The 115343-nt window shown below is 32.8% G+C and carries 99 protein-coding genes, 3 pseudogenes and 2 riboswitches (1 of these 104 running past the window's edge); of the genes and pseudogenes, 21 read left to right on the forward strand and 81 right to left on the reverse strand.

Annotated elements, in window-relative coordinates; all coding sequences use genetic code 11:
- Positions 1-70 precede the first annotated feature (70 nt).
- The 5 genes from tpx to ezrA form a co-directional block, all read right to left on the reverse strand.
- Complete coding sequence (gene tpx, locus CM54_RS05355) at positions 71-565, reverse strand: thiol peroxidase (RefSeq protein ID WP_037549439.1); 495 nt, start codon at positions 563-565, stop codon at positions 71-73.
- A 192-nt stretch (positions 566-757) separates the two neighbouring features.
- Positions 758-1531 carry a sulfite exporter TauE/SafE family protein gene (locus CM54_RS05360; protein ID WP_037549441.1) on the reverse strand — a complete coding sequence of 258 codons (774 nt, stop codon included), beginning with the start codon at positions 1529-1531 and terminating at the stop codon, positions 758-760.
- A gap of 53 nt (positions 1532-1584) precedes the next feature.
- Positions 1585-2808 (reverse strand): tRNA uracil 4-sulfurtransferase ThiI, encoded by a 1224-nt coding sequence (gene thiI, locus CM54_RS05365; RefSeq protein ID WP_002453446.1) that lies wholly within the window; start codon positions 2806-2808, stop codon positions 1585-1587.
- Positions 2808-3947 carry a cysteine desulfurase family protein gene (locus CM54_RS05370; RefSeq protein WP_037549445.1) on the reverse strand — a complete coding sequence of 380 codons (1140 nt, stop codon included), beginning with the start codon at positions 3945-3947 and terminating at the stop codon, positions 2808-2810. Before CM54_RS05370 ends, thiI begins: the two co-directional genes overlap by 1 nt.
- Before the next feature lie 182 nt (positions 3948-4129).
- Complete coding sequence (ezrA, locus tag CM54_RS05375; RefSeq protein WP_037549448.1) at positions 4130-5824, reverse strand: septation ring formation regulator EzrA; 1695 nt, start codon at positions 5822-5824, stop codon at positions 4130-4132.
- Positions 5825-5959: 135 nt separating this feature from the next.
- Between ezrA and CM54_RS05380 the strand changes: the two genes are divergently transcribed.
- Positions 5960-6430, forward strand: a complete 471-nt coding sequence (locus CM54_RS05380) for a GAF domain-containing protein (protein WP_002434826.1) — start codon at positions 5960-5962, stop codon at positions 6428-6430.
- Between the two features lie 220 nt (positions 6431-6650).
- Complete coding sequence (gene rpsD / locus CM54_RS05385; RefSeq protein WP_002434877.1) at positions 6651-7253, forward strand: 30S ribosomal protein S4; 603 nt, start codon at positions 6651-6653, stop codon at positions 7251-7253.
- Between the two features lie 238 nt (positions 7254-7491).
- Here the strand turns inward: rpsD and CM54_RS05390 are convergent, their stop codons facing one another.
- Positions 7492-8238 carry a glycerophosphodiester phosphodiesterase gene (locus CM54_RS05390; protein ID WP_037549452.1) on the reverse strand — a complete coding sequence of 249 codons (747 nt, stop codon included), beginning with the start codon at positions 8236-8238 and terminating at the stop codon, positions 7492-7494.
- Positions 8239-8315: 77 nt separating this feature from the next.
- Between CM54_RS05390 and CM54_RS05395 the strand changes: the two genes are divergently transcribed.
- From CM54_RS05395 to serA, 3 genes are all read left to right on the forward strand, one after another.
- Complete coding sequence (locus CM54_RS05395) at positions 8316-8756, forward strand: SACOL1771 family peroxiredoxin (protein ID WP_023350109.1); 441 nt, start codon at positions 8316-8318, stop codon at positions 8754-8756.
- A gap of 126 nt (positions 8757-8882) precedes the next feature.
- Complete coding sequence (locus CM54_RS05400; RefSeq protein ID WP_037549455.1) at positions 8883-10046, forward strand: pyridoxal-phosphate-dependent aminotransferase family protein; 1164 nt, start codon at positions 8883-8885, stop codon at positions 10044-10046.
- Positions 10036-11631 (forward strand): phosphoglycerate dehydrogenase, encoded by a 1596-nt coding sequence (serA, locus tag CM54_RS05405; protein WP_037549458.1) that lies wholly within the window; start codon positions 10036-10038, stop codon positions 11629-11631. Before CM54_RS05400 ends, serA begins: the two co-directional genes overlap by 11 nt.
- 45 nt (positions 11632-11676) lie before the next feature.
- On the opposite strand, the gene CM54_RS05410 is transcribed toward serA, so the two are convergent.
- The 3 genes from CM54_RS05410 to CM54_RS05420 all read right to left on the reverse strand — a co-directional run bounded on the left by CM54_RS05410 (position 11677) and on the right by CM54_RS05420 (position 15270).
- The gene (locus CM54_RS05410; RefSeq protein ID WP_037549461.1) at positions 11677-12804 is read right to left on the reverse strand and encodes an HAD family hydrolase; all 1128 of its coding nucleotides are present in this window, start codon (positions 12802-12804) and stop codon (positions 11677-11679) included.
- A gap of 111 nt (positions 12805-12915) precedes the next feature.
- Positions 12916-14385, reverse strand: coding sequence for an N-acetylglucosamine-specific PTS transporter subunit IIBC (gene nagE, locus CM54_RS05415; RefSeq protein WP_037549463.1), 1470 nt, complete (start codon positions 14383-14385; stop codon positions 12916-12918).
- 261 nt (positions 14386-14646) lie between these two features.
- Positions 14647-15270 carry a lysophospholipid acyltransferase family protein gene (locus CM54_RS05420; protein ID WP_037549465.1) on the reverse strand — a complete coding sequence of 208 codons (624 nt, stop codon included), beginning with the start codon at positions 15268-15270 and terminating at the stop codon, positions 14647-14649.
- A 216-nt stretch (positions 15271-15486) separates the two neighbouring features.
- Here CM54_RS05420 and CM54_RS05425 point away from each other — a divergent pair, with 216 nt between their 5' ends.
- A complete protein-coding gene (locus CM54_RS05425; protein ID WP_037549468.1) occupies positions 15487-16734 on the forward strand; it encodes a S1C family serine protease in 1248 nt (415 codons plus the stop codon).
- A gap of 67 nt (positions 16735-16801) precedes the next feature.
- Here CM54_RS05425 and CM54_RS05430 read toward each other — a convergent pair whose 3' ends face one another.
- The 3 genes from CM54_RS05430 to tyrS form a co-directional block, all read right to left on the reverse strand.
- Complete coding sequence (locus CM54_RS05430; protein ID WP_037549470.1) at positions 16802-18220, reverse strand: DHA2 family efflux MFS transporter permease subunit; 1419 nt, start codon at positions 18218-18220, stop codon at positions 16802-16804.
- Between the two features lie 136 nt (positions 18221-18356).
- Entirely contained in the window at positions 18357-18821 is a 465-nt protein-coding gene (locus CM54_RS05435; protein WP_023350100.1) for a MarR family transcriptional regulator, read from the reverse strand.
- A 75-nt stretch (positions 18822-18896) separates the two neighbouring features.
- Entirely contained in the window at positions 18897-20159 is a 1263-nt protein-coding gene (tyrS, locus tag CM54_RS05440; protein ID WP_002434727.1) for a tyrosine--tRNA ligase, read from the reverse strand.
- Between the two features lie 453 nt (positions 20160-20612).
- Here tyrS and CM54_RS05445 point away from each other — a divergent pair, with 453 nt between their 5' ends.
- Positions 20613-21527 carry a transglycosylase domain-containing protein gene (locus CM54_RS05445; RefSeq protein WP_037549475.1) on the forward strand — a complete coding sequence of 305 codons (915 nt, stop codon included), beginning with the start codon at positions 20613-20615 and terminating at the stop codon, positions 21525-21527.
- A gap of 77 nt (positions 21528-21604) precedes the next feature.
- On the opposite strand, the gene CM54_RS05450 is transcribed toward CM54_RS05445, so the two are convergent.
- Entirely contained in the window at positions 21605-23272 is a 1668-nt protein-coding gene (locus tag CM54_RS05450) for a formate--tetrahydrofolate ligase (RefSeq protein WP_037549478.1), read from the reverse strand.
- A 203-nt stretch (positions 23273-23475) separates the two neighbouring features.
- Positions 23476-25185, reverse strand: coding sequence for an acetate--CoA ligase (gene acsA / locus CM54_RS05455; protein ID WP_037549481.1), 1710 nt, complete (start codon positions 25183-25185; stop codon positions 23476-23478).
- Positions 25186-25357: 172 nt separating this feature from the next.
- On the opposite strand from acsA, the gene CM54_RS05460 reads away from it, so the two are divergent.
- Both CM54_RS05460 and CM54_RS05465 read left to right on the forward strand, forming a co-directional pair.
- Positions 25358-25990 (forward strand): GNAT family N-acetyltransferase, encoded by a 633-nt coding sequence (locus tag CM54_RS05460; protein WP_037549484.1) that lies wholly within the window; start codon positions 25358-25360, stop codon positions 25988-25990.
- Between the two features lie 102 nt (positions 25991-26092).
- Positions 26093-27265, forward strand: a complete 1173-nt coding sequence (locus tag CM54_RS05465) for an acetoin utilization protein AcuC (protein WP_037549487.1) — start codon at positions 26093-26095, stop codon at positions 27263-27265.
- A gap of 102 nt (positions 27266-27367) precedes the next feature.
- Here the strand turns inward: CM54_RS05465 and ccpA are convergent, their stop codons facing one another.
- The 10 genes from ccpA to CM54_RS05515 form a co-directional block, all read right to left on the reverse strand.
- Positions 27368-28357, reverse strand: coding sequence for a catabolite control protein A (ccpA, locus tag CM54_RS05470; RefSeq protein ID WP_037549490.1), 990 nt, complete (start codon positions 28355-28357; stop codon positions 27368-27370).
- Positions 28358-28647: 290 nt separating this feature from the next.
- Positions 28648-29739, reverse strand: coding sequence for a bifunctional 3-deoxy-7-phosphoheptulonate synthase/chorismate mutase (locus CM54_RS05475; RefSeq protein WP_002434695.1), 1092 nt, complete (start codon positions 29737-29739; stop codon positions 28648-28650).
- Between the two features lie 259 nt (positions 29740-29998).
- Positions 29999-31633, reverse strand: coding sequence for a smooth muscle caldesmon (locus tag CM54_RS05480; RefSeq protein WP_037549493.1), 1635 nt, complete (start codon positions 31631-31633; stop codon positions 29999-30001).
- A gap of 75 nt (positions 31634-31708) precedes the next feature.
- Positions 31709-32233: a DUF948 domain-containing protein gene (locus CM54_RS05485; RefSeq protein ID WP_002453468.1), complete on the reverse strand. Its 525-nt coding sequence runs from the start codon at positions 32231-32233 to the stop codon at positions 31709-31711.
- Positions 32234-32307: 74 nt separating this feature from the next.
- The gene (murC, locus tag CM54_RS05490; RefSeq protein WP_002434715.1) at positions 32308-33621 is read right to left on the reverse strand and encodes a UDP-N-acetylmuramate--L-alanine ligase; all 1314 of its coding nucleotides are present in this window, start codon (positions 33619-33621) and stop codon (positions 32308-32310) included.
- A 20-nt stretch (positions 33622-33641) separates the two neighbouring features.
- Positions 33642-37496, reverse strand: a complete 3855-nt coding sequence (locus CM54_RS05495) for a DNA translocase FtsK (RefSeq protein WP_037549496.1) — start codon at positions 37494-37496, stop codon at positions 33642-33644.
- Positions 37497-37516: 20 nt separating this feature from the next.
- Positions 37517-38113, reverse strand: coding sequence for a YtpR family tRNA-binding protein (ytpR, locus tag CM54_RS05500; protein WP_002434829.1), 597 nt, complete (start codon positions 38111-38113; stop codon positions 37517-37519).
- A 16-nt stretch (positions 38114-38129) separates the two neighbouring features.
- Entirely contained in the window at positions 38130-38993 is an 864-nt protein-coding gene (locus CM54_RS05505; protein ID WP_037549498.1) for a DUF1444 domain-containing protein, read from the reverse strand.
- A 115-nt stretch (positions 38994-39108) separates the two neighbouring features.
- A complete protein-coding gene (locus CM54_RS05510; protein WP_030058669.1) occupies positions 39109-39420 on the reverse strand; it encodes a thioredoxin family protein in 312 nt (103 codons plus the stop codon).
- A 14-nt stretch (positions 39421-39434) separates the two neighbouring features.
- Positions 39435-40511, reverse strand: a complete 1077-nt coding sequence (locus tag CM54_RS05515; protein WP_037549503.1) for a M42 family metallopeptidase — start codon at positions 40509-40511, stop codon at positions 39435-39437.
- Positions 40512-40596: 85 nt separating this feature from the next.
- Here CM54_RS05515 and CM54_RS05520 point away from each other — a divergent pair, with 85 nt between their 5' ends.
- On the forward strand, positions 40597-40911 hold the full coding sequence (locus tag CM54_RS05520) for a peptidase (RefSeq protein WP_037549506.1): 315 nt from the start codon (positions 40597-40599) through the stop codon (positions 40909-40911).
- A gap of 53 nt (positions 40912-40964) precedes the next feature.
- Here CM54_RS05520 and CM54_RS05525 read toward each other — a convergent pair whose 3' ends face one another.
- The 8 genes from CM54_RS05525 to CM54_RS05560 all read right to left on the reverse strand — a co-directional run bounded on the left by CM54_RS05525 (position 40965) and on the right by CM54_RS05560 (position 49237).
- Entirely contained in the window at positions 40965-41789 is an 825-nt protein-coding gene (locus tag CM54_RS05525) for a YtnP family quorum-quenching lactonase (RefSeq protein WP_037549509.1), read from the reverse strand.
- 275 nt (positions 41790-42064) lie between these two features.
- Positions 42065-42709, reverse strand: a complete 645-nt coding sequence (gene trmB, locus CM54_RS05530; RefSeq protein ID WP_023350085.1) for a tRNA (guanosine(46)-N7)-methyltransferase TrmB — start codon at positions 42707-42709, stop codon at positions 42065-42067.
- A gap of 13 nt (positions 42710-42722) precedes the next feature.
- The gene (locus tag CM54_RS05535) at positions 42723-43514 is read right to left on the reverse strand and encodes a phosphotransferase family protein (RefSeq protein WP_002434704.1); all 792 of its coding nucleotides are present in this window, start codon (positions 43512-43514) and stop codon (positions 42723-42725) included.
- Between the two features lie 399 nt (positions 43515-43913).
- Complete coding sequence (gene dat / locus CM54_RS05540) at positions 43914-44762, reverse strand: D-amino-acid transaminase (protein WP_002434747.1); 849 nt, start codon at positions 44760-44762, stop codon at positions 43914-43916.
- A 3-nt stretch (positions 44763-44765) separates the two neighbouring features.
- Positions 44766-46175, reverse strand: a complete 1410-nt coding sequence (pepV, locus tag CM54_RS05545) for a dipeptidase PepV (protein WP_037549514.1) — start codon at positions 46173-46175, stop codon at positions 44766-44768.
- Between the two features lie 267 nt (positions 46176-46442).
- The gene (locus CM54_RS05550) at positions 46443-46865 is read right to left on the reverse strand and encodes a YtxH domain-containing protein (RefSeq protein ID WP_037549517.1); all 423 of its coding nucleotides are present in this window, start codon (positions 46863-46865) and stop codon (positions 46443-46445) included.
- A gap of 21 nt (positions 46866-46886) precedes the next feature.
- The gene (locus tag CM54_RS05555) at positions 46887-47579 is read right to left on the reverse strand and encodes a pseudouridine synthase (protein ID WP_037549520.1); all 693 of its coding nucleotides are present in this window, start codon (positions 47577-47579) and stop codon (positions 46887-46889) included.
- A complete protein-coding gene (locus tag CM54_RS05560) occupies positions 47576-49237 on the reverse strand; it encodes a putative polysaccharide biosynthesis protein (protein WP_023350080.1) in 1662 nt (553 codons plus the stop codon). The genes CM54_RS05555 and CM54_RS05560 overlap by 4 nt, the downstream gene beginning before the upstream one ends.
- A gap of 327 nt (positions 49238-49564) precedes the next feature.
- Between CM54_RS05560 and CM54_RS05565 the strand changes: the two genes are divergently transcribed.
- Positions 49565-50824: an NAD(P)/FAD-dependent oxidoreductase gene (locus CM54_RS05565; RefSeq protein ID WP_037549523.1), complete on the forward strand. Its 1260-nt coding sequence runs from the start codon at positions 49565-49567 to the stop codon at positions 50822-50824.
- Positions 50825-50884: 60 nt separating this feature from the next.
- On the opposite strand, the gene CM54_RS12905 is transcribed toward CM54_RS05565, so the two are convergent.
- From CM54_RS12905 to CM54_RS05590, 7 genes and pseudogenes are all read right to left on the reverse strand, one after another.
- Positions 50885-54970, reverse strand: coding sequence for a DUF1542 domain-containing protein (locus CM54_RS12905; protein ID WP_331280359.1), 4086 nt, complete (start codon positions 54968-54970; stop codon positions 50885-50887).
- A 6-nt stretch (positions 54971-54976) separates the two neighbouring features.
- On the reverse strand, positions 54977-56431 hold the full coding sequence (locus CM54_RS12910) for a DUF1542 domain-containing protein (protein WP_231469380.1): 1455 nt from the start codon (positions 56429-56431) through the stop codon (positions 54977-54979).
- Between the two features lie 18 nt (positions 56432-56449).
- Positions 56450-56722, reverse strand: a pseudogene (locus CM54_RS13075) (DUF1542 domain-containing protein); the annotation flags it as partial.
- The gene (locus tag CM54_RS12920; RefSeq protein ID WP_037549526.1) at positions 56722-61995 is read right to left on the reverse strand and encodes a SasC/FmtB family protein; all 5274 of its coding nucleotides are present in this window, start codon (positions 61993-61995) and stop codon (positions 56722-56724) included. The pseudogene CM54_RS13075 and the gene CM54_RS12920, both read right to left, overlap by 1 nt.
- 305 nt (positions 61996-62300) lie before the next feature.
- Positions 62301-62612: a rhodanese-like domain-containing protein gene (locus CM54_RS05580; RefSeq protein ID WP_002434691.1), complete on the reverse strand. Its 312-nt coding sequence runs from the start codon at positions 62610-62612 to the stop codon at positions 62301-62303.
- A gap of 20 nt (positions 62613-62632) precedes the next feature.
- Positions 62633-65050, reverse strand: coding sequence for a leucine--tRNA ligase (gene leuS, locus CM54_RS05585; protein WP_197018893.1), 2418 nt, complete (start codon positions 65048-65050; stop codon positions 62633-62635).
- Between the two features lie 291 nt (positions 65051-65341).
- Positions 65342-66250, reverse strand: a pseudogene (locus CM54_RS05590) (MDR family MFS transporter); the annotation flags it as partial.
- 125 nt (positions 66251-66375) lie between these two features.
- Here CM54_RS05590 and CM54_RS05595 point away from each other — a divergent pair.
- Together CM54_RS05595 and CM54_RS05600 are read left to right on the forward strand one after the other, a co-directional pair.
- Complete coding sequence (locus CM54_RS05595; RefSeq protein WP_002434687.1) at positions 66376-67329, forward strand: TIGR01212 family radical SAM protein; 954 nt, start codon at positions 66376-66378, stop codon at positions 67327-67329.
- The gene (locus CM54_RS05600) at positions 67326-67889 is read left to right on the forward strand and encodes a tRNA (mnm(5)s(2)U34)-methyltransferase (protein WP_037549532.1); all 564 of its coding nucleotides are present in this window, start codon (positions 67326-67328) and stop codon (positions 67887-67889) included. The genes CM54_RS05595 and CM54_RS05600 overlap by 4 nt, the downstream gene beginning before the upstream one ends.
- A gap of 77 nt (positions 67890-67966) precedes the next feature.
- On the opposite strand, the gene CM54_RS05605 is transcribed toward CM54_RS05600, so the two are convergent.
- Positions 67967-68368: a transcriptional regulator, SarA/Rot family gene (locus CM54_RS05605; RefSeq protein ID WP_002434669.1), complete on the reverse strand. Its 402-nt coding sequence runs from the start codon at positions 68366-68368 to the stop codon at positions 67967-67969.
- Positions 68369-68781: 413 nt separating this feature from the next.
- Positions 68782-69609 (reverse strand): alpha/beta fold hydrolase, encoded by an 828-nt coding sequence (locus tag CM54_RS05610; RefSeq protein WP_037549535.1) that lies wholly within the window; start codon positions 69607-69609, stop codon positions 68782-68784.
- Between the two features lie 270 nt (positions 69610-69879).
- Here CM54_RS05610 and CM54_RS05615 point away from each other — a divergent pair, with 270 nt between their 5' ends.
- The gene (locus CM54_RS05615; RefSeq protein WP_231469400.1) at positions 69880-70857 is read left to right on the forward strand and encodes a proline dehydrogenase family protein; all 978 of its coding nucleotides are present in this window, start codon (positions 69880-69882) and stop codon (positions 70855-70857) included.
- 66 nt (positions 70858-70923) lie between these two features.
- Here the strand turns inward: CM54_RS05615 and ribH are convergent, their stop codons facing one another.
- From ribH to CM54_RS05650, 7 genes are all read right to left on the reverse strand, one after another.
- On the reverse strand, positions 70924-71382 hold the full coding sequence (ribH, locus tag CM54_RS05620) for a 6,7-dimethyl-8-ribityllumazine synthase (protein WP_002434688.1): 459 nt from the start codon (positions 71380-71382) through the stop codon (positions 70924-70926).
- Between the two features lie 42 nt (positions 71383-71424).
- On the reverse strand, positions 71425-72606 hold the full coding sequence (locus CM54_RS05625; protein WP_023350073.1) for a bifunctional 3,4-dihydroxy-2-butanone-4-phosphate synthase/GTP cyclohydrolase II: 1182 nt from the start codon (positions 72604-72606) through the stop codon (positions 71425-71427).
- A gap of 11 nt (positions 72607-72617) precedes the next feature.
- Positions 72618-73250 carry a riboflavin synthase gene (ribE, locus tag CM54_RS05630; RefSeq protein WP_037549540.1) on the reverse strand — a complete coding sequence of 211 codons (633 nt, stop codon included), beginning with the start codon at positions 73248-73250 and terminating at the stop codon, positions 72618-72620.
- 6 nt (positions 73251-73256) lie between these two features.
- Positions 73257-74306, reverse strand: coding sequence for a bifunctional diaminohydroxyphosphoribosylaminopyrimidine deaminase/5-amino-6-(5-phosphoribosylamino)uracil reductase RibD (ribD, locus tag CM54_RS05635; RefSeq protein WP_037549543.1), 1050 nt, complete (start codon positions 74304-74306; stop codon positions 73257-73259).
- A gap of 131 nt (positions 74307-74437) precedes the next feature.
- Positions 74438-74574, reverse strand: a riboswitch (FMN riboswitch).
- A gap of 139 nt (positions 74575-74713) precedes the next feature.
- The gene (locus CM54_RS05640; protein WP_037549546.1) at positions 74714-76204 is read right to left on the reverse strand and encodes an FAD/NAD(P)-binding protein; all 1491 of its coding nucleotides are present in this window, start codon (positions 76202-76204) and stop codon (positions 74714-74716) included.
- 315 nt (positions 76205-76519) lie between these two features.
- Positions 76520-77371 carry an N-acetylglucosaminidase gene (locus tag CM54_RS05645; RefSeq protein ID WP_037549549.1) on the reverse strand — a complete coding sequence of 284 codons (852 nt, stop codon included), beginning with the start codon at positions 77369-77371 and terminating at the stop codon, positions 76520-76522.
- A gap of 315 nt (positions 77372-77686) precedes the next feature.
- Entirely contained in the window at positions 77687-77905 is a 219-nt protein-coding gene (locus CM54_RS05650) for a hypothetical protein (protein WP_002434817.1), read from the reverse strand.
- 208 nt (positions 77906-78113) lie between these two features.
- Between CM54_RS05650 and CM54_RS05655 the strand changes: the two genes are divergently transcribed.
- A complete protein-coding gene (locus CM54_RS05655) occupies positions 78114-78584 on the forward strand; it encodes a sigma-70 family RNA polymerase sigma factor (RefSeq protein WP_037549553.1) in 471 nt (156 codons plus the stop codon).
- 19 nt (positions 78585-78603) lie between these two features.
- On the forward strand, positions 78604-79047 hold the full coding sequence (locus CM54_RS05660; RefSeq protein ID WP_037549558.1) for a competence protein ComK: 444 nt from the start codon (positions 78604-78606) through the stop codon (positions 79045-79047).
- On the opposite strand, the gene CM54_RS05665 is transcribed toward CM54_RS05660, so the two are convergent.
- Both CM54_RS05665 and CM54_RS05670 read right to left on the reverse strand, forming a co-directional pair.
- Positions 79034-79477: a hypothetical protein gene (locus CM54_RS05665; RefSeq protein ID WP_023350068.1), complete on the reverse strand. Its 444-nt coding sequence runs from the start codon at positions 79475-79477 to the stop codon at positions 79034-79036. The genes CM54_RS05660 and CM54_RS05665 overlap by 14 nt on opposite strands.
- Before the next feature lie 155 nt (positions 79478-79632).
- Positions 79633-80346, reverse strand: a complete 714-nt coding sequence (locus tag CM54_RS05670) for a transaldolase (protein WP_037549561.1) — start codon at positions 80344-80346, stop codon at positions 79633-79635.
- Positions 80347-80638: 292 nt separating this feature from the next.
- On the opposite strand from CM54_RS05670, the gene CM54_RS05675 reads away from it, so the two are divergent.
- The 3 genes from CM54_RS05675 to CM54_RS05685 are packed head-to-tail and all read left to right on the forward strand — an operon-like array spanning position 80639 to position 81717.
- On the forward strand, positions 80639-80947 hold the full coding sequence (locus CM54_RS05675) for a hypothetical protein (RefSeq protein WP_037549563.1): 309 nt from the start codon (positions 80639-80641) through the stop codon (positions 80945-80947).
- Positions 80948-81001: 54 nt separating this feature from the next.
- Positions 81002-81364, forward strand: coding sequence for a fluoride efflux transporter CrcB (crcB, locus tag CM54_RS05680; RefSeq protein WP_037549565.1), 363 nt, complete (start codon positions 81002-81004; stop codon positions 81362-81364).
- Positions 81361-81717, forward strand: a complete 357-nt coding sequence (locus tag CM54_RS05685; protein WP_023350066.1) for a fluoride efflux transporter FluC — start codon at positions 81361-81363, stop codon at positions 81715-81717. The genes crcB and CM54_RS05685 overlap by 4 nt, the downstream gene beginning before the upstream one ends.
- Before the next feature lie 77 nt (positions 81718-81794).
- Here the strand turns inward: CM54_RS05685 and CM54_RS05690 are convergent, their stop codons facing one another.
- The 3 genes from CM54_RS05690 to metK all read right to left on the reverse strand — a co-directional run bounded on the left by CM54_RS05690 (position 81795) and on the right by metK (position 85002).
- A complete protein-coding gene (locus CM54_RS05690) occupies positions 81795-82634 on the reverse strand; it encodes an aldo/keto reductase (protein ID WP_037549567.1) in 840 nt (279 codons plus the stop codon).
- A gap of 155 nt (positions 82635-82789) precedes the next feature.
- Positions 82790-83698 (reverse strand): nuclease-related domain-containing protein, encoded by a 909-nt coding sequence (locus CM54_RS05695; RefSeq protein ID WP_002434861.1) that lies wholly within the window; start codon positions 83696-83698, stop codon positions 82790-82792.
- A gap of 110 nt (positions 83699-83808) precedes the next feature.
- The gene (metK, locus tag CM54_RS05700) at positions 83809-85002 is read right to left on the reverse strand and encodes a methionine adenosyltransferase (RefSeq protein WP_037549570.1); all 1194 of its coding nucleotides are present in this window, start codon (positions 85000-85002) and stop codon (positions 83809-83811) included.
- 108 nt (positions 85003-85110) lie between these two features.
- Positions 85111-85222, reverse strand: a riboswitch (SAM riboswitch).
- 155 nt (positions 85223-85377) lie between these two features.
- On the opposite strand from metK, the gene pckA reads away from it, so the two are divergent.
- Positions 85378-86970, forward strand: a complete 1593-nt coding sequence (pckA, locus tag CM54_RS05705) for a phosphoenolpyruvate carboxykinase (ATP) (RefSeq protein WP_002434740.1) — start codon at positions 85378-85380, stop codon at positions 86968-86970.
- A 77-nt stretch (positions 86971-87047) separates the two neighbouring features.
- Here pckA and CM54_RS05710 read toward each other — a convergent pair whose 3' ends face one another.
- A complete protein-coding gene (locus CM54_RS05710) occupies positions 87048-87833 on the reverse strand; it encodes an alpha/beta hydrolase family protein (RefSeq protein ID WP_037549572.1) in 786 nt (261 codons plus the stop codon).
- Entirely contained in the window at positions 87814-88287 is a 474-nt protein-coding gene (gene ytkD, locus CM54_RS05715; protein ID WP_037549575.1) for an RNA deprotection pyrophosphohydrolase, read from the reverse strand. Before ytkD ends, CM54_RS05710 begins: the two co-directional genes overlap by 20 nt.
- A gap of 70 nt (positions 88288-88357) precedes the next feature.
- Here ytkD and yidD point away from each other — a divergent pair, with 70 nt between their 5' ends.
- On the forward strand, positions 88358-88606 hold the full coding sequence (gene yidD / locus CM54_RS05720; protein WP_197018901.1) for a membrane protein insertion efficiency factor YidD: 249 nt from the start codon (positions 88358-88360) through the stop codon (positions 88604-88606).
- Here the strand turns inward: yidD and menC are convergent.
- From menC to CM54_RS05840, 26 genes and pseudogenes are all read right to left on the reverse strand, one after another.
- The gene (gene menC, locus CM54_RS05725; protein WP_037549580.1) at positions 88603-89604 is read right to left on the reverse strand and encodes an o-succinylbenzoate synthase; all 1002 of its coding nucleotides are present in this window, start codon (positions 89602-89604) and stop codon (positions 88603-88605) included. The genes yidD and menC overlap by 4 nt on opposite strands.
- Positions 89601-91004, reverse strand: a complete 1404-nt coding sequence (gene menE, locus CM54_RS05730) for an o-succinylbenzoate--CoA ligase (protein ID WP_037549584.1) — start codon at positions 91002-91004, stop codon at positions 89601-89603. Before menE ends, menC begins: the two co-directional genes overlap by 4 nt.
- A gap of 1341 nt (positions 91005-92345) precedes the next feature.
- The gene (locus tag CM54_RS05735; protein WP_082243229.1) at positions 92346-94931 is read right to left on the reverse strand and encodes an N-6 DNA methylase; all 2586 of its coding nucleotides are present in this window, start codon (positions 94929-94931) and stop codon (positions 92346-92348) included.
- A 176-nt stretch (positions 94932-95107) separates the two neighbouring features.
- The gene (locus tag CM54_RS05740) at positions 95108-95293 is read right to left on the reverse strand and encodes an XRE family transcriptional regulator (protein ID WP_030058967.1); all 186 of its coding nucleotides are present in this window, start codon (positions 95291-95293) and stop codon (positions 95108-95110) included.
- A gap of 1 nt (position 95294) precedes the next feature.
- Positions 95295-95405: a hypothetical protein gene (locus CM54_RS12555; protein ID WP_145375922.1), complete on the reverse strand. Its 111-nt coding sequence runs from the start codon at positions 95403-95405 to the stop codon at positions 95295-95297.
- Between the two features lie 70 nt (positions 95406-95475).
- Complete coding sequence (locus tag CM54_RS12560) at positions 95476-95628, reverse strand: hypothetical protein (RefSeq protein ID WP_145375924.1); 153 nt, start codon at positions 95626-95628, stop codon at positions 95476-95478.
- 148 nt (positions 95629-95776) lie between these two features.
- On the reverse strand, positions 95777-97207 hold the full coding sequence (locus tag CM54_RS05745) for an SH3 domain-containing protein (RefSeq protein WP_030058964.1): 1431 nt from the start codon (positions 97205-97207) through the stop codon (positions 95777-95779).
- A complete protein-coding gene (locus tag CM54_RS05750; protein ID WP_037549588.1) occupies positions 97207-97632 on the reverse strand; it encodes a phage holin in 426 nt (141 codons plus the stop codon). Before CM54_RS05750 ends, CM54_RS05745 begins: the two co-directional genes overlap by 1 nt.
- Before the next feature lie 44 nt (positions 97633-97676).
- Complete coding sequence (locus tag CM54_RS05755; RefSeq protein WP_037549591.1) at positions 97677-98213, reverse strand: hypothetical protein; 537 nt, start codon at positions 98211-98213, stop codon at positions 97677-97679.
- Positions 98213-98728 (reverse strand): hypothetical protein, encoded by a 516-nt coding sequence (locus CM54_RS05760; protein ID WP_037549594.1) that lies wholly within the window; start codon positions 98726-98728, stop codon positions 98213-98215. The genes CM54_RS05755 and CM54_RS05760 overlap by 1 nt, the downstream gene beginning before the upstream one ends.
- A 41-nt stretch (positions 98729-98769) precedes the next feature.
- Complete coding sequence (locus CM54_RS05765; RefSeq protein WP_002469988.1) at positions 98770-98916, reverse strand: XkdX family protein; 147 nt, start codon at positions 98914-98916, stop codon at positions 98770-98772.
- Positions 98909-99253 carry a hypothetical protein gene (locus tag CM54_RS05770; RefSeq protein WP_037549597.1) on the reverse strand — a complete coding sequence of 115 codons (345 nt, stop codon included), beginning with the start codon at positions 99251-99253 and terminating at the stop codon, positions 98909-98911. Before CM54_RS05770 ends, CM54_RS05765 begins: the two co-directional genes overlap by 8 nt.
- Before the next feature lie 11 nt (positions 99254-99264).
- A complete protein-coding gene (locus CM54_RS05775; RefSeq protein ID WP_037549600.1) occupies positions 99265-100923 on the reverse strand; it encodes a BppU family phage baseplate upper protein in 1659 nt (552 codons plus the stop codon).
- A gap of 54 nt (positions 100924-100977) precedes the next feature.
- Positions 100978-102741: pseudogene (locus CM54_RS05780) on the reverse strand (glucosaminidase domain-containing protein); the annotation flags it as partial.
- A gap of 413 nt (positions 102742-103154) precedes the next feature.
- Positions 103155-103553, reverse strand: a complete 399-nt coding sequence (locus CM54_RS05785; protein ID WP_037549606.1) for a hypothetical protein — start codon at positions 103551-103553, stop codon at positions 103155-103157.
- A complete protein-coding gene (locus CM54_RS05790; protein ID WP_037549609.1) occupies positions 103534-103956 on the reverse strand; it encodes a hypothetical protein in 423 nt (140 codons plus the stop codon). The genes CM54_RS05785 and CM54_RS05790 overlap by 20 nt, the downstream gene beginning before the upstream one ends.
- 13 nt (positions 103957-103969) lie before the next feature.
- Positions 103970-105157 carry a BppU family phage baseplate upper protein gene (locus CM54_RS05795; protein ID WP_037549612.1) on the reverse strand — a complete coding sequence of 396 codons (1188 nt, stop codon included), beginning with the start codon at positions 105155-105157 and terminating at the stop codon, positions 103970-103972.
- 12 nt (positions 105158-105169) lie between these two features.
- On the reverse strand, positions 105170-107056 hold the full coding sequence (locus CM54_RS05800) for a M14 family metallopeptidase (RefSeq protein WP_037549615.1): 1887 nt from the start codon (positions 107054-107056) through the stop codon (positions 105170-105172).
- Positions 107057-107058: 2 nt separating this feature from the next.
- Positions 107059-108519 carry a tail tube TT1 domain-containing protein gene (locus CM54_RS05805; RefSeq protein WP_037549618.1) on the reverse strand — a complete coding sequence of 487 codons (1461 nt, stop codon included), beginning with the start codon at positions 108517-108519 and terminating at the stop codon, positions 107059-107061.
- Positions 108520-108530: 11 nt separating this feature from the next.
- Positions 108531-109487: a phage tail domain-containing protein gene (locus CM54_RS05810; protein WP_037549621.1), complete on the reverse strand. Its 957-nt coding sequence runs from the start codon at positions 109485-109487 to the stop codon at positions 108531-108533.
- 11 nt (positions 109488-109498) lie between these two features.
- Complete coding sequence (locus CM54_RS05815) at positions 109499-113407, reverse strand: tail protein (RefSeq protein WP_037549625.1); 3909 nt, start codon at positions 113405-113407, stop codon at positions 109499-109501.
- A 14-nt stretch (positions 113408-113421) separates the two neighbouring features.
- Positions 113422-113766: a hypothetical protein gene (locus CM54_RS05820; protein WP_037549628.1), complete on the reverse strand. Its 345-nt coding sequence runs from the start codon at positions 113764-113766 to the stop codon at positions 113422-113424.
- Positions 113767-113807: 41 nt separating this feature from the next.
- Positions 113808-114167: a tail assembly chaperone gene (locus CM54_RS05825; RefSeq protein ID WP_037549630.1), complete on the reverse strand. Its 360-nt coding sequence runs from the start codon at positions 114165-114167 to the stop codon at positions 113808-113810.
- A 64-nt stretch (positions 114168-114231) separates the two neighbouring features.
- Complete coding sequence (locus CM54_RS05830; RefSeq protein WP_037549633.1) at positions 114232-114789, reverse strand: phage major tail protein, TP901-1 family; 558 nt, start codon at positions 114787-114789, stop codon at positions 114232-114234.
- Between the two features lie 42 nt (positions 114790-114831).
- Positions 114832-115221: a hypothetical protein gene (locus CM54_RS05835; protein WP_037549636.1), complete on the reverse strand. Its 390-nt coding sequence runs from the start codon at positions 115219-115221 to the stop codon at positions 114832-114834.
- Positions 115221-115343, reverse strand: partial view of an HK97-gp10 family putative phage morphogenesis protein gene (locus CM54_RS05840; protein ID WP_037549639.1) — the final stretch only. Its footprint extends 240 nt past the window's final position; only the last 123 of its 363 coding nucleotides appear in the window; its start codon lies off the right edge, out of view — the gene reads right to left on this strand; it ends in the stop codon at positions 115221-115223. Before CM54_RS05840 ends, CM54_RS05835 begins: the two co-directional genes overlap by 1 nt.

The raw sequence follows: 115343 nt of genomic DNA on the forward strand, positions 1-115343 counted from the left end.
TTATCTAACTTTCAATTTCTTAAATAAGTATGGACACTTAGTTAATCACTGTCAATGATACGAATTCAACTTAAATGTTGCGATACGCTTCTAAAGCAGAATCAAAATCTGGGAAGTTAGTACCTTCACTAACAATTTCTTTATAAACAATTTTGTTACTTTCATCTAATACAAAAACTGAGCGTGCTAATAATCTTAATTCTTCCATGACTACCCCAAAGTTTTCACCGAAAGATAGGTCTCTGTGATCACTTAATGTAACAACATTTTCTAAACCATTAGACGCACACCATCTTTTCTGAGCGAATGGTAAATCAACAGAAATTGTTAATACTACACCATCTTCTTGAGATGCTTCTTCATTAAATTTACGTGTTTGTTGGTCACATACTCCTGTATCAATAGAAGGAACTACACTAATTAATTTCTTTTTCCCTTTATAATCTTCTAATGTTATTTGATTTAAACTATTGTCTAATACAGTAAAGTCGGGTGCAATGTCACCTTCTTTTACCTGTTGACCTGACAATGTAATAGGATCATTTTTAAAAGTAATTTCAGTCATTATGATGACCTCCTATATTTTAAGTATTTAATATTATCATACGACAAATTTTAGTAGTAATTCAATTTTTTAATGTAAACAATTTAATTTTCAAATGAGCATTAAACTCTTATACGTATCATTAATTACATATACATCCAAAAAAACTGACATCTACATTAAACGAATAATCTTAACGTCAGTTACTAAAGATTAGTGCATCAACTGCATTACATAATCATATATATTTTTTAATATAAGGACTGCAGTTACTAAAATAAATAAATTTTTAACGTATCCAACGCCCTTTTTCAAAGCAAAATGAGCACCAAAATAAGAACCTACAATCATACTTAGTGCCATAATGAATCCATAAGTAAAATTGACCTGACCTAGCATGATAAAAAGTAATAACCCACCAATATTTGATGCAAAGTTCAGAACTTTTGCATTACCAGCTGCACTTAAAAAGTCAAACCCAAACATGAGTAAAGTAAATAACATGAATGAGCCCGTACCTCCACCTAAAAAGCCATCATAAAATCCTAAAATGATAAACATGATTGAAAAAATGAATGCCTTAATAAATGTAAATGAAGTGAAGCTTCTGACACTACCCCAATCTTTTTTTACAATAGTGTATACAATAACTATCGTTAAAACGACAATAATGAGTGGCTTTAATATATTCGCGGGTAAATAAGTTGCTAAGATTGCTCCTGCTCCTGATGCAATAAATACAAATGGGAAAAGCTTCCCGACTACTTTTAAATCTACTTTTCCAGAACGTATAAATTTAAAAGCACTTGTTAATGTACTAAATGAACTTGCAAATTTATTGGTTCCTAATGCCATTGAGGGTGGTAACCCTACTGCTAAAAGTGCAGGAGTAGAAATTAATCCACCACCACCAACTACTGAATCAATAAACGAGGCGATAAACCCAAAAAACATAATAGTAACGATTACAGATAGATGCCAATCCACTTACTTCATTCTCCCCTTTATTATTTGATGGTTCGCTCGCCAATACTTAATTTTTAAAATAAATCTTCAATTAAAGCATCAGTTGATTGTTCTTTCTCACTTTTATAATTTTGATCGATAGTCATCGTTTCAATATTATCCACTGCTGTTTGAACCATATCATCAAAATTGAATACCCCTTCATATTTCTCAACTTTATCAAAGTCAGGTTCGGTTACAGGATTTTTAGGTGTAAAGATTGTACAGCAATCTTCAAATGGCTGGATAGATGTTTCATAAGTACCAATATCTCGAGCCTTTTTAATAATGTCTTCTTTATCGAGTGTTAATAATGGCCTTAAAACTGGTGTGGAAGTTACATGATTAATGGCATACATACTCTTTAGTGTTTGACTTGCAACTTGACCTAAATTTTCCCCATTAACGATGGCATTTGCACCAATTTTATGAACTAACGCATCGGAAACACGCATCATCATGCGTCGTGTTGAAGTCATTGTATATCGAGGGTGAACAACCTTATTAATTTGCTTCTGTAGTTCAGTAAAAGGAACAATGTGTAATTTAATAGGTCCTACACGCTCTGATAAAATACGTGTGAGTTCAATCACTTTATCTTTAGCTTTCTCACTAGTAAATGGTGGACTATGAAAGTGAATTGCCTCAATTGTAACCCCACGTTTCATTACTTCCATACCTGCCACCGGTGAATCGATACCGCCACTTAACATAAGTAACGTCTTGCCACCAGTTCCTACAGGTAAGCCTCCTGAACCTTGAATAATTTTTTCGAAGATATACACCGCATCCAAACGTATTTCAACTCTCACTTCATGGTCAGGTTGTTTAACATTAACCGAAACACCTTCAACATTCTTCAGTATTGCGCCACCAACTTCACGTTGTAAAGCATAGGTATCTAAATGAAAGGATTTATCTACACGTTTTACATCTATTTTAAAAGTAGAGCCTTCATCAAAATCACGAGCTAGTTGAATCGCTGCTTCATATATTGCTTCTTCTGTTTTATCGGTCTTAATCACAGGACTTATGGATTTAATTCCATAAACTTTAGTTAAACGGTGAATAATTTCATTCATATCCGCATCTTGATCCATATCGACATACATGCGATCTCGTTTACCTTTTACATGGTACCCTTGTAAGGGAATTAACGCGCGTTTTACGTTATCCTTTAATTGATTAACGAACATTTTACGATTTGTACCTTTTAACGTCAATTCACCATATCTTACGAGCAAATGATCGTAGTGCATTATTTTAACAACTCCTTAACTTCTTCATATACTTGTTCAAATACTTCTTTAAATCTTTGAATATCCTCTTCAGTTGTATGAACTCCCATAGATATTCTTATACTACCTTCTATTCTTGCATCAGGAACTCCCATTGCTAATAGCACTTCGTTAAGTTTCCCACGTTTAGATGAGCAAGCACTTGTTGTTGATATCATTACACCATGTTTTGAAAAAGCATTAACAAGCACTTCACCTTTAACACCTGGAAAGCTAACATTAATAATTTGGGGTGCACTATCCTTAGGGGAATTAATGTAAACGCCTCTAAATTCTTCTAAAAATGTTCTAACTGACTGATTCATTTTATTTAATTTACGACGGGCTTCATCTAAACGACCCATGGTAAGTTTGATTGATTTCACCATTGAAACAGCCATTGGCAAATTAACAGTGCCACTTCTCAAACCATACTCTTGACCGCCACCATGCACAACTGGCTCAATATTTTGTATATTTTTAATAATTAAAAGTCCTTGTCCTTTTAAACCATTAAATTTATGTCCGCTTAAACTCAAGCTATCAACACCATTTAAATTCATAGACACTTTCCCAAGTGCTTGTACAGCATCCACATGTAAATGTGCTCGTGGATAGTCTTTTAAGATGTTAACAATATCTTGAATTGGTTGAATTTGGCCCATAATATTATTCACGTACATACATGTGACCAACCCAACTTTATCTGACATTAAAGATTTTAAATGTTCAGTATCAATTTTACCATCACTCTTAACATCAACATATTTAAGTTTAAAACCTTGTTTCTCCTCTAAATATCTCATCACTTCTAAAACAGAGGGATGTTCTAGAACAGAGGTTATAATTTCATTAGCTGTTTCCCTTTTCCTATAAGCGATTCCTTTAAGAGCCATATTGTTAGATTCTGTAGCACCACTTGTAAATACGATATGATACAGGTGATTTAAATTTAAAGCACTGTCTATTTCTTCTTTAGCTTGCTTCAGTACTTGTTCAGCTTGTAAGCCAGCTTGATGAGGGCTATTAGGATTGAAGTACAATGATTGATTCACTTTAACGAAGGAATCAATAACATCTTGATCAGCTTTTGTAGTGGCTGCATTGTCTAAATAAATCACTGATAACACTTCTCTTTCACTTTAATAAATTCTTTAATCGGAAAATGATTACCCCGAACGCTAATCATTTTATAAATTTGGATACTAAAGCATTATACTATTTTCTAGCAAAATTAAAAGAGAGCAAGACAGAAATGATTCACTAAGAATAAAACTTCTGTCTTGCTCTTATAAAATATGGCCTATTCTTTAATAACTTGTTCTTCAATATGTTTAGTAATTCCAGGTTCTACACTTTCAAGTGCTTGTTCTGAAATTTCGATAGAACGTTTGTAGCGATTATTTTTGAATAAACGCTCCGCTTCGTTAAGACTCTTATCAACATTATTATGATCTTTACGATATCTATTACCATATTGAATTAATTTTTCAGCGTATACTGCATTGACTAATACATCATTCGCTTCATCTTCAAACGTATTCATTTGAATAACGATTTTAGCAACTTTATCTTTTAGCTGTTTAACATGTATTGGGCGTTCACTAAATTGATTATTAACTTCACGCACTTCATTATCAATTTCATTTTTCATAATGATGAAACGTTCAGGAACACTTGTTAAGTTTGAAGCTAATAAACGTCTATATACTTCTTCTTTCTTAGATTGAACTCTTAATAAATTGTCTTCTGCTTCTGCTTCATCTTCACGCAATTTAATAAGATGATTTTGAAGTTTATCTTGTTTCTCATTGATAACTGAAACGTGATCTTCAAGATATTGTAAATTATCTTGAACTTCACTATATCTAACTGCCGACTTAGACATTTCTTTTAAGATGTCATCATAAACCGCAATGAGATTTTGAATTTCATTTTCAAATTGACGGACACTTTGTGCATCAGATTCATTAATATAATAATTTTCACGCACATATTCGATTTCAGTTTGAAGTGTATAGTTCATGTCTTTAGCTTTGAATAAATCGTCTGTAATGACATCTTTCGTTTCTTCGACTTCATTTTTAGCTTTAACTTCATGCTCTATTAGATCATACATCTCATCTAAATTATCATTAATACTTTCAAGCTTATCATTAGCTTGATCTAATTCTAGCCGACTTATCATAGGTTCTACAAAACTTAATTCGGTTTTTAAACTTTGTAAGTTTCCATCAACTTTAACATGATCTAAATCGTATCCTTCAACTTTCAAGTCTCTACAACCATATTTTAAATCTTGGAATTGACCTGGTAATTCTTTTTGAGTTTCGCGAATTAAATCAGGTATCTCTTCCATATAAGCTTTAAGACTATTCATCTCTTCGTGTAGAGCGGCTATATGATTATGAGCTTGAACATAATTCCCTTCTGATTTAAGTGTTTCATACTCATTTAATTTCGGTTCAAATTTCTCAATTTCTTTCTCTAAAGGCTGAGCAGCTTCTCCAAATTGATGACGATTAGCCAATACATCACGTTTCATTTCACGATGATCGACCTTACATTTATCGTATAATGCTTCATTGTCTTTATGTAAAGCTAAAACTTCATCTACTTGAGATACTTGTTGATTATAATTGTTTTCATATTGATCCATAAGTTCATGCGCATCATCAATTTCAGTTTGCGCTGCAGAAAACTTAAATTTATCAAGGTATTCCTCAGCATTATGAATTTTTTCTTCAACGGGAGCTAAGTATTTATTTGTACTTTCTGTGTTGTCTTTTTTCATTGCATCATACTTAGTCTTAGTTTCACCTTTTAAGTTTAAATTTTGTAATTTTTTCAAGTTGTCATCAAAAGGTAGTTTTTCAATTTCATTTTTACGCTCTTCAGCTTTTTCAATTGAATTTCTCTTTTTCGAGCGCATGTAGAACATTACGCCTATCGCAATTAATATAATTACGAGTATTGCTAATATGATAAATAACACCATATACTTCTCCTCCTATTTTATCATCTTTCATTATAACGTAAATTCTCTTTTCATTAAAATAGAAAATGTATTAATTGCTAGATTATTTTCAAAACTTTATACTTATTAAAAACTTTCGTATGAAGGGGTATAGTTATGACTAACGTAAAAGAAACAAATTATTTGATGCTTACCAAGCAATTAAAGAGTTTAATCGAGGATGAACATCATTTAATTGCAATTTTAAGCAACACTTCTGCCCTAATCAATGATCATTTAGATCAAGTTAATTGGGTCGGATTCTATTTAATAGAAGATAATGAACTTATCTTAGGTCCATTTCAAGGTCATCCGGCTTGTGTGCATATCGAAATAGGTAAAGGTGTTTGTGGTACTGCTGTTTCTGAAGATGCTACACAACGTGTAAGTGATGTTCACCAATTCCCTGGGCATATCGCATGTGATGCGAATAGTAAATCAGAAATAGTAATACCTATTCATGTTAATGATAAAATTATTGGCGTCCTAGACATTGATGCACCGATAAAAGATAGATTTACTTGGGATGATCAAGAAGGCTTAGAGCAAGTCGTTCAAATTCTAGAAAAACAATTAAATCAATCATAAATAAGTGTTGACAGTTCTCAATAAACTGGTACAATGAATTTTGTGTGAATTAACGAAAATAGCAGTTGTATATTATCAAGCTCTATGTTGTTCCCGACGCGGACGTGTCACGTAACTGACGCTATAAGGTGAAGACACATAAAACAATATATCTCGATAAGCATATAACACTCTTTTTTGTTTTTTCATAACAACAAAAAAGAAAAAGGAGGAGTCTCACATGGCTCGATTCAGAGGTTCAAACTGGAAAAAATCTCGTCGTTTAGGTATCTCTTTAAGCGGTACTGGTAAAGAATTAGAAAAACGCCCATACGCACCAGGACAACATGGTCCTAACCAACGTAAAAAATTATCAGAATATGGTTTACAATTACGTGAAAAACAAAAATTACGTTACTTATATGGAATGACTGAAAGACAATTCCGTAACACATTCGAAATTGCTGGTAAGCAATATGGTGTACACGGTGAAAACTTCATGATTTTACTTGCTAGTCGTTTAGACGCAGTAGTTTACTCATTAGGTTTAGCTCGTACACGTCGTCAAGCACGTCAATTAGTTAACCATGGTCACATTGAAGTAGATGGTGGACGCGTAGACATCCCATCTTATTCACTAAAACCTGGTCAAGTGATTACAGTACGTGAGAAATCACAAAACTTAAACATCATTAAAGAGTCTGTTGAAATCAACAACTTCGTACCAGAATATTTAGACTTCGATGCTGACAGCTTAAAAGGTACTTTCGTTCGCTTCCCAGAACGTAGCGAGTTACCAGCTGAAATCAATGAACAATTAATCGTTGAGTACTACTCAAGATAATCGATTTCTTCAAATTTTACCCCAATTCCTTTCCGGAATTGGGTTTTTTAATGCCACTTCCTCATCAATGAAGGTTAGTGGCATTTATGCATAAGCTTTAGCTTAAGCGTTCCTTTCTTTAACCAGTTATGAAATTACTGGTTCTTAGTGCATGAGCTTTAGCTCATGTATTCCTTTATAATTTTGAAGGTTAGTGGCATTTTTGCATAAGCTTTAGCTTAGACGGTCCTTGTTTCCCCTACAACTTAAACATTTCTTCAGGTATGTCTGAAATAATTCCATCTACTCCATAATGTAAAAGTTTCTTAGCCGCCTTAGGTTTATTAACTGTGTAAGGTAATACTTTTAACATTTCTTCATGGGCATGTTTCATAAATCTTTTAGTAACTAACTTATAATTTGGATTCGCATAATCTGCAATCTTCGCAATTTCTTTAAAGTCTGGTAATTTATACCAATATTTCTTTTTACTCAATAATACGCCTAATTCGTATTCTAAATTCATATTTGCTAACTTCTTAACACAATCAAAATCAAATGATTGCAATATCACTTTGTGAGAAGGCATATCTTTTTCTTTTAACTTATCTACAATCATCTCTTCAATACCTGGATATTGAGATGGTGTCTTGATTTCTATAAGTAGCTTTTTTGAAAAATTATTAACTAAATCAAGCACCTCATCAAATGTAGGTATACGTTCACCTTTGAACGCATCACCTCTTTTTACACCAAAATCAAATTCTCTTAACTCTTCTAAAGTATAGTCTTTGACTTTACCTTTCCCATTAGATGTACGATCAATAGTATCATCATGAATAATAACAAGTTGTTTATCCTTAGTATAATGTACATCAATTTCTAACATATCTATATGAAGCATAAGTGCATGTTTATATGCAATAAGTGTATTTTCAGGATAATCTTCAGGCAAACCTCTATGTGCTACGATTTGAAAAGTTTGATTTGGACGTGCAATTTTCATGAAAGTCACCTTTCTTTTAATCTTTTTTAAATTACTCTAAACTTAAATTACCACAATGACACAGGAGGTCAATCTAAATGGTAAAGCATGATTTCAAAGTAGTAACTCAGTGGAAAGGTGGACGGAATGAGATAGGCACTGTTCAAGGAGATTTAATTAACGAACAGATTTCAATCCCCTATTCTTTAGGCGGTCAAGGCATAGGTACAAATCCTGATGAAATGTTAGTATCGGCAGCTTCCTCATGCTATATTATTTCACTCGCTGCAACTTTAGAAAGAGCTGGATATAAAGATATACGCATTAATCAACAATCTGTTGGCACTGCCTCCTTTGAAAATGGAAAATTCAAAATGGAGTGTATTACACACTATCCTAAAATTAATGTCGACAACAATCATAAAGATAATCTAAAGAAGAGACTACTAAAACTCTTAAAAATTGCGGATAATAATTGTATGATTTCAAATGCTATAAAAAATAATGTTGAAGTGCGTATTGAACCAACTTTAGTTTAAATTGCAAAAGCTATCACAAATTGGAAACATGTAAACGTTTTATAAGTGTGATAGCTCAATATTTAGGGTTTTAAATATTCAGAATATTTGATAAAATAGAAAAATCTTACAGTGGGAGGAATGTTTATGCAGTATTACCAACCTTTATTATTAACTCCAGGTCCAACGCCAGTTCCAAATTCAATTATGAGCGCGATTCAATTACCTATGGTCGGACATAGATCAAAAGATTTTGAAGACATAGCTGATGAAGCATTTAAAGGTTTGAAACCTATTTTCGGTACAAAGAATGAAGTACTCATATTAACTTCTAGTGGTACAAGTGTTCTTGAAGCAAGTATGCTGAATATCGCAAATCCAGATGATCACATCGTTATTATTGTCTCAGGTGCATTTGGAAATAGATTTAAACAAATCGCTGAGACATACTATAAAAATGTGCACGTTTACGATGTAACATGGGGAGAAGCTGTTGACGTTAATGATTTCATTAAATTTTTAAAACAATTAAATCATCGTGTTACAGCGGTATTCTCTCAGTTTTGTGAAACTTCTACAGGCGTACTACATCCTGTACATGAATTAGGTCACGCTCTTAAAAATTATGACGATTCACTGTACTTTGTCGTAGATGGTGTAAGTTGTATTGGTGCAGTTGAAGTTGATTTAATTAAAGATAAAATTGACGTTCTTGTTTCAGGTAGCCAAAAAGCCATCATGTTACCTCCTGGTGTTGCTTTTGTTGCTTATAGTGACAGAGCTAAAGATCGTTTTGCTGAAGTAACTACACCTCGATTTTATTTAGATTTAAATAAATATCTTAGCTCTCAAGAACAGAATTCTACACCTTTCACTCCTAATGTTGCTTTATTTAGAGGAGTTAATGCATATGTAGAATTGGTTAAACATGAGGGATTAAATCATGTTATAAAGCGCCATTATAGCATACGTAACGCTTTACGTACTGCTTTAAAATCTCTTGATTTAGAGTTATTAGTTAAAGATGATTCATATGCCTCTCCTACTGTAACGTCTTTCGTACCTAAAGACAAAGAAGAATTAACTTATTTAAAAGATCAACTTAAATCACGTTTCAATATTACAATTGCTGGCGGTCAAGGACATTTGAAAGGTCATATATTACGCATTGGTCATATGGGGAAAGTGTCTCCATTTGATATCCTCTCTGTTGTTGCAGCAATAGAAATTCTTTTAACTGAATATAGCAATAAAAATTATATCGGCAAAGGTATTGCTCAATTTATGGAGGTTATCAAACATGAGTCATAAAATTTTAGTATCAGATCCTATTTCTGAAGAAGGTTTAAAAAGTTTATTAGATAATAATGAATTTGAAGTGGATATTCAAACTGATTTATCGGAAGAAGAGTTAATCAATATCATCGGCAATTATGAAGGATTAATTGTACGTAGTCAGACTCAAGTCACTGATAAAATTATCAACTCAGCTTCACGTCTTAAAGTTATCGCTCGAGCGGGTGTTGGGGTTGATAATATTGATATTGAAGCTGCAACGTTAAAGGGTATCTTAGTGATTAATGCCCCTGATGGTAATACAATTTCTGCAACAGAACATTCAATTGCAATGATTTTAGCAATGGCTCGCAATATCCCTCAAGCGCATCAATCATTACGTAATAAAGAATGGAATCGCAAAGCGTTTCGCGGAGTAGAACTATATGGTAAAACACTAGGTGTCATCGGAGCTGGACGTATTGGTCTAGGTGTTGCAAAACGTGCTCAAAGTTTTGGCATGAAAATTTTAGCATTCGATCCTTATTTAACTGAAGACAAAGCGAAATCTCTAGATATTCAAAATGCAACTGTTGATGAAATTGCTGAACAAGCTGACTTCGTTACAGTTCATACGCCTTTAACACCTAAAACACGTGGCATTGTTGGGGAGTCATTTTTCAACAAAGCTAAACCAAATCTCCAAATTATTAATGTTGCAAGAGGTGGAATTATTGATGAAGAAGCACTTATTCATGCTCTAGACAATAATTTGATAGATCGTTCTGCCATTGATGTCTTTGAACATGAGCCACCTACAGACTCTCCATTAATTTCTCATGATAAAATAATAGTTACTCCACATTTAGGCGCTTCTACAGTTGAAGCCCAAGAAAAAGTAGCTGTTTCAGTTTCAGAGGAAATTGTAGATATATTAACAAATGGAACGGTTGAACATGCAGTAAATGCTCCAAAAATGGATTTAAGTAATGTTGATGAAACAGTCAAATCATTTGTTGATTTAGGTACAACTATAGGTGAATTTGCAATTCAATTATTAGAGGGAGCTCCAAGTGAAATTAAAATTACCTTTGCTGGAGACTTAGCCACGAATGATACAAGTTTAATAACTAGGACAATTGTGACGAATATACTTAAAGAAGATTTAGGTGAAGAAGTTAATATTATTAATGCTTTAGCTTTATTGAACCAACAAGGTGTAACATATAATATTGAAAAGCAGAAAAAACATTCTGATTTTAGTAGTTATGTAGAACTTGAGTTAACTAATGATAAAGATCAAATTAAAATCGGAGCTACAGTTCTAGCAGGATTTGGTCCAAGAATCGTTCGAATTAATGACTTCTCACTTGATTTCAAGCCAAATGAGTATCAAATAGTAACTTGTCATAAAGATAAACCTGGCATTGTTGGTCAAACTGGTAACCTTTTAGGTAGTCATGGTATTAATATCGCCTCTATGACATTAGGTAGAAATAATGAAGGTGGCGACGCACTTATGATTCTATCAATTGATCAACAAGCCTCTTTAGATGTTATCAATATTTTACGTGAAACTGGCGGTTTTAATAGAATTATTAGTACAAAACTTACAATATAATTTTTAAGGCTACAGAACATTTTAATCTCGTTCTGTAGCCAATTTTTATAGTAGAATATTCCTTATTTTAGTGACATCCTCAACGATGTAATCAGCACCATATTCTTCGAGTTCTGGCTGCGCTTTATCACCTTTTAGACCTGTTAACGTCCCAATAAATGTAGCGCCAATTTTTTTCGCACTTAATAAGTCAGCAAGTGAATCACCAACTATATAGACCTCGTCTTTATTCACTATATTTTCCTGATGAGTAGCATACTCCTTGTATCTATTTCTGTCATTACCATTCAAGGTAGCTATATAACTAAATGGGTTAGGTTTACCTAAAGGTTGATACTCTGGGTAATCACTCTCAGCATCTAACACCTCACTGGCAGTAACAATGTGTTCATCATCAAAATATGATTTAAGTCCTAATGATTCGAAAGGAATGATTGTTTCTGTTCTAGGACGACCTGTAGCAATCGCTAGATGATAACCCGCTTCCTTTAAATGTTGTAATAATAATTGAATTTCTTCTTGAGGTTTAAGTATCACTTCTTCATAAATGAATCCCTTTTTAAAATCTAATAATGCGGTACCCTCTTCTACTTTATTGAATAAATCCTTACCTAAATACCATTCTTGATATGTATCTTTAGCGAGTTGCCATAAATTACTTTTTAATTTAAATAATTTTGTATCATCAATTTCTAATTGGTCTTTAGCATATGATTCTAAATCTTCATATATAGCATCTTTCCCATTTCTGAAGGAATCAATAACTTCTAAAGGTTTCTCGTAATCTATCTCTTTATGTAATAAATGTTTATTCATTTCGAATAAAGTTTTTTCATTAAAATTACTAGAATTTAAAAACTCACATCTATGTGATTGATCAAGTTGCTTAGCAAGATCAATTAAATGAATACTAAATACGATAAAAAGCATATCCCAATTAGAATTTAATCCTAATGATTTTAATTGATTCAATATTTTATCATGTTGAAATACACGTTCTCGTATTTCCTGAATCTTTTTATCATTTAAATCATTTTCAAAATCTATGTATGTTCCACAACCTAAAAAAATACCTTCACTCGTCAAAAGTTCTTCTACAGTTATTGCTGAAACATCAAAACAGCGTTCTTCACTCAAAAATACACCATCAACATCAAATAATATGGACTTCACTACTTACACCTGGCCTTTCAGAAAATTCTGATACAACTTATATTACATGTTTAATGTTAAAAGGGCAAACCTTCAATAGATTTGCCCTTCCATAAGATATTCTGATAACTATTACATTTGTTTCTCTATTTCATCTGCAACTTGTTGAACATGTGTACCAATAATCACTTGTGTTGAGTGTTTACCACTTTTAGTAACCCCTACTGCACCTGCATTTTTTATTTTCTGTTCATCTATAATAGAATTATCATTTAATTCCATTCTTAAACGCGTAGCACAATTTGTTAAACTTGAAATATTATCACTGCCGCCTAGTCCATCTAAAATTTGTGAGGCTGTATGATAATATTTGCCTTTAGATTCTGAATATGTGGCAGAATTATTTTCAGACGTAGCGTTAGCCGTTGGATCCGCAAGTTCATTATCCCCTCGACCAATTGTATTCAAGTTAAACACTTGGATAACAAATCTAAAAATAGCGTAATATAAAATAAAGAATATGATACCTTGAACTAGTAACATCCATGGCTTATTTGACACTGGGTTAACGAGTGATAAGACAAAGTCAATCAACCCAGCACTAAATGAGAAACCAGCTGTCCAGTGAAAGATAGCCGCTATAAATAGCGATAAACCTGTTAACGCAGCATGAATGACAAATAAAACTGGTGCAACGAACATAAAAGCAAATTCAATTGGTTCAGTTACTCCAACAAAGAAAGCAGAAATAGAACTTGCTAAGAACCAAGCGTAGACTTGTTTTTTCTGACTAGATTTCGCTGTATGATACATCGCAAGCGCCGCCGCTGGTATACCAAACATCATTACAGGAAAGAACCCTGCTTGGTAACGACCAGTAATACCTTTAACTGCATCTTTACCACTTTGGAATTTACCTATGTCATTGATTCCGGCAGTATCAAACCAGAATACATTATTTAATGCATGATGTAATCCAGTTGGTATAAGCAAACGGTTAAAGAAACCATATAACAATGCACCAAATGGTCCCATACCTACTATCCATTTACCAAAAGTAACAATTGCGTTAAATACTGGTGGCCATACAAAAAGTAAAACAATAGCTAAAAATGTACAGAAAAAAGCGGTCATGATAGGTACTAAACGTTTACCACTAAAGAATGACAGTGCCACAGGCAATTCAGTTTCACTAAATTTGTTATAGCAAAATGCTGCAATTAAACCAATTAAAATTCCTACAAAGACATTCCCATTTGTCATTTGCTCAAAAGCACTATTAACATCTGTCGTTTTTACTTGTAATAGAGGTGCTAGTTTTTTAGGCGATAGCACGACTGTGACTATGAAAAATCCTAAAGTCGCAGCTAATGCAACTGCACCATCATTTTTCTTAGCCATACCTATCGCAACACCAATTGCAAATAATATTCCTAGTTGTTCGAGTATCGTTTCCCCTACACTTGTAAAGAACATTGCAACTTGTGGCAAAATTGATAGCGCGTCTAGCACGTGACCTATCCCTACAATAATTGCTGCAGCAGGTAATACTGCAACAGGTAGCATTAACGACCTACCTAAGTTTTGAAAAAATTTGTACATGAACATCATCCCTCTAATAAAATTTCAAATTACATTAAACATTGAAATGCTTTTCATATATTAATAATTAATTTTACTTAATTAATTTACCATAAAATAAGACTTTAGAGATGCACTATTTTTAATTAATTATAACTATTTCGTGAGTTTATGCCTTTTACATGTAATCGTTTTATTTATCATCAAAAATTTAAGAACGTCAATTTTTCAAATCTAGGTCAATTGACGTTCTCATATACAAAGCATTTATAATTTCCTTAATTAGTCCTCTAAACGTTTAGCAATCTCATTGAGTTCTTTTTGTAATTGATTTGTGCGTTTTTCTATTTCTTTAGTAAGATATTCTACTTTTTCATTTCGTTTTAAATCCTTTGGAATATCACTCGTATCAATTGGTTCACCAATTTTTATCATCGCTTGTCCTGTAATTAAGCCATGAATTTTTTTAGGACCTACATATGCAGCCGGTAAAATTGGTGCTTTACCTAACATTGCTATAGTTGCAGCACCACGTTTTAATGGTGCACCTTCCATAGCAGTACGGTGACCTGTTGGGAAGATACCAACTGTTTTATGTTCTTTAAGTAGATTGATAGGTCTTTTTAATGTGCTTGGACCTGGATTCTCTCTATCTACAGGGAAGGCATTTAAAGAGCTTAAGAATTTGCCGCCCCATTTATTACTAAATAATTCTTTTTTAGCCATATAATGAATTTGATTTGGTAGTAATGCCATACCTAACATAATCACTTCATTATAGCTTTCATGTGTACAAGTCACTACATATTTACTATCTTTAGGAATATTTTCTTTTCCAATTACATATAATGATTTAGCCATTTTGACTAAAATGACGTCTAAAATTTTACTTATAATGCTGTACATTATGTCACCCGCTTCTTGATTTTGTTTTTTAACATATAAATTTTATCATTTCCCTTAATCGAGAACAATAGACGTCCCTCTTACGTGATTAAAGTTATCATTTTTAAAATTGAACTACCTTTCAAAATACGTCTAAAGTCTGATAGCCGTTTACTAGCCAAATTCTTAAAAAAATTACATAATTAGATAGAAGAGAATATTATTTGGAGGTTACATATGTCAGATCAAACACAACAACATCAGTCACACGACAATTACCAACGTCCTTCATACAATAAAAAGCCCAAATTTCCTTGGTTTAAGACAATTATAGTTGCGCTTATTGCGGGAATTATTGGTGCACTACTTGTATTAGGTATAGGAAAGGTTCTTAATCATACTGTTCTCAATCATGATGGTGCATCTGTTCAAGAGGTATCAAATAGTAAGGGCGGTAACCAACTTGATGGTAAAAGTGATAAATACAAGTCGGTTCACGATATGATTAAGGATGTGTCACCGGCCATAGTTGGAGTTATTAATATGCAAAAATCTTCAAGCTTAGATGATTTACTAAAAGGCAAATCATCAAAACCTGAAGAAGCAGGTATTGGTTCTGGTGTTATCTATCAAATCAGCAATGGTTCAGCTTACATCGTTACAAATAATCATGTCGTCGATGGTGCATCCGAAATTAAAGTACAGTTACATAACTCCAAGCAGGTAAAAGCGAAGTTAATTGGTAAAGACGCTCTTACTGATATTGCAGTTCTTAAGATTGAGGACACTAAAGGTATTAAGTCTATCAAATTCGCTAACTCATCTAAAGTACAGACTGGAGATAGCGTCTTCGCAATGGGTAACCCACTTGGTTTAGAGTTCGCCAATTCAGTTACTTCGGGAATTATTTCAGCGAGTGAACGAACTATTGATGCCAATACATCTGCAGGTAATACTAAAGTTAATGTTTTACAAACTGATGCGGCTATTAACCCTGGCAACTCTGGTGGTGCGTTAGTTGATATCAACGGTAATTTAGTGGGTATTAATTCTATGAAAATTGCTTCCGAGCAAGTAGAAGGTATAGGGTTTGCTATACCAAGTAATGAGGTTAAAGTCACGATTGAACAACTGGTTAAACATGGTAAAATTGAACGCCCTTCTATAGGAATAGGATTAATCAACCTAAGTGAAATACCTGAATCTTATCGTAAAGAGTTGCATACAACTAAGGATTCTGGGGTTTATGTTGCTAAAGCGGATAATAGTAATAATGTTAAAAAAGGAGACATTATTACTCAAGTAGATGGTAAGAAAGTCAAAGAGGTTACTGATCTAAGATCATATCTTTACGAACATAAAAAACCTGGTGAAACGATTACCTTAACAGTCATTAGAGATGGCAAGACTAAAGATATTGAAGTGAAATTGAAAGAACAGACACGAACTTCATCATCACAATCTCAAAGTCAATTTGCGCAATAATTGTTTGACCTTAATAATCAAATAAGCCAAGAGACATTAACAATAGTGTCTCTTGGCTTTTCTGTATTTATAATTCAATTTCATTGGATTTATGTGTAAGAAATAACGCAGGTAAAACGATAAGTAACAATGCTATAGTTGAGACTAAGAAACCTGCATGATAAGCTCTTAAACTTTGAAAAATTGATGGATGATTTAGTGCTAACATAGATGCTACTACAGTTGCGATAATGGCTGTACCTAGACTAGAACCAATATTTTCAATCATATTAATCCCTACACCCGCTTCGGCAATTTGTTTATCGTCAATGCCTTGATAAGCATCGCTTGTAAGACCAAGATTTATCCCGCCTACGCTACATCCTCTTATAAAAAGTATCAAAGACAACCATACAATATGCGTGTGATTTGAAACGAACATCAATGGCACTGTACCAAACATGGCTATAATAATGCTCACTATGACTACATATTTCGCACCGATTTGGTCAATCATTTTCCCAATATAAGGTCGTGTAATTAACATACCTAGACCTTGAGGTATTAAAGCTAAAGAAGCTTCAATAGCAGTATAATGTTTAAAGTTCTGGAAGAATAATGGAATAATTAACATTGGTCCCATAATTCCTATATTGGCAAGTAACAATCCAATAGATGACGCAGCATATTTCTTTTGTGTAAATAAATTGATTGGTAGAACTGTATGATAATGTCTTAGACGATTATAAATACAATAAGTAATCGTTAAAAGTATTCCCATGATAATGTATATCATTGGTTTCAAAGTAAAGAATGTACCATCATCAGAAGCTTTCGTCACACCATAGATTATGCTGATACTCATAAATGATAATAATAATATTCCAATTACATCTAATTTACTGTCTTTATTAAATGGTTCAAATTGAGGTACATATTTATTCATCAATGGTATTGCAATGATAACGATAAAGATATTAATAAAAAATATCCAACGCCAGCTCGCAAAATGGATAATAAATCCTCCAAGAACAGGGCCCAATATAGGACCGAAGATCATGGGCGTACTAACCACTGCCATAACCTTACCAATATGGTCTTGCCCTGCTGTTTTCACAAGTAATGTAAACATTAAAGTTGTGATAACTCCCGCACTAAATCCTTGTAAAATTCTAAAGATATTAAATACGATAATATTCCAACTCACTCCAGCTAATATAGAAGTTAAGCCAAAAGCGGCCATTGCTAAAATAAAAACCTTCTTTCCATTAAACTGATTCATAAACCAACCGGACAATGGTACAGCAATGGCGAGCGCTAATACGTAACCTGTAATTCCCCACTGAACAATATCTAGAGAACTATTAAATGTATGATTAAGTTGTTTAATAGCTATATTTATCATTGTTGAATCTAACATTGGAGCGATGGCGCCTAAAGCAATTGCCCAAGCTGCAGTCATTACCTCTTTAGTGACACCATTGGATTGAGAATGAGATGTTGCCATTTGAATTCTCCTTCGTTCAAATTGTTTCTTCGTCAACAAAATATACACTCGTTTTGTTTCTTTGTCAACAATAATTCGGTAAAAATTTAGGATACTGCAATTTCAATGTTTTTAAGAAATTACAATATCCCCATATTTAATGTAATAATCCTTGCTTTTTTATTTCATGATCAAGGTGGGCATTATATTTTTCAGCAAAACGCATCATTGATTTAAATTCGTCTTCGGTGATATTATCAAACACCTCTTGATCCCTACGTTGAAATTCTTTATGAAGTTCTTCATGGGTTTGGTAAATTTGCTGACCCGCTTCGGTCAACCGAAAATAAACTTCCTTTTTATTATTAGGATTTTTATAACTCTCTATTAAGCCTCTTTGCTCAAGACGTTTCGTAAGTTTACTTATCGCGCCTCGTGTCATAAATAATGCTTCTGTTAATCGCCTTACATTAGGTTCGTTAAGCTCTTCAATTGCTTCAATACAATGCACTTCACTTGGTTTATTTCCTTTAAGCGCTTCTTCCATTTTTCCTTTGTTTAGCCAAGCAATTTTATTAAAGATATCCCGAAAATTTTTCATCATCAATTGTTCTTTATTCACACTACGCACCTCCTATTATTGAAAATAAACCTCCCAACCAATGAGATGATTAGGAGGTCATTTTTAACACATCACTTATTGATAATTAACCATGAAATATTTTTTCTTACCACGACGAATAATTGTAAACTCATTATCAATTTTATCGTCATTGCTTAATTCATAATCAACTGACTGTTGACGTTCGCCATTAATATAGATAGCACCATTATTAACATCTTCACGTGCTTGTCGTTTAGATGTAGCAATACCTGTTTCAATTAACGCTTCAATAATATTCGTTGTTTCAGAAGATAATGAAACTTGAGGTACATCTTTGAAACCTTCTTTTAATTCTTTACCAGTTAATGATTTCAAGTCACCGCTAAATAAAGCTTTAGAAATTCTAATCGCATCATTTAGCGCTTCCTCACCATGAATAAATTTAGTTACGTTTTCTGCTAATGCTTTTTGAGCTTCACGAAGATGTGGCGCCTCTTCTTTAGATTGTTCTAAACGATCAATCTCTTCTTTATCTAAGAAAGTAAAGTATTTTAAGAATTTAATCACATCTTCATCAGATTGGTTAATCCAGAATTGATAGAATTCATATGGACTTGTCTTTTCAGGGTCTAGCCACACCGCGCCTGACTCTGATTTACCAAATTTCTTACCGTCAGATTTAGTTACTAATGGGATTGTAAGACCAAACGCTTCAGTTTGACCGTACATACGGCGCATTAATTCGATACCACTTGTAATGTTACCCCATTGATCTGAGCCACCAACTTGAATTTTACAATTTAATTCACGATTTAAATGACCGAAATCGATAGCTTGTAAAATAGTATAAGTGAATTCCGTATAAGAAATACCGTGTTCTAAACGTGTTTGAATGGAATCTTTACCTAACATGTAGTTGACGCCTACATGTTTACCATAATCACGTAAAAAGCTAATTAAAGATATTTGTCCAAGCCAATCTTTATTGTTGACTAAAACCGCACCTTTATCAGTACCAAATTCAAATAAGCGATGCATTTGCTTTGATAACCCTTGTACGTTAGCTTCCACTTGTTCTTCAGTTTGTAAAACACGTTCTTCAGATTTACCAGATGGATCACCAATCATACCTGTACCGCCACCGATAAGCACGATTGGACGATGACCATGTTCTTGGAAACGTCTTAATGTTAGGAATGGTAGTAAATGTCCAATGTGTAAACTATCTGCAGTAGGGTCAGCACCACAATATAAAGTAACTTGTTCTTTATTTAATAAATCTTCAATACCTTGTTCGTCAGTTTGTTGATATATTAAACCTCTCCATTTTAAATCTTCAATTAATGCATTAGCCATTGCTAACATCCTCCCTTAATATTTTTATAGTTATTATTTTGTTTTGAAAATGGTTACTCGTGAGCGTGTAATTTAATAAAAAGTATTTGATATTGCATTTAATTTATTTTTCAAAAATAAATTTTTAATATAAATCAAATAAAAAGCCCTTACATCTAAACATGTAAGGGCGCTTATGCACGGTACCACCATACTTTAACAAGAGTTTATGTACTCTTGAAAAACTTTATTAATGAGACGTTCATTAATGAAACGTTGAATAACTTTATAGAGGTGTATTCACATATAAGCAAATGCTAGTTCGCAGCGACCACTAACTCTCTGTAATCTTCCTTAAATGCTACTTCTCCTCGTATCCAAAACATATTGAATTGAATTTAATTATAGATAACATTATTTTAAAAGTCAACTTCATGAATATGGTATACTATACCTAAATTTAGGAGGTATACGATGCACAACAATAAGAATATTTCACAATCAACGGATAGATATGTGCAATTCGAACGTATTTATAAGAAAATCAAACATATTTGTGTAGGCATTTTTGTTGTATTTTCCATAATTGGAATCGCATTGATTTTAGCATTAGTGATATACTTCCATCATTTAACTAAGGAAGCGTCCTCTATTAGTGATAAAGAGTTAAAGCAGAAAGTGTTACACCTTCCTGGCGATGAACTAATAAATCATAGTAACAAACATATTTTAGAAGAATATGATCATTCTCTTAATACTCTGATTGTGGGACCTAAATCTGTAAATCCGAATGTGATAAAAGCACTTACCTCATCCGAAGATACTCTCTTCTATAAACATAATGGTATCTTACCTAAAGCATTAATGAGAGCAATGTTTCAAGATATTATTGATGCAAATGAAACATCAGGTGGTAGTACGATTACACAACAACTAATTAAAAACCAAGTTTTAACAGATAAAAAGACATATAGTAGAAAAGCAAATGAAATTATTTTGGCTATGAGACTTGAGAAACTTCTATCTAAAAATGAAATCATATATACTTATCTGAATATTGTTCCGTTTGGTCATGATTATAATGGGGCCAATATTACTGGTATAGCATCAGCTTCATATAGCTTATTTGGTGTAGCTGCCAAAGATTTAAACATTGCTCAGTCCGCTTATTTAGTAGGACTCTTACAAAGTCCTTATGGTTATACTCCGTATGATAACCAAGGTAATTTAAAAAGTAATCGGATATTACATTATAGTATTCACCGTCAGCGTTATGTTTTAAAGCGTATGCTTGTGGAGGGCAAAATTTCAAAAAAACAATACATTAAAGCGAAAAAGTATCGTATTAAATCACACTTACTCACTCACCCTCCTCAAAAAGGTGCGTAGTCATAATAAGTAAAAAAGCACTAGTGACTTGTAAAATCACTAGTGCTTATTATCTTTAGAAATGTATTGTTTAAAAATTAGAATAGTCCAATCGCTTGTCCATCATCAGTAACATCCATATTAAGTGCAGCTGGTTTCTTAGGTAAACCTGGCATTGTCATAATTGCACCAGTTAACGCTACAATAAATCCTGCACCTGTTTTTGCTTCTAGTTCTCTGATTGTAATTTCAAAATCTGTTGGAGCACCTAATGCTGTTTGATCATCACTGAATGAATATTGTGTTTTAGCCATGCACACTGGATAATTGTCCCATCCATTTTCTTTAAATTGCTTTAATTGCTTTTGAGCCTTACTACTGAACGTAACTTTTGAACCACCATAAATTTCTTTAACGATTGTTTCAATTTTACTTTCAAGTGGTTGTTCTAATTCATATAAGTGTTTAAATGTTTGAGGCTGATCAATGACTTCAAGTACGTGATGAGCTAAATCAACTCCACCTTTACCGCCTTTTTCCCATACTTCAGTTAACGCAATGCGTACACCTTGTTCTTGAGCCCATTGTTTAACAAACTCAGTTTCTGCTTCCGTATCATGTATAAATGCATTTAAAGCGATAACAGGTTCAAGGCCATATTTCTTCACATTGTTAACGTGACGTTCAAGGTTTACAATACCCGCTTTAACCGCTTCTAGGTTTTCCTCTTTAAGTTGATCTTTAGCAACACCACCATGCATTTTTAGTGCTCGAATCGTTGCAACTACCACTACCGCTGATGGTTCAAAGCCTGCCTCGCGTGATTTAATATTGATAAACTTTTCAGCACCTAAATCTGAACCGAAGCCAGCTTCCGTAACAACGATATCTGCTAAATTCCTAGCTGTTTCAGTAGCTAATATAGAGTTACAACCATGTGCGATATTAGCAAATGGTCCACCGTGCACAAGTGCTGGTGTACCTTCTATCGTTTGAACTAAATTGGGTTTAATTGCATCTTTAAGTATTAACGCAAGTGCCCCTTCTACTTTTAAATCTTGAACTGTTACGGGTTTACGATCTCTAGTATAACCGATAGTAATACGACTAATTTTTTCTTTTAAATCCTTAATACTACGACTTAAGCATAAAATCGCCATTATCTCTGATGCCACTGTAATATTAAAACCATCTTCTCTTGGAACACCATTTGTTGGCCCACCCAATCCAACATTTACATAACGAAGTGCACGATCATTCATATCTAATACACGTTTCCACTCGATACGACGTTGATCAATGCCTAATTCATTACCTTGATGTAGATGGTTATCAATAAATGCAGATAATGCATTATTTGCAGTTGTTATTGCATGAAAATCACCATTGAAATGTAGGTTAATATCTTCCATTGGTAATACTTGTGCATATCCACCACCTGTGGCACCACCTTTAATACCAAAAGTTGGTCCAAGCGCTGGTTCACGTAATGCGACCATCACGTTTTGTTTTAACTCATTAAATGCATCTGCTAAACCTACTGTAACTGTGGATTTTCCTTCTCCAGCTGGCGTAGGACTCATAGCAGTCACTAATACAACTTTACCTTTTTTCTCTCTAGGTTTAATCTGATTAATATCTATTTTAGCTTTATAGTGTCCATATTGTTCAAGTGCATCTGCAGATATACCTGCTTTATCAGCAATTTCTCCAATAGGTTTTAATTGTGATTGATTTGCAATCTCTAAATCTGATAAATGTGCCAAACGATTCAACCCCTTGATCATTATGTAGTATTAATTAATATTAAATTATTTTTGATACGTCTTATATGGTTTATGATAACCGACTTAATTTCAATTGTCGAATATTTCAAGAATTATTCAAATCAATGTTCGTTCTTAAGAATGACTTTAACTTATTTGAAAATGAGAGCTAAAGCTGATACTTTAGCTCTCAATTATTAATTTTAATCTTCCATTGTACTCAAATCACCTGCATCTAAATCTAATTCCCAAGCTTTAAGCACACGTCTCATAATTTTACCTGAACGTGTTTTTGGCAACTTGTCTTTAAATTCAATTTCTCTAGGCGCAGCATGTGCTGATAACCCTTCTTTAACATATTTACGGATATCTTCTTTTAAATCATCTGATGGTTCATATCCTTGTCTTAATGCAACGAAGGCTTTAATAATTTCTCCACGAACTGGATCAGGTTTACCAATAACACCTGCTTCCGCTACGGCTTCATGTTCTACTAATTTTGACTCAACCTCAAATGGTCCAACACGTTCTCCGGCTGTCATAATAACGTCATCAACTCGTCCTTGGAACCAGTAGTATCCATCCTCATCTTTATAAGCAGAGTCACCAGAAACATACCAATCTCCGATAAAGTATGAGTTAAACTTTTCAGGATTTTTCCAAATAGAATGCATCATAGAAGGCCAACCCTTCTTAATTGCTAAATTACCCATACGATTAGGTGGGAGTTCATTACCTTCATCATCTATGATTGCTGCCTCAATACCAGGTAGTGGTTTACCCATAGAACCTAGTTTAATATCCATAGTTGGGTAATTTACAATCATATGTCCACCTGTTTCAGTCATCCACCATGTATCTAAAACACGTTTATCATAGACATCTTTCGCCCATTTTATTACTTCTGGATTTAGTGGTTCTCCTACAGATAAAATTGACCGTACAGATGATAAATCGTATTTTTCAACGATATCGTCTCCAGCACTCATTAACATACGAAGTGCTGTTGGTGCGGTATACCATATCGTAACTTTAAATTCTTCTAACATGCTATACCAAGATTCAGGTGAGAATCGCCCACCTGCGATGCAATTCGTAACACCATTTAACCAAGGAGCAAAGACTCCGTAAGATGTACCAGTTACCCATCCTGGATCAGCAGTGCACCAATAAACATCATCTTCTTTTAAATCTAATACGTATTTTCCTGAGATATAATGTAATAGCATTGCTTGTTGGACGTGCAATACACCCTTAGGTTGTCCTGTAGAACCTGATGTATAGTGAAGAATTAATCCATCATCTGGCGCTAGCCACTCAATATTAAATTCCTCGCTAGCTTGTCCCATTTCTTTATTAAAATCAATGTATTCACCATCAACGTCATCATCTACAACAATGATTGTTTCTAAATGAGGTAATTTATCTTTCGGAATTCTAGGAAGTAATGCTTTATTCGTAATGACTACTTTAGCTTCACTATTAGCTAAACGATCTGCTACAGCCTTCTCCATGAACGCTTCAAATAATGGACCCACAATCGCACCAATTTTTAAAATACCTAAGAACGCAAAGTATAATTCAGGTGTACGAGACATAAAGATAAAAACGCGATCTCCTTTTTTAACATCCGCCTTATCTTTAAGAACATTAGCTGCTTGATTTGATAACTTTTTTAAATCTCTATAAGTGTATGATTCTTTACGTTTCTCATCTTTATAATTTAAAGCTATTTTTTCCCCTTTTCCGTTATCAACATGACGATCGATACATTCATACGCCATATTCATTTTTCCTGTTTCATACCAAGAAAATGATTTTTCTATCTCTTTCCAATCGAAATTTTGATAAGCTTCATTATAATTCTCTAAATTGTAATCCCCTGGTTCTCTTTTATACACTTCAACTTTCATAATTAAATCCCCCTTGTTTATGAAATCGCTTTCTTTAAAAGTAATTATACATATAATTTTCACATTTTTCAAAAATCTTTGTATCCTATTACTATTTAATTGTTCATGTACAACCTTTTATATATAATAAGTTTAATAACAAGTTAAGTCACCTGCATAAGGAGATGATAACGTGAGACATGTTAAAACTTATGTAACTAAGAATCTTAAACTAAGTGACACTACTTTTGTCATTGAAGGACCTATTTCGTACAATTTTTTGAAAACGCTTACTTTAGATAATCAGCTTAATGCATTCCGCCTACCTCAGGATCAGTATGAAGCACTTTTAGAGATTACTGAACTACCTGAAGGTCGTGTCTATATCATTCGTCAAGACAAGCATATCGTTGGATATGTGACATATCATTATCCTGATGAATTCGAAAGATGGTCCGAGGGTCATTTGACCTATTTAATTGAACTAGGAGCCATAGAGATAAGTCCTACATACCGTCACTTACATTTAGGTGGCGAGCTTATTGCGACTAGTTTATCTGCGGATGAATTTGAAGATTATATTGTATTGACTACTGAATATTATTGGCATTGGGATTTGGATCAAGCACAGCTAGATGTTTTCGAGTATAAGAAATTGATGCAAAAGTTAATGTCTAAAGGTGGATTAGAAATTTTTGCTACAGATGATCCTGAAATCACTAGCCACCCTGCTAATTGTTTAATGGCACGTATTGGCAAACGTATCACTTTGTCACAACAACAAGCTTTTGACGATCTTAGATATAAAAATAAATTCTTCTTTTGACATACTACAAAAGTATCTAATTTCAAAAGTATCATAGTTAAATATCTCGCATTCAAATAAAGTTAATCAAAATAGTGAGAATGTTGTTACGGGGGGAGCATCATGCCAAATAAAAATTTAAGTACTGGTTATGTTTATTCTGAAGATCTCTTACAATACCGCTTTAGTAACGAACACCCTTTCAATCAAATGAGGCTTAAACTAACGACTGAGTTGTTAAAGGACGCGAACTTTTTAAAGGATGAGCATATCGTAATACCACGTATAGCTACAGATGAAGAACTCGCATTAATTCATCAATATGATTATATTCAAGCTATTCGTCACGCATCACATGGTATATTAAGTGAACACGAGGCAAAGAAATATGGACTCAATGGTGATGATACGCTTCAATTTAAACATATGCATCGTCATAGCGCTCGGATTGTAGGAGGAGCGCTTAATTTAGCGGATTGTATCATGGATGGAACATTTATTAATGGATGCCATCTCGGTGGTGGTTTACATCACGCACTACCCGGACGAGCGAATGGCTTTTGCATTTATAATGATGTTGCTATAACTGCAAAGTATTTAGTTGAAAAATATCATCAACGCGTCATGGTTATTGATACAGATGCACATCATGGAGATGGTACACAATGGAGCTTTTATACAGACAATAGAATTATGACTTATTCCATTCATGAGACAGGAAAATTTTTATTCCCGGGCTCTGGTCATTATACTGAACGTGGTGAAGATATAGGATATGGTTATACGGTAAATGTGCCTCTTGAACCTTATACTGAAGATGCCTCTTATCTAGAGTTATTTAAAGAAACTGTAGAACCATTAGTTGCAGCTTTTAAGCCTGATATCATTTTAAGCGTTCATGGTGTAGATATCCATTATAGAGATCCACTTACACACATGAACTGTACATTAAATAGCCTATATTCTATTCCATATATAATCCAAGATTTAGCAAAACGCTATTGTAATCATAAAGTATTAATGTTCGGGGGCGGAGGTTATAATATTTGGAGAGTTGTCCCTCGAGCTTGGAGTCACGTCTTTTTAAGTTTAATCGGGGAGCCTATTCAACAAGGTTACCTCCCGTTAAATTGGATTAATAAATGGAAGTTATATAGTACTGTCAAACTACCAAAACGCTGGGAAGATCGTTTAAATGATTATGCTTATATTCCAAGAACTAAAGAAATATCTGATAAAAATCTTAGAATTGCTAAACAGGTTGCAAGTTGGTATGAACGTTATAGCGATATTTAATAATATATTAAAAAGGGTGCTCAATGAATCATGTTGAAACATCAAGTACCCTTTTAAAATTTATATTTACGTTTTCTCTTCACTTAACAATCATTTATAATTTTAATTAGTCGTTCCACGATATTCTATTCTGTGAGGAAGAATTACATTTGGTTCTTCAATGTCTTCTTCATTCATATATTTTGTCAATAATCTCATGCCTACTGCACCGATATCATATAGTGGTTGTATAACACTAGATAGTTGTGGGCGTACCATTTCGACTAAACGTGTGTTGTTAAAGCTTAAAATTTGTAAGTCTTCAGGTACATTAACCCCAGCATCTAATGCGCTGTGTAAAATACCAATTGCCTGCTCGTCACTAATTGAAAGAATAGCATCAGGCATATTATTTTGTAATTTTTCAAATGCTTTGATTCCCTCTTTATAGCTTTCTTTACCAGAGAAATGTAATGCCTCATCAAGTTCTAAATGATGTTGATTTAAAACTTTTGTTAAACCTTGTAATACATCATCTTGTGCTTTTTTAGAATAATCGCCACCTACAAGTGCAAATTTCTTAGCACCTTTTTCAATCATATGTTGAGTGGCTTCTTCAGCAGCTTGTTTGAAGTCAATATTAACTGATGCAATATGATCATCTTTACCATTTGTTCCTGATACCACAACTGGAACTGAAGATTGATTAATTAAATCTTTAATTTCTTCTGAAATAGTACCACCAAGGAAAATAATACCATCAACTTGTTTACTTAATAAATTATTAAAGATTTCTTTCTCTTTTTCAGGGTCATTATCAGAATTGGAGATGATTGAGTGATATTTATACATTGTTGCAATATCCTCAAGACCTCGCGCGAGTTGTGAATAATAAACATTTGAAATATCTGGAATTATCACACCTACAGTTGTAGTACGTTTACTTGCAAGTCCTCGTGCAACTGCGTTAGGTCTATAATTTAGCTTCTTGATGACCTCATTGACTTTGTTTCTCGTTTCAGGTTTTACGTTTTGATTGCCGTTAACTACACGTGATACAGTTGCCATCGACACACGAGCTTCTCTAGCTACATCATAAATCGTTACAGTCATAATTTCCTCCTTGTAAGCGTTTCATTGCTTATAATATCGTGTTTTCATATCATTTTCAAAGTTTATCATATTTATGGTTATTGTGAAATGATTTTGTTCTTTTGTCACATTTCTGTCAGAAAAAGCAAGTGCAATTCATTTATATTATATACTTTTCGCTTAAAAAATTTAAATAAATTAAAATTGAAAATTTAATTTAAGTTAAATTCATTAAAAAATAAAAAGACTACATCACTATTCAAGAAAAGAATAACTGAGTAGTCAATTTAGTATAAACGATTGCAAAATGTTTATTTTAACTTTTTAGCATTATACATATCTGCAAGTGGTTTAAGTTCATTGTAGAAATCATTAAACTCGTTCAAATCCATTTGTTGTCCAGCATCACTTAATGCAACTGATGGATCAGGATGAACTTCAGCCATTACGCCATCAGCACCAACGGCTAATGCTGCTTTTGCAGTTGGTAGCATGATATCTTTTCTGCCTGTACTATGAGTTACATCAACCATTACTGGTAAGTGTGTACCTTGTTTTAAAATAGGTACTGCAGAAATATCAAGTGTATTACGAGTCGCCTTTTCATATGTACGTATTCCACGTTCACATAAAATAATATTTCTGTTGCCTTGAGAAGCAATGTATTCAGCTGCATAAGTAAACTCTTCAATTGTTGCAGATAGACCTCGTTTTAAAAGAATTGGTTTGTTTGTGCGACCAGCTTCTTTTAACAGTTCAAAGTTCTGCATATTACGTGCACCAATTTGGAAAACATCTAAATATTCGTCTGCTACTTCAAAGTCATTAGGATTTACAATTTCACTGACTACATTAAGATTAAACTTATCTTTTACATTTTTAAGGATTTTTAATCCTTCTACACCAAGTCCTTGGAAATCATAAGGAGATGTACGTGGTTTAAATGCTCCACCTCTAATAAATTTTTCTCCTCTAGATTGTAAATCTTTAGCAACAGCATCTACTTGTTCTTGTGATTCAACTGAACAAGGTCCAAATACAAATGATTTATTACCATCACCAATAATGCCACCATTATCAAATTTCACAATAGTATCTTCAGGTTTTAATTTTCGTGATACGTATAGATGTTTTTCGTTTTCAGATTTTTGTAAATCAGTAGAGGCTTTAAAAATTTCTTTAAACAACTGCTTGATTACATTATCATTAAATGGACCCTCATTTCGATCCAATAAATCATTAATCATTTCTTTTTCACGTTGAGGATCATATACTTGAGTTCCTTGTTTAATTTTTTCTTCTCCAATTTTTTGAGCTAACTCGCCTCTTTTAGATAACAAATCTAAAATTTGATAGTTTAATGAGACAATTTCCTCTCTGTATTCTTCCAATTTATTAGTCATTTCTACTCACCTCTAAGATATAGTTATGTATGAAAGTATATTACTTTAAAGCGATAAAATAAAAGTATTTAGACTTAATTCTAACAATTTCATTTTTATAGTTCAAGCGCATATTTACAGAAAATAGAAAATTTTCTGTAAACGCCAACTGCAATATACATTTTGGTGAAAACTTTTCAACATTTACTTATGAATTAGAAAATAAAAAAGCTGAGACAATATGATAATGCCTCAGCTTAAATATATATTGTAAGTTTAATTAATCATTGAATGTACGTTTTTCAATCTTGCTATTTGCTTTCTCAACTTTTTGTTGATTATTATTTGATTGATTTTGTTGTTTTTGAGTTCTGTTGTTTTGTTTAGGCGTATTACTTTGTTTTTTACTTGTATTTGCCTTTTTATTAGATTTTGCGTTTGTTTTGTTACCTTTACTATTAGATTTTTGAGTACCTTTTATAGAATTCTCATGGGTAACTACGCCTTTATCGAATGTCGCACTTTCTTGTGATTTATTTACTTTATCTTCTTTAGAGGTAGAAGATTGACCTTTTTTAGAGTTTGTTGATTGCTTAGTAGTTTGAGTTACAAGATTAGGTACATTATTATTTTTTTTACCTTTAGGTAATGCTGGTTCAGCTAATAATGCTTCAGTGAGCTGTGATTCTTTAGATCCTTTAGTTAGTTTAGATTTTTTTGCTTTTGCAGCTGTAGCTAGTCGATTTGCAAATGAACCATCACTTGAACCTGTGTCATTCTCATTTTTCTTTGTAACTAAATTAGGTACCTCTTTGTCAGCAGATTTAGGTACACTTGATTCACTTGTGAGATCATTTGTATTTTTAGCAACTTGGCTGTCATTAGTGATTTTATCGTTTTTTGTTTTAGCAGCTGTAGCTAAATTTTCTGCTTGCGTTTTTTGATGGGCATCTTCATTTTTGCCTTCTTTAGTAGTAGGATCAGCTAAATCATTATCACTTGATTCTTTTTTAATAGCTGTTTGAGCAATAGCTATTTCTTCAGCTGATGGTTTTTTATCACTTTCGATATGTGATGCTTCTTGACTATCTTCCTTATGTGATTCAGCTTTAGCTTCCTGTATCTCTTGCGCTTCTGGTGACTGATCTGCTAATTTTGATTCTTGTTGAATTGCATTTTGCTGTGCTGTTAATTCTTTTGCTGATGGTTTATTTTGTTGGTCTTGTGATTCAGCTTTAGCTTCTTGAATTTCTTGTGCTTCTGGTGACTGATCAGCTAATTTTGATTCTTGTTGAATCGCATTTTGTTGAGCTGTTAATTCTTTTGCTGATGGTTTATTTTGTTGGTCTTGTGATTCAGCTTTAGCTTCCTGTATCTCTTGTGCTTCTGGTGACTGGTCAGCTAATTTTGATTCTTGTTGAATCGCATTTTGTTGAGCTGTTAATTCTGTAGCTGATGGTTTATTTTGTTGTTCAAAGTCGTCTTTAGTAGCTTCTACTTTAGCTTCTTGAATTTCTTGAGCCTCAGGTGATTGATCTGATAGATTATTGTCACTAACTTCTCTTTGGATTGCTACTTTTTGTGCTTGTAATTCATTAGAAGTTAAACCATCTTTAGAACGATTTCTAAAGTTCTCTACTCTATCTCTTACTGAATTAACGGTGTTTTCTGCCTGTTCTTTATAATTAAGTACTTTATTTCTTAAATCTTGTTCTTTATCTCTTAATTCATCTGTTTTTTTATATACTTTATTTTTATAAAAAAGACCTAAAGCAGAGCCAACGATTGCACTAGCAATAAAACTTACTACGAAGTCTTTACGTTTAGGCGTATTTGATGAATTGCGTGACGTACGGTTATATAAATCACGACCTGTATTATTTCTCTCAAAATTATCGCGGTTATAGTGTTCCATAACGATTCCTCCTAAAACAAAAGCACTTAAATAAGTAAAAACCTCATTTAAGTGCATTTAATTCATTCGTATTAATTATTTGTTAACACGTGTAGTGTAACTATGATCAGAATTGTATTCTGAATTTGAATAGCTATGATTTGCATCGTCAGCTACAGTGTTTGCTTTGTAGTTTGCACTTCCTCTACGGTAGTATCTATTTTGCCATTTGTCAGCAATTTCCATTGCCACATTTGACCATTGAACTACTTGAGAAATTTTATCTTCATTTTGAGAAATATTGTGCGTAATTGAGTTAGTTACTCGGTCTACAGAACCATTTAAAGTTTGAACTGAGTCGCCGATACCTTTAACAGCATCTACAACAGAATTTAAACGATCCACTTTACCTTGAATATCTTCAGTTAAGCGATTTGCTTTATGAAGTAAATCAGTAGTTTCTCGAGTAATACCTTGAACTTGACCTTCAACACCATCAAGTGTTTTAGCCACGTAATCTAAATTTTTCTTAACAGAAATTAAAACTACAACGATACCGATACATAAAATTAAGAACGCTATCGCAGCGATAATTCCTGCAATTGGTAAAATCCAATCCATTAAAAACGCCTCCTAAATACCATAAAATAAAAGTCATTAATATTTAATACCCATGATGTTTTATTATAAACATATTAAAACTCATTTTTTACGCCTAATTTTTCTAAATAAGCTTTAAGTAACTTTTGAATGTCACCAGCGCCCATAAATAAAATGACTGCGTTATCAAATTCTTTTAATATGTCAATACTATTTTCATCTATTAGCGACGAGCCGTCAATACGTTCAATTAAATCTTGTATAGTTAATTCACCTGTATTTTCTCTAATAGAACCAAAAATTTCACATAAGAATACGCGATCTGCTTTACTTAAACTAGATGCGAATTCGTCTAGAAAAGCTTGAGTTCTAGAGAACGTGTGAGGTTGGAAGACAGCTACTACTTCTTTCTGTGGATATTTCTTTCTAGCTGATTCAATTGTAGCACTAATTTCTCTAGGATGGTGAGCGTAATCGTCTACTAATACTTGATTAGATACTTTTGTTTCGTTAAAGCGACGTTTTACACCACCAAAAGTGACTAATGCATCTTTAATGTTGTCAACATTCATCTTTTCTAAATAACTAATCGCAATAACTGAAAGCGCATTTAAAATATTATGGTCACCAAATTGTGGTGATAAGAACTGATCATAAAATTCCCCGTTAGTATAAACATCAAACTGAGTACCTTTTTCGGTGATTTGAATATTTTTAGCATAAATATCGTCAGTCTCTTTAAAACCATAATAATAAATTGGTACATCAGCCTCTAATTTACGTAAATAGTCATCATCACCCCATGCAATTATGGCTTTCTTAACGTTATGAGCCATATCTTGGAAAGCATCATAGACATCTTCAATATTTTTAAAATAATCTGGATGATCAAAATCAATATTCGTCATAATCGCATAATCTGGATGATAACTTAAGAAATGTCTACGGTACTCACAAGCTTCGAATGCAAAATAATCGCTTCCAGGCAATCCCATGCCAGTACCATCACCAATTAAGAATGATGTCTTTTTATCTCCGTTCATAACATGTGACAATAGACCAGTTGTTGAAGTTTTACCGTGAGCACCTGTAACAGCTACAGATGTATATTGATTTATAACATGACCTAGGAAGTCATGATATTTAATGACATCAAGTTTTAATTCATGAGCTTTAACTATTTCTTCATGATTGTCTGAAAATGCATTACCCTGAATGACAACCATGCCTTCTTTAATATTTTCAACATCAAAAGGTAAAATTTTGATGCCTTTGTTACGTAGAGCAACTTCGGTAAATACGTATTTTTCTATGTCTGAACCTTGGACTTCATGACCAAGATCATGCATGATTTGTGCTAATGAACTCATGCCGGAGCCTTTAATTCCGACAAAATGATAGTGCGTCATTTTAATACTCCTTACTCAATTTATTCTTTATTTAAATCCGCTTCAGTAATATAAACATCCCTTGGTTTAGAACCGTTAGCACCTGATATATAACCTAACTGCTCTAATTGATCTATAATTCTAGCTGCTCTATTGTAACCAATTTGGAAATGTCTTTGAATCAATGAAGTTGATATATGTCCTTCATTCACCATAAACTCGCACACGTCATGGAATAAATCATCTTGTGCTTGAGATTGTGTTTTCTTTAATAATTCCTTTTCTTCAAATAAGTATTCAGGTTCTCGCTGCTGTTTAATAAAGTCAACGACATCATCTATTTCCTCATCAGAAACGAATGTACCTTGAACACGAATTGGCTTATTCATTCCACTTCCTAGATATAGCATATCACCATATCCTAATAAGCGTTCCGCGCCACCACTATCTAGAATTGTTCTTGAATCCACGCTTGAAGATACCATAAAGGCAATTCTAGTAGGAATATTTGCTTTAATCAGACCCGTAATAACATTTACTGAAGGTCTTTGTGTAGCCACTAACATATGAATACCACATGCACGTGCTTTTTGAGCAATACGTGCAATTGATTGTTCTACTTCTTGAGGTGCCATCATCATCAAGTCGGCTAACTCATCAATTACTATAACAATTTTTGGCATTCTTTGCTCATAAGGTGCCTTTTTATTAAATGCAGTAATATTTCTTACGTGATATTGAGCAAATAATTTATAGCGCTTCTCCATTTCTTCTACTGCCCATTTTAAACTTTGAGTAGCAGCTTTCACATCTGTAATTACAGGAGAAACTAAATGTGGTAAATCATTGTATGGTGCTAATTCCACCATCTTAGGATCAATCAATAATAAGCGTAATTCTTCAGGGTGATTTTTATATAATAATGACATTAAGATACTATTGATACAAACCGATTTACCTGAGCCTGTTGCTCCGGCAATAAGTGCATGAGGCGTTTTAGCGATATCCATTAATAATGGTTCATTATTAATTCGATAACCCATCGCTACAGTTAATTTAGACTCTGTATTTTTAAATTTAGGTGTTTCTATAATAGATCGTAAGTTAACCTTAGTTGGGTCTTGATTTGGTACTTCAATACCTACAAGACTTGTTCCAGGAATTGGCGCTTCAATACGTATATCTTTGGCAGCTAATGCCATTTTAATATCGTCTTGAAGTGCAGTAATCCTTGAAACTTTCACACCTTTTTCTACAGATAATTCAAATCTTGTAACACTTGGACCTTCTGTTACATTTTTAACCTCTGCGGGCACATTGAAATAATAAAGTGCATCATTTAATTCCTGTTTCTTCTCTTCTATCCATTCTTCATCAACTTCGTGTGGTTCAGGTTCTTCTAATAAATCAAAGCTAGGCAATTTAATATTAGGTCCTTTTCTAATTCCTTGTTGCTTATCTTGAGGTGACTCTTGTTGGTTTTTATAAGAATTGGATGCTTGTTCTTTTACTTCCTGATGAGTAATTCCTGTTGCAGAAGTTTTATTATTATTTAGGTTAGTGTCATCATTATCTTTTACAGTTTCTGAGTAATAATTACCGCTACTTCTTCCACTAGTTTCATTATGAGATGTGCTTTGAGTATGCTGTTGAATATGATTATTGTTAACATTGTCACTTGTAGACACACCTGTAATACCGTCGTCGTTTGATTCAGATTGAGTTTGGTACTCATGTGAAGTTTGTTGATTTGTTTCACTTTCATTTAAATTATTTTCAGAACTTAATTGATGCTCACTGGAATCCTCTTTAGTAGATTGAACATTATGTTGTTCAGGTTTTAATTCAGGAACATTAACTCTACTATTGTTTTTACTATCCATCATACGTTTCTTATCTGAAGGAGTCATTACCACATTAAATGGTTTACTACCTGCAAATCGCGGTTTATGTGTTGAAACATCTTTTGATTGCGATTGAGTTGTTGGTCTATTTAATTCCGATTCTTGAGCCACACTGCCCTCTGATTGTGAAGTAACATCACTTGTTGAAGTTGAATTATTACTATTAGTATTATTCATGAACTGGTTACTATCTAATTCTGAATGTTCCTCACTATTGGTAAAGTGATTTGAAGACTCGGCATCTTCACTATTCATTTTTGAATGATGATCGTGTTCTTCTACACTTTCATTGTTACCAAATGATTGACCTTCATTAGCTGTCATACTATGTTTTGAATTAACCGTGGAAGCCATAGTATCATTATTTGAAGCATTTACTATCGACGAAGAACTATCACTATTTATCTCACTTGTACTTAATGAAGAAGCTGATTCTTTAAAATCATCATCGTTTTTCTGTCTATGTTTAGCATACTCCTTCTCATTATCAACACTTTGGTTAATTGCATTATTATAGTGTTCTTGCTGTTGTGAATTTTCATTTTCAAGGTGAGAAGTCGATTCTGATGATTGTTGGCTATCATTTAATTCTTGGAATTGAGCATCCTCTACATTATCGTTGTGTGCTTTATCAACACTAGTTTCCTCATTAGCATTTTCGCTAGAGGCATCACTTACATGCACATCTTCGTCATTTACCTTTTGAATATGTTGTTCATCATCAAGGTTGATTTCTTCATAATTGTACGACGAAGCGCCAATTTGGTCTTCTTTAAATGAAGTTGTTGTAGTACTTTCTGACACATTATTAGACTGTCCGTCATTCATATCCTCATCATTATGGTCTTCATCTAGGGAGCTTTCACCAATGTATTGGTGTGCTTGTTTCGCGTACATTTCATCAATTGCTTTTTGAATTTGATCTTCTTCATTGTCTTTATTTTGTTGTCTCTTTTGTTGAAGCGCTTTTTTAAATCTTCTTTTTTGAAGGACTTTACGTTCTCTTTCACGTCTGATTTCTTCAACGATTTGTGAAGCATAGATATTTTCAATATTAACAGTGTTGTCTTTTTTAGAATAATTAGGTGTTCGTCCTTCAGACTTTTGCGCTGAATGATCATTAGATTGAAGATGACTTGAAGATGTTTTCTGTGTCTGTTCTGTATCTGAAGTTTTGGCATGGTTTTCTTGTTGATATTGATTATCTTTTGATGATGATTCTTCAGATTGATAGCCCATTTGTTTATTTATAGATTGACGATACATGTTTACATCATGTGCATTTTTAGGTTGTTGTGATTTACTAGTTGCATTATTGCTATTTTGTAGAGAATCTTGTTTAGGTGGAATCACTCCGTTTTCTAAAGGACGTCGTTGCTTAGTTCCAAAAATAGCTGACGGAACGTCGCTCGCTTTGAAACTACCGCCATGATATGTAAGTTCAGAATTCGTAGAGGATTGGAGTTTACTGTTAGATTTCAAACGTTCAGATTGTAATTTCATGCGAGAATTTGACTTATTATTATATGAACGATAATCATCAGATTGACTGTTATTAGAACTTCTTTTAGAACGACTTGACTCGCGATGATGCATTTGATTTTCATTATGATTTGAATGTTGATTAATATGATCATGCTCACGCATTTGAGATGAACGTCTACGGCGATGTCTTTTTCCAGAATTATCAACTAAATTACGTGTAGAGTCATCATCTTGTGTGTCATATGTTCTTGAACCATAATTAGCATTGTATTCAGAAGTTTCATATTTTTTATCATTATCTAGATCGTTATATGAAGCTTCTTCAGATACATGCATAGGAAATCTAAATTTACCTCTTGGGCGATTATAAATATCATTGTTTTGAGGCAGTAATGAGTCTTGATTATTTTGTTGAGATTGAGTGCCCTGTCTTCTTTTTTTATTTTTACGTAACAGGTCGTCATTTGAATCATTATCTTCGCCAAATAATTTATCAAACCAGCTCATAATTTCACTACCTTTCTTTATTATTCAAAAAATGCTTGCCCAATTTCATAATCATCATTTAATACCATAATACCCTTCTCTTGAGGTGCATTTGGTAAATCTAATTCTTTCATTGAACAAATCATACCACTTGAATCAACACCACGTAATTTAGCATCTTTGATAACCATTCCACTTGGCATTACAGCACCTACTTTAGCTACTACTACTTTTTGTTCAGCTGCTACATTAGGTGCACCACAAACAATTTGTAAAGTTTCATTACCAACATTAACTTTTAAAACACTTAATTTATCCGCATCAGGATGTTTTTCTTTAGTTTCAACATATCCAACTACAAACTTAGGTGATAAATCAGTATCTAATTGATAGTTAAATCCAGAATTATTAATAGATTGTTGTAACGCTTCAATAATTTCTGAAGTTAATTTGATATGACCGTTTCCTTCTATTTTTATTTTATCTGATACGTTAAAGATATTGAAACCAACAACTTGCCCATCTTGAGTGATTTCGACTACATCATCTTTCTTGTTGTAATCAAATGCACCATCTGTAGGTTCAATCTGTAAAAAAGCTACATCTCCTACACCTTGTGGATTATAAAATAAGTTCATCTATAAAACTCCATTTCTATTGATTATCTTTATTATTAAATTTCTTTCTATTCGCTTCTAATCTCTGTATAACATCAGGATTACGTTTTTGTTTATTATTTTTTCCTAGAATAAATATTGGTTCTAAGTGTCCCTTGTCATAGCCAAATGATAATGAAGTAATTGGTACTAAACCTTTAGTAAAGAATTCCATTGTCAAATGAGCCATGACATCGTAACCTGTTTTATTACGTATATCAGCAATAATTAACACGTCTTGGTGAGGAACTGCAACTAACATCTCACCCTCACATTGTTCTTGGACTTCATTCAAGAATGACGTATTAAGTATGCGACTTGCATCATACCCATCATTAGAATTGATGAAATAAAAAATATTGCCTTTAACCTCATCAGTAGAATATTTATTTTTAAGTTTTCTAACATTGAATAATGACATTTCTTTAATTTGTTGTTCAGTCATATTTAATGTTTTTAACATACTTTCATCTATTAATCTGTATGATTTACCTAAATCGAGAGCATAATAAATATTCGTTTCAGCTGTATGTTCACTATAAATAAATGAATGACCTTCTTTAGTCTTCTTGTCAAAGCTTGTTGCTCGAACAACTGGCATGATTTTTATATCTTCCATTTTTTCTAAAGAATGATCGCCCATTTGAGCAATTGCTTCTTCTACATAGTAAACAATTTCATCTATAATTTTATCTTTTTGTTCTTCATATTTGGCGACAATAGCATTGAGTTTGATTGTGACACCTTTATAATTATCTGTACGATAAATTCTTAAAGTTTCTTCTTCTCTATCAAATTTAAAGTCTACGTCTAAATGATTTAAACGCGCTTTTAATTTATCTCTCATTTGGAAGACATTCATTTAAAACACTCCTATTTTCGCACCTTATAACAGTTTACAATAAATAACTGCTATATAACAGAAAAAACTAAAAATACGGTGTATAGATAACGTTATTTTCTAAATAAATTGATACTTAAATATATTTTGCTAAAAATGCATCAATTTGATCAATAGATTTTCTTTCTTTACCTATATAGCTACCTTCAAGTTTACCATTTTTATAAACTAAGAAACTGGGTATTCCTAGGATATCGTTATCAATACATATATCAATAAATTTGTCTCTATCTACCGAAACAAAATTAAAGTCTTTATATTTGTTTTCTAATTTAGGTAAATCAGGTTCTATAACTTTGCAGTCTGGGCACCAATCAGCGGTAAATTCAAAGACAGTATTACCTTGTTTTAATTCTTCAAATTGTTGTTCTGTATCAAGTTGTTTCACTTGTTCTACACTCCTTAACCAAATTTTAGTACTTCTATTTGATGATGATTTAAATGAGTTATACATTCTTTTAATAGTTGTCTAGCTGAGTAGTAATCTCTTATATCAAAAACTGCATCCGTGCTGTGTATATATCTTGCGCAAACGCCAATCACTGCTGTAGGTATGCCCTCATTTGCTTTATGAATCTCTCCCCCATCGGTACCACCTGGAGAAATATAATATTGATGTTTAATATCATTTTCTGTGGCTAACTTTAATAAATAATCTCTAAAGCGTGGCTTCAATATCATTGTACCATCTTTAATACGAATTAATGTGCCCTCCCCTAGTGCACCAGAGAGTTGTTGTTTCCCTTTTATATCATTAGCTGGGGAACAATCTACCACGAAGGCAATATCAGGTTTAATTTGCTCAGCAGCCGCTTTTGCACCTCTTAATCCAACTTCTTCTTGAACATTAGCGCCTACATACAAATCAACATCTAATTCTATATCTTTGAGCAATTCTAATATTTCTATCGCGAGGACACAACCATAACGATTATCCCATGCCTTAGCTATATAACGATACTCAGATAATTGAGTGAAAGATGTGTCAGGAACGATTGTATCTCCAATTTCAATACCTCTTTCTCGTACTTCTTCTTGAGATGAAGCACCGATATCTAACATTAAATCTTTTATTTCCGGAGCCGCTTCATTACCTGTTCTAAAGTGCTTTGGAATATTGGCAACAACGCCAACAATCTCATTGGCATTTCTATTTTTAACTTTCAGCCTTTGTCCTTGCCATATATCATTAGCAACGCCACCTAAATTAGTAAACTGAATCATACCATTATCAGTTATATGAGTAATCATAAAACCTATCTCATCCATATGTGCAGCAATCATTACTTTAGGGGCATTGCTTTGTTTAGATTTCTTAACTCCATAAATTCCACCCATGTTATTTTGAACAAATTCATCAACATAGGGGGTCATTTTTTGTTTCATGTAATCTCTTACTTCGTCTTCAAAACCTGGGGCTCCATGAAGCTCTGTTAATTGTTTTATGCGTTCTAAAGTTTTCGTATTATCTATCATCATACACAATCTCACTCCTTGCACTCTATTATATCATCTTCAATATGGTAAACTAAGAATAAGAATTTAGATAAGAGGAGATTATATGATGAAGTTTTTTAATTTTAAAGGTATAGCAATAGTGATGCTTTTCGTAACATTTATAACTTCACTATGTTTAGCATTTTATTTAACAAAGCGGAAATTATATAATGCCAATGACTTATTAAAAGAAGTTAAAACGTATTTTAGAAACGTAAAAGGCTCTTATATCGTACATCAACCTATTGTCTTGAATAATGTTAATCATAACCAACCTATCTATCAAGGTGGTATTACAGCTTATCATGATGGTAAATTAGTAGACTATGAGTTTTATGCGGATGCTAATTCTGGTCAAGTTATCGATATTATCGAGTTATAGCAATCTATAATTAAGGTTATCGTTTGAATAATTTATCAAACGATAACCTTTTTTTATTGTCTAGAAATAAATGTATCAATTGTTTTGAAGTCATCTTGGTATTTTACCGCAAAATAATTTTCATCATGATAAAACAAGAACCAATAATTATGATGCATGAAATATGGGATTAATCGTTCCTTTTCTCTAATGGATTGCATCGGATAGTCATCATAAGCTGTCACCCAAAGTGGATTAAGATGAGCAGTAGTCGGTAATATATCAGCCATATGCACAGCGTATTCATTATCACTTTCAATCGTAATGATTGAGTGACCGAAACTGTGCCCGCCTGTGTGCTTCATCTTTATACCAGGATAAGGTTCTATCTCATTTTCAAATAAAATTAACCTTTCCTTATAATCCCCTTGATTATAACTCCAATAAGTAGCTTGACTTCTTATGTTAGGTGAAAGAAATTCATGCCACTCGTCTTGCTGTATGAAATGTGTAGCTCGGTCAAAAATTGCATGCCCATCTTTATCTGTTAAACCAGAAGCGTGATCAAAGTGAAGATGGGTCATTAAGACCATATCAATATCAGAGGTTGTTAAACCTAATTGTTTTAAATCCTCATCTATTAAGCTCTCATATTCAACACCACTATTTCTTTGTTGTTTATCTGAAAGTTTACCATTACCAATACCCGTATCGATTAAAATATTCTTATCACTAGTTTGAATTAAAATAGGATGTGTCGGAGTATGAATTTGATTCTTATCATTTACTTTGTATTTTTTAGTCCATAACGGTTTGGGAACAACACCAAACATCGCCCCACCATCTATATTAGTGTTTCCACCTCTTAAATAATGGAGAGTAAATCGCCCTAATTTCAAAGATAACGCCTCCTTGACATTATTGAACTTCTCATAGAAATGATGCAAATTACATCTTTTATTAAAAATTATTATAAGTCACTATTAAAATCAAATGTAAGCATTTTATAGGAAAGTTTAAGTTCCCAGTCAATCTCATAGAAGTTTGAGTATACAAAATTTGATTCTCATTTTGAAATAGTTTATTAGGTAAAATAAAAAAAGCCTACAAAGTTTGTAACTTTGTAGACGTTCTATTTAAGACAATAGTTATATTATTTTCTTCTTTAAGGACTTTATAAATCCTTGTGAAATTTTGCTTCCATACGATAGATTCTTGAGCCTTTATCAGAAAACTTTTTCTCATATTCTGTTAGAATATTATCTTCATCATCTTCGTCATGTAGGTTTAAATTCATTTTTGTAAAATACATCCCAAATTGCGACATACTCTCAAGACTATATGCAAATAAACCACGATTGTCTGTTTTAAAGTGAATTTCTCCATCGTCCTTGAGAATCTGCTTATATAGAGCAAGGAATGTGTGATATGTAAGACGTCTTTTTGCATGACGTTTCTTTGGCCAAGGGTCTGAGAAATTAAGGTATATTCTTGAAATTTCTCCATCTTTAAAATATTCATTTAACTCAATAGCATCATTACAAATCATTTTAAGATTAGTTAAATTAAGTTCTTTTGTTTTATCAAGAACTTTATACATGACACTTTTCTCACGTTCCATTGATACAAAATTAATTTCTGGATGTTTAGAAGCTAAAGTAGTTATAAACTGCCCCATTCCTGAGCCAATTTCTATATATATTGGTTGTTCTGTGTCAAACCAATCAGACATACGGCCTGCGTGAGTACCGTCCATGTCTACTAGGTCAGGATGTTCTTTTAAATAATCTTCTGCCCAAGGTTTGTATCGAACTCTCATATTAAATTACTCCTTATATAAATAAGTTGCTATTCATAACTTCATTTAAGAATTTCAACCACATATTCATATCTTTATATCGTTTTTGTTCTTCATACCATTGAACCATACCAATGGATTGAATCACTGTATACCATTTCATACGTTTATTTAAATTGATACTCTCTTCTAGGCCATATGTATCAAACCATTTTGACCATTTAGATTGAGGAACATAGTTGTAAAGCAGCATACCTATATCTATAGCTGGGTCTGCAATCATTGCCCCTTCCCAATCAACGAGATACAATTCATCTCTATCAGACAATAACCAATTGTTATGGTTAACATCTCCATGTACTACAGTAAAAAAGCGTGAATCTAAATTTGGAATATGATCTTCTAAATAAGTTAAAGCTTTTCTAACAACATGGTGAGTTAGAACTTCTCTAGATAAAGAGGCATTAATTTTATTTAACATGATATCAGGAGTGATAGGTTCCATTTCCATACGTTTAAGCATGCTTAACAATGGTTTAGAACTGTGAATTTTATTGAGTAATTTCGCTACTCTGGTTTGATCCATTTCATCAGATTTTAATTCTCTACCGTTCTTCCAATGCTGTGCGGTAACAACTTCTCCTGTTTCAATTCTTTTCGTCCATACAAGTTTAGGTACAATTCCTTCTGCAGACAATGCAGCAATAAAAGGATTAGAATTACGTTTTAAAAATAATTTCTGTCCATCTTGTTCAGCCATATATGCTTCACCAGAAGCACCGCCAGCTGAATCAAGCGTCCACCCTAACTGATAAAACTGCTCCAACATGTTCACCTCACTTTCAATTAGAAAATGGCTCTAGAAATATATTTTCAAGAGCCATATATTCTAATTTATAGAAAAGCGCATATTCTAATTTTCTCTTACGCTCAATTGATATTTAGATAACAGTTTTTTAAGTTAGCTTTATAATATAAAATTCCCTAAATATTTTATTTAATCAGCCCGTTCATTATTTATCACTCATAGAAGATTTTATAATTTTTAAGGGTCAATTTCAACTAAAAATGAGAAACAAAATGACACATTTTACTAGTCGAAAGTACTTGTATTTTCTAAATCACTTTAATATAAATTATAACATAATTTTAGCACTAATTATTGAGAAATTAAGACAATTTTATTAAGATTTTTAAAGTTTAAATAATTTTAAAATTTAAGGTTTTAAATACTATGTGATTTAATGTACTTATTAAAGCCTTCTTGCAATTTACGAGTTACATCTCCTACTTTTCCATTGCCAATATCGTCACCATCCACTTTAATCACTGGCATGACTTCAGCAGAGGTACTAGAAATAATAACCTCATCAGCATTTTTTAAGAAATCAACTGTAAATGTCTCTTCTTTGAATGGTATGCCGTAATCTTCAGCGATCCATTTTATTACACGGCGAGTAATACCATTTAGAATAAAGTTATTGATTGGATGCGTATAAATTGCACCATCTTTAATCGCATAAACGTTACTAGATGCACCTTCTGTAACTGTCTCACCTCGATGTTGAATCGCTTCTGTAGCGTTATATTTAACAGCATATTCTTTTGCTAATACATTTCCTAAAAGATTTAAACTTTTTATATCACAACGTAACCAACGAATATCTTCAGTTGTCACACCATATACTCCGTTTTCTAATTGTTCATATGGTCTGTCATAACTCTTAGTAAATGCCATGATTACTGGTTTTGTTGGAGGCGTCGGGAAGGAATGTTCACGAGGCGCTACACCTCTAGTTGCTTGAATATAAATTCCACCATTTTTCACATTATTTTCGTTTAATAATTGACGAACTAAATCAATTAACTCATCTACTGTATATCCTAAATCTAGGCCAATTTCATTTGCGCTTCTCAAAAATCGTTCAAAGTGTTCTTTAACTGTAAATAATTTTCCTTCGTAAGCACGAATATATTCATAGATTCCATCGCCAAATACATAACCACGATCTTCGTAAGATACTTTAGCGTCTTTTTCGTTCAAAAATTCCCCGTTAATAAAAACTTTTGTCATCGTTTATCCCTCCACACATAAAGCATAAATTGCCTCTAAATAAATACTGGTTGCGTTAATCAATTGTTTTTTAGTCATATATTCATTTTTTTGATGCATTAAATCTTCAGTATCTTCAAACATAGCACCAAATGCGACGCCTTTGTCTAGGTTTCTAGCATAAGTCCCCCCACCAATCGTGTAAGGTTCAGTCATATCGCCAGTTTGGTTTCTATATGCTTTGACAAGTTTCTCCACAAATGGATCATCTTTATCTACATAATGTGGCTTTTGAACTTTACCAAGTTCAAGGCTAAATCCAATGTCTTTAATTTCATTAGTAAACCTTTCAACAGCCTCTTCAAATTCAAATCCCTGAGGATATCTTAAGTTCACACCGTATCTTCCAGCTTCTTTATTATCGTATTTAATAATTCCTATATTAGTAGTAACGTCTCCCATTACATCTGTATGGAATTTCATACCCATTTTTTCTCCAAAATGAGAATCAAAGAGGTAGCGATTATTAAATTCAACAAAATCTTTAGCACTTTTATCTAAATTTAAAGAAGACAAGAATTTAAGTAGATATAATCCAGCATTGACGCCTAGTGAAGGATCCATGCCATGAACCGCTTTACCTTCAACCGTTAAGATTAAAATTCCACTATCAACGGTACTTTCTCCTTGAAGCTCATTTTGTTCAACGAAATATTCAAAGTTTTGAATCACATCTGTCATATTTTCTTTAACTAATACACGGGCTTCAGCATGATCTGGTACCATGTTATATCTTTGACCAGATTCAAAGTTTAATAATTCATAATCTGGTTCATCTACGTCTTCATTTATTTGATCTTGAATTAAATCAAATGTAGTGATTCCTTTTTCACCATGTATCGCTGGGAACTCAGCATCAGGTGCAAAACCTAATGTAGGCATTTCTTCAGTTTGGAAATATCTATCTGTACATTTCCAATCAGACTCTTCATCTGTACCTATAATCATATGAATACGTTTCTTCCAATCTACGTTCATATCATTCAATATTTTCACGGCGTAATATGCAGCAATTGTAGGTCCTTTGTCATCTAGTGTACCTCTAGCAATAATTGCATCGTCTGTTACTACAGGATCAAATGGGTTAGAATCCCATCCATCACCAGCCGGAACAACGTCTACATGACATAAGATACCTAAGACATCTTCTCCTTGGCCAGCTTCTATTCGTCCGGCTATATGATCTACATCATGTGTTGAAAACCCATCTCTCTCAGCTAATTCGTACATGTAATCTAAAGCTTGTCTTGGTCCGGGTCCGACAGGTGCATCTTTAGAGGCTTTAGAATCATCTCTTACACTTTCAATAGATAATAAGCCCTTAAGATCATCAATCATTTGATTTTCATATTCTAGAACCTTTTCTTTCCACATTTGAGATCGACTTCCTTTTTATATAAGTTAAACTCCATTTTACAATATGTTACTCAGAAACTACAGTAAGATGTCAGAAAATTACTTAATTTTTTGTAATGATGATTTTCAAGTTAAATTATATCAAGTTTCGGAATACTAATATAATGCATATTTGAGTTTCAAATTGAATGCTTTATATATTTTTTGAGATAAAAAAAGAAGCCTATAAGTGAACTTCTAACGTTCATCTATAGGCTCTTTATTATTATTTTAAATTGATAAATTTTATTTATCTTCTAAAGCATTTTTATTATTTTTTAAATCATCTTCAGAGACAACTCTTAGATTATTAGAAGTTGTTGCGCCACCTTCGTCGTCAAACTTTCCTTCTTCTAAATCATCTGCTTTTTTGTCCTCTAAATCAGTAAATTTAGATTTTTCTTCTTCAAAGAATGCTTTAGGATCATTTTTAATACGATCAACATAATCTTTTGGATTATTTCTTACTTCTTGAATCGTTTCATTGGCTTTGTTTCCAATTTGGCTAGCAAAGTCTTTAGCATTTGCTTTGTATGATTCAGGATTTTCTTTATATTTGTTATATTCATTTTTAAGTTTGTCACGACTGTCTTTGCGTGATAAAGCGACTGCTGCAACAGCGCCACCAATGCCTAATGCAATTCTAAATAAATTTGTACTTTTACCCATAATTGTACACCTTCTCCTTTGTCATTTTTTTAGATTTTCGAAATCTTGTTCATTTAAAAAACGATATTCACCAGAATTTAGAGTTTCATCTAATTCTAAATTGGCGATTTTAACACGTTTCAATTCTAATACCTCATTTTCGATACTATGAAACATTCGTTTTACTTGATGATATTTTCCTTCATAAATCGTAACATATGAAAGTCTATCATTTCCTTTAATAAGTTCTGCCGGTTTGACCTTACCATCAGAAAGTTCTACGCCTAATTTAAAAGCTTCTATATCTGACTGCTTAATAGGATATTTAGATATAACTTCATAAGTTTTAGATACATGTTTTTTGGGGCTCATTAATTCATGATTAAATTGTCCATCATTAGTTAATAAAAGTAACCCTTCTGTGTCTTTATCTAACCTTCCTACAGGAAAAATCCCTAAATGTGAAAATTCAGGGATTAAATCTAAAACAGTTTGATGAGCGTTATCTTCTGTAGCTGAAATATAACCTTTAGGTTTATTTAACATCATATAGACGTTATCTACATATGAAATCTCTTCACCATCAACCACTACTTTGTCTGTTTCAGGGTTAATTTGAGATTTAGGTGTTTTAATTTTTTTCTCATTAACCTCTACAAGACCTTTTTTAAGTAATTGTTTTACTTCAGTACGAGTGCCTAAACCCATATTAGCTAGAAATTTATCTATTCTCATCTTAAAAACGTCACTTTTCGTCTGATTTTTTCAGGAACGTCACCTAAAAATTCGTCAGCCAGTCTATTCTTGATTGTAATGCCACCATAAATAAGCGCACCAACAATAACACTTATAGCTATTATAATGAGGTAACCAAATCTAGTAGGATTTAGGAATAATTTAAGAATGAAGTATACAACTTCTACACCTATCATCATGATGAAGGAGTATAAGAATATTTTAGCAAATTGAATCCAACTATAGCTGAATTTGAATTTCGCATATTTTTTTAAAATATAGAAATTACAGCCAATCGCAAATAATAATGCAATTGCAGTGCTTAGTACCGCACCTGGAGTGTGTAAAAGCATAATAAGCGGATAGTTTAGTGCTAATTTAATGACTACTGAACCTAAAATAACAAAGACTGTTAATTTTTGCTTATCAATACCTTGCAACATAGAAGCAGTTACACTTAATAGTGAAATTAATATCGCTACGGGTGCATAATAGAATAGTAATCTACTTCCGTCAAAGTTAGGGTCGTGACCATGAACAATAGGATCATAACCATAGAATACAGTAAATAAAGGTTGCGCTAATGCCATAATACCTATACTAGCTGGTACTGTAATAAACATTAGGACACCAATAGATGTTCTAATTTGTCTATGCATTTCCTCTAGACGACCCTCTTCATAAGTTTTTGTAATAAATGGAATTAAACTCACCGCAAAACCAGCACTTAATGATGTTGGGATCATTACAATTTTATTTGTAGACATATTTAACATGTTAAAGAATGTATCTTGTAACTTTGGATTTACGCCAACTAAACTTAGAGCCCCGTTATGTGTAAATTGATCTACTAAATTAAATAATGGGAAATTTAAACTTACAATTACAAATGGAATACTGTAAGCAATAATCTCTTTATACATGTTTCCATAAGAAACATGCATATTAGCTGTATCAGACTCAACCATTTCTTTAATATTTCTTCTACGTTTAATCCAATAATACCAAAGCGTAATAATTCCAGCTATAGCTCCGATTGCTGCTGCGAACGTGGCAATTCCATTTGCTTGTAGAACTGTACCATTAAATACATTTAAAGCTAAGTAACTACCTACTAATATGAAAATAATTCGGGCAATTTGCTCTGTTACTTCTGAAACAGCTGTTGGGCCCATAGATTTGTATCCTTGGAATATACCTCTCCATGTAGCTAAAACTGGTATAAATATAACTACAATACTGATAATTCTTATAATCCATGTAATATCAGCAACTGACCAACCAGTTTTCGCATTATTCTTACGCGATAAAGTTAACTCTGCTATGTATGGAGCTAAAAAATATAAAATTAGAAAGCCAATTACACCCGTAATACTCATTACAATGAAACTTGACTTATAAAACTTTTGACTGACCTTATAAGCACCTAACGCATTGTACTTAGCTACGTATTTAGAAGCTGCTAGTGGCACCCCTGCAGTTGCTACAGCAATTGCAATATTATAAGGAGCGTAAGCATAAGTAAAAGGAGCCATATTTTCTTGCCCGCCAATCAATGAAGTGAACGGGATAATAAACAGCACACCTAATACTTTAGTAATTAAAATACTTAATGTAATTAAAAAGGTTCCTCGAACCATTTCTTTACTCTCACTCATTACCTATCTTCCTATCTTAAAATTTTATTAAAGTTTTATATCGTGTTGTTTATATCAAAACTTATTACCTTGCATTACTTAAAAATATATCACAAAATAATAAATGTTTGTCTTTTATTTTCCACTTTTTAGACATTGTAAAAATTATGTTTTAAAAAGCTAAGTATCTGTAGAAAAAAGACACGATGTTAGTATTAATTTAATGAGGTTCCAAGTTTCATATTATAATTATATTTTTACTCTTTGTCATCTCATACCTTAATTTTTATTAGATAATACTTAAATAGTCTAATACAATTGTAACAATGAATATGTGGAGGTAACTCAATGTATCAAACTATTATAATTGGCGGAGGCCCCAGCGGTTCAATGGCTGCAGTCGCCGCAAGTGAAGTAAGTGATAATGTCTTATTAATTGAAAAGAAAAAGGGTTTAGGACGAAAATTGAAAATATCAGGTGGAGGTCGTTGTAATGTTACTAATCGCCTACCCTATGCTGAAATAATCAAAAACATACCTGGTAACGGTAAATTTCTTTATAGTCCTTTCTCAGTTTTTGATAATGAATCTATTATTGAATTTTTTGAAAGCCGAGGCGTGAAATTAAAAGAAGAAGATCACGGTCGGATGTTCCCTGTATCCAATAAAGCACAGGATGTTGTAAACACTTTGATTAAACAAATTAATGAAAACAAAGTTAATGTTATGGAGGAAACTCCAGTCACAGAAATTTCTCATGATAACGGTATTTTTTATGTTACAACTCAAAAAGGTGAATTCCAAAGTAAATCTTTAATCATTGCTACTGGTGGTACATCTGTTCCACAAACAGGGTCAACTGGAGACGGTTATCAATTCGCCGAATCTCTTGGCCACTCTATAACCGAACTCTTCCCTACAGAAGTTCCAATAACTTCTAGCGACGCTTTCATTAAATCAAAACGTCTTAAAGGATTAAGTTTGAAAGATGTAGAATTATCAGTTTTAAAGAAAAATGGTAAAAAAAGAATAAGCCATCAAATGGATATGTTATTTACGCACTTTGGTGTAAGTGGTCCAGCTGCGCTTAGATGTAGCCAATTTGTTTATAAAGAACAAAAGAATCAAAAGAAACAGGATATTGCTATGCAATTGGACGTATTTCCAGATTTAAATCACGATCAACTCTCTCAAAAAATTAACTCCTTATTAAAGGCTGAACCAGATAAGTATATAAAAAATAGTTTGCATGGCTTAATTGAAGAACGTTACTTATTGTTTATGTTAGAACAATCCGATATTAGTGATGAAACTACATCTCATCATTTGTCTAATCAACAATTAAATCACTTTATCTCAAATTTAAAAGGATTTAGGTTTAACGTTAATGGAACACTCCCCATTGATAAAGCGTTTGTCACTGGTGGTGGTGTGTCTTTAAAAGAAATACAACCTAAAACAATGATGTCAAAAATCGTTCCAGGATTATTTTTGTGTGGAGAGGTATTAGATATACATGGTTATACTGGCGGATATAATATAACAAGTGCATTAGTGACAGGTCACGTTGCTGGATCTAATGCTGGAACTTTTAAAAATGAATCCTAATATATTTAAAACCTTCTAGGTAACGTTTTATGCTACCTAGAAGGTTTTTTGAGTAGTGAATTAAGATTTTTTATCTTTTTTATTTTTACGTGTAGATAACAATGCTAGTCCTGAAAGTAATGCTGCACCTGCTAAAGGTCCTGAATAATCTGTTTCACCAGTATCAGGCAATTCATTTATTGTATGTTGATTATTATTAGAGCCATTTACATTATCACATTTATTATTTTGTTCAGTTTGATGAGTAGATTCCATAGAGTTTAACTTATCTTCTTTAACTTTTATAGCTTCTAGTTTAGTAATTGTTTGTTTGACTACTTCATCAACAGTTTTATTATCATTAGCGTCTTCAATTTCTTTAAATGAATCATTCAAAATTTGAGAAATTAAATTTTTAGCTGCTAATTTAGCTTGATAACTAGCCTTATCATTTTCTTCAATATTTCGAATGATTTCATCCGCTTTGTTTTGAATGATACATTTAGCATTAGCTTTTTTATGAGTTTGTAATTTTAATTTTTCAAATTCTACTTTAAAGTTATTCAAACTATTATCTACTTCTTCATTTGTTTCTGAGTCATTCACTTGCATATGAATACGATTGACTAAAGCTTTTAATTTGCTAATAAATTCTTGCTTCTCTTCAACTGTCGCATCACTATTTGCTTCAACAGCATGAATTTTAGCAGAAAGTTGTTGATGTAAGTATGATTTCGCATCAGATTTCTTATGTGCATTGATTTGAATTAAATCTAATTTAGCTAAACCGTCGTGAAGTGTTTTTGCTACATCAGCATTAGCCTCAGAATCTTGCATAGCAAGATTAATAGTATTAACTGTCTCAGCAAGTTTATTTAATACTTCTTGTTTTTCTTCAACAGTTGCATCCTCAAATTTCTCAAACTCATTTTTCTTCTTATTAGCTACATCTTGAATTTGCGCTTTTGCTTGAGGTTTAACTTCAGTTGTAACTTTCACCGCTTCAATTTTCGGTAAAGCAAGTGCTTTGGCTTTATCAACTTCTTCATTAGTATGAGCAGATAATATAGATTCATTTGCCTCATTTATCAATTCATCTAAAGTTTTTAAAGCTGCATTTTTCTCTTCAGTAGTAGCATCTTTATTAGAATTAATTGTAGTTTTTATTTCCTCAGCTTTCTGTTGTACTTCTAACTTAGCTTGAGGTTTCTTACTAATTAGAGAAAGTATAGATTTTATATCTTTAATACTTTGATTTTTAACTGCTTCGACCTCATCCTTCGTTTTAGCATCATCAATTTTAGCAGCATATTCACTAGACGCTTCTACGAGTTTATCTATAGCTACCGCTTTCTCTTCGTCTGTAGCATCATTATTTTCACTAATAAACGCTTTTTGAGCGTCTAATTTAGCTAAAATTTGTTGTAAAGCTGCAGGTTTAATGCTATTAGTTGGTTCAATATTTAAAATTTTATTAATAATATCATTTTTAATATCTTCAACTTGTTGGTTTTTAGTCGCAGCATCTAATCGTACTTCACTCTGTTTAATTAAATCATCTACTAAAAGTATAGCCGCATCTTTTTCTTCTTTAGTCACTTCAGAGTTGTTGTTTATTTTAGCTTTTTGATTATTAGCTTGTTGTTGGATTTCATCTAAAGCAAATGGTTTTACTTGAACTTCCGGATTGATAACAGAAAGTAAAGAAATTGCATCTGTTTTAGCGACCATAACTTCACTATCTGCTTTAGCTTCACGGATTTTATTTTGGGCATCATTAACAATAGCATGAACTTTATCTAATGCATTCTGTTTTTCCTCATCCGTAGCATTAGGTGTATTGTTAATTGATAATTTAATTTCATCTGCTTTTGTATTTATAGCTTTTCTAGCAGTTGGTTTTTGAATTACATTAATAACAATATTGTTTAAATCATTTAAACCAAATACCTTTTCTTGAGCCACTTGTACATCTCTAGTATCCTTATCGATTGCACCTAAGACCGCACTTAATTGATTTTTCACATGGTTGATAGCATCATCACGTTCTTCTGTAGTAACATCAGGTGTATTTTCAAATGTTTTAATTAATTGATTAGCTAAATTGTTAAGTATAGTTCTAGCATTAGATTTACTTACAACTTCAAGGAAAATTGTTTTAATTTGCTCTGATATGTTGTTGTAAATGTCATCTACACCAGCATTATCACTTGCTAAACCGATTTCTTTTTTCGTAGCATGTAATAATTGTTCAACTTTATCTATAGCATTTTGTTTCTCATCTTCTGTTGCATCAGGAACTGCATTAATAATAGCTTCTTGAGCATCAACAATATCATAAAGTTTTAGAATTGCATTTCGCTTCTTATGATATTCTGGTTCAAATTGTTTAATTGTATTTAAAACATTATCTTTTGCTTCAGTTACTTGTGAATTTGTTTGGGCTTTATTAATTAATTCTATAGCTTTTTGAGCTTCTTCATTTACGAATTGTGATGCTTTATCTTTCTCTTCTTGTGTAGCACTGAAAGCTTGACTTATTCGGTCGATTTTTTCTTGTTTAGCATTATTAATTGCGTCAATTGCATTCTGTTTAACACCTATTACTGGTTCAAAAGTATTAATACTATTAGTACCGTTTTCTTTAGCTTGATCTACTTGAGCATTAGTTTGTGCTTGATTTATATTAGTTTTAGCTTCTTGAACAAATTGATCTAAATGATTTAACGCTTGCTGTAATTCGTCCGTAGTTGCATTAGGTAATTGATTAACCTCGTTTTGTTTTATTTTAAGTGCTTTATCAAGCTCAACCCTAGCAGCTGGTTTTTTAACGATAATAGGTTGAATATCCTTAATAGATTCTATGCCCTTATTCTTTTCTACGTTTACTTGATCTGTATCTTGTGCTAAACCAATTGAATTATTTGTTCGATCAGTAACCTGTTGAAGCTGTTGGGAAGCCACTTCTTTCTCTTCTGTAGTAGCTTCAGTATTATTAACAATTTCATTTTGTTTTTCATTACTTTTAGCAACAACATCTGCTTTAGCTCTATCCTTAACATCAGTAGATGGTTGTATATTAGCTATAGCTTTTGAATCTTCAGATATTATATTTTGAACATCTTGATTTGTATCCGCGTGTTTTAATCTATAGTTAGATGAATTTAATTCTTGTTCAACTAATTCTTTTGCTTCCAATTTTTCTTCTGTTGTGGCATTGCGATTACTGTCAATTAAGGCGTTTTGTTCATCTGCTTTCGCTTTTAATGCTTTTCTGGCATTTGCTCTTACTTCAGTAGATGGTTGTATTAATGCAATTTTTTGTATACTTGAATTTTTAGCATTGTCAACTTCATCATTAGTTTGGGCATTAGTAATATTAGTCTTACCTTGTTCATAAGCTTGATTAATTTTATTTAGTGCATCATTTCTCTCCTCTAAAGTCGCTTCTTTATTTTTGTCAACTTCACTATTTTGTGCATTAACTTTTGCACCAATTTCATCTATTGCTGAACGTTTCTTTCTCGCTTGAGGTGTAATAGCTTCTATTTTAGGTCTAGAATTATTTAAGATTCCGTCAACATCACTATTATGACTTGCATTGTTAATTTGTGTAGTTGCAGTATTTAATTCATTATTAAGTCTCTCAATAGCTTCGTCTTTCTCATCCTTAGTAGCTTCAGCGTTGCTATTAATCACTTGTTTTTGATTCTCAACTAATTGTAAAAGTTGTTCTTTCACATTTTGTTTTTTAACAACTTCAGTTTGAACAGCTTTCATATCTTGAATTGCTTTTGCTTTAATTTGGTTAACTTCATCTGTTGTATTAGCTTTGCCTATGTTAGCATTTGCTTTTTCTTGGATACTATCTACTTTATTATTTGCTTCTTCCATTTCTTCAGCAGTTGCATTAAGTGTTTGATCAATTAAATCATTTTTATTTTTAGCTTCTGTTGAAAGAGCCTGAATCGCATTTGCTTTTACCGATGTATCAGGATTTATTCCTGTGATTACAATAGTTCCGCTATTTTTTGCATCTTGAACTAACTGCGTTGTCGTAGCATTAGTAATATTATTTAATGCCTCATTTTTAGCTATGTTGACTTTATTAATAGCTACTGCTTTTTCTTCAAATGTTGAATTATTATTATCATTTATTTTGTTTATTTGATTTTAAGTAGTTTGTTCAATGCCTTGTTTAGCTGCTTGTTTCACAGTTGTTTCTGGCACTATTTTTCCTATTTCTGCAACACCAGTATTTTCAGCAGCTTGAACTTCGTCATTTGTAGAAGCTTGATTAATATTTTGAAGTGCACTAGTTTTCGCAGTTTCTAATTTCGTTAAAGCTGCCTGTTTCTCTTCTGAAGTAGCTTCTTGATTATTATTAATAAGTTTTGTTTGTTCTGTTACTTTATTATTGATTACATCATTTGATGCAGGCTTTTTAACAATATTAGGCTGAATATTTTCAATACTTGCCAAGTATTGTGTTTTGGCATCATTAACATTTTGATTTGCTAAGGCTGAATCAATTGCATTATTTGCCTTCGTTTCTTCCTGTTTTAGTTGATTAAGTGCTTCATCTTTTTCCTCTGTTGTAGCCTGACGATTAATATTAATTTGTTCTCTTTTATTATTTATAGCACTTGCTACATCAGCTTTTGCAGTTGTTTTAGTTACTGTTGATACCTCAATTTGTTGGAGACTTTGTTTACCTGCTTCAAGCTTTTCATCCACTACAGCATTCGTTTGAGCATTACTAATTTTTGCTTTAGCTTTAGTTAAAGCTACTTCAATAGATTGCGTTGCCGTATTTTTTTCTTCAGTAGTAGCTTGAGAATTATTTCTTATGTCAGCTTTTTTACTTTCTGCCTGAGCAATTAAACTATTGATAGCATCTTGTCTCTTATGAGGTTGGGCATTGATAGCACTTATTGCTGTGATTGCTTTAGATTTTACATTATCTACTTGAGCATTTGTATCCGCATTGTTAACATTTTGTATTTCTTCAGCTAATTTAGCATCTACTTGTGCTTGTGCTGCATTTTTTTCATCATCAGTCGCGTTGTTATTAGCTAAGATTAACTGTTTTTGTTCATTAGCTTTTTGTTTTAATTCATTAATAGCAGATTGTTTCTTGTTTACTTTTGCATGAATATCGTTAATAGAGTTAATTCCATCACCTTTGGCACGTTTAACTTCCTCAGTAGAATGCGCTTGATTGATGTTTTGATTAGCCTGAGCCAATGAAGTATTAACTTCTGTGATAGCATCTTGTTTCTCTTCTTGAGTTGCATTAGGCGTGTTAGTAATTTGAGCGATCTGATCATCAGCTTTATTTTGTAATTCTTGTTTAGCGTTAGACTTAACAGTTGTAGCTGGGTGAATTTCTGCAATTTTTTGTATGCCCTTAGTTTTTTCATTATTAACATCAATAGTTGTATGGTCACTATTTATATTATTTTTAGCTTCAGTTTTAGCTTGTTCAACTAGCTCTCTTGCTTTAGCTTTCTCTTCGTCTGTTGCATCATTATTACCATTAATAATTGTATCCTGCTGTTGAGCTTTTTGATCAAGAGCTGTTTTTGCATCAGTTTTGGTAGTAGTCGCTGGGTGAATTAAACTCATCTCATCCATACCTGTGTTTTTAGCATTATCTACTTGAGCATTTGTTTGTGCTTGATTAATACTACTAATTGTTTTTATTTTGCTTGCTTCTAGAAGATTTTTTGCGACCTCTTTTTCTTCATCTGTTGCATCGTTGTTATTCGTAATTAAGTCATTTTGTGATTTAACTTTCTCTTGAACAGCATGAATAGCCTCTGCTTTTTTAGTTGGATGAGCATGAATAGTTTCTAATTCATGTATTCCATTTTCTTTATTTTGATCTACTTGTGCATCCTTAGTTGCTTGACTAATTAGATTTTTACTTTCATCTTTTTTTCAATTAAACGTTGTATAGCTTCATTTTTCTCATCTGTTGTTGCATCAGGTGTAGAATTGATAGCTTGTTTAAGTTGCTCAAACTTAGCATCAATTTCCCTATTTGCGGTTGGTTTCTTTGTTACATTAGGGATAATAGTGTTTATTGTATCAATAGTAGTAGTTTTTGCATCAATTACTTGTTGATTTGTTTGAGCTTGATCAATATTTTGATTACCTGTATTTTCTTCTGTTTTTACTCTATTTTTAGCTTCTTGCTTTTCTTCATCAGTTGCATTAGCCGTATTATCAATTACTCTATTTTGTTCAGTTACTTTGGTTTCTATATCTTGTTTAGCGGTAGGTTTTTGTTGTGCATTAGGTTCAATATTATTTATTGCACTTATGCCATTTGTCTTAGCCTGAGCAACGCCTTCGTTATCCGTTGCAGTTTGAATATTATTTTTTGCTTCATTAGCTTTTTGGTTTGCTAATTGAACAGCTGTATCTTTTTCTTCTGTTGTAGCAGTTTGATGCTGGTTAATATTTTCTATTTGTTCACTTAATTTACGATCAATATCACTCTTAGCATTTGTCTTAGTAGATGTTGACGATTGAATTAAATTAATATTATTAATACCCTCATTTTTAGCACTAGTTACGGCTTGATTCATTGTTGCACTATTAATATTGTTTAGTGCTTCTTGTTTAGCATTATTTATTCTGCCTATCGCTTCTACTTTCTCTTCCTCTGTTGAGTTATTGTTATTATTGATAACATCAGTTTGTTCATTAGCTTTTTGTTTAACTGCATCTCTAGCTGTTTCTTTCTCTATTGCTTGAGCTGTGATTTGCTCTATTGCAGTCATTGCATTTGCCTTAACACTATTAACTCCTTGAGATGTATGTTCTGTATTAATTTGTTGTTGAACTTTGGCTAGTTCACTATTAACTTTTGCAAAAGCAGTTGCTTTTTCTTCATCAGTTGCATCTGGTGTCGCTTTGATTAAACCAATTTGCTCGTTTACTTTATTTTGAACAGCCTTTCTAGCTTCTGACTTAATTGTAGTAGTTGGGCTAATTTCATTAATTTTATTAAGACCGTTATCTTTTGCTTCTTTAACTTGTTCATTTGACTTTGCTATTTGAATGTTACTATCAGCTTCAGCTTTTGCTTCTTCTACTTTTGAATTAGCTTCTGCTTTTTCTTCGTCAGTAGCATCAGGTGAAGTTTGGTTTTTAGCTATAATAGAATCTGCTTTTTTAGCAATTTCATTTTTAGCATTAGTTTTTACAGTCGTAGCAGGAGTAATTGAATTTATCGTTTGAGTTCCATTAGCCACTGCGCTATCTACTTGAGCGTCTGTATCTGCGTTGTCAATATTATTATTGATGTTAGTAATTGCTGCATTTACTAAATTCTTTGCATCATCTTTTTCTTCAGTAGTAGCGTTATTATTTAAGTCAATTTCATTATTATGATTTTGAGCGACATGATTAATACTTTCTTTTGCTTGAGGTTTTTTATTAACTGTAGTGTTAATACCATCTAAAGTTTGAATTCCATTAGTTTGTGCTTGGTCAACATTATCATTTGATTGTGAATTACTTATTGTTTGTAATACAGCATCTTTAGCTTGCGTTAATTTTGTTAATGCTTCATTTTTCTCTTCTTGAGTAGCATTAGGGGTTTGATTGATTTGATCTTGTTTTGTTTTAAATTTCTCATTTATTTTTGTACGTGCTTGTTGTTTTTTATTAAAGACAGGATGAATATTTCCAATATTACTCAATCCAGCATTTTTAGCTTTTTCAACCTCTGTATTAGTTTGAGCTTGTGAAATACCACTGTCAGCCTCAACTTTAGCTTGATTTACACTTTCTATAGCACTTTGTTTTTCTTCAGTAGTACCTTCATTATCATTCGTTATTTCTCTTTGTTTGTCATTCACTTTAGAGGCGATTTCTTCTTTAGCTTGTGGTTTCTTTAGAACATCTACATTGATGTTATCGATTGTTTGTGTAGCATTTGTCTTAGCATTATCAACGTCATTATTCGATGTTGAACGATTAATTTGTTGTATACCATCATTAAGTGCCTGATCAACCTTGGTATTAGCAGCGTTTTTCTCTTCATCAGTTGCATCTGGTGTTTGGTTAAGTGTAGCTTTTCTTTCTTGTGCCTTTTGACTTAATTCCAAAATTGCTTGATCTTTTTTAACCGCATTAGGTTGATCAAGATTGATAGTGTTTATACCATCTTGTTGTATATTTTTAACATCTGAATTTGAATGAGCATTAGTAACATTGTTCAAAGCTTCTTGCTTATGTGCATATACATTATTAATTGCTGTCTCTTTTTCTTCATTAGTTGCTTTGTTATTAGCATTGATTTGTTGAATTTGAGAAGTTACTTTATTTTCAATTGCTTCTCGTGCCATTCGCTTAACTGTAGTGTTAGGATTGGCTGAATTAATAGCATTCTGACCACTTGTTTTTGCTTGGTCAACCTCATTGTTAGTAGATGCAGAATTAATGTTTTGAGTAGCTTGAGCTAATTCTCTCTCCACTTTACTTTCAGCTTCCGTTTTTTCTTCGGTCGTAGCTTCATTATTTCTTTGAATGTTCTGTTTTTGTTGCTGCGCTACCGTGTTTAATTCATTAATAGCTTGCTTTCTTTTAACAGGGTTAACACTTAATTGATTAATTGTATTTATTGCAGCATCTTTAGCGTTAGTAACATCATTATTTGTATTAGCATTTTGAATATTTTGCAAAGCTTGTGTTTTTGCTTGATTTACATTGTTTAAAGCAATATTTCTCTCGTCTTGAGTAGCTTGAGTGTTTTGATTAATTTCAGTGATTTTATCTTGAGCTTTTTGATTGATTATTCTTCTAGCTTCGGCTTTTTGTTGAGGGTTTGGAATGTCCGAAGAAATGTTATTAATACCCTCATCTCTCGCTGCATTAACAGTACTCTCTGTTTCAGCCTCACCAATTTTTTGTAGTGATTCCGAAGAATGATTATCAACTTTTTGAATTGCGACATTTTTCTCTTCATGCGTTGCCTCATTATTTTGGTTAATTAACGCTTTTTGATCAGTAACTTTATTATTAATGGCTTCACGCGCTTTAGGTTTTATTACTGGTTGAGGAGTGTCTGCAGCCAAGGTAGTTAGTCCAGTATTTTTAACTTGCTCGACACCTTCATCAGTTGTTTGATCATCAATTTTACTGAGGATTTCATTCTTATCATTATCTATTCTCTCCGTTAGAGCTTCTTTTTCTTCAGTAGTTAATTCATTGTTAACTTCCGCTTCATCACTCATATCTTGTGCTTTATTATTAATTTCTTGAGCTGCGTCCACCCTATTAATTAATGTATTCTGTAATTGATGTAACAAACTATCGATTTCAGCTTGGGAAACTCTCTCATTAATTGGTTTATTATTAGCTTCTTCATCAAGTATCGTTTGTGCTTGTGCTTTTAATTTTTTATAAGCGTTAAAAGAGGCTAAAGTATAATTTGAAGGTATAACTTCTTTATTCACTTGTTCTTCTAAATCGTCTTTATTCATTTTTACATCAATTGTAAATGGTGTTTGCTGCGCAGTTACAGTATTATCATTAGTATTTAAGTAATATTGAGCATAAGTTTTATATGTTATTGATTGATTAACTGTAACTTGTCTAGGCGTTGGAATATTAACAGGTCTTAATTTATATTTAATATTTAAAATTTTATTAGGTAAAAATTTAGCATCTTCTTGATTACTACTAGACTTATTCACACCATTACTTGTGAAAGTCAGTGTATTAGTTTGTCGATCGTAATTTACACTTAAAGGTTTTATTGTAGTATTTGGCATATTTCCATTAACGAACGTAGCTACAGTAGAATCATCAATATACTCAAAGTTTTCTGGTAATTTAACCGTATAAATTAATTTATTAGTATCTAACGCAGCAGCGAAATTACCATCATTCTCTATTCTAGTACTCACTTCAAATTGTTTATTATTCTTCACAGCATCATTATTTTCCTTAGGGAGCACCTTCAAATGAGATCCTGAAGCGATATCAATGGAATCTATAAGTGAGTAATATTTATATCCATCCTTTAATAGAGCCACTCGGCGAGTGTCAGTCATAATATCATTATTTGGTAAAAATTGAACTTTAACTCTATTAACATTATCTGGAATTTTAACTAATCTCCAAATCCCACCATCTTGAACATCTTGTTTCACAATTTGCTTATCATTATCTGCATTTTTAACTATTAAATATGTTCCACCTTTACCATTATTGGCAGGCATTGTATTAAAACCAAATATTAATTCTGAATTTGGATTAACAGTGAAATCTTTTTCAACTCCATTGAAACCTCCATGATCATTAACATCTGTCCCTCTTGATCTACCTAGAACCAATACATTACCACTTGCTTGATAGTTTCTAGGATCGCCACTATGAAATACATTGGTACGCTCAAGTTCACTATTAACTAACCCTACACTACCACCATTAATCATTTTGAATCCTTTTAATTCATTTAGGACTTTTACTTCAGGTTTATGTCTGTTATTACTAGTAGTAATACCTAAATCATCAAATGTTAACGTTGTTTTTATACTGTTTGATCCCGTATTACTCAAATTAGGATCATTAGCTGTCGTAGCTGTGTTTGCGTTGTTGCTATCTCCAGCTGGTAAATCTCTTCGGCTTCTTTTTTTAGGTAAATTACTTTCTTCTCTTACTATCTTAGTATCGTGTGTGATTGGATTTGACGTATTTTTAACATCTTTAGATGACTTATCATTAGCCTTAGCTTCTAAATAGTGTTGAGTTGTGTTATCAACATGTATAGCGTTCTCATCGATAGTAGAATTCGTATTAGTTGCTAAAGTATTAGTTTCATTTTCTAATTCATTTGATTCATTATTAGTTAGAGATTGTGTTTGATCTAGTGTATTGCCTGTAATTTGTGAGTTATTCAAATTATCAGATTGTTCTAAATGAGTTGTACTTGGTTTATTATCACCTTGAATAACATCGTTGTTTAATTGTGCGCTTGATTCTTCAGTTGACACATTTTGTCCAGAGCCATTTTGCACTGTTCCTTCAGAACTTTCGGGTTGAGTTGAGTCTAGTTCTGATGCAGAGGCTTGTGATGGATGCGCTAAAAATGTAACAGTCGCAATGAGTGCCGAAAAAATTCCAATGTTAAATTTTCTAATACTAAATTTCTGTTTTCTAAATAGATTCATTAAGTTGTTCCTCCTAGATGTTGATTCTTTGATGTTAGTTTAATGTGAATAATTATTTTCATGATGTTTAGAACTTTTTAAAAATCTGACTGCTGGTTTATTGAACACAATCTTTTTAGTCTGTTTAATTTTATCATCTATAATATTTAAAATCTACTATTGTATAAAATTATTTTAACTCAATTGAAATTTATTAATAATATTTTGTTTCCTAACACATAACATATTGCAAAAATCTTTTTTTGTACAAAAAAACACTAGCCCTTGTCGGACTAGTGTGATAAAAACATTTACTTAAGATGAGTTTAAATACTGTCGATAACAGTACCTTCATCTCCCCATTCATTCATGCCACCTTCAACATTAACAGCATGAATACCTTTATCTTCAAGATATTCAACGACTTTAGCACTTCTAGCTCCAGCAGCACAGATAATATAATATGTTTCGTCTTTATTAAACTCATTTAAGTTATCAGGAATTTGATCCATTGGAATCGTTTTAGCTCCAGGAATAACACCCATAGCTGTTTCTTCATCATTTCTAACATCTACGATATTAACTGGATTAGAATCCAACACTTTTTTCTTTAGTTCATCTACTGTAATTGATTCCATTAATAATCTCTCCTTAATATTTATTTAGCAACAATGTTAACTAATTTTTGAGGTACTGCGATAATTTTTTTAATCTCTTTACCTTCGATACTCATTTTAACATTATCATTAGCCAAAGCTAAATCTTGCATTTCCTCTTTTGATAAATCTTTTGGAATATTTAATTTAGCACGGACTTTGCCATTAACCTGAACTACAATTTCAACTTCATCGTCAACAAGTAGACTTTCATCAAATGTAGGCCATGGTTGATAAGTTATAGTTTCATTATGACCTAGTTTACTCCATAACTCTTCACCAATATGAGGAGCAATTGGCGCTAACATTTTTACAAAACCTTCAATATAAAGTTTATAAATTTCATTAGCTTTATAACAATCGTTAATAAATACCATTAATTGACTGATTGCAGTATTAAAGCTAAGCGCATCGAAATCTTCAGTAACTTTTTTAACTGTTTGATTGTAAACTTTGTCTAATGATTTATCGTTAGACTCTACAATCTTGTTATTTACTGAGCCATCTTCAGTAACGATAAGTCTCCATACACGATCAAGGAATCTTCTTGAACCATCTAAGCCGTTTTCACTCCAAGCAATAGCTGCATCAAGTGGTCCCATAAACATTTCATATAGACGTAGTGTATCCGCGCCATGTGAAGATACGATATCGTCAGGATTAATAACGTTTCCTTTAGATTTACTCATTTTTTCATTGCCTTCACCTAGAATCATCCCTTGGTTATATAATTTTTGGAATGGTTCTTTTGTAGGAACTACACCTAAATCATAAAGAACTTTATGCCAGAATCTTGCATATAATAGATGAAGTACTGCGTGTTCTACCCCACCAATATATAAATCAACTGGTAGCCAGTGCTTTAATTTTTCAGGGTCAGCAATCATATTTTCATTATCCGGATCAATATAACGTAAGTAATACCAACAACTTCCTGCCCACTGAGGCATTGTATTCGTTTCACGACGTCCTTTCATGCCTGTCTTTTCATCAATCACATTTACAAATTCATCAATATTAGCTAGAGGAGATTCCCCAGTTCCAGAAGGTTTAATTTCATTAGTTTCTGGCAGTAATAAAGGTAATTCTTCTTCAGGCACAGTTGTCATTGAACCGTCTTCCCAATGAATAATTGGAATTGGTTCACCCCAGTAACGCTGTCTGCTAAATAACCAATCGCGCAGTTTGTAGTTAACTTTTTTCTCACCAGCGCCTTTATCTTCTAATAACTCAATTGCTTTACTAATGGCAGCTTCATTTTCAAGACCATTGAGTTCACCTGAATTAACGTGCTCACCTTCACCAGTGTATGCTTCTAGTTGAACATCTCCGCCTTTGATGACTTCAATGATTGGTAAATCAAATTTCTTTGCAAATTCATGATCACGTTCATCATGTCCAGGAACCGCCATAACTGCACCAGTTCCATATGTTGATAGTACATAATCAGCAATCCAAATTGGCAATTTTTCACCAGAAAGAGGATTAATTGCATATGCACCTGTGAAAACGCCTGTTTTTCCTTTAGCTAAATCAGTACGTTCTAGATCTGATTTCTTAGAAGCTTCTTCTTGATAAGCTTTGACTTCTTCTTGTTTGTCTTCAGAAGTAATGCTATTAACAAGTGAATGTTCAGGACTTAATACTAAGAATGACGTACCAAAAATTGTATCAGGACGTGTTGTGAAGACATCAATTTTATTATCAGTGTCCTCAACATTAAAGGATACTTTCGCACCTTCAGAACGACCTATCCAATTACGTTGCATATCTTTAATTGATTCAGGCCAATCTAAGTCATCTAAATCTTCTAATAAACGATCGGCATATTCAGTAATTTTTAGTACCCATTGTTTCATTGGTTTACGATAAACTGGGTGTCCACCACGCTCTGAAACGCCATCAACGACTTCTTCGTTTGATAAAACTGTGCCTAAAGCTGGGCACCAATTCACCGCAACCTCATCAACATATGCTAAACCTTTATTATAAAGTTGAATGAAAATCCATTGTGTCCATTTGTAATATTCTGGATCAGTGGTGTTTACTTCTCGATCCCAATCATAACTAAAACCTAATTCTTGAATTTGACGTTTAAATGTTTGTACGTTTTTCTTAGTAAATTCACGAGGGTCATTTCCAGTATCTAACGCATATTGTTCAGCAGGTAGACCAAAGGCATCCCATCCCATAGGATGTAGCACATTATATCCTTGCATACGCTTATATCTTGAAACAATATCAGTAGCTGTGTATCCCTCAGGATGTCCTACGTGTAATCCTGCACCAGATGGATAAGGAAACATGTCTAACGCATAAAATTTCTTTTGACCTAAATTGTCACTTGTTTTAAATGTTTTATTTTCTGCCCAATAATCTTGCCATTTTTTTTCAATTTCCTTGTGATTGTAATTCAACACATTTCCTCCTATTTCATAAAAAAGACACCTCTACTATTGTGTGTATAAAGGGACGACAGTGATGCCGCGTTACCACCCTTATTCGCTTATCAAGCGCACTTCATTAAAATAGTTAGAGATGTCTCATTAAATTCATTTAATTATTGGAAACGATTTAGTCCTTAACACTAGTTCTCACCACTACTAGTTCTCTGTAGAAAAGCCTCTAAATGCTTCTTTCTATTCATTTTTAATCTTATGTTATCAAACGTATTATTGCAAGTAGTTAAAGCTATTTCTTCCATATTATATTTATTTAGAAGCTTTTGATTTTCTTCTCTTACCTCTTCTAGGTATAGGGGTTTCATTTTTATCTTTAGGCAAACCTCTATCAAAGATGCTTAGGAAAATGAGTCCGAAGCAAAGTAATACTATCATTCCTACAAACATCATACTCATATTCATTGCATCTACGAGTACACCACCAATAAACGGTCCAAAGGCTTTACCAACTGTAGAAGCAGAGTTTACAAAGCCTTGGTATTGACCCTGTTTACCTTCAGGTGCAAGTTTGTTGGCAATAGTAGGAACTGCAGGCCATACAAACATTTCACCAAATGTAAGAATAACCATACCTACAACGAAAATAGCAAAGTGATGTGCAAAACTTGTAACAAGGAAAGAACTCATAAAGATTAAAATACCAACGAACATTTGATGTTTTAAGTTCCCTCTTAAAATTACAATAATTGGTCGAATAAGTGGTTGTGCTACTAAAATCATAATACCGTTTATTGTCCAAAGCACACTATATTGAGACATAGAGATATTGATTGATTGAGTAAAGGATGCAATTGTTGTTTCCCATTGAATATAGGCAATCCAACAAATAGCAAACATCGCACATACCAACATCATTGCTGTAAAACGTTTTCTATTTTCTTTACTTTTTAAATCAACTGCATCTTGATGCTTAACTTTAGCATGAATTTCCAAATTAAATTGTGTAATTGCAACAAGAGCAAATAAAACATACATAACTAAATTAGCTAGAAAAATAAAATTAAAGCTAAATTCAGCAACAAATCCTCCAAGTGCTGCGCCCAATGCAACACCTATATTTTGTGCTAAATAAATGGCATTAAATGTTTGTCGTCCCCCATTTGGCCATACTGCTCCGGCCATAGCATAAATTGCTGGGACAATCATACCGCCACCAAACTGATTTAGGTATATTCATATCTTGAGTCCCTCTCTTTATGTTTTTCTCAATCTACAATAGACACTATAACACTAAAATATGTTAAAATCTGTACTTAGAACTAAAATAGAAAGGAAAATGTATTATGGGTAATTTTTTCCCGTATGCTTTTGAAAATAAACGATATCACACATGGAATTATCATTTAAAAAATAAATTTGGACGAAAAATATTTAAAGTTGCTTTAGACGGTGGATTTGACTGCCCTAATAGAGATGGTACTGTCGCACATGGAGGTTGTACTTTTTGCTCAGCTGCAGGAAGTGGTGACTTTGCTGGTAACAGAGCTGATCCCATTGAAGTACAATTCCAACAGATTAAAGAAAGAATGCATGAAAAATGGAGCGAAGGACAATACATTGCTTACTTCCAAGCCTTCACTAACACACATGCGCCTGTAGAAGTGCTGAAAGAAAAATATGAACCAGTACTTAAAGAAGAAGGTGTTGTCGGTTTATCCATAGCCACACGTCCTGACTGTTTACCTGATGACGTAGTAGAATACTTAGCTGAACTCAATGAACGAACTTATCTTTGGGTTGAGTTGGGCTTACAAACTGTTCATCAAACTACTTCTGATTTAATTAACCGTGCACATGACATGCAAACGTATTATGAAGGCGTAGCGAAATTACGTAAACATAACATTAATGTATGTACTCATATCATCAATGGTTTACCAGGCGAAGATTACGATATGATGATGGAGACTGCTAAAGAAGTTGCGCAAATGGATGTTCAAGGCATTAAAATTCACTTACTTCATTTATTAAAAGGAACACCAATGGTAAAACAATATGAAAAAGGCATGTTAGAATTCATGAGTCAAGAAGACTATACAAATTTAGTATGTGATCAACTTGAGGTCATTCCTCCTGAAATGATTGTTCATCGTATTACAGGTGATGGCCCTATCGATTTAATGGTTGGACCAATGTGGAGTGTAAATAAATGGGAAGTTTTAAATGAAATTGATAATGAATTAGAACGTAGAGGCTCTTATCAAGGGAAAAAATTTGAGCAGAAGGTTAAATCATGAAAATCGAGCGTATTCTCCCCTTCTCAAAGTCATTGATTGATAGTCATGTTTGTGAGAGTAGTATCGTCATTGATGCTACTTGTGGAAATGGTAATGATACGCTATATCTTGCTGAAAAAGTCACTAATGGGTTTGTTTATGGATTTGATATTCAGAAAGAAGCGATAGATAATACTCAACTCAAAGTAAGTGATTTTAACAATGTTTCTTTAATTCAAGACAGTCATGAAAATGTAAAACAATACGTCTTAGAAAGACATCTAAATCTCATTGATTGCGCTATATTCAATTTAGGTTATTTACCCAAAGGTGATAAATCAATAGTTACTAAACCGGATTCAACTATTAAAGCTATTGAGGAAATATTTGATATGATGCGTGTCGAAGGTATTATTATTCTAGTTATTTATCATGGACATGATGAGGGTAAATTGGAGCGAGACGCACTTTTAAAATATCTTAAAGAAGTTGATCAACAGAAAGCGCATGTTTTACAGTATCAATTTATTAATCAAAAAAATAATGCACCTTTCATATGTGCAATCGAAAAAAGAATATAAATATATAAAAGATCTTATTCTTACCTTTGATTTAAGCGTAGAATAAGATCTCTTTTAATAATAAAATATAAGACTAGTTAAACAGCTAAAATTGATTTTAAACTATTTTGCATTGGCTCTGATTTACTTCTAATTGATTGTCCAATAAAGTTAAGTAAATCTTCTTTTTGGGAATTGAGTTTTTCATTATAATGAATAATTACAGTTCGTTCATCATCTTGAGGTCTTTCTTTATAAATCCATTCAAGATTAACCAAGTTGTTGTACGTTCTTGTACGTTTATATGGCTTAATGTGAACGAATTTATCCATTTGTTTAAGAGTCATTGAACCTTCTTCCCAAAGTGTAAGTAAAATTAAAACTTCTTCTTTAGACATTTTATACTCTTTTTTGATTGTATCAAAAATCGAGTTAATGTCAGAAAGTAATGCCTCTAATTGCAAAATTCCATGTACTCTCTCTTTTTCACTTTTAGTCAAAATTAACATCTCCCAAATAAAATAACTGTTAATATTTTTCTAAGTTAACCGGTTCTCCCTTAATAATTAAAACCGGTTAAATTAAAAAAATATCTAATTTTCCCTATTATTTAATTGAATGTGTTAATTTAAAATCAAATTTAGTGCCTTTGATTAGAACTAGACTAGAAGCATTAGTACATATAATAAAACATCCCAAATAATAATATAATTTTAGTTCAACTTCTAGTCTCAATACATATTAAAATTATATTATTTATACAAACAAAATATATCAAGTTCCTAATTAAAATGCAATGTTTTTGTTAAATATCTCTATTAAAATTGTAAATTGTTTTTAGCTACAATAAAATGATATTTTGAATTAAATATTCTAAAAAAAAGAGCTTACATTACGCAAGCTCTTTCTTAACCTAAATATCTTCTATTTCTTCCTCTTTAACCACAAACCCCATTGTGTTAACACTATTATTTAAAAAAGTAAGAACATATCTCATAACTTGATCTCTCTCGGGTTCATTATGAATTTCATGATATAAACCATTCCAAGCCTTAAAGTACAATTCATTACTAGCTAATTTATCTTTAAGTTCTGTGATAGCATCAGTTTCTAAAATTTTATCTTCAGTTCCATACATGATAAGCGCTGGTAATGGTTTAATATCTTTAATATGATCCATTGTCTCTTTCATTTTTTCAACGATTAAGTTATACCAACGATACGTTACTTTCTTCAACATGAGACCATCATTATCTGTTTCGTCAATAATTTCTTCATTTCGAGTTAAATCTTGTGAAGAGATGCCCACTTTGAACCTAGTATCCTTGGACATCTTACCTAAATTAGAGATAATTTTATTCTTTCGACCTTTACCAGTTCTTCTAAGTTCTAGCATAGGAGACAATAGCATTACACCTTCAATAGGTAATTCAGCCTTTTCTAAGAGATTTAAGACAATTAAACCACCTAAACCAACACCTAAAACAAAGGTAGTAATTTTATATTCATTGGCTATTTTGATCCATTCTAATAAATTTTCATGATATGTATTAAAGTCATCGATTTGACCTTTATTTGCTCGTGAGGTTTGTCCCTGTCCAGGCAAGTCTCCCATAATAACATGATAACCATTTCTTCGTAACATGGTAATAACGTATGCATATCGTCCAGTATGTTCTAAAATATTATGAGCAATGACTACGACGCCTTTTGCGTCATTTTCTGTTTCCCACTTCCACATTCTAAGACTGCCCCTTTTTATTTATTCTTTAATAGTACAATTATATCAAAACAAACATATTTATTACCATTTTTAGCATAACTTTCACTGAAAATTAATGTAATTGTAGATATTACCACCTTGAATATAAAGTATAAAACTACTCTATTAGTGTTTTAATGCGTTATGTAAACGCTTTCTCAAACATTAGTTTCGTGATACACTATTTTTAAACATTAATGTATCAATGTATTGGAGGTATTACATATGTCACTTTTCTGAGATTTTTTTATCGCATTATCTAATAATACTTATTTAAATGAAACTGCTAAAAAGGTTGGCCCTAGAATGGGTGCTAATAAAGTAGTAGCTGGAAATACTATTCCTCAACTAATTGAAACAATTCAATATCTTAATGAATATAGAATTGCGGTCACTGTTGACTGTTTAGGCGAATTTGTTGAAACTAAAGAAGAAAGTTTACATGCAAAACAACAAATTTTAGAAATTATTGAAGCAATTCAATATTTTAATGTTGAGGCACACATGTCAGTTAAAATCAGTCAATTAGGCAGTGAATTTGATTTAGATCTTGCTTATGAGAATATGCGTGAAATACTTCTTAAAGCAGATGAGTGTGGCAAAATGCACATTAACATTGATACTGAGAAATATCATAGTTTACAACAGATACAACATGTACTTGATAAACTCAAAGGAGAATTTAAAAATGTCGGTACGGTAGTTCAAGCGTACTTATATGAAGCTGAAGATTTAATTGATAAATACCCAGACTTACGATTGCGATTAGTTAAAGGTGCTTATAAAGAAGATGAAACTATCGCCTATCAAACCAAAGAAGACATTGATTCCAATTATATTAAAATTATAGAGAAAAGACTTTTAAACGCACGTAATTATACATCAATTGCGACTCATGATGATCAAATCATTAGTCATGTTAAACAATTTATGAAGAAAAATCACATTGAAAAAGATCAAATGGAATTTCAAATGTTATACGGCTTTCGTTCTGATCTTGCTCAATCCATTGCCAATGAAGGCTATCATTTTACAGTTTATGTTCCTTTTGGAGATGATTGGTTCGCTTACTTCATGAGAAGATTAGCTGAAAGACCTCAGAACCTGTCACTTGCATTTAAAGAATTTTCAAACCCTAAAGTTTTAAAAAGGATAGCCCTCTACGGCAGCGTGGCCACAGGCTTAGCCTCTACCCTAGCCATAGCAACCAAACTACTCAAGAGGTAACAAACCAAACGACACGGAGAAGTAAACTACGCACCATTATCACTTCTCCGTGTCGCTTTGCTTTGTCTATATTTGTTTGATTAGGTTAGCCATTTCAATTGCGCTTACTGCTGCTTCAGAACCTTTGTTCCCTGCTTTTGTACCCGCTCTCTCAACAGCTTGTTCAATACTTTCAGTTGTTAAAATACCAAAAATAACTGGTACCTCTGATACTTCATTTGCCTTAGAAACACCTTTTGCAACTTCATTACAAACGTAATCATAATGAGAAGTAGCCCCTCTAATAACACATCCAAGTGTAATTACTGCGTCATAGTCACCTTTTCGAGCTAATTTCTTAGCAACTAATGGAATTTCAAAAGCACCCGGTACATATGCAACATCAATTTGTTCTTCTTCGACCTCATGACGAATTAATGTATCTTTCGCACCTTCTAATAAACGACCTGTAATAAAATCATTAAATCTGCTTACTACAATTGCAACTTTTAAATTTTTACCTACTAATTTACCTTCAAAATTCATATTTTATTTCCTCCTTAATGTGTTTACATACTCAATTTACAATTAAATTAAGTGACCCATTTTCGACTTTTTCGTCTCCATATATTTATGATTATATGCAGTCTCAGGAACAATTAATTCAATTCTATCTTCAATGTTAATACCATATTCTTTTAATCCTTCAAATTTTTTAGGATTATTACTTAATAAGTTAACTTTTTCAACGTTAAAATATTTTAAAATTTGAGCAGCTATATTATAGTCTCTTAAATCTTCATCAAATCCTAAAGCGAGGTTTGCAGTTACGGTATCATAACCTTTTTCAATCAATTCATAAGCTCGTAATTTATTCATCAATCCTATACCTCGTCCTTCTTGTGGTAGATATATAATCATACCGCCGTGTTCATCGATGTATTTCATTGATGCTTCAAGTTGAGCACCACAATCACATCTTTGACTGTGGAATATATCACCAGTTAGACATGAAGAGTGTATACGAACATTTTCATTTGAACGAATTGATCCTTTAGCAATCACTACAATTTCTTCATCACTTAAGTCAGTTGTAAAACCGTACATATCAAATTTTCCATAATCTGTCGGCATATTAACTTTAGCATTTAACTTCACATGTGACTCAGATTGCTTACGATATTCAATTAAACTTTCAATCGTAATCATTTTTAAGTTATGGCGTTCCTTGAAACTTTGTAAGTCTTCACCTCTAGCCATTGTTCCATCATCATTCATAATTTCACATATCACACCTGCTGGTTTAGCTCCAGTTAATTTTGCTAAGTCTACAGCCGCTTCTGTGTGACCATTACGTTCTAGTACACCATTATCTTTAGCAATTAATGGGAATAAATGACCAGGGCGATTGAAGTCTTCGGCATTAGCATGATGATCTATAAGTGCTCTTGCTGTCATTGTTCTCTCATAGGCACTAATACCTGTAGTCGTATTTTTATGATCTACACTCACGGTGAAATGTGTACCATAAGCATCAGTATTATGCGGTTCCATAGCATTTAGCTCTAACCTTTTAGCAATTGAAGTATCTAAAGGTGCACATATGAGACCACGTCCTTCTTTTGCCATAAAATTAATCGTATCGTCAGCCATCCATTCAGTAACTGCGATAAGGTCACCTTCATTTTCTCTGTCTTCATCGTCTACTACAATGATACTTTCACCTTTTCGCAAAGCTTCTATAGCTAACTCAACTGTATCAAATTGCATATAAATTCCTCCTAAAAACCAAATGCACGCAATTTATCTTCTGTTAGTTCAGATTTTTGATGATTCATGATATTTTCCACATATTTAAAAAGTACATCTGTTTCTAAGTGAACTGCATCGCCCACTTTTTTATCTGATAAAATTGTAGACTTACGCGTCTCTGGAATAAGATGAATATCAAATGTGGTTTCATGAAGATCAAAGACTGTTAAACTTACGCCATCAACAGTGATAGAACCTTGTTGTACCATTTGATTTAAAACATTTTTTGAAGTTTTGATTGAAATTATTTTTGAGTTAGCTGATTCATTAACTTTAGAAATCGTTCCAAGTTCATCAACATGTCCAAGAACAAAATGTCCACCGAATCTGCCATTACCACTCATCGCTCTCTCAAGATTTACTTCAGCCTGACGTTGTAAATCGGCTAGGTAGGTCTTATTTTCAGTACCTTTAATCACTTGGACTGAGAAAGCTGTATCATTAAAATCAATCACCGTTAAACATGCGCCGTTTACACTTATAGAATCACCGATATGCATATCTTCAAGAATGCGATTCGCTTTAATTTCTATAGTTCTCACTGATTTCTCAGAACGCACTTGTTGAACGATACCAATTTCTTCAACGATACCTGTAAACATAGGCATTCACTTCTTTCGTAGTTTCAATTTTAAATTTTGATTAATTAACTTGGAATAAACAATTTCAAATTGAGTTGCTTCAGGTAAATCAATGACTTGATCAGTTTTGTAAAATTGATGTTTACCTGAACCACCTATTAATTTCGGGGCTAAATAAAGAATGAGTTCATCTAAATGATGAGATTGGAGAAATTGTGAAGTAACATTTGGACCTGCCTCGACTAGCAGTTTTCCAATACCTCTTTGATATAAATCTTTTAATATAGCTGTACTATCGCATTTTTCTAAACAAATAATTTCTATATGTTTATCATTACTTTGATTTTTTAAATTTTCATTTTCAGTATAAATCCAAATAGGTGAAGCAGTATCTGCAAATAGCTGTTGCTCAAAATCAATTTGTCCTGACTTTGATAGAATAACTCTAATTGGATGCTTACCATCCTGAACTCTAGTCGTATACAATGGATCATCAGCGTCTATCGTTTTTCTACCTGTTAATACAGCATCATGCTCGTGACGCAACTTATAAACATCTTCTTTAACTTCTTTATTAGTTATCCATTTACTCTCATCAGAATCAGTGGCTTGTTTGCCATCTAAACTTGATGAAACTTTAACAGTTAACTCTGGAATGCTATTTCTTTTAGCAGTAAAGAAGTCTTTATAAAGTTCAGCGGCATTCTCATTAAATTGAAATTCAACTTCAATACCAGCTTCTTTAAGTATTTCATCACCCTTAGAAGCTAAGGTAGTGTCTTTTACCGCATAGATAACCTTACGAATACCAAATTCAATAATTTTATTTACGCAAGGTGGTGTAGAACCATGATGAGTACAAGGTTCTAAAGAAACGTATATAGTTGCATCTCTAGCATTTTCTCCCGCCATATCTAATGCTTGTACTTCTGCGTGTTTATCACCCTTTTTCAAATGGGCGCCTAGACCGACAATTCTACCATCTTTAACCACTACAGAACCAACCGGCGGATTTATACCAGTTTGACCATCAACCATTTGAGCAAGTTGAATGGCATAATTCATAAATCGACTCAATTTATCACCTCAACAAAATAAAAAACCTTACACCAATTTAATTAGGCATAAGGAGATTGATAATATATCTTTAAATAAGCATATTTGTTTACTATAAGACATAGTCCTACAAATTTGCTTGTCGAGTAATTATATTCTTTCTCCCATCCAGACTTTCACTGTCGGCTCTAGATTCTCACTAGATCAGCCACCAATATTATTAAATATTAGCAGGTCGCAGGCTTAATTTACTGCCGGTTGGGAATTACACCCTGCCCCGAAAGAATTATATGAAATTGTTATTGGTTAATTGAGTGATGTAGTTAATAACTACAAATAAAATCTTACTATAATTGATTTCAAAACTCAATTTAATAGCATCAATCAAATTTTATTTATTAGTGGAATTTTATCCGTTAGTCGATAATTTACCTATTTTTTTCCATTTCTTTTTGCGTCAAATATAAGTGAGATACTGTATTCACTACTTGATCAACAATCATCTTCACACCATTACGTAATTTGTTAACACCATTTGTCATTTGACCAATGGCAATGACGTTCGTCAACGTACCATATCTTGGACTAATGACTTGATTGGTTTCAGGAATAATTTGAATGCCACCCATAGGATGTCTTTGTACAATTTGACGATTTTCAAGATTTAACATCAATTGATCATCTTCATCTAATTGTCCGAGGTGTGTTTTGGATCCTGTTGCATTAATCACTACATCAAATAATTCAGTTTCTTGATCTTCATTATTAAATTTTAAATAAAATTGATTATTGTCATGTTGAATATCTTCTAAATCTTTCTTTATTTCAAGATATCCTTCTTCAATTAACTGTATAAGTAACTTAGCAGTTCTAGGAGGCATAGGGTTTGAATTTAATTGAATCATTTTTGAGTATTTTTGATTAAATAATTCTTGATCTCTTAAACTTAAACTATTCCAAATCCAATCTAAATTCTCTTTCAAATGCTCAATGATACTTTGAAATACTCCCATTTGTATTTCATTATTTAAATCAAATTGTAAATCTTTAATATGGTGACCAGTTCTTCTATTCACTAATTTTTGAAAATCAATTTCATAATCCTCACACTCTTTTAAAAACAAAGCAACTGCCTTATCTAAAGGTACATTACCGTAATTATTTTCCTTAATTCCATTAAAATGATCTTTAGTTAAATGAGTAAATTGTATATCTATCATCTTACCTCTTACACTAGGTAAAGAGGCTGAACGACTTGTCATTGTTATCGGCAAATTAGGATGATGTGCAGCAACATATCTCACTGCATCTAAACTCGCTAACCCAGTACCTATAATAGCAATCCTATCTGAATCATCTACATGATCTAATGTATTATATGTTGGATATGGTGTTTGGATGTATCCTTTTTTACCTTTCAAATGATAAGGATCGTGATAACTAAACGTACCAAACGTTAAAAATAAATAATCATATTCTCGCCATTCTTTATCATCTTCACATGTACATACATAATACTTTAACTTCGTATCATCCACATTTGAGTTAGTAAAGATTTCCTGAACTTTATCATTAATAATTGTTAGATTCTCGTATTGTTGGTCGTATCGAGAAAGATGTGACTTCATATAATGACCAAAAACAAACCTTGGTAAGTACTGTGGATTCGGAAAATCAAATTCGGTTTGTTGTTGATACCATTTCCAAAATTCTTCATCATCATCTAGATTTAAACTCATTTTTTTTGAGGGCATATTTATTAATAATTCACTACTGTCATTCTGAAATGGTACACCTTGCCCCATATTTTTTGCATCGTCGTACACATCCACTTTAAGTTTGGAAAAATCTTCATGTTTAACAAGTTGTCGTAAAACACTCACACCAGCTGTTCCCATACCGATTATTGCCACACGCATATTCATCATCCTTCTATTTATGTATTCAGTTATTATATCAATTAATGTGAAAGCTTAAAAAATATACACCTTATAAAAATATCCTTTACTAATTACTTTTAATCTTATATAGATATGCTAAAATCACTTTGTCGAGGTGAAATAATGAAACTACTAACAAAAATATTAATTGTATTTATCATTCTGTTCACATGGTTATCCAGTAAAAATAAAGCAAAATAACTTAAATTAAATCCTCTATAAACTTTTGCACTACTCACAAAAAAAGCATCGCTATCGAGAAAATTCTCAAAATAGCAATGCTTTTTTTAAATTCTATTTTTGATGTTCTTTATCATCTTTGTATACATATAATTTAAAGTATTTACCTTCAGTCTTCATGTTCTTGTAGAAATCTGCAATAATGCTTGCATTACTTTCAGCCCATTTAATATCTGTTGCATATTGATGTTCACCAGGATTCTTAGGGTTCCATCTCATACTATACAGCGTGTCTTGATCTTCATGAGATAAGAAATGTTTGTGAATGAAATCAGCACCACCATATATAGCTTTCTGTGGAGTATCCCAACCATGTTTCTTAGCGTATTCTGCACCTGTTTTAACAGGATCACTGTCTAATGCACCTACACCATAAAAGTTATAATATTTTTTGCCGTCGCTTTCTACACCTTTAGACAATTCACTTTTAGCTGAACCTGTCTCTAAAAGCGCATGAGAGATGAGATAAACTTCATTAACATGTTTAGCTTTAGCTGCATTTAAAAAGTCATCAGTATGTTCTAATAATACTGGTCTATCAAATAAAATACGTTTAATTCTGTTTTTATCTATACCTTGATATTTTGATAAATCTAAAAATTGATATTTTTGTTTATCATTATCAATGAATTCACTACTATCCATAGCTGTTTTAATTTCAGCATCTGATGCATCACGCCATGAATCATTATTTTTATTAGATACCTGTTGACTCGTATAGTTATGTATTTGTTTCTTTGCTGCTTTATCTAGAGTTTTATCGATTTTAATTACTTTCTTTTCTGACTTTACATGTTTAAAGAATATTTGATCAGAGATCATTGAAAAGAAAATAACAGCAGCAACAACAAATACTATTAGCAATCCTATAATAGCTAAGATAGAGCCCTTTTTGTGCTTAATCATAGTCACACCTCTTAGGTCATTGTTGTTAAACTATTCAGTTTCATTACGATAATAAAGTTTAACATTATTAATTCAGATTCACAATTTTATATTGGTAATGTTACAAATTCATAAATAAATAGTAATAAAAATGAAACTAAAAAATAAAAATAGAGGTTTCACTTCTTCATCATTTTTTATTACTCGATAATAAATGAGTGTCTACATCTAATAATAGAACGTAAAACTAGCAATAAATCTCTATTATTAAGGGTATTAATCATGAGAAAAAACGTTAAATGATGATAAGCAACCTCGATTTTTATATTATATGAATTAAGACTTTTTATATTCCATCATAACAAAACTAGCCGCTTGTGAACGATTTTTATAATAATACTGATTTAAATCAATTGTCCCTTCAATTTCACCATCACGATACTTCATTTCATTAGTAAAATTATTTATCATGACGAAATCAGAACGATCTCTAATTACGTCTAAATCATCGTTACGTGCGAAAAAGTGCTCTAAATTTAAGTGTGCGTAATCCATATTAACCTCCCTTAGTGCATACCAAATTTATTTATGTTGAATTGTCATTTTAATGTCAATTTTATGCTTTTTTATTTGAGTTTTAATAAGTCTATGCTTACTATTTAACACCTTATTGGAAAATTACGCAAATGATAATTTTTATAAAGTAAGTTATCTTCTTTTTATCCGGAAATAATATTTATGTACATAAATAGGAGTGCATATTTTGGAATTTGAAGAAGTTTATAAAAACTATAATAAAATTATTCATTATTTGTTAAATCACTATCACATCACTTATAATTATGATGAATTTTATCAACTCTTACTTATTAAAATGTGGCAACTCACTCTAAATTACGATGAACAAAAATCAACCTCGATAAGTACATACCTCTTCACGAGATTGAAATATCATTTAATAGACCATTTTAGGAAAGAAAATAATAAATCCAATCAAATTACGCTTGATACCCATTTTCACAATTCTTATGATTCTACAATTCTCCTCAATGATTTTAACTTAGTGTTAGAAGACTTTTCTGATCAACTCAAACCACAGGAAGCGCAATGGCTGTGCCTTCATATTCAAGGTTATAAACAATATGAGATAGCCCAGCACATGAATTTATCTTTAACTTCTATAAAGAAAATTAAAAACTCCACTAAACAAAAGTGTTTAAATAATCTTACATAACCATGAAGGAATGAACAACATGACTACTTATTCAACGAGACATTTACTTTATTTAAAAACTGCTATATCTAATGAGACAGAAACACGTATACAATACTCTGACTATCATATCACTGTCCCCTTTACACCACAGAAAATGATTCACTATCTACTTGAGTTGAATCACACTTCATTACAAGTGCAATCGTTAAAAGCTAAAAGATTACTAAATATAAATAAACTAATACCTATCTATATCAATCGAGATACAATTTTATTCCCACTAACACAAAAACGTGCATCAATAAAATATTTTATTAACGCACGTAAAATTATTGGAATTCACTCTTCTGTAGATTCTACTATTATCATTTTCGACAATACGACTCTACTTCGTACTGAAATCCCCTATACACTGGTATCCAAAAAATGGCAAGAAAGTTTAACTCTTGCTCAAATCATTGAAAAGACTAGCGCTTATTAAATTTTAATTCTAGCAATTTTTTGGTAAATAATGCTGTAATTATTTTAATTAAATAAAGGCTCAATATCATTATACAGATTGCTGCTATTAAAATGATAATTACTAATAAACTAGATAATTCAACTTTAGGATTAATAAAGTAATGAACTGAAGTTAAACTTGTTATCAAACCTGTTAAAAATAATCCAAGTAATAAAGCATATGTTACAACAATACTAAATAGTAATATAAAGGTTTTACCTGAAGTAGTACTTTTATGCTCGTATATATGATTTTTGAGATAACGATTAGAAAACTGAATGGGTTTATTAAAATCTACATTATCTTCACTATCTAACTGACTTAGCTTTTTATTCAATTGTTCTTTTTCTTTTTTATTTAAAAACCATAATTGTTTTTGAACCTTTTCTTTAAACGTCTTTTTGTCCATAAATTGGAGTACGCTCCTCAAATCTAATAATTACTATAAATCATAAATTATTTATCATACTGTTGCAATCACTCTTAAAAATCTTCAATGAAAAAGCAATCGATGAAGTGTTATTTCTTCATCGATTGCTTTTATAAATTAACTACAATTAAGCTTTACAAGATAGAAAGACCTGAGCTTTGAATATCTTTAGCGAAACCTTTAACTGTGTCAATTGAGAGTTCTTCAATATTACGACCCAAATTTGAATTAACTTTTTTGACCACATCAGCTGGACATGTGATGATATCTGCACCTATTTCATCAGCTTGAATAACATTAATCACTTCGCGACAACTTGCCCAAAGTAACTTAACACCTTTTTTACTATGAGTAACTTCAACAGATTCCTTCATTAAAGGTAGTGGATCTACACCAGTGTCAGCTATTCGACCAGCAAACACTGAAACATATGTAGGTACGCCTTCAGTAACAGCATTTGTAATATCTCTAACTTGTTCAATGGTATAAACTGCTGTGACATTTAATCTCACATTATCAGCTGATAATTTTTTAATTAAGGGAAGCGTTGATTCCCCTGTTGTTGTTACAATAGGTATTTTTACAAAAACATTATCACCATATTGTTTAAGGATTTCAGCTTCCTTTTCCATAGTTTCTAAATCATCCGCAAAAACTTCAAAAGAAATAGATGCATCTGGAATTGCTTTAACTACTTCTTCAGCAAATGCTTTATAATCAGTCACCCCTGCTTTAGCCATTAAACTAGGATTAGTAGTAAAACCATCAACATACTTATTATTATAAGCAACTTTCATTTCCTCAATATCAGCGCCATCTGCAAATACTTCTACATTTAACTTCGTCATTTGTTGTTCCTCCTTAACTCAATACGTTCAATACGATAATTCATAAGTATTTTAAAACAAGATATGTATGTATATTTATAATTATAATAGAATTATAGCTTTCACGTGTTATTATTAAAACTTTATAAGATATTTATAACATGCACCGTTCACACAAGCGAATGATATGCCTTAAAATCGCTGTTTAAAAAGAGACATTAATCTTTATAATAATGATCAAATTATTTTTACTATTCTCATATTCATAAAATGTGATACTATATTGTAATGATGTAAATCAAGGAGGCAACGTATGGCACGTTCTAAGAAATACTTTTACTTAAGTATACTTATGATTATTGTTAGTTTTTTCTTTAATACTAACAATTCTTTATTGAGTCATATTATAGGCTCATTTATGAAATTAATGGTTGCTACATCAATAGTAAATATTATTATCTTAATTTTATCTATTATTTTTGCGGATAAATCAATTAAATATTCAAGAGAAAGTAAAGATTGGATAAAAGTAGCAAGTAAACTTCTACCTTTAATTATATTTATAGTTATTGTGATACACATTCTTTCATCACTACACACATTTGGTTTTATATTTAATTAATTAAATGTAATAAATAAAATTTAAATGTTAAAACGTTAATGAGGTGTTTACCCCATGCAGTACATATATATATTTATTGGTGGCGCTTTGGGTGCATTACTACGTTACGCTTTTTCAACGCTTAATGATAGTTCGGGATTCCCCTTAGGCACCTTTATAGTCAATCTTTTAGGTGCTTTTTTAATGGGACTAATTGGCACTTTGACAATTACCCTGTTTAAAAGGTACCCTCTAGTTAAAAAAGCAATAACAACAGGGTTTATAGGCGCCTTGACGACTTTCTCCACTTTTCAATTCGAACTCGTCCAATTATTTGATCATCACAATTTTATGATGCTTATCATATATGGACTGACAAGTTACATCCTAGGTATCATTTTCTGTTACTTAGGAGTTAAAATAGGAGGTCAATTATGAAGTTAGCTATCCTTCTTGTTATGTTAGGTGGAGGTTTAGGCGCTGTAATTAGAGCGTTTATAACAAATATATGTAATGAAAAATTCAATTCTGCTATTCCTATAGCAACTTCAATAGTTAATATTTTAGGTAGTTTTCTAGGCGGGATAACATTAGGTTCTTCAATTTCAAATGACTGGATATCTCCATTTTTTATAACAGGAGTTCTAGGCGGATTAACTACTTTCTCTACACTTACAAATGAATTAGTTCATTTCATGACACCCAATTTTAAACTAGGTCATTTTATAGGATATTCACTACTGCAATTTTTAATTGGATTTATAGCTTGTTATATAGGATTTCATCTTTAATACTGTTGACTATTTTAAAAAAGACCATAGTAAAAGCACTCTGATACATGTATCAGAGTGCTTTTTTATAATCATTATTATTTATGCCCGTTATACTCGGCAGGATGCGGTCCCATTCTTTCAACTTTATTTAAACTATCAATTTTCTCCATCTGAGCATCAGAAAGTTCAAAATCAAATACATTTAAATTTTCTTCTATACGATGCGGCGTCACTGACTTAGGAATAACAACTACCCCATGTTGAACATTCCATCTTATAATCACTTGTGCAGGTGATTTACCTATCTCATTTGCGACTTCGTTGATAGTTTCATCTTTTAAAATTTTAGCATTCATTAACGGAGACCAAGATTCCATAACGATGCTTTGTGCTTCTAAATATTTACGTAAGTCTTTTTGAATTAAATATGGATGAAATTCAACTTGATTGATAACAGGTTTTATAGATACCTGAGCGAGTAAAGCTTCAAAATTTTCAGGAGTAAAATTACTTACACCGATGTTTTTAACTTTATTATCTTTGTATAAATCTTCCATTCCCTGCCATGTATCAATCATGACTGCTTCATTTGTTCCAGGCCAATGCATTAAATATAAATCCAAGTAATCTAAACCTAATTTATGAATGGTTGTTTCATAAGCTTGTGCAACATTATTACGACCATAATCTTCTAACCATAATTTAGAAGTTATAAATAAATCGTCACGTTTTAAACCTGTAGAATCTAGTCCTTCTTTTATCCCTTGACCAACCATTTCTTCATTACCATATATTTTGGCTGTATCAATACTTCTATAACCATTTTCAATAGCATGTTTAACAGCATCTTTACATTGATCACTATTCTCAACTCTATAAGTCCCCAAACCTACTTTAGGCATCTCTCTACCATTATAAAATTGAACTGTTTCCATCATATTCACTCCTCATCTATGCTTTGGTGTCTATCATATTACGATTCAATTTAACTGTAAAAATATTAATATGATTTTCTCTCTTCAGATTTCTATACCCTGTTCAAATAAAAAAATACAAACGTAAGAAAATGATTTTCTTACGTTTGTATTAATTAATTAAAAGACTCTATTTTATCCATAATAGTTTGTAACTCGTCCACGTTATATTGAATACGTCCATGGAATACAAATTTATTAAAGAATTCATCGAGTTGTTCAGGCCCAACTAGAACCTTAACATTAGAAGCCTGATTATAATTAGAAATTGTAACATCTCCATCATTTTTAGGATTAAAATACAAAATTGAAGTTGGTGTATATTTAGTGTTTAATTCACTTTGTAAATCACCTGCAAGATTTTGAATATGTTTAATCTTCTCAGAATAATTAACAAATGATAAAGATTGTTGATCTTCATTTTGATCTAATACTAATGTTTGAGGTGTAGATTCATCTAAATCAAGTGTTTGGAATACTTGAGACATTGTTGGTAACTCTTTGAACTGAGCACCACTAATACCATTATATACATGACCTTTTAAAAGTTGAGAATCAATGATATATAAACCAGTTCTAGTTAAAACAAGATGACTGATGCGTTCGATATTATTAAATTCATTACTTGGTAGGAAGATATTTGCCATAATGTGCATATCTTCAGGACGAATTCTCTTCTCATTAACAAGACGTTCACGAATACCAATCAATCTCATATCTGTTACATATTCACTATGATTTTTAGAAAATAGTTTTAATGCATCAATTTCTCTATCTTTACTGCTTACTGTCGCATCAAAATCTTCTTTTTGTTTTGTGACAGCCTTTTTATTCTCAACTCTTTCTTTTTCTAAGGCTTCTTCATGAGATTCTTTCATATGTTGCTCTTTTTCTTTATATTGGGCTTCTGTTTGGTTTTTAATTTTCTTTTTACTGTGATTCGCTACTAAAAAGAGAATAAAGAAAAGAATTGCCACAATAATTGCAACGATTAAGCCTATAACTATCGGTGAAGATAAACTCATCACAACAACGCTCCTTTAACCATTTCAATAACTCTCATTATAATAGAAAAAAATCAATTTTTCGACATTTAATTAATATTTATTTCTCTTAATTTTGAAAGCTATGGTTATCATTCGACCGCATCTTTAAGTAAATTAACTTTGTCTAATTTTTCCCAAGGAAGTAAAACATCAGTACGGCCAAAATGACCGTATGCAGCAGTTTGTTTGTAAATAGGATGTTTTAAATCTAACATTTTGATGATTCCAGCTGGTCTTAAGTCAAAATTATTTCTAACCGCTTCAACTAGTTTAGCTTCTGAAACTTTACCAGTACTAAATGTATCGATTGAAATAGATACTGGCTCAGCCACACCAATGGCATAGGCTAATTGCACTTCACATTGATCAGCTAACTCCGCGGCTACTATATTTTTAGCAACATAACGTGCAGCATAAGCAGCTGAGCGGTCAACTTTAGTTGGGTCTTTACCACTGAAGCAACCGCCACCATGACGTGCATAACCGCCGTAAGTATCAACAATGATTTTACGCCCAGTTAATCCTGCATCCCCTTGTGGTCCTCCGATAACAAAACGACCTGTAGGGTTAATAAAGAATTTTGTATCAGCATCTAATAAATCATCAGATACTGTAGGGTAAATGACATGTTTTTTAATATCTGCTTCAATTTGTTCCAATTCAACATCTTCAGCATGTTGAGTAGATACAACAATTGTATCTATACGTTTAGGTTGATCGTTCTCATCATATTCAACTGTTACTTGTACTTTTCCATCAGGACGTAAGTAATCTAAAATTTCATCTTTACGCACATCAGATAAACGTTTAGCAAGTTGATGTGATAAGAAAATTGGTAATGGCATATACGTATCTGTTTCATTAGTGGCATACCCAAACATTAACCCTTGATCTCCTGCACCAGTCGCTTCTATTTCTTCTTCTGAAATTTCATTACGGTATTCTAGCGCTTTATCAACACCTTGTGCGATGTCTGGAGATTGTTCATCAATAGCGGTTAAAACTGCCATAGTTTGGAAATCATAACCATATTTCGCTCTTGTATAACCAATATTTTTAATTGTTTCACGCACTACTTTAGGTATATCAACATATGTTGATGTTGAAATTTCACCCGAAATAAGCGCCATACCAGTCGTTACTGTTGTCTCACAAGCGACACGCGCATTTGGGTCGTCTTTTAAAATTTCGTCTAGAATTGCATCAGATACCTGATCTGCAATTTTATCGGGATGACCTTCAGTTACTGATTCTGAAGTAAATAATCGTTTATTATAAGTCATGTTTTGCTCCTTTAATATAAATTACGAAAATTCTCTTTTATTTGAGAGCTAAATAAAAGAGCCTTCATCACTATCAAGATAGAGAGAAGGCCCTTAAACGTCCATTCGCTCTTATCGTTCAGACGATATATGTCTGCAAACGGTTTGGCACCTTTCTTTATCATAAAAGAGGTTGCTGGGTTTCATTGGGTCCATGTCCCTCCACCACTCAGGATAAGAGAATCCGTTAAGAATAATAGTACCGAATTCAAGGTTCAATGTCAATTTATGATTTTCGTTAAATGCTTATGTTAACGGTGGATTAATAAAATTAATGTGTTATACTATTTAAATGTAAAGGCTTACATAACTACTATTGCTTTGGAGGGATTGAGTATGTCAGTAGACACATACACAGAAACAATAAAAATAAAAAATTTACTAGAGAAACCATCAACACAATTTCAACTCTCAACAACTCAGCTATACAATAAAATTTTAGATAATAATGAAGGGAAATTAACTGAATTAGGTGCAGTGAATGCAAGTACTGGGAAATATACGGGGCGCTCACCTAAAGATAAATTTATCGTAACTGAACCTTCTTATAGAGATAATGTCGATTGGGGAGACATTAACCAACCTATTGATGAGGAAACTTTTTTAAAACTTTATAATAAAGTTCTAGATTATTTAGGTAAAAAAGATGAATTATACGTATTTAATGGTTATGCAGGAAGCGACAAAGATTCACGTTTAAAATTAACTGTGATTAATGAATTGGCTTGGCATAATTTATTCGCGCACAATATGTTTATTCGTCCAGAATCTAAAGATGAAGCTAAAAATATCAAACCAAATTTCACAATTGTATCAGCACCTCACTTTAAAGCTGATCCAGAAGTAGATGGCACTAAATCAGAAACATTTGTCATCATTTCTTTCAAGCACAAAGTCATTTTAATTGGTGGCACTGAATATGCCGGAGAAATGAAAAAAGGTATTTTCTCAGTAATGAATTACCTTTTACCAATGCAAGATATCATGAGCATGCATTGTTCAGCTAATGTAGGTGAAAAAGGTGATGTCGCTTTATTCTTTGGACTATCAGGCACTGGTAAAACAACCCTTTCAGCTGATCCAGAACGAAAACTTATTGGGGATGATGAACATGGCTGGAACAAAAATGGTGTATTTAACATTGAGGGTGGATGCTATGCCAAAGCAATCAACCTCTCTAAAGAAAAAGAACCTCAAATTTATGATGCAATTAAATACGGCACTATACTAGAGAACACAGTCGTAAAAGAGGATGGTACAGTAGACTTCGATGACAATAAATTCACTGAAAATACTCGTGCTGCTTACCCTATCGAACATATTGATAATATCGTGTTGCCTTCAAAAGCAGCTCATCCTAATACAATCATTTTCTTAACTGCTGATGCCTTTGGTGTTATCCCTCCTATTTCCAAACTAACCAAAGATCAAGCAATGTATCATTTCTTAAGTGGATTCACTTCTAAGTTAGCCGGTACAGAACGTGGAGTAACTGAGCCTGAACCATCGTTCTCAACATGTTTTGGAGCACCATTCTTACCATTAAATCCAACTGTTTACGCTGATTTATTAGGTGAATTAATCGATAAACATGATGTTGACGTTTATTTAGTTAATACAGGATGGACTGGTGGAAAATATGGTGTAGGACGCCGAATTAGCTTACACTATACGCGTCAGATGGTAAACCAAGCTATTTCAGGAAAGTTGAAAGATGCTGAATATAAAAAAGATGAAACATTTGGTTTAAATATCCCAGTTGAAATTAAAGATGTGCCAAAAACTATTTTAGACCCAGTGAACGCTTGGAGTGATGCAAATAAATATCATGAACAAGCTCAAGACTTAATTAATCAATTTGAGGAAAACTTTAAAAAGTTTGGTTCAGAAGTAGAACATATTGCTGAAAAAGGTGCATTCAATAAATAAATATTTCCAATTATTAAAGGGTGAGACGTTTGTCTCACCCTTTTTAATTTATCTCTATCTTGATTTAAAATTTGATATCACAAATTATTTTTAGTTTCTTCAATATTGGTCATCCATTGTTGAATTTTAGATAATGTTTCTTTCATTGCTGGAGGTCGTGGCACATGACCTTCATCTAGTTGATAAAACGTTTCGTAGTACACCCTCTTAGCTGTCAACTTTTCTTCTAAATCATAAGCTTGGTGAATGCCAACTTGCTTATCTTTACCTCCATGAACAATTAATATAGGAGGGCTGGTAGAATCAATGGTTTTCATCGCGTTTCTTTGTTCATAAGCGTCTTTATCTTTTTTAGGATGGCCCACCATTCGTCTTAACATCCCTCTTAAATCAACACGTTCCTCATACATTAAATGAATATCTGAGACGCCTCCCCATATGATGAAGCTATTTACAGGTAAGTCTTGAAAGGTTAATAAACCTTGTAGTCCACCACGTGAGAATCCTATCATATGAATATATGCTGAGGGATACTTATCATGTAAAAGTCGAATTAATTGTATTACATCATTCAAATCTCCTCGATAAAATTCATCTTTACCTTCACTACCGTTATTACCTCTATAATATGGCCCTATAACTATCGTATGTTCATTTGCAAACTGCATTAATCTTGCAGCTCTTACACGACCTACTTGTCCTTTTCCACCGCGAAGATATATAACTATGCGTTGAATTACATTTTGGTCTACTGGTGTCATCATTAAAGCTTTGACATTTAATCCATCTACTTTATAGGTTACTTCATCAAAATGATGCGTATGAGCGTCGATTGGCATTTTCTTAATTTTTGTAAAATCCAAGCGCTCTCACCCTTTCTAAACATTTCAAAATCGTCGCATCTTGTATTAAAAAACTTTGCTTATCCTTAGGTATGTTGGAAACATTTTCAAATAGACATGGACCATTTGTCTCATAATAAGTTGAAGTTTCAATGAAATGACTTACTTCAATGAAAAATACATCTTTAAGAAATGTACTATGATCATTTGTGTTTACTTTATATTGCGCAATATAAATACATTTCTCGGCAACTGCGCCTGTCTCTTCATATAATTCCCTTAAAACCGCATCTAATGGTGTTTCACCGGACTCAACTTTACCCCCAGGGAATTCAATTCCACGAACTTTGTGTCGAGTAAATAAGAGTTGATGATTATATATTGGAATCGTGAGTACGTGATTACCATTAGGCGTATCCTTATTCGTTTTAAAATTTAAAGTGACCGTTCGATTGTCTTTATCACGAAACTCCACAATCCACACATCCCCTCTTACTATGTTAAAATAAATCTATTAAATAATTTGTTGGAGGCGCAATACCATGATAAAAAAGATTTTTCTAGCGCTAGTTGTATTTTATCAACGATTCATATCACCGTTGACACCACCTACTTGTCGATTTTATCCAACATGTTCGGAATATACGAGAGAAGCAATCCAATATCATGGTGCATTTAAAGGGCTTTATTTAGGTATACGCCGCATTTTGAAATGTCATCCATTTCATAAAGGTGGCTTCGATCCAGTACCATTAAAAAAAGATAAACAATCGAAATCAGAACATAAACATTAAAGTTTTGTTAATTTAGTTTTTTGTACTTTAGGGGGAATAAAATGAATCATTCCCTCTTTTAAAATGCCTGAATCTCTCACTAAATCTTCTTCAAAGTAATATCCGGAAGGTGTAACATCACCTGGATAATCTCCCTCTTTAGCTAACATTGCTGTAAAATATCTACTTAATCCAAATTCATACATGCCACCGACTACAAATTTAATATTTTTTTCTTTTAAAATATCTATTGCCTCTAAAACTTTATCAATACCACCTAATCTATACGGCTTTAAAACAACTAATTGAATAGGAAATTTTTCAATAATTGAAACAATATCTTTGATAGAAGTCGCCTTCTCATCGATAGCTATAGGTGGATATTCGCTCACATTCATTGCATTTAAATTCTCTAATGATTTAAACGGTTCTTCAATATATATGATATTCGCTTGATTAACCTCACTAATCTTTGAAAATGATTCAACATTCAGCGATTCATTCGCATCAAGTGCTAAATCACAATGAATATCATTTTGATGTATAGCATTGATATCTTCAACAAGTTGTGAAGACCACTTAAGTTTAACACGACGTGGCTGTGTTTCATAAAGCCTATGTAACTGTTCATTTGTTAAACCACTTATTGTCGCACCATAGGTTACTGAGAAAGATGATAACTCATGATACATTTGATAAACTGCCATAACGATAGCTGAACGAGTCGCTGGGGTCTCCTCAAGTTGCTCTAAATAAACAGACCACTCTCTAAATGAATTAAATTCTTTGTCAATAAGCTGAGGTATCCACTCATTGAGCGTATGAACTGCTATATCTATCGTTTCATCATCATACCAATTCGTAGTAAACGCATTACACTCACCATAAAAAGATTGATTATCTCGGGTTAAAATTTCAACAATTAAACTTTCACGTTCATAAAGTTTAACTTTAGGTGTAATAACGGGAGATTTGAAAGGTTGTTTATACGTGTATAAATGAATAGCTTTAATAATCATAATTGATTTCCTTCATATAATACTTTGCTACGTTGCAGTTTTCCTGTAGAGGTATACGGTAAATTCTTTACTTGATAGAAGGCTTTAGGCACTTTATATTTTGCTAAATTCTCTTGAAAATGGTTTAACAAATCTTCTCTATTGACTTCATTTTCAGAAACAAAATAAAGCACAGGAATTTGTCCCCAAGTATCATCAGCAACACCTACACATACTGCATCAGATATTTCATTAAATTGCTTAGCGACTGTTTCTATTTGGTATGGATAAATGTTCTCTCCCCCACTTATAATTAAATCTTTACGACGATCATAAACCATTACGAAACCTTCTTCATCTATCTCAGCAATATCTCCAGTTTTGAAAAAGCCATCTTCAAATGTATTAGTCAAATTCTCAGGATACAAGTAACCATTCATCACATTTTCACCTTTGATAAGAAGTTCACCATGACCATCTTGATTAGGATTCTTAATTTTTACTTTTACATTGTCACTCGGTTTACCGACTGTATCATGTTTTTGAGCTAACATTTCAGGTGAAGCTGTTAGAAATTGCGAACATGTTTCTGTCATACCGAAAGAGTTATAAATCGGTAACTGATTGGCAAGTGCTTGCTCTATCAGATTAGAAGAGAGTTTTGCTCCTCCAAGTAGAATTTTTTCTATTGAGAATGGTTGTGTAAGACCACCATCCATCAACCATTTTAATGTTTGAGGAACAAGTGAGACATGCGTCATGTTTTCATCTTTAATAATATGAAGCATCTTATCAGTATTAAATTTACCAACTAAGCGAACCGTGAATCCCTCAATGACTGATCTTAAAATAACGCTCAGACCAGAAATATGATAAATAGGTAAAACTGATAGCCACTTTGTATGTTGATCAAATCCTAAACTTTGTTTACAACCTGTGGCACTTGCTAAATGATTATGAAACGTTTGTGGCACAGCTTTCTGTGGGCCTGTCGTTCCAGAAGTGAACATGATAGATGCAATATCTTCTAAATTGAATTGTTTAGATTGGAACTGTTGAGGTGCTAAATTTCTAAGACCTTCAATGTCGTATAATTTAAAGCCCTCCATTGTTAGAGGCATCGTATGTAATATGGTATCAATACGAACTGATTTCATCTGATTTCTCATTTCTTGCTCAGTTAAACGCGTGTTGAGCATCGCTATTTCGATTTGAGCAATCCAACAAGCATGTATAAGAATGACCGAATCTAAATCGTTTTTAATAAATAAACCTACTCTTTTCTTATGAAGTGACTGAATGTAGCGTGCCAAATCATAAGCCTTCTCATACAACTCACTAAACGTTAACGATTGTTCATCAGTGGCCACTGCAATTTTATCTTTATTTAATTGTGATTGTTCTTTTAACCAATAACCCACAACGCATTCCTCCAAAATTAAATACAATACTCATTATAACGATTCACTGCATAATTATCAGTACTTTAGCTTAAAATATATAGGGGGTTAACACGTTATTTTTGATAAGCATATATTAATTATACCTTTATAAATGTTATAATATTAAATAAGATTTACTATGTTGAATTAATATATAAATATATAATTAAAATAAATTCATACAGATAAAAGGAGGAACTCATTTATGGTAACGTTTGTAATGATTTTTCTTTTTGTTTACTCGCTTGTTATAACAATGATGTATTTTAATAAAGATAAGAAATGATGTTCCTTTTCGTCACAGAAAGTGATTATTAATAAAAGAATTTGAGAACAAAGAAGATTAAGAAGTAGTTAAATATTTAAATGAGATTTTCTTGTGACTAAATTAGAAAATGTTGTGACTATAATAAAGCTTAATTATCATACCCATAGTCACAATTTGACTAAAAATTTAAAACGAATAAAAACTATTCAGAAGTAGAATTTTACAAAACACATCCAAAGTGTTGATACAAAAGGATTTAAAAGAATGCAAAAAATTAACGCTTATAATGGATTTAAACCATTATAAGCGTTTGTACGGAGAGTGAGGGATGACAGTTGATTTTTAACAAACTATAAAATGGCTTAACTACGCTGTTTTTAGCGTTTTATTTTATAAATAAACCTAAGTAAATATAACTATTTTGACACGTATTTGACACGTGAATAAAATAACCACGCCTTTTATTGACGTGGTTGGGAAATATAATTTATTAGAAAATAAATAACGCTATTCATAACGATTATTTTAATACTAGGTATATTATACCATAATTATTACGCATTTTATTTCATTTTGTAACTAATATTATTAAAGTAACTTTCTAATAAAAATAAGACCACCTTGTAAGGCAGTCTTATTTATTGAATCAAGCTTAATATAAAAATATACTTTATTGGGATCAACATTTTTACTATAGGGGAATTAAACTTGACAAATAAATATAAAATTTTTAGGGAGTAATAGGTATGAATCATGAAGTTCGTAATTAACATAATAACACAATACTTTAGTTTTTCAAATAAAAAACGCTACGGTTTTAAAGTAAACCGTAGCGCAAGTTAAATTATATAAAATTCAACAATCACACTAAAAAAAGTTAGAACAACCTAGTAATCATTATACCGAATTTTGTTATCTATTCAACTAAAACAACTTGCATTCTTATCATTAGGATAAAAAAACGTATCAATTAAGATACTATTTATAATTAAGGAAACCGTCGCAACAGTTAACCTCAATTACACTCCGCAGATATTTACCGCATTAATAATTTATTTTGTAATTTTATAATCAGACAGCCCTATCACTTGTAAGTATGCTTCCAATTCTTCAATTCGTTCTGCTTCCAATTCTTCAATATATTTTTCCATGTACTCAAAATATATTTCACCGTTTTTAAATGGCATCTTTACCGTTAAATTTGCAGCGTTTTTTCTATTAAATTTGTTTCCGTAATCAAATTTACCCTGTGCTGCTTTCCGCATCACAGAAATAAAATATAATAAGCTTTTTTCACTCCACCTATTGTCCCTTTGCTCCATGACTTGCACATGAGAATAACCGATAAAATCATTTGGTTGATAAAATATACTGTCTGTTGTTGTTGTATCACTAAACGTTACAACTCCACCTTTTTCTGTTGTATTAAAATTAACATATCCTCCTATTCCATTATTTGTACTTGAATTCACTACCACTGGCGAAATCCCTTTTTCGCGAAAAAGCTTTTGATTTGTTAATCCATAATTTTTAGTAGGTCTAATTTTAAATAAATCTCCAACTCTAACCGTTTCAAATTTGCCCCCGTCGTTAATAAAATCATTCTCTACCTTAGTCATATGAGAGCTTATATCTTTGCCACGGTTTTTTTTACCTTCTAAAACTTGAGTTACTTCCCATGACAAATAATCAGATACGGTCTTCTTAAAATCTTCTATTTGAGGTACATTATCTGTTTTTACATGCTGATCAAAGTTCCAATCTTTGCCAGAATCATTTATAAAATCTTCTATGTAAGAGCTATCAATATCCCATAATTCATCATTGATTTTAGCCTTACTACCTGCTTTATATATTTTTAAAATGTCACGATACCTTTCAACCGGCGAATCTTTAACTTGAATACCTCTCCCCGTTCTTTTATAGCCATCATTTCTAAAGTCAATAAATTTTACTGTTTTTTCAAAATCATGAGGTATTTTAGCTTCAAAAACATATATACTTGTCTGCACTCCTGCCATTGGCTGAAATAAATCTCCAGGCATTTTTATACTTGCTAAAAGAGTATGTTTTTTTAAAATAGATTTGTTAGTCTTTTCAGCTTTGCCAGTACCAGCACTATCTTGAATTATTATAGCGCCGACTCCGCCTTTTTCCATATTATTTAATCCAAACTCTATAAAAGGCATTCCATTCTCTTGATAACTAAATGGAGGATTTAACAATAACTTTGTTGCTCCAAATTTTTCGTATAAACTTTTAGGAGTATTAAATGTATTAGCTTTTCTAATATTACTAGAGCCATCTCCTCGTAATATCATATTGGTCGCCGCAAGCGTATACATTTCAGCATTTAGTTCAACACCTAGTAAGTTATTTCTTTTTATATTTTCTATAACTTCTTCGGCCACGCTAGTCCCTTTTCCTAATTCCATTTCTGCTTGTTCAATCATTAATTCCATAGAACTAATCAAAAAGCCCGCACTTCCTGTTGCTAAATCCATTACTTTGCTGTCTTTTTGTACATCCAATAGTTCGGCCATCATCTTAGTAACATAAGGCGGGGTTAATACAATTCCTAACTCTGTACCATCACCCAATGCATATTTTAAAAACTCGGAATACATTTCTCCCATAATATCAATATGTCCTGTCATTGAATCTATAGAGCTAAAGATATTTTCGTAAATAAATGTAAAGATTTGCTTATTAGTACTGCTATCTCCATTTAGTAATTTACTAACCTCTTTATCTAATACTGTTTTTTCATCTCTTTGCTTGTCTTTAGATATTTCTTGAAACGAAGAAAACATTAATTGCATTTTTTCTCTTTCAATATTTTTTACTAGTAAATATTCTTTTATTTGATCAATAATTAGTTTTCCATCTCTCTTAGTATCTGTTTGTAAACCTTTTAAATCATGAGGCTCCAATCCTTTTTGTATTATATTTCCTTCATTATCGTTAATATCTTGCATAGACAAAAGCATACCTGATACATACAATACTCTTTGTGGTGCTGTAATATTATGATTATGCATCAATTTATTTAATTGCTTTGCATATTTTTGTAATGACGTTCTACTATCTATTAAAATTCCATGTTTTTCAGTTTCAGTTAAAATCGCATCATTATAAAAATTTTCAAAACTAGTTTTGTTTTCTAAGAAATTTAAATTATTATAATTTTCTACATGTTTATATGTGTCTTTTGAACTCCCGAAAACATAATTAACATCTACGATTACATTTTCTTTATTATCACCTGCAATCCCAATTGCAATTACTTCTTTATATTTATTACTCTTTATCATATTTCTCGCATAATGAAGGCAACCATTAACAGCAAAATTAGAGATAGATTTGTTGTCATCTTTAATTCCTGATTTATTAAGTGTTTTGAGTTTATTTACACCTAATTTATTTTCAATAATAACAGGTATATTATATGCTTCAACATGAAAGTCTGGTGTTCCAAATCGCGTTTTCTTCTCTGTTTTAGCACTACCTTTCAATGCTTCCTTCATATAATCTGACATTGAAGTTTCGTCATTATAATCTACCAATTTTTCTAATCCTAGTTTATCTAAATAACCTTTTACATAATAATTTACATCAGTTTCTAGTTTCCAATCCATTTTAATAACCTCTCATATCACCTGTTTAATAATACTAATATAATATAAAAACCAAGCAACTATCGTAACAGTTAGCTTAATTGCACTCTATAGATAAGTACTGCAATTTCAAATAATTATAACAATACCCCCCAGTGACATGTATGAGTGGTTAATGTAGCGATTATAGATTGCTACTATAACACCTTACATGCATATTCATATAGTTTTTCAGTAGTACTCAAAGTAAGATTATCAATATCACGTTTCCCTTGTCTTAACTGTGATAGTACGTATTGCGATACGCCTGCATCTTTATATATTCTATATCCTGTTATGTCACTTTCGATCAATTCAATTATTTTTAGTTTGTAGTCACTCATTTTATCTACGTCCGTTCTTCTTATCTAAATAATAAAAATGTGTTTTTCTTCCTATAAATAGCAAAAATGGTAGGCTTAATATAAACAACGATAAATACATTTGCTCTGTCATAATTGAAAACCTCCATAATTTATTATATACTTCAAGTGTAGGGAGGAGCCCTAAGGATCCAAACATAATTTTATTCTTTGTTGTTTGGCTTTCGGTCTAGGTAACCGAGATGCCATTTTCTAAGTTGTTTTAACACTTCTGGAACAACCAGTACTACCAATACTGGATTTTCTAGAAGTGTTTTTATTATGTCTATCACGAGGCTTTCACCCCCCTTACACATAACTTGTAAGTCAATAACTAACTTACAAACACAATTATACTAAACAATCGTTTAGTATGCAAGCTATTTATTTTAAATTTCACATAAAAAATTAGGGCAGTCGCTAGGACTACCCTTGATGACGTGGTGGTATATTTATTTTAACATATTAGTTAATAGTTCCCCATAACTCACCAACACTTTGGTTGGGAGGAGCTACACCATTCCATGTGCGAATAGGAATGTAATAAAGAGTATTTTGCCATTCGTATTCAAGCCATACATGGTTATCTTGTAAAAGCACGCTAGTATAATCACAATAACCACCTGGTTGGAAATCGTAAGCATGTGGACAACTTCTAAATGGCCCAACTGTCCTAACCATTATCGGTTGACTACCATTGGTAAAACGCGCTTTCTCAGACATGTACCATGTGCCATAACTATTTTTACGCCACGCACCTGCTACAGTTGATTTAGTATTACTTGATGCGCTTGTACCTTTAACTACAGTTGCTACAGGGATATCTCCATTCATATAGCTACGAATCTGCTTAATAAAGTAATCCTTTAATTTCAGTTGCTTGTCTTTAGGTAATAAACCTTGAATAACTGGGTCAAAACCAGTGTGAAGTTTAGCAGAACGATGAGGACAACTTGTCGCATAATATTCACAATGCAACATCACTGTATTTCTATTTGCAGGTAGACCCCACTTTTTAAGTAAACGTGCTGCCTCTTGAAATGCTGCTTGTTCGTTTTGTAAGAAGGTTTTATCATCTGCACCAATAGACTGACAAACCTCTATACCGTATCCGTTCTTGTTCCCATATTGATTAGCAGTGTGCCAACCAATTTGACTTTCGTCTAGCGCCTGCCAAACTGTACTACCACTAACATAACTGTGTGCTATTCCTGCCTCTAATCTTGATAGTGGTGCATTAACCAGTCCGTTTCTGTACGCCTCTGCAGTCGCTCCTTTACTACCAGCATCATTATGGATAACAATAAATTTTGGGTTATAACCACGTTTAGGTAAGTTATAGCCTTTTACATAATCTTTAAAGTAATTTAGCTTTTTAGCTTTACGTGTCACTTTTTTAGTTTTTTTACTATTTTTTGTTACAGATTGAACAGAACGTGTTTGTCCTTCTTTTTTATATTTAGGACGGATAAACCACATAGGGAAATCGTAATTGTGAATTATGCGTTGAGCTACTTCTGTTTTAGCAAGTCCGCCACCAAACCAATTTTGGTCTAAAGATAGAAATTGATTATAACTCCCATCGTGGTTACCCTCTAAAACAATAGCCACATGGCCATAACCACCACCATAATTTCGATTGAAAACAACTACATCTCCAGCCTTCGCTTTGAATTCAACCGTGTTTTGATAAACAGTTGCTTCACCTTTGAAATTGTTGACGTTAGGGATGTCTGCAGCACCTTCTCCTTTTAATCCATGACCAAATAATTCATACCAATACATATTTGCTTCATCGAAGCATTGCCATCCCCAACTTCCATCGAAGTCCCAACCTTTACCTTCTAAACTGTGAATGTATTTAACAGCTTCTTTTTCTGTTAAGTTTGCAACCATTATTTAACCTCCTCGTGTAAACGAGATTGTCCATACATTAAATCTTCGTTATTTTCATAATCTGCTACATCCCATTCTATTTCATCACTATCGTCAGTAAACGGTTCGTTAGTGTCGAAAACTTCAGGTTTCACTGCGCCTGACTCACTTTTAAACTGTACTGGATGCGTTTCTTCGTTTCGTGGTGCATTTAAATCTAGGTCTATACCCGCGTCTGACACGCCTTTAGTGTTTGGATTAGTAATAATGCCTAAACCTGCTAAAAGCGTTAGAATAGTGCCTAAAATGCCACTGACGCTTTCTAATTGATGTGATAAATCAACACCGAAAATTTCACTAATTTGTTTGATAAGCAATAATACTGTTCCTACTAAACTTGAAACAATTGCACCGTTTTTTAGTCTGTTGGACCAATTTATTTTCATTTCTTTACCTCCATAAAAAAACCGGCATCAAAGCCGGTTGAATGTTATTTACTTTCAAAGAATAATTTTTTATCTTCAATAGGGTGGTCGTTATAAATGTATTTAGCTTCGAGTGTGCCTGTTGATGTCTTAGCTAACATTTCGCATATATCGATGTCATTTGTTATATTGTCGTGTTTAGGTAAGGATATCACTGTATTGTCTTCACCTTCATTAATATACGTAACAGTTGCATCTACTTTAAATTGAGGTGATTTAGGCGTTGCAGTATCTGAGCAAGATTCTAGAAACTTATCTAAATTGAATAATTTTCTATTGGATAAGGTGTTTATATAATCGTTAAAAGCGAATTCGAAAGCGCTTTTTGTATAATCATCTAATTCATTGCCGTCAGTAAATACTGCAACTCTAATTGGTGTTGTTGGAACATCTAAATTTTCTAACAACCAATAATCCATTGTTTTCTTATTATATAAATAGTCCTCTTTCATAATCTTCACTACTTCTTCAGCTACTGGTTTGGCTAAAAGTTCAATCCATTGGTTGCTCTCTTTATCAAAAATTTTAGGTATCGCTTGCATTACTCTTTACCTCCATTTGTATCAATCCATATTTTATTTGTGTCTTTAGGTGCTTCGTCACTAATTACAAAGTCCGATGAATCTCCATTTACTTCTGTTTGTTTTAAATATCCGTTTTGTATAGCGTATTCAGTTAGTTCTTTCCAAAGATCGTGAGTTTCAACATTTATGAACCCCATGCCTATAGCACTCTCCTCAACTTGTATTTTCGTTTTACTATCACTAGGGAAACAATATTGGTTGTCGACCCATATTTCCAATGTGTAAACGTCTGAAGGTAGAATTTTATCAATCACTAAATCGACTACATAGCTAGATTTTTCTTTATTGACTTTTGTTTCATAGATGTATTGAACACCTTTAGAGTTAATCAGATAAGCCTTTGCAGGTTTATCTTTAATTTCTAGGTCATCATCATTTGAATCAGTTAAAATGTAACGCATAACAGAAAAGTCACCCTGTTTAATGCGATTACCATCGTTTGAATCATTTAAATTAAGTACATTCGTTAACATATGACACCTCCATAATAAAAAACCAACCTATTAAGGTTGGTTTATACATGTGCTTTCTCTGGGTCGTAGTCGACGCCAGTCATTTCTTTATATTCCTCTGGTGTTACATAGCCTCTTTTAACAAATAATGCAAATTGTTCATTTGTATAGAAACCCATTTTATAGTATCTAATGCCGATATTACGCATTAACAGACCCTCCCATGATTGTTAGTGTTAAATTTGCGACATCTTCTTGTGTTGCTTTAAGTTTTTCTTGCGTTTGTAACAATTCGAGTGATAAATCGGCGATCAATTCATCTTTATTGTTGTCTGGTTCTTCTTTTTTAGGTTGCTCATCATCTTCAATTTGTTGTTTTTTCCATTCCTCATACGGTGTTCCAATCCATTTTCCACCGTCAAATTTAACCGGCCAATACAAACTACTTGGTGGCATGATTTCAGTGTATAAGTCTTTATCGTATCTTTCTTTACTTTCGTCTATAAGAAAGGGTTTTCCGTCAGATTTTCTAAAAATTTGTATCATCTAAATACCTCCTAAACCATGTATGTGAGATTAATCATATAAGTGCTTCCCGAATCTAAAGCGCCTATAATTTTCATAGTACCGTCACTAGCCAAATATGCTGCCGCACTGCTTGTTCCTATTCTTTGATTTAATTTATATTCAATATTTCTGACTGGTGTAATGTCAGAAGGCAGTTGAGCGAACACTAAGCCTGTAGATAAATTTTTGATGTTACCAATGATTTGGACTGTCTTGTTATCTCCATTCTTTCTAACTCTATATGAAACCGGTAAATATACGTCACTATATACATCAGGAGCTGCGCCGTTAACTAGAGGTAATGGAACCCAACCTGTATCTGTAGACGCTTGATTGATATAACGCCATTCTGATAAACCGTTATACGTTACTCTTTGAAGTAATTGACTAGAATTGTAGGGTTGGAAATATAGTGTGGACAATTGAGAGTCTGAACGTGTTAATTTTAAAAGCCAACCACTTGTAGAACTAACGTCGGTTGGTAAACCGGTTGTTTTAGATATATAACGTATTCCTGAAGGTAGTTTTTTAATTTCATCTTCATTACTTAAATTGATAATTGAGTTTGCATCAAAGAAGTTAGTGCCATCATCGTTTGTTAGCCTATATTTTTGACTTTGTGGATTAAGTTGAATCCAGCCTCTATCATTGTTACTAGCATAAATTGTTTTAGACCAAATAGCATTTTGATAATTCTGAATAAGGATAATATGTTTTCTACCGTTTTGACCTTTTGTAACGTTAATTTCTGCTATATAGCCTGCACCATTTGGATCAGCAGGGGCATTTACAGATTTATAGTCGTTGGGTATAGAACATTCATATAAACCGGCATCAAGTGTTTCTATCGGTTGTGACAAAGTGCCAAGCCATTTTCGACTTCCATCGTTTTCAGTAAATCTGTATTGTTGCCAGTTGCTAAAATCAGGTAATTTAGGTGTAATTTCTGCTTTTTGTTCATCTGTCAGACTTGCAAAGTCGAATGATTTACCATCTACACCATCTTTACCATTAACACCATCTCTACCATCTTTTCCAGGTGGGCCTTGTGGACCAGGATTTCCGTTAACGCCATCGATACCATTAATGCCATTTTTACCATCTTTACCGTCTTGTCCTGCTGGACCTTGTTCTCCAGTATCTCCTTTAGGTCCTTTGAAGATATCTACATTGTCTTTCATTACTTTTTCTACGATATCATCAAGTAATTCTACTCGTATTTCTTTGCCTACACTTTTAGTTATACCGCTATCGTTAACAGTAAAGTAAAAATTAGCAACATGACTGCTATCGTTATTTTCTGGGTTTTCCAAAAACAGTTTGCATTGCATCTGACCAACATGTTTAGTGATATATTCTGGAATGATATATCTTACATAACCCTCTTCAGGTTTTATTATTTCAAGAGGTTCATTAGTGAAAATAGAACCGTCTTGAGCAAAAACATGAAGTATAGGCTTAAACTTTGTTTGGTTAAAATTAACCGGAATATACTCTTGTTGTTCACTAATCAAATTTTTCTTTTTGAGATGGATATCAATAACAGATGTCTTGTTATCCATTGTGTACAGATTAACGTTTATGCTGCCTAAATCAACACCATGTTCATTGATGATTGTGTTAACTGTACCGCTTTTGTACGTTTCCATTTAAACACCTCTTTTTAATAATTTAGGGCTACATGCTGTCAGCACATAGCCCTGTTATTTGTATCTGTCTCTAATAAAATGTTCGCCTTTAATTCCGATTTTGTCATACAGATTCTTGATTGTTGCTGCCTGCACTTGCGCCCAGCGTACGTCGGTAGCGTATTGATGATTTCCTGGATGACGTGGATTCCAACGCATACGGTATAAAGTATTTTGACCTTTGCTAATAAAACCTTGTCTTACAAATTTAGCACCACCAATAATACCTTTAGCTGGAGTGGTCCAACCTCTGTTCCTAGCGTAAGTAATCGCATAGTTAGGGTTCCAATCATACGCACCAATACCAAAGTAGTTATAAACACCAGCACGACCGCTTGAGAAGTAAGATGTACCATAACCACTTTCCAGAAAGGCATGTGCAATCAAGTATATTTCATTCAAATTGTATTTCTTACAAGCATAAGCGACTGCTTTACCTTGTCCAGATAAAGAACCTTTTCCTCTCAGTATTTTATTCAGTGCTGAAACTGAAATACCTTGATATTTACCTAAATTAAGCATTTGATATTTTTGCGTTTTGCTATTCCATATTTTCAGTGAATTCATAGCATTAAGGGTTGCCGAATAACTGGCACCATACCAACCATTACCATAGTTGATTTGAGGAGATTTAGTCATTTGGATAGCTACGGCTCTTTTGAATGAATAAGCACTTCTTGAAACAACCACAGAAGGTTCTTTGCTTCCTTTTTTAGTTGTCGTTGTAGTTTTGTTTTTATTAACACTAGAAGCAGAAACAGTAACCTTAATTGTTTTTGTTTTAACTTTGTCTTTAGGAATTTCAGAAAGTAACTTCTTACTGTTTTTATATAGATATAGTAATCCATTGATTGTTTTATCTACATTTTTCTTAGGCGGCAATCCATTGAGTGATATATCCCAATCTCCATGCTCGTATACGCTTCGCCAAATATTAGATGTATCAACTTCAATAGAAGATGGTTTAACTGGTATACCTTGATATTTCATTCTGAACACCGCTTGTAGCATTGTGTGTATCTCGTTGACTATAAAATCATCTTTACTTGCTGATAAATCTTGGCAAACTTCAATGACAATATTGTCTGGGTGGCTTGGTACTTCGTACGTTTCTAATCTCGGTTGCCATATATGATTTCTATCTACGAAATAGTGTGGATATTCTTTGTCAGTTAGATATTTTTCTCTGTCAAAGTATAAGTCAAGAACTGAACACATTGTATTTGCGTTTCTTATAGTTACTTTCTTAGGGTTATGACCTCTATCTTTACCTTGAACAATATCGTGTCGGATAAATTCAGGGTAAGTTGGTTCACCATCATCTATAGTAAAATCGATATGTGTTTGTTTCTTCTTAATCGTTACTGTTTTATTATTATCTTTTGTTGTGGTGCTTGAAGTGTCAGAACCACCACTTGGTTTAGGAGGTTTTTTCTCAGCTTTATAAGGTGGTCTAACAAAATAAATGTTCCCACCATTACCGTTGTAGTTATGATTAACAAACGCTGCTCTCGAACCACTCCATTGGTTTGATCCAACCCAGTTTTGATCTACGCATTTAAAGTGTGATTTGTCACTAGGGCCAACAACTATTGCAGTATGTCCAGCCCAGCCATAAGTCCATACTGCTATATCACCAGGCTTTGGAATGAAACTAGATGTATTTCTATAAATTTTCCACGATCTATTAGGGTATTGACTGCGATTTGCCATAGCGTTTGCATTTCCCCAAGTTCTAAAATGCCAATATCTTTGAAAAATATAGTTAGGTAGATCCCACAATATTGTTACGATAGTATTCGCTACTTACTACCTTCTTCATATTTCTATGAATGTTCAGACTATATCATCAACCCAATAGGTTGCTCCCCGTTTCCACTCGCTTGAGCGTACGTCTTTCGACTAGTCGTTGCACGTTTCCTTTAAGGACTTCGCTCATGATTGCCCTCGCCTTTACGTTAGGGGTTCCCATGAATTAGAGGAGTTTTCATTAATGATTACTCACTAATGGTGCTGAAAGTTAACACTGGAACCCATATCTTCCGTCAATATCTACCCCTTTATGGTTCTTAGCCATCCATTTAGCCCAATTTACAACTTGAGAGGCAGTAGGTTTTCCACTTTTTGGTAATATTGCCATTCACACACCTACTTTCATTTTCAAAATAAAAAGCCGACACAATAGTGCCGACTTAGAATATATATTGTGCTAGTCCAATTGCTGCCCCAATTATAGTTGCTCCTCCACCGATTAAAGCTATAACAACTTGAAAATTTCCTTTTTGTTTATCAGAAATTGACTTATTTATATTTTCTAATTGTGCTTCGTGAGATTTAACTGTGTACTTTACGTCAGTGAATTCCGTCCCAACTTTTTCAATTACACTACTAATTTTCTCTAAGTGCTTTTCTAATCGCTCTTGTGATTCAAACTGTTTTTCTTGTAAACCTGTTTGTTTTTCTAATCTTTTATCAAGCGTACTATATGCTTCGATGTGTTTTCTGTCGTTTTCGTTAATTTTTTCATAAATTTTCCCAGTGTTTTGTATCCATTCGGTACGTAATACATATTTATCTTCTTCTTGAGACAATTTCTACACCTCCGTAGAACCCCATAATTCCACAAATTATAGCGAAAGTAGAAAATTGCAGAGGAAAAAGCCAATTGATAGCATGAAACACACTCGCAGATGTCATTAAGAAGTAAAAACAAGCATTGCCCCAACCCCCAATGCAAATAAGATAGTTAAATATGTTATTCAACTTTTGTGTGGGTAAAAAGAATGGTGCTGCGATAATAAAAGTGCTAAAAACCATAGCAAGTAAGCCCCATATCCAAATTGGCATGATGTGATGTAGAGCTAAATAGAAATCACTATCGTGAATAATGGTATTTGGTTCTCTTGTCCAAAAGAACCCTCTTTCAAACATAAGAGTTCCAAATCCTAAAATCATCAAAAATGATAATGAGTAAGTGATTGAATTATTTTTCATTATAAAATACCTCCTATACAACCGGATTAGATCCAGGTATTACTACTCCTTTAGTAGCGTCATACCAAGAACCCCATCTTGTCGTTTCACCCATCATGTTGCGAGAATATATTCTGTGTCTGTTATATGGCATGAATAACACTTTTTTGTATGTTTCGCTTCGTGATATCACAATAGCGTAACCACTTTGATTATCGGGATCTGGAGAATTTGTAGGGTTGTAAAGATAATAAAAACCAGTTTTATCAATCTTGTTCATTGTAGATAAATCGACGTTGTCTAACCTTATAGCAGCACCGTCTGATTCTGTAAGTGCTGATAATTGGCCTGTAGCACTCTTTATAGCTTCATTAACTTTGCTTTGTATTAATTCATCTAATCCGTCCGAAAGCGCCTTGAATTCGTCCTCATTTGCCTTCTTAGACAGTTCTGTGCTGACTTCTTCTTTCTTAGCATAATCGATTAGGTGTTCTTCTAAGTTTTGTTCAGTGATAACCCCTTCAGTTGCTGCATTTAAATGTTCGTTAACTTCTAAAACTTTATCATTGATAGTGTTAAGATAATCAGTTAATTCTGTTTCAGTTTGTGTAGCGAAATCTTGTATTTGTCCTCGTAAATCTGTAACTTGTTTGACAAATTCTGATTTTTGAGTGTTGACAAAGTTTAAGAACTCGTTCTCTGCTTCTTGAACATTTTCTAGCTCTTTAGATACTGTTTCAATTCTATCCTTTACTAAATCTACAAGGTCATCAATTTCTCGGATATATCTTATTTTAATGTCAGCATCAATTTGGTTGATTAACGCATCAGCAACGTGGAATCTAAACTCGTTAAGCACCACTGTATCTTTTCTTCCGACTGCTTTGATATATATTTGTCCAGTTACAGAAGTATCTGTAGAAGCTTTTAAGAAATCATTGTCTAAAGTTAGTCGTATAATACCTTGCATAGGGTCAACGTATTCGACTTCAACTCTGCCTGTAGAAGAACCATTATCAGAAACAAAATAAGCTGTTATCTCAGTGTTAGCTTCGCTAATCTCTAGGGGATAACTTTCCCCGTTTATTTCTCTACGCACTTGAAAAGTTAATACCGCAGTATTTATATCCATATTATAAAAGCCAATACCTTCATCAGATATTGGCTTTAAGTAAGGTTCATCAACAGTAGTGATTCTAGCTTCTTTATAAAATCCGTCCATTATGAAGCCTCCTTATTTTTTCTTTTTAGTTTTATGAATAATTTTGTTTGTCTTAGTATATGCGCTTGGTTTATTAGGATAAACTTGATGGAATGTTTTCTCTTTTTGGTTACCATACCCACCAGATTTAAGAATTTGAACTGCTGTGTGTGAATGTGATGGTGTGAAAGTGAGGTTAATAATCATATTTCTAACTCTAGCTACACCTTTTGTTCTTAAAATATCTACAACTCCCATTACTTCGTTAGAACTGTGTACTTTGTTCGGGCTTGTTGTAGAGTATTGAACAGGAGCGATTGCATGAAGTGGGATAGTATGCCATCCTTTTTTAACTGGCATTCTCACTCTGTATAAGTGACGTCTTCTACTTTTCCCGTTACCGCTGTACGAATGATAGTTTTGTACTACATAAGGTGCTACAGCTATCGTTGTATCTCTATCAACTTCAACAGTAATAGAACCATTTAACTCTACAAAACCATTAGCTGTGACTTGGAAACGTTGTTGTGTCATTAACATACGTTGATAATCTTTTTTAGCGATAAGTGAAAAAGGCTTAGTATCTTTTTTATCAAATCTACTACTATAAACTAATGACTTAACAATAGGTTGATTTGCAATTCTACCTTCTTTGTTAGTGTCTAGTTTTGATAGTTTGGAGATAATATTTCCTAAGTAATAAACTGAACGCCACATCTCTTGAGCGCCTCTAGGTTTTCCAGCTCTGCCTTCGTACACTTCAGGTAAGAAAGAGGTTGTACCATGCTTAATACCTACCCAGTTACTAAATGAGGCTAATGTACTTGAACCCCAAGTTACATAATCCCCATGATCAGATATTTCTGAAAGCATTTCAGTCATCACATTGTTAGGTTGGTTAGCAAAACGTGGATAGAATAAACAATAGTCACTTACTTGTGAAATAATATTATGACAATCGACGTGAGCTGTAATATCTCCTAAACCTTCTACTAACGCTTTCATGTTTCTACTTTCTCTCTCGCTAAAAGGTTTTGAACCTTTATAGTTTTTACCAGTAGAACGTGTACCACTACCATTTGACCAATAGTAGTCAAAGTTACGGTTTAAATCGACATTATTTACATTTTCACGTTCTTGATTAGCAAACCCCCATGGATTTACGATAGGAACCATGACAATACGCACGTTTTTACGTATATAAGCGAGTTGAGAATATTTGTTCCATTCGTTAACAACTAAATCCATAAAGCGACTTAAAGCGTAAAAAGCGCTATATTCATTGCCGTGTATACATGATGTGATGAGCAAGGTTTTTGTATAGTTTTGAGGTTTGAAGTCATAAGCATAAACGTTGTACTGATTACTTTGATCTTTACCTACATATTTTCTCGTCACGTAGTTGTTATCAATAAATTTATCATAAAATACTTTTCGGTTATCGTCAGGATCATTATTGTTAGGTGTTTCATTAACACCTTGTTCTGCACTAGCGATAAATGGGGGCGTAAACAGATAAGTAGCATCATCAGCTACATTCATCTCTTTATCTACTTTCTCATCTATTCTAGTAAAGTCATGTCTTAATCTTTCTGAAAGTATAGGGAAGTTTTGAGCGTCAATTGATGTACGACTGTCTCTCACTTCTTGTAGACCATTACCAATTGTTCCTAATACTAAATTTCTAATACGTTTACTTTGATATCCTAATTCTTGTCCTACAGTAACATTAGGACCAGTAGGCAATCTATATACAATTTGTTCAGAGTTATGAGCTTGCTTTTCGGTTTTACCATGCTTTACTAATATTTCTTCAATATTAGTTAGCATGTCTCGTATAGCAATGTAATTGAGTTCATTTTCTCTCACATACCGTGAACTAAATAAAGTATCTAGCTTGGTATATATTGTTTTACGCATTGCTACGCCTCCTTAACTTGTAGTTTTCCGTCTTTATCTATCGTAATGTTATAGTACTTGCCGTCTTCGCCTTGCATTTTAAGTCGATTGTAATGGAGTCTGTCTACTTTCTTTTTATCATTGTTACTCATTAAGCCAGATACTTTATCAGTTGCTTTAGGTATCACATACTTATTAAATCCACTTTTAGCACTAGCAATGACTTGCCATGTTTTTCCTCGGTCATGAGACACTCTGAATTTTCCGTTCCTGTTATATTCAAGTATGTGATCTTTTTCTACAATCGCTCTAATTCCATTCTCATTGCCGTGTAGTGCTTTATTAGAATCAATAGACTTTCGAGTGGAAGTGATAGCAGCATTTGCTTTTGCGTATGTTGTTCGATATGAATTGGCAAATCCTCCACCTAAACCACCTACAACTTGTGCTGCTTGACTAATTCGTTCTAAATAGCGGTTGTGACGATTGAAATCTCCTAAAGTTACGTCTTGTTTTACTATCTTATTTTCAGCGTCTCTAATAGTCTTAACTTCGACTATTCTCATAAACTCATTGATGCCAAGTATAGAGTGCTTAACTTTTACAATGTCTGCAACTCTAGGCACTGCATTAGGATAATGTTGTCGCAAAGCTATAAAGTCTAAAGTTAAAGAGCGCTTTATAGACGAATTAATGACTGCTTGTAATCTAGCACGCATAATATCTGGATCAGTAATAGAACCATCTTTAACTGGTGGTGCATCAAATCTACCGTAATCTTTCATATTAGGGTGCTCAAATTCAACAATAAGACCTGCACCATCTAAACCCTCTTCATCAGTATATGAACCGTACCCTTTAACATAGGTATACATTTGACCACTATCTTCTTCTAATTTCATATTGTTGGCGTTAATTTCATCGTCTATATGATAAGTTGCTCTTTTTTCTAAATATGGCGTAAATTCAAAAGTATATGTGTTTGTTTTGTAATCATGATGTATATCAAACTCTAAGTCCCATGCCTCTAAACCTTTTTTTAGTAAATCTTCGACACTTTCTCCCTCGCCAGAGTCTTTAATTTCAGATACAAATAAATTACTAGGCACTTTGTATTTAAGACCAGTACCTTTGAATATTTTCTCAAAAAAGTCTGGTGGTTTATGTGGCCCGTCTATTTTGTCATATACTCTTTTTCTCTTAATGATATCTATTGGCTTTTCTCTAAGTGTTACAGTAACTTCTTGATTTCTACCATGTGTTTGTCTATCGATGATATAAGCAACATACTCTCTTTTGTCGTTAGGTCCAGTAAGTTGTGTTAACGACCAACGCTTATCAATCCCACGTATAACGTTATAGTTATATTTATCTTCAAGTAATTTACACTGTACAACTGTTTCAGAACCTAATTTAGATGTGGTAGTTGTAGTAACATAGACTGGCTCTCCTATACCTCTTATCGGGCTAAATAATACTGGCATTTAATAACCACCTACTTATAATAAAATTTCATATCGAACGTTACTGATTTAACTTGTTGGTTAAAGGCGAAATCATTCCAACCAGGATAAAACTTAGGTTGTGCATTAGAACAACGATGATTGATTGGGGTTCCATTACGCCATGTTTGAACACCGTCATACACGATTTTATCGCCTTTTTTAAGGTTTATATTACTAATTTTCATGTAATCCGATTTCCCTAATGTGAACTGAAAACTTTCTTTACTGCTTACACTTTTACCTAGAATGATTGTTACTTTTTTGTAAAGTTTAAACTCATTATTAGGAACATTTCCGTGGTAATAAACACTGTTATTCCAACAATTAGTAAAAGTATAAGTTCTCTTGTCACTTTCTTCGTCAAATGGAACTAGCATGTCATTAGACCACAGCGCTTTATTAGGCTTGTTTTCTAAGTCCAATGAAGTTCCTATACTTTCGGCAAATGGTATCTCAATCGTTTCGAAAACTAAATCAAAATTAATAACTTTATCCTTGTTTTCTGGAGTTATAACAGATGAGCATTTAACCTGATATTGTTTACCACTAGTGTAAAAATTATCATTCATCATATTATGATCAAATATTGGATAACCGTATTTGTCATATGATTGATAATCTTCTTCAGTAGGTTGTAAAAAACTGTAGTTATGTTCTTCTGCGTACCTAAGCTCTCTTATCCAAACGGGCTCGGTGTTAACAGTCAAATCATAAAATTTATCTCTTAATCTTGGTATATCATTAAGTTTCGTACTAACTACATAGCAGGGTATCGTAATTTTTCTTTTACGATACTGACTGCTAAGTAACATACGACCACTTGTGTTTTCTTTTGTTTCATAGTTGTCCTCTATCTCCGGACTTTCGATGACAATATCTTTCACTCGAAAACCGAAGTCAGACAACTTATATTTATTTCCATCTTTTTGTTTGATTTCTAAATCCATTGCCTGACCTCCTAGAATGTGAATGTTGCATCTCTATCTGCATTTTGTCCGTTGACAATATGAGTTAAAGCGTCGTTGTTAACATCCATTTTTACAGTTACAACGCGTTGTGATGGATTTGTTTTATATTCGTGAGTATGAGTGATATTAGCATTAGCTGATGCGCTCGCACTCTTAAGGTCTCTTTGTATACTTGGTACATTTAGACTTGGATCAAAAGCATCAGATACTCTTTGAGCCATTGCACCCATGCCTGATATCACACTTTTTCCTTCACTATTAATACCAATAGCGAAACCTTCCATTGTGTAACCACCAATTCCTTTGAACACTTTTGATGGAGAGTGAATGCCTAATGCGCTTTTAGCAGCATTTACGGCTTTTTGTGCTACATTTCTTGCAGCATTAACTACCCAAGACATACCATTCATAATACCGTTAACTAATCCATGCATTAAATCAAGTCCGGCGCTTATCATACCACCGACAAAGCTACGAACAGCATTTACCGCGTTGTTAACGCCATTTCTAACAGTATTGACCACATTCATAAATCCATTTACTACTGAACTTACTATGCCATGCATAGCTGAACCTATAGAACTAAGCATATTCATAAATCCGCTAACTGCTGCATGAACAGCACCCATTACAGCATTTATAATTGTGCTTTTAATTAAATTCCATAAAGATGAAATTAAAGAAGAAATCGAAGTCATAATAGAACTTGTAATAGCGCTTAATCTCGACCAATTTCCAGTAACGATACCAACGATAATCGCAGACACAACTTGTATAATTCCTTTGATAACATTCCATATAGTAGATACTATGGTAGAAATAACACCAAATATAGTAGAAGTTACAGTTGAAATCGTTGTCCAAGCTGTTGTAACGATAGTAACGATGATGTTAACAATAGTCATGACCACAGTTGATATCGCAGTCCAAATAGTTTGTGCGATAGTAACAAGAACCGTCCAAATTGTTTGTGTAACTGTAACAATTGCCGTCCAAACTGTAGTAATAATTGTAACTAAAGTTGAAATTATTGTAGTTATCACTGTGACAATGGCCGTCCAAATAGTTTGTGCTATTGTAACTAGGGTCGTCCAAATTGTCTGCGCTACAGTTACGATTGTCGTCCAAATGGTAGATAGAATTGTAACTAAAGTAGTGACTACGGTTGTGATTACCGTGACGATGGCATTCCAAATAGTTTGCGCTACTGTAGTAAGTATGCTCCATTGCATTTGAGCCATACTAACGATAGATGTCCATAGATTAGCTAAGAACGAGACTAAACCAGTAACTACAGTTTTAACAACGTTAACAATACCGTTCCAAATTGCACCTGCTATGCTAGCTAATGGACCAAATATTGCGCTAAAGCCATCTACAATGTTTTGCCATGATTGTTTTAAGTAATCTCCTAAAATGCCCCAAATATTCTTAGCCATTTCAACGATAGCTTTCCAGATTTCAGCACCTGCTTTAGAAATTGTTTGCCAAGCACCGCGCCAATCTCCAGATAATAACTGAAGAAATGCAGTTATAGTGCCAAGAATGACTTCCATCGCAATTTTAATAACTGCCTTTATAATTTCCCAAGCTACCTTAACCACTGCAACAACAGTATTAAATGCTTGTTTGATCATTGGTGCAATAACTGTAACTGCTGCTTCTACAATTGAAACGATATCATTCCAAGTTTGTTGGAAAATAGGTGCTAATGGCGCTAATATTTCTTGAGCACGTCCTAATAGGTCTCCTAAGAAACCGATGACAGCTTGTATTGCTGCTCCAACAGCACTTTTAATAGCGTTCCATGCTCCTATTACTGCATTACGTAATACCGATGATGAGTTCCATAAAGCAACGAATATAGCGATTACTGCAGCAACCAAACCAATAATAATGCCAACTGGACCAGTTAGAAATGCAAATGCTGCGCCTATACCTTCGACAGCTCCTGTTATAATGCTAGCTATGCCGCTAAAACCACCTAATAATTCGAATAATGGGCCAATAACTCTTATAACAAACTGAATAGCCGGATAAAGGGCCATAAACGCGCCACCTAGTGTGGCTAATATACCTAACATCATTCCGATTATAGGATTAGCTGCAGTAAGATTCTTGATGAAATCAGTTACAGCTAGAGCTACGTTTAAAACTACTGACGCTAGAGGCGCCATTGCAGTTGCGACATTAATGATAATCATCACTAAATTACCTAATAATTGAAGTAATTTAGGACCATTCTCTTGAACATATGCTATAAACTTCTTAAATCCGTCTGACTTAGCAACAGTAGCACTCCAAGAAGCAAATTTCTCAGACATTTGAGCAAGTGATTCTAAAATAGAGTGAGTATTAGGTGCGAATGCTTTCATAAGGTTGAATATACCTTTGAAAGTATTACCAAATATCTGACCTATTAACGGTAAATTCTGTTTTGTATATTCAATAAACGATTTAATAGCATTTTGGCCTTCGGTAGATTGAGCCCACGAGTTAAACGCAGCGCCCATTTTCTTAAATCCAGCTGAAACCCACTCAGCAAGTGGCGCTAGTTGAGTGAGAACACTAATAATCCCACTACCAAATTGACCTGCTGCACTTAACATGTTGTTGAATATTCTTACACCTGTTGTACCCATCATTTCAAAGAAACTTTGTGCAACTTGTGAGTTTTTAACCCAATCAAGCATTTTAGCACTAGCTTGTTCCATGCCTTTTGACACTCCAGAGATAAAAGGTGTTAATCCTTGTAATGCAGCTTTTGCAGTATCAATACCATTTGCTAATGTATTAAATATTTGAGATTGATTTTGTTTAATTATGCCTTCCCACGCGCTTTGCAAACTATTTAATGCCGATTGATATCTTTGTGTTTCTGCTGTAGCTTCTAAAGTACCTTTTTTGAGCATGTCTAAAGCACTGACTGCCATACCAGCAAATAAACCAACACCAGCATATGCAGTACCAAATGCCTGTGCCATTCCTAGAGCACCACCAGCAACCACACCTGCTGCGTTCATAACTGCCATTAACGCAGGTACTAATGAAGCTATTGCAGGTACTAATAAAGATATGTTAGATAACATTGAGCCTTTTATCATATTGCCGAATACAGTTCCTGTGGTACGAATGTCATTTGCTAGGCGGTCCATTGCATTACTATAATCATCTATACCTGCTCTAAATGTTTTTAGCACGTTCGATGCACCTTTACCATCAACCTCGAGCCTAGTATGGACTTTATTTGGAATTGAACGTAACATTGCTTTAAGTGCTAAAATCTTAGATACAGCAGCGCCTTCGTTAACTTCGACAGTAGCTTTTGCTTTTTGTCTCGCAAAACTATTGAGCGACTTCTTAGCTTCTGCTATAGCTACACGAGCTTTTGTAGCATCTGCATCTAAATGAGCACTGTAAGAGTTACCATCAAACGCATCTAGGTCTATCTGTAACTTTGATAATGTTGTAATTGCTCTTCTAGCGTCCACATCGGCATGTGCATTAGCTGTTGAACCGTCAAAGCGTTCTAAATATGCTTGTGCTTCTTCGATGTTAGCTTTTGCGCTCGTTACATTAGCGTCAAGTTCAGCGTCTCCTCTGTAAGCGTCGAATTTTCTTACGTATTCTTCTGCGATAGCAACTTTAGATTTAACTTCATCAATATCGACATCTAAGTTACCTTCTGCTTTAGTGTTGTTAAATGATTCCATAGCTGACTTAGCACTTTCTACCGCTCTTTTAACACCAGATGAATCAGCGTCTATTTCATTGTCTTTAATCTTCTCCATAGTACCTTTGAAACGCTCTGCGGTATTTTTAGCTGCCTGTATAGCACTTTTAAATTTCTTAGCGTTAGCTTCTATTGTCGCCTTAATACTGTAATTAGCTTCTGCCACGTGTTCCCACCTCCTTATTTATTTAATTCTGCAATTTGTTGTAGTAAGTCTTTAGGTGGTTTGTTTTCCTCAAATTTGGCTTCTGAAGCGAATTTGACGGGTTCGCCTTTGTTTAATCGTTGAATGTTTTCTTGATAGTGCATAATATCATCGGCACTTTTGAAACGATATTCTGTCTCTTCTTTTTTACCACCACGTTTCTTTTTCTCCGCAGCCGCGTCTCTAATAGCAAATGCTAGTTTGTACATATCCATATCTCTATCTAGTTGTTCATATTCTAAGGCGTACATACGATAGTTAAACTCTCTAAGTGTCATTCGCTCTATAACATCTAAATCATAGATTTTGAGCTTACTCATGCATAAGATAACAATACGATCAAACGTTAAAAGTTCTTCCTCTACTTCTTGCTGTTCTTTTTGTATTTTTTCGGAACGAGGTTTTGGGTTAAAACACGCTTTCCCAGTTCCTCGATAACTTGGTTACAAAATTCTTCAAGTCCTGTATTTTCAATAACATTCTCAACAACTTCTTCTAAGTCTTTTTCTGTTTTAGGAGCGCCTTTTTCTTGTGCTGTTGCAGCTTTAATCACTTTTGCAACATCTACTACACTGTGGCTTTCTAATGCAGGTACTAACATTTCTGTACCTTTACCAAAGTTAACTTGTTCAGCTTCCATTCCCATTTCTTTATCAATGATGTTTAAGAACTTTAATCCAAATGATAATTCGATTGTTTTACCGTTAAATTTGATTTCCATATTTTTAATTACCTCACTTTATTTTATTAGTCAAAAAGAAAAGAGGGCTTTGAAGCCCTCATTGTTATACACTTTCTACTGTGCTAGGTTGGTTAGGTTGTGGGATATCTTCTGAAGCAAGACCATCGTTCGCAGGATCTGCAGCAACAGTATCGTGGAAGCCATAAGCTGCTTTGTTTTTCTCGATTTGTTCTGGTAAAGTAGCCCATCCACGTTTCTTTTTGAGATATACGCCAAATTCTGTTTCAAATTCTGCGATATCATCAGCGTCATTTGTACGGTCAATACTATTCCAATAACCTTGACGATATTCAGCTTTGTATTTACCTTCCGAATTTTTCACTTTTTTGTTAATTACCCATAATTCATATGGTACATCTTCTTCTGTAGCGTCCTCGATTTCATCGCATAACGTATCATCTTGGTTCATGTAGCAAGTGATAGTTACAGTAGACTCTAAAGTACCTCCGGAGTTAACAGGACCATCAACTGTGGCTTCTGTATCTCTATCTTTTTCAGTTTCGCGTTCTAATTCTGTTACCCACATTACTTTATTTGCATCTTTTTTATCGCCAGCCTTACGAATCAAGACTAACTCATCAGTACCTTGTTTAATTGCCATAGGTTTTGCCCTCCTAAAAAATTGTATAAAAAAACAAGCCAATTAATGACTTGTGTATTCAATATTTATTGTTATATGTGATAATGCTTGATTACTTTCTATTTCGATAGCTTCGTTGATATCTAACTGTGGATTAAACAAACTAAAACCATCGAGTTGAATATCATCTAACATGATATTTTGAGCTTGCATAAGCAAGTTATCGTTTATCCCTTTATCATCATCTAATCCCCACAAATGAACAGTAGCAGTAGGATTACCACCGAAACTGTCAAAAGTTAATACGTTCATGCTATCTGTAGTAGTTTGAATAGCGATGAAGGGATAAGGCAACTCTTGATTTAACTCTTTTGTTTCAATAACAGGGACACCAAGTTCACTAAATTTTTCGTATAAGTAATTGAATAGTTGAAGTTTAGCTGATTGTTTCATTACATGCCCCCCGTTTTACCGTTTATTAATTTCTCGAGGTCCTCTCTGACTTTTCGAGTGTATCTTTCATAAACAGGGAACATAAACGTTTCAGGAGCCATGTAACGCGTACCATATTCAAG

The sequence above is a fragment of the Staphylococcus sp. TE8 genome (assembly GCF_000692055.1).
Lineage (GTDB): Bacteria > Bacillota > Bacilli > Staphylococcales > Staphylococcaceae > Staphylococcus > Staphylococcus capitis.

Coding starts and splice junctions, on each gene's coding strand:
- tpx (WP_037549439.1), bottom strand. CDS start 565: ATGACTGAAATTACTTTTAAAAATGATCCTATTACATTGTCAGGTCAA.
- thiI (WP_002453446.1), bottom strand. CDS start 2,808: ATGCACTACGATCATTTGCTCGTAAGATATGGTGAATTGACGTTAAAA.
- ezrA (WP_037549448.1), bottom strand. CDS start 5,824: ATGGTGTTATTTATCATATTAGCAATACTCGTAATTATATTAATTGCG.
- CM54_RS05380 (WP_002434826.1), top strand. CDS start 5,960: ATGACTAACGTAAAAGAAACAAATTATTTGATGCTTACCAAGCAATTA.
- rpsD (WP_002434877.1), top strand. CDS start 6,651: ATGGCTCGATTCAGAGGTTCAAACTGGAAAAAATCTCGTCGTTTAGGT.
- CM54_RS05390 (WP_037549452.1), bottom strand. CDS start 8,238: ATGAAAATTGCACGTCCAAATCAAACTTTTCAAATCGTAGCACATAGA.
- CM54_RS05395 (WP_023350109.1), top strand. CDS start 8,316: ATGGTAAAGCATGATTTCAAAGTAGTAACTCAGTGGAAAGGTGGACGG.
- CM54_RS05400 (WP_037549455.1), top strand. CDS start 8,883: ATGCAGTATTACCAACCTTTATTATTAACTCCAGGTCCAACGCCAGTT.
- serA (WP_037549458.1), top strand. CDS start 10,036: ATGAGTCATAAAATTTTAGTATCAGATCCTATTTCTGAAGAAGGTTTA.
- nagE (WP_037549463.1), bottom strand. CDS start 14,385: ATGTACAAATTTTTTCAAAACTTAGGTAGGTCGTTAATGCTACCTGTT.
- CM54_RS05420 (WP_037549465.1), bottom strand. CDS start 15,270: ATGTACAGCATTATAAGTAAAATTTTAGACGTCATTTTAGTCAAAATG.
- CM54_RS05425 (WP_037549468.1), top strand. CDS start 15,487: ATGTCAGATCAAACACAACAACATCAGTCACACGACAATTACCAACGT.
- CM54_RS05430 (WP_037549470.1), bottom strand. CDS start 18,220: ATGGCAACATCTCATTCTCAATCCAATGGTGTCACTAAAGAGGTAATG.
- tyrS (WP_002434727.1), bottom strand. CDS start 20,159: ATGGCTAATGCATTAATTGAAGATTTAAAATGGAGAGGTTTAATATAT.
- CM54_RS05445 (WP_037549475.1), top strand. CDS start 20,613: ATGCACAACAATAAGAATATTTCACAATCAACGGATAGATATGTGCAA.
- acsA (WP_037549481.1), bottom strand. CDS start 25,185: ATGAAAGTTGAAGTGTATAAAAGAGAACCAGGGGATTACAATTTAGAG.
- CM54_RS05465 (WP_037549487.1), top strand. CDS start 26,093: ATGCCAAATAAAAATTTAAGTACTGGTTATGTTTATTCTGAAGATCTC.
- ccpA (WP_037549490.1), bottom strand. CDS start 28,357: ATGACTGTAACGATTTATGATGTAGCTAGAGAAGCTCGTGTGTCGATG.
- CM54_RS05475 (WP_002434695.1), bottom strand. CDS start 29,739: ATGACTAATAAATTGGAAGAATACAGAGAGGAAATTGTCTCATTAAAC.
- CM54_RS05480 (WP_037549493.1), bottom strand. CDS start 31,633: ATGGAACACTATAACCGCGATAATTTTGAGAGAAATAATACAGGTCGT.
- CM54_RS05485 (WP_002453468.1), bottom strand. CDS start 32,233: ATGGATTGGATTTTACCAATTGCAGGAATTATCGCTGCGATAGCGTTC.
- murC (WP_002434715.1), bottom strand. CDS start 33,621: ATGACGCACTATCATTTTGTCGGAATTAAAGGCTCCGGCATGAGTTCA.
- CM54_RS05495 (WP_037549496.1), bottom strand. CDS start 37,496: ATGAGCTGGTTTGATAAATTATTTGGCGAAGATAATGATTCAAATGAC.
- ytpR (WP_002434829.1), bottom strand. CDS start 38,113: ATGAACTTATTTTATAATCCACAAGGTGTAGGAGATGTAGCTTTTTTA.
- CM54_RS05505 (WP_037549498.1), bottom strand. CDS start 38,993: ATGAATGTCTTCCAAATGAGAGATAAATTAAAAGCGCGTTTAAATCAT.
- CM54_RS05515 (WP_037549503.1), bottom strand. CDS start 40,511: ATGATGATAGATAATACGAAAACTTTAGAACGCATAAAACAATTAACA.
- CM54_RS05520 (WP_037549506.1), top strand. CDS start 40,597: ATGAAGTTTTTTAATTTTAAAGGTATAGCAATAGTGATGCTTTTCGTA.
- trmB (WP_023350085.1), bottom strand. CDS start 42,709: ATGAGAGTTCGATACAAACCTTGGGCAGAAGATTATTTAAAAGAACAT.
- dat (WP_002434747.1), bottom strand. CDS start 44,762: ATGACAAAAGTTTTTATTAACGGGGAATTTTTGAACGAAAAAGACGCT.
- pepV (WP_037549514.1), bottom strand. CDS start 46,175: ATGTGGAAAGAAAAGGTTCTAGAATATGAAAATCAAATGATTGATGAT.
- CM54_RS05550 (WP_037549517.1), bottom strand. CDS start 46,865: ATGGGTAAAAGTACAAATTTATTTAGAATTGCATTAGGCATTGGTGGC.
- CM54_RS05555 (WP_037549520.1), bottom strand. CDS start 47,579: ATGAGAATAGATAAATTTCTAGCTAATATGGGTTTAGGCACTCGTACT.
- CM54_RS05560 (WP_023350080.1), bottom strand. CDS start 49,237: ATGAGTGAGAGTAAAGAAATGGTTCGAGGAACCTTTTTAATTACATTA.
- CM54_RS05565 (WP_037549523.1), top strand. CDS start 49,565: ATGTATCAAACTATTATAATTGGCGGAGGCCCCAGCGGTTCAATGGCT.
- CM54_RS12910 (WP_231469380.1), bottom strand. CDS start 56,431: ATGAGTTTAATTCACCCAGCGACTACTACCAAAACTGATGCAAAAACA.
- CM54_RS12920 (WP_037549526.1), bottom strand. CDS start 61,995: ATGAATCTATTTAGAAAACAGAAATTTAGTATTAGAAAATTTAACATT.
- CM54_RS05580 (WP_002434691.1), bottom strand. CDS start 62,612: ATGGAATCAATTACAGTAGATGAACTAAAGAAAAAAGTGTTGGATTCT.
- CM54_RS05595 (WP_002434687.1), top strand. CDS start 66,376: ATGGGTAATTTTTTCCCGTATGCTTTTGAAAATAAACGATATCACACA.
- CM54_RS05600 (WP_037549532.1), top strand. CDS start 67,326: ATGAAAATCGAGCGTATTCTCCCCTTCTCAAAGTCATTGATTGATAGT.
- CM54_RS05610 (WP_037549535.1), bottom strand. CDS start 69,609: ATGTGGAAGTGGGAAACAGAAAATGACGCAAAAGGCGTCGTAGTCATT.
- ribH (WP_002434688.1), bottom strand. CDS start 71,382: ATGAATTTTGAAGGTAAATTAGTAGGTAAAAATTTAAAAGTTGCAATT.
- CM54_RS05625 (WP_023350073.1), bottom strand. CDS start 72,606: ATGCAATTTGATACAGTTGAGTTAGCTATAGAAGCTTTGCGAAAAGGT.
- ribE (WP_037549540.1), bottom strand. CDS start 73,250: ATGTTTACAGGTATCGTTGAAGAAATTGGTATCGTTCAACAAGTGCGT.
- CM54_RS05640 (WP_037549546.1), bottom strand. CDS start 76,204: ATGCGTGTGGCAATAATCGGTATGGGAACAGCTGGTGTGAGTGTTTTA.
- CM54_RS05645 (WP_037549549.1), bottom strand. CDS start 77,371: ATGATTAAGCACAAAAAGGGCTCTATCTTAGCTATTATAGGATTGCTA.
- CM54_RS05650 (WP_002434817.1), bottom strand. CDS start 77,905: ATGGATTACGCACACTTAAATTTAGAGCACTTTTTCGCACGTAACGAT.
- CM54_RS05660 (WP_037549558.1), top strand. CDS start 78,604: ATGACTACTTATTCAACGAGACATTTACTTTATTTAAAAACTGCTATA.
- CM54_RS05665 (WP_023350068.1), bottom strand. CDS start 79,477: ATGGACAAAAAGACGTTTAAAGAAAAGGTTCAAAAACAATTATGGTTT.
- CM54_RS05670 (WP_037549561.1), bottom strand. CDS start 80,346: ATGACGAAGTTAAATGTAGAAGTATTTGCAGATGGCGCTGATATTGAG.
- CM54_RS05675 (WP_037549563.1), top strand. CDS start 80,639: ATGGCACGTTCTAAGAAATACTTTTACTTAAGTATACTTATGATTATT.
- crcB (WP_037549565.1), top strand. CDS start 81,002: ATGCAGTACATATATATATTTATTGGTGGCGCTTTGGGTGCATTACTA.
- CM54_RS05685 (WP_023350066.1), top strand. CDS start 81,361: ATGAAGTTAGCTATCCTTCTTGTTATGTTAGGTGGAGGTTTAGGCGCT.
- CM54_RS05690 (WP_037549567.1), bottom strand. CDS start 82,634: ATGGAAACAGTTCAATTTTATAATGGTAGAGAGATGCCTAAAGTAGGT.
- CM54_RS05695 (WP_002434861.1), bottom strand. CDS start 83,698: ATGAGTTTATCTTCACCGATAGTTATAGGCTTAATCGTTGCAATTATT.
- metK (WP_037549570.1), bottom strand. CDS start 85,002: ATGACTTATAATAAACGATTATTTACTTCAGAATCAGTAACTGAAGGT.
- pckA (WP_002434740.1), top strand. CDS start 85,378: ATGTCAGTAGACACATACACAGAAACAATAAAAATAAAAAATTTACTA.
- menC (WP_037549580.1), bottom strand. CDS start 89,604: ATGATTATTAAAGCTATTCATTTATACACGTATAAACAACCTTTCAAA.
- CM54_RS05735 (WP_082243229.1), bottom strand. CDS start 94,931: ATGGATTGGAAACTAGAAACTGATGTAAATTATTATGTAAAAGGTTAT.
- CM54_RS05740 (WP_030058967.1), bottom strand. CDS start 95,293: ATGAGTGACTACAAACTAAAAATAATTGAATTGATCGAAAGTGACATA.
- CM54_RS12555 (WP_145375922.1), bottom strand. CDS start 95,405: ATGACAGAGCAAATGTATTTATCGTTGTTTATATTAAGCCTACCATTT.
- CM54_RS12560 (WP_145375924.1), bottom strand. CDS start 95,628: ATGTGTAAGGGGGGTGAAAGCCTCGTGATAGACATAATAAAAACACTT.
- CM54_RS05745 (WP_030058964.1), bottom strand. CDS start 97,207: ATGGTTGCAAACTTAACAGAAAAAGAAGCTGTTAAATACATTCACAGT.
- CM54_RS05750 (WP_037549588.1), bottom strand. CDS start 97,632: ATGAAAATAAATTGGTCCAACAGACTAAAAAACGGTGCAATTGTTTCA.
- CM54_RS05755 (WP_037549591.1), bottom strand. CDS start 98,213: ATGCAAGCGATACCTAAAATTTTTGATAAAGAGAGCAACCAATGGATT.
- CM54_RS05760 (WP_037549594.1), bottom strand. CDS start 98,728: ATGTTAACGAATGTACTTAATTTAAATGATTCAAACGATGGTAATCGC.
- CM54_RS05765 (WP_002469988.1), bottom strand. CDS start 98,916: ATGCGTAATATCGGCATTAGATACTATAAAATGGGTTTCTATACAAAT.
- CM54_RS05770 (WP_037549597.1), bottom strand. CDS start 99,253: ATGATACAAATTTTTAGAAAATCTGACGGAAAACCCTTTCTTATAGAC.
- CM54_RS05775 (WP_037549600.1), bottom strand. CDS start 100,923: ATGGAAACGTACAAAAGCGGTACAGTTAACACAATCATCAATGAACAT.
- CM54_RS05790 (WP_037549609.1), bottom strand. CDS start 103,956: ATGAAAAATAATTCAATCACTTACTCATTATCATTTTTGATGATTTTA.
- CM54_RS05795 (WP_037549612.1), bottom strand. CDS start 105,157: ATGGACGGATTTTATAAAGAAGCTAGAATCACTACTGTTGATGAACCT.
- CM54_RS05800 (WP_037549615.1), bottom strand. CDS start 107,056: ATGCGTAAAACAATATATACCAAGCTAGATACTTTATTTAGTTCACGG.
- CM54_RS05805 (WP_037549618.1), bottom strand. CDS start 108,519: ATGCCAGTATTATTTAGCCCGATAAGAGGTATAGGAGAGCCAGTCTAT.
- CM54_RS05810 (WP_037549621.1), bottom strand. CDS start 109,487: ATGGATTTAGAAATCAAACAAAAAGATGGAAATAAATATAAGTTGTCT.
- CM54_RS05820 (WP_037549628.1), bottom strand. CDS start 113,766: ATGAGTAAGCTCAAAATCTATGATTTAGATGTTATAGAGCGAATGACA.
- CM54_RS05825 (WP_037549630.1), bottom strand. CDS start 114,167: ATGGAAATCAAATTTAACGGTAAAACAATCGAATTATCATTTGGATTA.
- CM54_RS05830 (WP_037549633.1), bottom strand. CDS start 114,789: ATGGCAATTAAACAAGGTACTGATGAGTTAGTCTTGATTCGTAAGGCT.
- CM54_RS05835 (WP_037549636.1), bottom strand. CDS start 115,221: ATGAAACAATCAGCTAAACTTCAACTATTCAATTACTTATACGAAAAA.